96 protein-coding genes and 7 pseudogenes (2 of these 103 only partly in view) are annotated in these 114,454 nt (G+C 72.8%); 36 read left to right on the forward strand and 67 right to left on the reverse strand.

Translation table 11 applies throughout. The features are described 5' to 3' along the window. Positions 1-5,405, reverse strand: partial view of a beta-ketoacyl synthase N-terminal-like domain-containing protein gene (locus tag AB0N31_RS04755; RefSeq protein WP_366056902.1) — the 5' portion only. The gene continues 538 nt to the left of window position 1, outside the view; the window shows 5,405 of its 5,943 coding nt (coding positions 1-5,405); it begins with the start codon at positions 5,403-5,405; its stop codon lies beyond the left edge, outside the window. A 392-nt stretch (positions 5,406-5,797) separates the two neighbouring features. Here AB0N31_RS04755 and AB0N31_RS04760 point away from each other — a divergent pair, with 392 nt between their 5' ends. After that, positions 5,798-6,481, forward strand: coding sequence for a 4'-phosphopantetheinyl transferase superfamily protein (locus AB0N31_RS04760; RefSeq protein ID WP_366057022.1), 684 nt, complete (start codon positions 5,798-5,800; stop codon positions 6,479-6,481). Between the two features lie 190 nt (positions 6,482-6,671). Further along, positions 6,672-6,779: pseudogene (locus tag AB0N31_RS04765) on the forward strand (IS5/IS1182 family transposase); the annotation flags it as partial. Between the two features lie 43 nt (positions 6,780-6,822). Here AB0N31_RS04765 and AB0N31_RS04770 read toward each other — a convergent pair. Beyond that, positions 6,823-6,972, reverse strand: a pseudogene (locus tag AB0N31_RS04770) (glyoxalase); the annotation flags it as partial. Positions 6,973-7,075: 103 nt separating this feature from the next. On the opposite strand from AB0N31_RS04770, the pseudogene AB0N31_RS04775 reads away from it, so the two are divergent. The 3 genes and pseudogenes from AB0N31_RS04775 to AB0N31_RS04785 all read left to right on the forward strand — a co-directional run. After that, positions 7,076-7,120, forward strand: a pseudogene (locus AB0N31_RS04775) (hypothetical protein); the annotation flags it as partial. Positions 7,121-7,142: 22 nt separating this feature from the next. Continuing rightward, positions 7,143-7,268 (forward strand): DUF6207 family protein, encoded by a 126-nt coding sequence (locus AB0N31_RS04780; protein ID WP_366056903.1) that lies wholly within the window; start codon positions 7,143-7,145, stop codon positions 7,266-7,268. Positions 7,269-7,433: 165 nt separating this feature from the next. Next, on the forward strand, positions 7,434-7,574 hold the full coding sequence (locus tag AB0N31_RS04785; RefSeq protein WP_366056904.1) for a hypothetical protein: 141 nt from the start codon (positions 7,434-7,436) through the stop codon (positions 7,572-7,574). Positions 7,575-7,642: 68 nt separating this feature from the next. On the opposite strand, the gene AB0N31_RS04790 is transcribed toward AB0N31_RS04785, so the two are convergent. Beyond that, complete coding sequence (locus AB0N31_RS04790; RefSeq protein ID WP_366056905.1) at positions 7,643-8,050, reverse strand: peptidase inhibitor family I36 protein; 408 nt, start codon at positions 8,048-8,050, stop codon at positions 7,643-7,645. Positions 8,051-8,736: 686 nt separating this feature from the next. Here AB0N31_RS04790 and AB0N31_RS04795 point away from each other — a divergent pair. After that, a complete protein-coding gene (locus AB0N31_RS04795) occupies positions 8,737-9,264 on the forward strand; it encodes a hypothetical protein (protein ID WP_366056906.1) in 528 nt (175 codons plus the stop codon). Positions 9,265-9,470: 206 nt separating this feature from the next. Here AB0N31_RS04795 and AB0N31_RS04800 read toward each other — a convergent pair whose 3' ends face one another. The 6 genes from AB0N31_RS04800 to AB0N31_RS04825 are packed head-to-tail and all read right to left on the reverse strand — an operon-like array spanning position 9,471 to position 25,990. Next, positions 9,471-10,271, reverse strand: a complete 801-nt coding sequence (locus AB0N31_RS04800) for a hypothetical protein (RefSeq protein ID WP_366056907.1) — start codon at positions 10,269-10,271, stop codon at positions 9,471-9,473. A gap of 30 nt (positions 10,272-10,301) precedes the next feature. Next, positions 10,302-11,180, reverse strand: coding sequence for a TauD/TfdA family dioxygenase (locus AB0N31_RS04805; RefSeq protein ID WP_366056908.1), 879 nt, complete (start codon positions 11,178-11,180; stop codon positions 10,302-10,304). A 55-nt stretch (positions 11,181-11,235) separates the two neighbouring features. Continuing rightward, positions 11,236-11,931 carry a hypothetical protein gene (locus AB0N31_RS04810; protein ID WP_366056910.1) on the reverse strand — a complete coding sequence of 232 codons (696 nt, stop codon included), beginning with the start codon at positions 11,929-11,931 and terminating at the stop codon, positions 11,236-11,238. Then, a complete protein-coding gene (locus tag AB0N31_RS04815) occupies positions 11,876-12,934 on the reverse strand; it encodes a GSCFA domain-containing protein (RefSeq protein WP_366056912.1) in 1,059 nt (352 codons plus the stop codon). The genes AB0N31_RS04810 and AB0N31_RS04815 overlap by 56 nt, the downstream gene beginning before the upstream one ends. Positions 12,935-12,944: 10 nt before the next feature. Beyond that, positions 12,945-22,028, reverse strand: coding sequence for an amino acid adenylation domain-containing protein (locus AB0N31_RS04820; protein ID WP_366056913.1), 9,084 nt, complete (start codon positions 22,026-22,028; stop codon positions 12,945-12,947). After that, positions 22,028-25,990: an amino acid adenylation domain-containing protein gene (locus tag AB0N31_RS04825; RefSeq protein WP_366056914.1), complete on the reverse strand. Its 3,963-nt coding sequence runs from the start codon at positions 25,988-25,990 to the stop codon at positions 22,028-22,030. The genes AB0N31_RS04820 and AB0N31_RS04825 overlap by 1 nt, the downstream gene beginning before the upstream one ends. Positions 25,991-27,857: 1,867 nt before the next feature. Here AB0N31_RS04825 and AB0N31_RS04830 point away from each other — a divergent pair. Then, positions 27,858-28,253, forward strand: coding sequence for a hypothetical protein (locus AB0N31_RS04830; RefSeq protein ID WP_366056915.1), 396 nt, complete (start codon positions 27,858-27,860; stop codon positions 28,251-28,253). 366 nt (positions 28,254-28,619) lie between these two features. Here AB0N31_RS04830 and AB0N31_RS04835 read toward each other — a convergent pair whose 3' ends face one another. The 6 genes from AB0N31_RS04835 to AB0N31_RS04860 all read right to left on the reverse strand — a co-directional run bounded on the left by AB0N31_RS04835 (position 28,620) and on the right by AB0N31_RS04860 (position 33,189). After that, on the reverse strand, positions 28,620-29,060 hold the full coding sequence (locus AB0N31_RS04835; RefSeq protein ID WP_366056916.1) for a hypothetical protein: 441 nt from the start codon (positions 29,058-29,060) through the stop codon (positions 28,620-28,622). A 371-nt stretch (positions 29,061-29,431) separates the two neighbouring features. Continuing rightward, complete coding sequence (locus AB0N31_RS04840) at positions 29,432-30,244, reverse strand: serine protease (RefSeq protein ID WP_366056917.1); 813 nt, start codon at positions 30,242-30,244, stop codon at positions 29,432-29,434. Between the two features lie 238 nt (positions 30,245-30,482). Next, on the reverse strand, positions 30,483-31,016 hold the full coding sequence (locus AB0N31_RS04845; RefSeq protein WP_366056918.1) for a 2'-5' RNA ligase family protein: 534 nt from the start codon (positions 31,014-31,016) through the stop codon (positions 30,483-30,485). A gap of 248 nt (positions 31,017-31,264) precedes the next feature. Then, positions 31,265-31,585 carry a winged helix-turn-helix domain-containing protein gene (locus tag AB0N31_RS04850; protein WP_366056919.1) on the reverse strand — a complete coding sequence of 107 codons (321 nt, stop codon included), beginning with the start codon at positions 31,583-31,585 and terminating at the stop codon, positions 31,265-31,267. Positions 31,586-31,678: 93 nt separating this feature from the next. After that, positions 31,679-31,828 carry a hypothetical protein gene (locus AB0N31_RS04855; protein WP_366056920.1) on the reverse strand — a complete coding sequence of 50 codons (150 nt, stop codon included), beginning with the start codon at positions 31,826-31,828 and terminating at the stop codon, positions 31,679-31,681. 221 nt (positions 31,829-32,049) lie between these two features. Continuing rightward, positions 32,050-33,189 (reverse strand): helix-turn-helix domain-containing protein, encoded by a 1,140-nt coding sequence (locus AB0N31_RS04860; protein ID WP_366056921.1) that lies wholly within the window; start codon positions 33,187-33,189, stop codon positions 32,050-32,052. Positions 33,190-33,275: 86 nt separating this feature from the next. On the opposite strand from AB0N31_RS04860, the gene AB0N31_RS04865 reads away from it, so the two are divergent. From AB0N31_RS04865 to AB0N31_RS04875, 3 genes and pseudogenes are all read left to right on the forward strand, one after another. Next, positions 33,276-34,331, forward strand: a complete 1,056-nt coding sequence (locus AB0N31_RS04865) for a ferredoxin reductase (protein ID WP_366056922.1) — start codon at positions 33,276-33,278, stop codon at positions 34,329-34,331. Positions 34,332-34,338: 7 nt separating this feature from the next. Continuing rightward, the gene (locus AB0N31_RS04870; RefSeq protein ID WP_366056923.1) at positions 34,339-35,457 is read left to right on the forward strand and encodes an acyl-CoA desaturase; all 1,119 of its coding nucleotides are present in this window, start codon (positions 34,339-34,341) and stop codon (positions 35,455-35,457) included. A gap of 58 nt (positions 35,458-35,515) precedes the next feature. Beyond that, positions 35,516-35,605, forward strand: a pseudogene (locus AB0N31_RS04875) (DUF6207 family protein); the annotation flags it as partial. 246 nt (positions 35,606-35,851) lie between these two features. Here the strand turns inward: AB0N31_RS04875 and AB0N31_RS04880 are convergent. Then, positions 35,852-36,892: a helix-turn-helix domain-containing protein gene (locus AB0N31_RS04880; RefSeq protein WP_366056924.1), complete on the reverse strand. Its 1,041-nt coding sequence runs from the start codon at positions 36,890-36,892 to the stop codon at positions 35,852-35,854. A 117-nt stretch (positions 36,893-37,009) separates the two neighbouring features. On the opposite strand from AB0N31_RS04880, the gene AB0N31_RS04885 reads away from it, so the two are divergent. From AB0N31_RS04885 to AB0N31_RS04895, 3 genes and pseudogenes are all read left to right on the forward strand, one after another. Continuing rightward, a complete protein-coding gene (locus tag AB0N31_RS04885) occupies positions 37,010-37,648 on the forward strand; it encodes an isochorismatase family protein (RefSeq protein ID WP_366056925.1) in 639 nt (212 codons plus the stop codon). Further along, the gene (locus AB0N31_RS04890; RefSeq protein WP_366056926.1) at positions 37,633-37,800 is read left to right on the forward strand and encodes a hypothetical protein; all 168 of its coding nucleotides are present in this window, start codon (positions 37,633-37,635) and stop codon (positions 37,798-37,800) included. The genes AB0N31_RS04885 and AB0N31_RS04890 overlap by 16 nt, the downstream gene beginning before the upstream one ends. A 398-nt stretch (positions 37,801-38,198) precedes the next feature. Then, positions 38,199-38,468 (forward strand): annotated as a pseudogene (locus AB0N31_RS04895) (IS630 family transposase); the annotation flags it as partial. Between the two features lie 32 nt (positions 38,469-38,500). Here AB0N31_RS04895 and AB0N31_RS04900 read toward each other — a convergent pair. From AB0N31_RS04900 to AB0N31_RS04945, 10 genes and pseudogenes are all read right to left on the reverse strand, one after another. Continuing rightward, positions 38,501-39,352: an ABC transporter permease gene (locus tag AB0N31_RS04900; RefSeq protein WP_366056927.1), complete on the reverse strand. Its 852-nt coding sequence runs from the start codon at positions 39,350-39,352 to the stop codon at positions 38,501-38,503. Continuing rightward, positions 39,349-40,320 carry an ABC transporter ATP-binding protein gene (locus AB0N31_RS04905; protein WP_366056928.1) on the reverse strand — a complete coding sequence of 324 codons (972 nt, stop codon included), beginning with the start codon at positions 40,318-40,320 and terminating at the stop codon, positions 39,349-39,351. The genes AB0N31_RS04900 and AB0N31_RS04905 overlap by 4 nt, the downstream gene beginning before the upstream one ends. A gap of 319 nt (positions 40,321-40,639) precedes the next feature. Then, complete coding sequence (locus tag AB0N31_RS04910) at positions 40,640-40,906, reverse strand: hypothetical protein (RefSeq protein ID WP_366056929.1); 267 nt, start codon at positions 40,904-40,906, stop codon at positions 40,640-40,642. A 2-nt stretch (positions 40,907-40,908) separates the two neighbouring features. After that, complete coding sequence (locus tag AB0N31_RS04915; RefSeq protein ID WP_366056930.1) at positions 40,909-41,604, reverse strand: hypothetical protein; 696 nt, start codon at positions 41,602-41,604, stop codon at positions 40,909-40,911. Then, positions 41,574-41,705 (reverse strand): annotated as a pseudogene (locus AB0N31_RS04920) (transposase); the annotation flags it as partial. The gene AB0N31_RS04915 and the pseudogene AB0N31_RS04920, both read right to left, overlap by 31 nt. An 89-nt stretch (positions 41,706-41,794) precedes the next feature. Further along, positions 41,795-42,436, reverse strand: a complete 642-nt coding sequence (locus AB0N31_RS04925) for a DUF6461 domain-containing protein (protein WP_366056931.1) — start codon at positions 42,434-42,436, stop codon at positions 41,795-41,797. Positions 42,437-42,520: 84 nt separating this feature from the next. Next, the gene (locus tag AB0N31_RS04930) at positions 42,521-43,645 is read right to left on the reverse strand and encodes an XdhC/CoxI family protein (protein WP_366056932.1); all 1,125 of its coding nucleotides are present in this window, start codon (positions 43,643-43,645) and stop codon (positions 42,521-42,523) included. Then, positions 43,638-45,770, reverse strand: a complete 2,133-nt coding sequence (locus tag AB0N31_RS04935; protein WP_366056933.1) for a xanthine dehydrogenase family protein molybdopterin-binding subunit — start codon at positions 45,768-45,770, stop codon at positions 43,638-43,640. Before AB0N31_RS04935 ends, AB0N31_RS04930 begins: the two co-directional genes overlap by 8 nt. After that, positions 45,767-46,759 carry a xanthine dehydrogenase family protein subunit M gene (locus AB0N31_RS04940; protein WP_366056934.1) on the reverse strand — a complete coding sequence of 331 codons (993 nt, stop codon included), beginning with the start codon at positions 46,757-46,759 and terminating at the stop codon, positions 45,767-45,769. The genes AB0N31_RS04935 and AB0N31_RS04940 overlap by 4 nt, the downstream gene beginning before the upstream one ends. Continuing rightward, positions 46,756-47,298, reverse strand: coding sequence for a 2Fe-2S iron-sulfur cluster-binding protein (locus tag AB0N31_RS04945; protein ID WP_366056935.1), 543 nt, complete (start codon positions 47,296-47,298; stop codon positions 46,756-46,758). The genes AB0N31_RS04940 and AB0N31_RS04945 overlap by 4 nt, the downstream gene beginning before the upstream one ends. 249 nt (positions 47,299-47,547) lie before the next feature. Here AB0N31_RS04945 and AB0N31_RS04950 point away from each other — a divergent pair, with 249 nt between their 5' ends. After that, entirely contained in the window at positions 47,548-48,123 is a 576-nt protein-coding gene (locus AB0N31_RS04950) for a TetR/AcrR family transcriptional regulator (RefSeq protein ID WP_366056936.1), read from the forward strand. Positions 48,124-48,282: 159 nt separating this feature from the next. Next, positions 48,283-48,612, forward strand: coding sequence for a DUF6584 family protein (locus AB0N31_RS04955; protein WP_366056937.1), 330 nt, complete (start codon positions 48,283-48,285; stop codon positions 48,610-48,612). A gap of 23 nt (positions 48,613-48,635) precedes the next feature. Here the strand turns inward: AB0N31_RS04955 and AB0N31_RS04960 are convergent, their stop codons facing one another. Continuing rightward, positions 48,636-49,094 (reverse strand): hypothetical protein, encoded by a 459-nt coding sequence (locus AB0N31_RS04960; RefSeq protein WP_366056938.1) that lies wholly within the window; start codon positions 49,092-49,094, stop codon positions 48,636-48,638. Positions 49,095-49,248: 154 nt separating this feature from the next. Here AB0N31_RS04960 and AB0N31_RS04965 point away from each other — a divergent pair, with 154 nt between their 5' ends. Next, positions 49,249-49,554, forward strand: a complete 306-nt coding sequence (locus AB0N31_RS04965; RefSeq protein ID WP_366056939.1) for a hypothetical protein — start codon at positions 49,249-49,251, stop codon at positions 49,552-49,554. A gap of 143 nt (positions 49,555-49,697) precedes the next feature. Here AB0N31_RS04965 and AB0N31_RS04970 read toward each other — a convergent pair whose 3' ends face one another. From AB0N31_RS04970 to AB0N31_RS04985, 4 genes are all read right to left on the reverse strand, one after another. Further along, positions 49,698-50,186: an ATP-binding protein gene (locus AB0N31_RS04970; protein ID WP_366056940.1), complete on the reverse strand. Its 489-nt coding sequence runs from the start codon at positions 50,184-50,186 to the stop codon at positions 49,698-49,700. Positions 50,187-50,482: 296 nt separating this feature from the next. Continuing rightward, positions 50,483-50,857 carry a VOC family protein gene (locus tag AB0N31_RS04975; protein WP_366056941.1) on the reverse strand — a complete coding sequence of 125 codons (375 nt, stop codon included), beginning with the start codon at positions 50,855-50,857 and terminating at the stop codon, positions 50,483-50,485. Between the two features lie 322 nt (positions 50,858-51,179). Then, a complete protein-coding gene (locus AB0N31_RS04980) occupies positions 51,180-51,632 on the reverse strand; it encodes a GNAT family N-acetyltransferase (protein WP_366056942.1) in 453 nt (150 codons plus the stop codon). A gap of 258 nt (positions 51,633-51,890) precedes the next feature. Continuing rightward, positions 51,891-52,496, reverse strand: a complete 606-nt coding sequence (locus AB0N31_RS04985) for a dihydrofolate reductase family protein (protein WP_366056943.1) — start codon at positions 52,494-52,496, stop codon at positions 51,891-51,893. A gap of 447 nt (positions 52,497-52,943) precedes the next feature. On the opposite strand from AB0N31_RS04985, the gene AB0N31_RS04990 reads away from it, so the two are divergent. From AB0N31_RS04990 to AB0N31_RS05000, 3 genes and pseudogenes are all read left to right on the forward strand, one after another. Further along, positions 52,944-53,705, forward strand: coding sequence for an isocitrate lyase/phosphoenolpyruvate mutase family protein (locus AB0N31_RS04990; RefSeq protein ID WP_366056944.1), 762 nt, complete (start codon positions 52,944-52,946; stop codon positions 53,703-53,705). A gap of 391 nt (positions 53,706-54,096) precedes the next feature. Continuing rightward, positions 54,097-54,648 (forward strand): annotated as a pseudogene (locus AB0N31_RS04995) (zinc-binding dehydrogenase); the annotation flags it as partial. Between the two features lie 190 nt (positions 54,649-54,838). Continuing rightward, on the forward strand, positions 54,839-55,231 hold the full coding sequence (locus tag AB0N31_RS05000) for a hypothetical protein (RefSeq protein WP_366056945.1): 393 nt from the start codon (positions 54,839-54,841) through the stop codon (positions 55,229-55,231). 136 nt (positions 55,232-55,367) lie between these two features. Here AB0N31_RS05000 and AB0N31_RS05005 read toward each other — a convergent pair whose 3' ends face one another. Together AB0N31_RS05005 and mscL are read right to left on the reverse strand one after the other, a co-directional pair. Beyond that, positions 55,368-55,889, reverse strand: a complete 522-nt coding sequence (locus tag AB0N31_RS05005; protein WP_366056946.1) for a GNAT family N-acetyltransferase — start codon at positions 55,887-55,889, stop codon at positions 55,368-55,370. A gap of 416 nt (positions 55,890-56,305) precedes the next feature. Further along, a complete protein-coding gene (gene mscL / locus AB0N31_RS05010) occupies positions 56,306-56,749 on the reverse strand; it encodes a large conductance mechanosensitive channel protein MscL (protein ID WP_366056947.1) in 444 nt (147 codons plus the stop codon). A 339-nt stretch (positions 56,750-57,088) separates the two neighbouring features. Between mscL and AB0N31_RS05015 the strand changes: the two genes are divergently transcribed. Then, positions 57,089-57,400, forward strand: a complete 312-nt coding sequence (locus tag AB0N31_RS05015) for a hypothetical protein (RefSeq protein WP_366057027.1) — start codon at positions 57,089-57,091, stop codon at positions 57,398-57,400. 215 nt (positions 57,401-57,615) lie between these two features. Here AB0N31_RS05015 and AB0N31_RS05020 read toward each other — a convergent pair whose 3' ends face one another. The 3 genes from AB0N31_RS05020 to AB0N31_RS05030 all read right to left on the reverse strand — a co-directional run bounded on the left by AB0N31_RS05020 (position 57,616) and on the right by AB0N31_RS05030 (position 60,669). Beyond that, positions 57,616-57,900, reverse strand: a complete 285-nt coding sequence (locus tag AB0N31_RS05020; protein WP_366056948.1) for a hypothetical protein — start codon at positions 57,898-57,900, stop codon at positions 57,616-57,618. Between the two features lie 568 nt (positions 57,901-58,468). Then, on the reverse strand, positions 58,469-59,284 hold the full coding sequence (locus AB0N31_RS05025; protein WP_366056949.1) for a CAP domain-containing protein: 816 nt from the start codon (positions 59,282-59,284) through the stop codon (positions 58,469-58,471). Positions 59,285-60,162: 878 nt separating this feature from the next. Next, complete coding sequence (locus AB0N31_RS05030) at positions 60,163-60,669, reverse strand: helix-turn-helix domain-containing protein (RefSeq protein ID WP_366056950.1); 507 nt, start codon at positions 60,667-60,669, stop codon at positions 60,163-60,165. Between the two features lie 176 nt (positions 60,670-60,845). Here AB0N31_RS05030 and AB0N31_RS05035 point away from each other — a divergent pair, with 176 nt between their 5' ends. Together AB0N31_RS05035 and AB0N31_RS05040 are read left to right on the forward strand one after the other, a co-directional pair. Beyond that, positions 60,846-62,318, forward strand: a complete 1,473-nt coding sequence (locus AB0N31_RS05035) for an MFS transporter (protein ID WP_366056951.1) — start codon at positions 60,846-60,848, stop codon at positions 62,316-62,318. Positions 62,319-62,822: 504 nt separating this feature from the next. Further along, complete coding sequence (locus AB0N31_RS05040; protein WP_366056952.1) at positions 62,823-64,628, forward strand: radical SAM protein; 1,806 nt, start codon at positions 62,823-62,825, stop codon at positions 64,626-64,628. Positions 64,629-64,655: 27 nt separating this feature from the next. Here AB0N31_RS05040 and AB0N31_RS05045 read toward each other — a convergent pair whose 3' ends face one another. The 6 genes from AB0N31_RS05045 to AB0N31_RS05070 all read right to left on the reverse strand — a co-directional run bounded on the left by AB0N31_RS05045 (position 64,656) and on the right by AB0N31_RS05070 (position 71,289). Continuing rightward, positions 64,656-65,600: an EamA family transporter gene (locus AB0N31_RS05045; protein WP_366056953.1), complete on the reverse strand. Its 945-nt coding sequence runs from the start codon at positions 65,598-65,600 to the stop codon at positions 64,656-64,658. A 329-nt stretch (positions 65,601-65,929) separates the two neighbouring features. Further along, complete coding sequence (locus tag AB0N31_RS05050; protein ID WP_366056954.1) at positions 65,930-66,487, reverse strand: XRE family transcriptional regulator; 558 nt, start codon at positions 66,485-66,487, stop codon at positions 65,930-65,932. A gap of 12 nt (positions 66,488-66,499) precedes the next feature. Continuing rightward, positions 66,500-68,734 carry a helix-turn-helix transcriptional regulator gene (locus tag AB0N31_RS05055; protein WP_366056955.1) on the reverse strand — a complete coding sequence of 745 codons (2,235 nt, stop codon included), beginning with the start codon at positions 68,732-68,734 and terminating at the stop codon, positions 66,500-66,502. Positions 68,735-68,891: 157 nt separating this feature from the next. Then, the gene (locus AB0N31_RS05060; RefSeq protein WP_366057028.1) at positions 68,892-69,476 is read right to left on the reverse strand and encodes a hypothetical protein; all 585 of its coding nucleotides are present in this window, start codon (positions 69,474-69,476) and stop codon (positions 68,892-68,894) included. A gap of 251 nt (positions 69,477-69,727) precedes the next feature. Beyond that, on the reverse strand, positions 69,728-70,873 hold the full coding sequence (locus tag AB0N31_RS05065) for a DUF6596 domain-containing protein (protein ID WP_366057023.1): 1,146 nt from the start codon (positions 70,871-70,873) through the stop codon (positions 69,728-69,730). Between the two features lie 8 nt (positions 70,874-70,881). Next, positions 70,882-71,289: a YciI family protein gene (locus AB0N31_RS05070; RefSeq protein ID WP_366056956.1), complete on the reverse strand. Its 408-nt coding sequence runs from the start codon at positions 71,287-71,289 to the stop codon at positions 70,882-70,884. Between the two features lie 243 nt (positions 71,290-71,532). On the opposite strand from AB0N31_RS05070, the gene AB0N31_RS05075 reads away from it, so the two are divergent. Both AB0N31_RS05075 and AB0N31_RS05080 read left to right on the forward strand, forming a co-directional pair. Beyond that, positions 71,533-72,210, forward strand: coding sequence for a hypothetical protein (locus AB0N31_RS05075; RefSeq protein WP_366056957.1), 678 nt, complete (start codon positions 71,533-71,535; stop codon positions 72,208-72,210). A 296-nt stretch (positions 72,211-72,506) separates the two neighbouring features. Continuing rightward, the gene (locus tag AB0N31_RS05080; protein ID WP_366056958.1) at positions 72,507-72,854 is read left to right on the forward strand and encodes a hypothetical protein; all 348 of its coding nucleotides are present in this window, start codon (positions 72,507-72,509) and stop codon (positions 72,852-72,854) included. A gap of 93 nt (positions 72,855-72,947) precedes the next feature. Here the strand turns inward: AB0N31_RS05080 and AB0N31_RS05085 are convergent, their stop codons facing one another. Further along, the gene (locus tag AB0N31_RS05085) at positions 72,948-73,253 is read right to left on the reverse strand and encodes a hypothetical protein (RefSeq protein ID WP_366056959.1); all 306 of its coding nucleotides are present in this window, start codon (positions 73,251-73,253) and stop codon (positions 72,948-72,950) included. Positions 73,254-73,491: 238 nt separating this feature from the next. Here AB0N31_RS05085 and AB0N31_RS05090 point away from each other — a divergent pair, with 238 nt between their 5' ends. After that, on the forward strand, positions 73,492-74,136 hold the full coding sequence (locus AB0N31_RS05090) for a dihydrofolate reductase family protein (RefSeq protein WP_366056960.1): 645 nt from the start codon (positions 73,492-73,494) through the stop codon (positions 74,134-74,136). Positions 74,137-74,509: 373 nt separating this feature from the next. On the opposite strand, the gene AB0N31_RS05095 is transcribed toward AB0N31_RS05090, so the two are convergent. The 4 genes from AB0N31_RS05095 to AB0N31_RS05110 all read right to left on the reverse strand — a co-directional run bounded on the left by AB0N31_RS05095 (position 74,510) and on the right by AB0N31_RS05110 (position 79,830). Continuing rightward, positions 74,510-75,280, reverse strand: a complete 771-nt coding sequence (locus tag AB0N31_RS05095) for a phosphatase PAP2 family protein (RefSeq protein WP_366056961.1) — start codon at positions 75,278-75,280, stop codon at positions 74,510-74,512. A gap of 2 nt (positions 75,281-75,282) precedes the next feature. Beyond that, the gene (locus tag AB0N31_RS05100; RefSeq protein ID WP_366056962.1) at positions 75,283-76,236 is read right to left on the reverse strand and encodes a YihY/virulence factor BrkB family protein; all 954 of its coding nucleotides are present in this window, start codon (positions 76,234-76,236) and stop codon (positions 75,283-75,285) included. Position 76,237: 1 nt separating this feature from the next. Next, on the reverse strand, positions 76,238-77,989 hold the full coding sequence (locus tag AB0N31_RS05105; RefSeq protein ID WP_366056963.1) for a diacylglycerol kinase family protein: 1,752 nt from the start codon (positions 77,987-77,989) through the stop codon (positions 76,238-76,240). A 434-nt stretch (positions 77,990-78,423) separates the two neighbouring features. After that, on the reverse strand, positions 78,424-79,830 hold the full coding sequence (locus tag AB0N31_RS05110) for an NAD(P)-binding domain-containing protein (protein ID WP_366056964.1): 1,407 nt from the start codon (positions 79,828-79,830) through the stop codon (positions 78,424-78,426). A 225-nt stretch (positions 79,831-80,055) separates the two neighbouring features. Here AB0N31_RS05110 and AB0N31_RS05115 point away from each other — a divergent pair, with 225 nt between their 5' ends. Further along, complete coding sequence (locus tag AB0N31_RS05115) at positions 80,056-80,436, forward strand: metalloregulator ArsR/SmtB family transcription factor (protein WP_366056965.1); 381 nt, start codon at positions 80,056-80,058, stop codon at positions 80,434-80,436. Positions 80,437-80,452: 16 nt separating this feature from the next. On the opposite strand, the gene AB0N31_RS05120 is transcribed toward AB0N31_RS05115, so the two are convergent. The 3 genes from AB0N31_RS05120 to AB0N31_RS05130 are packed head-to-tail and all read right to left on the reverse strand — an operon-like array spanning position 80,453 to position 81,827. Further along, positions 80,453-80,713, reverse strand: a complete 261-nt coding sequence (locus tag AB0N31_RS05120) for a hypothetical protein (RefSeq protein WP_366056966.1) — start codon at positions 80,711-80,713, stop codon at positions 80,453-80,455. After that, entirely contained in the window at positions 80,710-81,480 is a 771-nt protein-coding gene (locus AB0N31_RS05125) for an aquaporin (RefSeq protein WP_366056967.1), read from the reverse strand. The genes AB0N31_RS05120 and AB0N31_RS05125 overlap by 4 nt, the downstream gene beginning before the upstream one ends. A gap of 38 nt (positions 81,481-81,518) precedes the next feature. Beyond that, positions 81,519-81,827: a metalloregulator ArsR/SmtB family transcription factor gene (locus AB0N31_RS05130; RefSeq protein ID WP_366056968.1), complete on the reverse strand. Its 309-nt coding sequence runs from the start codon at positions 81,825-81,827 to the stop codon at positions 81,519-81,521. Positions 81,828-81,928: 101 nt separating this feature from the next. On the opposite strand from AB0N31_RS05130, the gene AB0N31_RS05135 reads away from it, so the two are divergent. Further along, entirely contained in the window at positions 81,929-82,345 is a 417-nt protein-coding gene (locus tag AB0N31_RS05135; RefSeq protein ID WP_366056969.1) for an arsenate reductase ArsC, read from the forward strand. A 555-nt stretch (positions 82,346-82,900) separates the two neighbouring features. Continuing rightward, positions 82,901-83,269, forward strand: coding sequence for a YbjQ family protein (locus AB0N31_RS05140; RefSeq protein ID WP_366056970.1), 369 nt, complete (start codon positions 82,901-82,903; stop codon positions 83,267-83,269). Between the two features lie 182 nt (positions 83,270-83,451). Here the strand turns inward: AB0N31_RS05140 and AB0N31_RS05145 are convergent, their stop codons facing one another. Continuing rightward, positions 83,452-84,594, reverse strand: a complete 1,143-nt coding sequence (locus tag AB0N31_RS05145; protein ID WP_366056971.1) for a serine hydrolase domain-containing protein — start codon at positions 84,592-84,594, stop codon at positions 83,452-83,454. A gap of 81 nt (positions 84,595-84,675) precedes the next feature. Then, positions 84,676-84,996 carry a hypothetical protein gene (locus tag AB0N31_RS05150; RefSeq protein WP_366056972.1) on the reverse strand — a complete coding sequence of 107 codons (321 nt, stop codon included), beginning with the start codon at positions 84,994-84,996 and terminating at the stop codon, positions 84,676-84,678. Between the two features lie 518 nt (positions 84,997-85,514). Between AB0N31_RS05150 and AB0N31_RS05155 the strand changes: the two genes are divergently transcribed. Further along, positions 85,515-85,964 carry a DUF5707 domain-containing protein gene (locus AB0N31_RS05155; protein WP_366056973.1) on the forward strand — a complete coding sequence of 150 codons (450 nt, stop codon included), beginning with the start codon at positions 85,515-85,517 and terminating at the stop codon, positions 85,962-85,964. Between the two features lie 128 nt (positions 85,965-86,092). Continuing rightward, on the forward strand, positions 86,093-89,329 hold the full coding sequence (locus AB0N31_RS05160) for a BTAD domain-containing putative transcriptional regulator (protein ID WP_366056974.1): 3,237 nt from the start codon (positions 86,093-86,095) through the stop codon (positions 89,327-89,329). Positions 89,330-89,471: 142 nt separating this feature from the next. Here AB0N31_RS05160 and AB0N31_RS05165 read toward each other — a convergent pair whose 3' ends face one another. From AB0N31_RS05165 to AB0N31_RS05175, 3 genes are all read right to left on the reverse strand, one after another. After that, positions 89,472-90,305, reverse strand: coding sequence for an alpha/beta hydrolase (locus AB0N31_RS05165; RefSeq protein ID WP_366056975.1), 834 nt, complete (start codon positions 90,303-90,305; stop codon positions 89,472-89,474). 65 nt (positions 90,306-90,370) lie between these two features. Continuing rightward, positions 90,371-91,210: an alpha/beta hydrolase gene (locus AB0N31_RS05170; RefSeq protein ID WP_366056976.1), complete on the reverse strand. Its 840-nt coding sequence runs from the start codon at positions 91,208-91,210 to the stop codon at positions 90,371-90,373. A gap of 151 nt (positions 91,211-91,361) precedes the next feature. Then, positions 91,362-91,691 (reverse strand): beta/gamma crystallin domain-containing protein, encoded by a 330-nt coding sequence (locus tag AB0N31_RS05175; protein ID WP_366056977.1) that lies wholly within the window; start codon positions 91,689-91,691, stop codon positions 91,362-91,364. Positions 91,692-92,324: 633 nt separating this feature from the next. On the opposite strand from AB0N31_RS05175, the gene AB0N31_RS05180 reads away from it, so the two are divergent. Together AB0N31_RS05180 and AB0N31_RS05185 are read left to right on the forward strand one after the other, a co-directional pair. Next, complete coding sequence (locus tag AB0N31_RS05180) at positions 92,325-92,906, forward strand: sigma-70 family RNA polymerase sigma factor (RefSeq protein ID WP_366056978.1); 582 nt, start codon at positions 92,325-92,327, stop codon at positions 92,904-92,906. A 398-nt stretch (positions 92,907-93,304) separates the two neighbouring features. Beyond that, the gene (locus AB0N31_RS05185; protein WP_366056979.1) at positions 93,305-94,408 is read left to right on the forward strand and encodes a ParB/RepB/Spo0J family partition protein; all 1,104 of its coding nucleotides are present in this window, start codon (positions 93,305-93,307) and stop codon (positions 94,406-94,408) included. Positions 94,409-94,575: 167 nt separating this feature from the next. Here the strand turns inward: AB0N31_RS05185 and AB0N31_RS05190 are convergent, their stop codons facing one another. The 3 genes from AB0N31_RS05190 to AB0N31_RS05200 form a co-directional block, all read right to left on the reverse strand. After that, entirely contained in the window at positions 94,576-95,397 is an 822-nt protein-coding gene (locus tag AB0N31_RS05190; RefSeq protein ID WP_366056980.1) for an AfsR/SARP family transcriptional regulator, read from the reverse strand. 892 nt (positions 95,398-96,289) lie between these two features. After that, entirely contained in the window at positions 96,290-97,882 is a 1,593-nt protein-coding gene (locus AB0N31_RS05195) for an acyl-CoA carboxylase subunit beta (protein ID WP_366056981.1), read from the reverse strand. 30 nt (positions 97,883-97,912) lie between these two features. Further along, positions 97,913-98,128, reverse strand: a complete 216-nt coding sequence (locus AB0N31_RS05200; protein ID WP_366056982.1) for an acyl-CoA carboxylase epsilon subunit — start codon at positions 98,126-98,128, stop codon at positions 97,913-97,915. A gap of 290 nt (positions 98,129-98,418) precedes the next feature. Here AB0N31_RS05200 and AB0N31_RS05205 point away from each other — a divergent pair, with 290 nt between their 5' ends. The 3 genes from AB0N31_RS05205 (at position 98,419) to AB0N31_RS05215 (ending at position 103,213) form a co-directional block, all read left to right on the forward strand. Beyond that, entirely contained in the window at positions 98,419-100,437 is a 2,019-nt protein-coding gene (locus tag AB0N31_RS05205; protein WP_366056983.1) for an FAD/NAD(P)-binding protein, read from the forward strand. Then, complete coding sequence (pcaB, locus tag AB0N31_RS05210; RefSeq protein WP_366056984.1) at positions 100,434-101,861, forward strand: 3-carboxy-cis,cis-muconate cycloisomerase; 1,428 nt, start codon at positions 100,434-100,436, stop codon at positions 101,859-101,861. The genes AB0N31_RS05205 and pcaB overlap by 4 nt, the downstream gene beginning before the upstream one ends. 266 nt (positions 101,862-102,127) lie before the next feature. Next, complete coding sequence (locus AB0N31_RS05215; protein WP_366056985.1) at positions 102,128-103,213, forward strand: methyltransferase; 1,086 nt, start codon at positions 102,128-102,130, stop codon at positions 103,211-103,213. A 103-nt stretch (positions 103,214-103,316) separates the two neighbouring features. On the opposite strand, the gene AB0N31_RS05220 is transcribed toward AB0N31_RS05215, so the two are convergent. The 9 genes from AB0N31_RS05220 to AB0N31_RS05260 form a co-directional block, all read right to left on the reverse strand. Further along, positions 103,317-104,834: an MDR family MFS transporter gene (locus AB0N31_RS05220; RefSeq protein ID WP_366056986.1), complete on the reverse strand. Its 1,518-nt coding sequence runs from the start codon at positions 104,832-104,834 to the stop codon at positions 103,317-103,319. 27 nt (positions 104,835-104,861) lie between these two features. Next, on the reverse strand, positions 104,862-106,319 hold the full coding sequence (locus AB0N31_RS05225) for a multicopper oxidase domain-containing protein (RefSeq protein WP_366056987.1): 1,458 nt from the start codon (positions 106,317-106,319) through the stop codon (positions 104,862-104,864). A 109-nt stretch (positions 106,320-106,428) separates the two neighbouring features. Next, complete coding sequence (locus AB0N31_RS05230; RefSeq protein WP_366056988.1) at positions 106,429-107,190, reverse strand: response regulator transcription factor; 762 nt, start codon at positions 107,188-107,190, stop codon at positions 106,429-106,431. Positions 107,191-107,288: 98 nt separating this feature from the next. Then, positions 107,289-107,726 carry a GNAT family N-acetyltransferase gene (locus tag AB0N31_RS05235; protein ID WP_366056989.1) on the reverse strand — a complete coding sequence of 146 codons (438 nt, stop codon included), beginning with the start codon at positions 107,724-107,726 and terminating at the stop codon, positions 107,289-107,291. Beyond that, entirely contained in the window at positions 107,710-108,999 is a 1,290-nt protein-coding gene (gene purB, locus AB0N31_RS05240) for an adenylosuccinate lyase (protein ID WP_366056990.1), read from the reverse strand. The genes AB0N31_RS05235 and purB overlap by 17 nt, the downstream gene beginning before the upstream one ends. 27 nt (positions 109,000-109,026) lie before the next feature. Next, complete coding sequence (locus AB0N31_RS05245; protein WP_366056991.1) at positions 109,027-110,529, reverse strand: glutamine synthetase family protein; 1,503 nt, start codon at positions 110,527-110,529, stop codon at positions 109,027-109,029. Between the two features lie 4 nt (positions 110,530-110,533). Then, positions 110,534-111,931, reverse strand: a complete 1,398-nt coding sequence (locus AB0N31_RS05250) for an amidase family protein (RefSeq protein WP_366056992.1) — start codon at positions 111,929-111,931, stop codon at positions 110,534-110,536. Beyond that, positions 111,928-113,868, reverse strand: a complete 1,941-nt coding sequence (locus AB0N31_RS05255; protein ID WP_366056993.1) for a hypothetical protein — start codon at positions 113,866-113,868, stop codon at positions 111,928-111,930. Before AB0N31_RS05255 ends, AB0N31_RS05250 begins: the two co-directional genes overlap by 4 nt. Then, positions 113,865-114,191 (reverse strand): 4Fe-4S dicluster-binding protein, encoded by a 327-nt coding sequence (locus AB0N31_RS05260; RefSeq protein ID WP_366056994.1) that lies wholly within the window; start codon positions 114,189-114,191, stop codon positions 113,865-113,867. Before AB0N31_RS05260 ends, AB0N31_RS05255 begins: the two co-directional genes overlap by 4 nt. A gap of 210 nt (positions 114,192-114,401) precedes the next feature. On the opposite strand from AB0N31_RS05260, the gene AB0N31_RS05265 reads away from it, so the two are divergent. After that, a protein-coding gene (locus AB0N31_RS05265; RefSeq protein WP_366056995.1) for a VOC family protein crosses the window boundary here: on the forward strand, positions 114,402-114,454 show its beginning. It continues 412 nt past the right edge of the window; the window shows 53 of its 465 coding nt (coding positions 1-53); its start codon is at positions 114,402-114,404; its stop codon lies beyond the right edge, outside the window.

The following is a 114,454-nucleotide window of genomic DNA, read 5'->3' on the forward strand; positions in this document are numbered from 1 at the left end:
GCCTCGACGTAGCCGATGGTGCGGGCGTCGATGCCGCCGCGGGCGAGCACATCGGTGATCAGCGCCCGCTGGGCGTGTCCGTTCGGGGTGGTGTGGCCCATCGTGCGGCCGTCGTTGTTGACACCGGACGCTTCGATGACCGCGAGGATCCGGTCGCCGTCGCGTTCGGCGTCGTCGAGACGCTTCAGCATCACGAGCCCGGCGCCCTCACCCGGGACGAAGCCGTCGGCGGACTCGTCGAAGGTGCGGCAGCGTCCGGTGGGTGACAGCGCCTTGCCGGCGCTGAGCATCAGATACGGCTCCTCGTCCAGCAGCAGGTCCACGCCGCCGGCCAGCGCCATCTCGGACTCGCCCAGCATCAGGCTCTGCGTCGCCAGGTGCACGCTGACCAGCGCCGACGAGCACGCGCTGTCGACCACGAGGTTCGGCCCGGCGAGGTCGAGGAAGTGCGACACGTGCGCCGCGATGTAGTTCTGGTTGATCCCGACGATGGACTCGCGGGTCAGCGGCCGCAGGTGTTCGCGGTGGTTGCCGGTCCGGCCGCCAACGAAGACGCCGACCCGGCGGCCGCGCAACTCCTCGTCGGTGTACCCGGCGTCGCGGACGCACTCGACGGCGACCTCCAGCGTCTTGCGCACCAGGGGGTCGAGCTGCCGTGCCGTCTCGTCGTCGAAGCCGAAGTAGTCCGGGTCGAACAGGGCGGCGTCGTCGAGGAAGCCGCCCCACCGGCTCTGGCTGAACCCGGGGCCGCCGTCCGGTCGGTAGAGCGCCGTGGTGTCCCACCGGTCCGCCGGCACGTCGCCGACCATGTCCCGTCCGGCGAGCAGTGCCTGCCACAGCTGTCCCGGGTCGGCGGCGCCGGGCAGCCGGCAGCCCATCCCGATGACCGCGATCCGCATCGGCGCGCCGTCAGGGGCGGGTGTGCGCGTCGACGCGGCGGACGCCACCGGGCCGGTGGCCGGGGCGGGCACCCCTGCGGCGGTGAGCGCGGCGGCGAGCCGGGCCAGTGTCGGATGCTCCTGGAGCAGGCTGGGATCCACGACGTCGCCGAGCGCCGCCTCCAGATCACGGACCAGCTCGGCCATCAGCAGCGAGTCCACGCCGAGGTCGACGAGGTGGGTGTCGGGCCGCAGCAGGGACCGTTCGGTGCGAGTGGTCCGGGCCACCACGTCGGCCAGCCAGTCGATGCCGGCCGGCTCCGGCTCATCCGCCGGGTCGGCGACCGGCTCGATGCCGACCGGCTCCCGCTCCTCCGCCGGGTCGGCGACCGGCGCCGGGGCCGTCTCGGGGGCACGCCGTGGCGCCCGGAACAGCTCGTCGGCCGGTACTGCCGTCCGGCCGGTCAGGCAGGGCAGCAGAATCGGTTCACCAGGCACCCGCAGCGCCAGGTCGAGCAGACGCAGCGCGTCGGCCTCCGCAAGGTCGGGGATGCCCAGCTCGTTCCCGGCGCTGGTGCGCCGCGCGCCCATCCCGACGTCCCGCCAGAGCGGCCACCGCAGCGACCGGACCACGCACCCGGGCTCTTCCGCGTGCGCCTCGGCGAAGTCGTCGAGGACGTTGTTGGCCGCGGCGTAGTCCAGACAGCCCCCGGCCAGCCGGGGCGGCCCGGCCGCGATCGAGGAGAACAGCACCATGAGCCGCGGCAACCGGCTGCCGAACGCCGCCCATAGTGTCTCGACGGCAAGTTTGGGGCGTAGCACGTCATCGATCTCGTCAGCCGTCTTGGCCAGGAACGACCGGGGTCGGCGCATGACCCCCGCGCAGTGGAAGACCGCCGCGATCCCGTCGGCGCGGTCTCGATGCCGGTTGATCAGCCGGCGCAGCGTAGCCACGTCGTTCAGCGCATGGGTGTGGACGGAAAGCTTCACGTCCCGTTCGGCGAGGGCCAGCAGGGCGGTGAGGCGCGTGCGCAGCAGCGGGTCGGTCGACGGCTCGGCGACCAGGGATGCCCAACGGTTGCGGGCGGGCAGCGCGGAGCGGCCGATCAGGACGAGGTGCCGCGCGCCCCGGTCGGCCAGGTGCTCGGCGAGGCGCAGCCCGATCGCGCCGGTGCCCCCGGTGATCAGAACGGCGCCCCGGTCCAGACCGGTCAGCGGGTCGAACTCGCCGGGCCGGGCGAACCCGGCCACGCGGCGCCGCCGCCGGGAGCCGGCGTACCGGATCTCGGTCTCCTGGTCGTCGGCCGTACTCTCGGCCGCGACCGCGGCGGCCAGGTCGGCCAAGTCACCGTCGACCCGGACGGTGCGGGAGATCACCGTGGGCAGTTCTCCGGAGACGGCACGGTAGAAGCCGGCCAGCGCCGAGCGGCGAGCGCCGCTGATGTGCAGACAGCGCAGGCCGGTACGCGGATACCGGCTGAGCACCTCGCGCAGTGCCTCGATCCGCTCGGTGACCAGCGCGCCCGGTTCTTTCCAGTCGACCAGATCGGCGACGCCGGTCAGGCCCTGCACGGCGGGCAGCGGATCACCGGGTCGATGCGCAACGGCGTCGTCGCCGAACAGCGTCGGCGCCAGGCTCGGGTCCGTCGTGAGGACCAGGAAGCGGCCGCGCTGAGCCGGCGCGGGTGGCGGCGCGTCCTGCCAGTCCGCAGTGAGGAACTGAGGGGCGGCGGTGGGCGCCGCCCAGTGCTGGTCCCGGCGGAACGGGTAGGTCGGCAGCGACACGATGGGGGCGGCCGGCACCGGGCCCTCGATCCCGGCGTCGCCGGTGAGCGGCTCGGCCTCGACGGCGGCGGCCAGCGCCTCCGCGAGCTCGCCGAGGTCGGCCGCCGTGACGGTGACGCGGCAGGCCAGCGTGGCCCGGCCGGTGCTCATCGTCCGGGCGATCGAGGCGAGCGGGGGCGCTTGCGGTGACCGCACCACGTTCAGCAGCGCGACAAGCGCGTCCCGCAGGGCCTGCGGGGTGCGGGCCGACACGGGCACCGCCACCCGGCCGGCCGGCAGCGCCTCGGCGGCGGGCGGTGCCTCCTCCAGGACCACGTGCGCGTTCGTGCCGCCCATGCCGAACGAGCTGACCCCGGCCCGGCGGGGGCCGCCTCCGGGCGGCGGCTCCCATGCGGCCTGTTCCAGCTGGAGCCGCAGCGGCGACCCGGACAGGTTGATCATGCGGTTCGTCCGGCGCACGTTGCGGGTGGCCGGCAGGGTCCGGTGACGCATCGCGAGAATGACTTTGATCATTCCGGCGACACCGGCGGCGGCCTCCAGATGACCGATGTTGGTCTTGAGGGATCCGATGCCGCAGTGCGGCGTGTCCGGCATCGGGTGCCGGCTCCGGTCGTACAGCCGGCGGAACGCCGCCACCATGGCCGACACCTCGATCGGGTCGCCCAGCCGGGTACCGGTGCCGTGCGCCTCGATGTAGCCGACGGTGGTGGGGTCGACGCCCGCCGTGGTGTACGCGCTGACCAGCAGGTCGGCCTGGGCTTCCGGGTTGGGCGCGGTGAACGACTGCGCCTGCCCGCCGTGGTTGACCGCCACCTCGCGGATCACCGCGTGCACCCGGTCGCCGTCGGCGAGCGCCCGGTCGAGGGGTTTGAGCAGCAACGCGCACGCCCCCTCGCCGCGGACGTAGCCGTCGGCGCCGTCGTCGAACGTGTGGCAGCGTCCGCGTGGGCTCAGCACACCGGCCCGCTGGTACGCCGCGTGCCGTCCCGGGTCGCACAGCACGTTCACGCCGCCCGCGATGGCCTGGTCGCATTCGCCGGCCCGCAGCGCCGCGATGGCCTGGGCGACCGCGACCAGCGACGACGAGCAGAGGGTGTCCACGGTGACGCTCGGACCGCGCAGGCCCAGGGCGTACGAGACCCTGTTGGCCACCAGCGACGGGGAGACCGCGACGCTCAAGTGCGGTTCGTCGCGACCGGCGTGCTCGGCCAGAACGGCGGCGTAGTCGGAGTGGCACACCCCGGTGTAGACGCCGGTCCGACTGCCCGCCAGCGTGGTGGGATCCTGTCCGGCATCCTCGGCCGTCGCCCACGCCACCTCCAGCATGAGTCGCTGCTGGGGGTCCATCAGCCCAGCCTCGCGGGGGCTGACGGCGAAGAATTCGTGGTCGAAGCGGCGGATGTCGTCGAGCAGCGCCGCCCGTCCCACCAGATCCGGGTGCGCGGCGGTGTCCCAGCGGTCGATCGGGATGTCGCCGATCGCGTCCTCGTCGCGGCCGAGCAGGTCCCACAGCTCACCCACGCTGTCCGCCCCGGGGAAACGTCCGGCCATGCCGATCACCGCGATCGGCGCCGAGGCGTCCGGCTTCGGTGCCGCCGTGACCGCGACCGGTTCGGGTTCGCGGTCCTCGCCGCGTATCACCCGTGCCATGGCGGCGGCGGTGAAGGCCTGGAACATGGCGCTGGGATCGATCTGCAGGCCGTGCTCGTCGTGGGCCAGCGCCACGACCTCGGCCAGCGCGACGCTGTCCAGGCCGTACCGCCGCAGGTCGTCGTCGGCGGTCAGAGAGCCGGCGGGCCGGCTCAGCGCCCGTTCCAGCAGCTGCAGCAGGACCGCGTCCAGGTCGGCCGGCGCGGGCGCCGGGTCCGGCGGGGCCGCCGGGGCGCGGGTGGTGACGGTGTCGCCCCAGAGTCCGCCGAACACGCCGGGCCCGCGCAGTGCCTTGACCGTCTCGATCCGGGCCAGCGGCCTGTTGTCGTCCTCGCGCAGCAGCGTCGAGGTCAGCACCGCCCGGTGACCGTCCTCCAGGCGCAGGTCGTCGAGCCGGTATCGCACGGTGTCCTCGGCGCCGCAGTTCGCCAGATACACGATGTCGCGGCTGACGGTGGTGGCCGCGGTGGCCCACTCGCCGCCTGGCGCCAGCGAGTGCAGGTACCGGCGCTCGCCGTGGTCGTTGATGTGCGGGTAAGAGGCGAAGTAGAGCAGGCCGAGGGCGTTGACGTCGACGACCGGGTTGATTTCGTAACGCTCCGTGTGCAGTCCGGGGCCGTCCAGGTGGCGCCCGCTCCGCGCCTGGAAGTCGTGCAGGAAGGCCAGTTGGTCGGCGTCCGGTTCACGGGCCGGCAGGCGGCCGGGAAGCTGTGGGACCCCGGGAACCAGCCAGTTGCGGTCCGAGCGGCGGACGAAGACGGTGAGCAGCCGGACATCGACGTGCGCCGTACCGGTGGCGAACCGGATGTCGGACAGGAACCGCCGGTCGTCCAGTCTGGTCAGTTCACCGCTCATCTCGCCTTCGTCGAGCTCGGCGAAAGAGGCGAGCGAGGCGCTCGCGGTGTGCCGGACCCGGACGAAGGCCGGAAGCAACCGGGTGCCGTCGGCGTCGGCGAGTTTGTTGACCGAGGTGCCGAAGTACTCACCGATCAACGACCAGTGCAGGTCGCCGGACTCACGTAACAGCCAGTTCTCGGAGAGGCCACCGGTGGCGAGCGTGGGCAGGCCCAGAACGACGTGCCGGGTGGTCACGGGGCAAAACCGGAGGGGTGGTGACCAGGGGGCTGCGCGTACTCGCACTGCCGCCTATCCGGCCCCCATATTCGGTGATATAACGGGCCAGAACTCGCACTCATCTGCATCAGAAAACTCCCCCGTGTCATCCGTTGTATGCAGAACGTAGCCCAGTGGATCACTCCCGTCTACAGCGCCTTGCGGCCACTTTCCGCCTTACCGAGCGTGACCAATGGCCGCTCAGGGAACGGGCTGGACGATCACTCGCGCAGCACACACCGAAGAATGCCGGGGCCCCACCGCCCGCCTCGTGAGTCGAATTTGGAGGACGCAGTGGACAAGGTTTGCCATATTCGCCACGCCAGGCGAGCGGGTGGTCACTCGTGATCGTCGGAGCCGCTGGCACCGGCTTGCTGAACACCCTCCTTCCATCCGGTGTCGCCGTTTCCGAGCTGTTCACCGACCCACTGCACATCGATCTGCACCCGCAGGAGGCGGCCGTCGTGGCCCGCGCAGTCGACAAGCGCCGCCGCGAGTTCGCCGCCGTCCGTCTGTGCGCACGCACCGCGCTGAGACGGATTGGAGTGACCCCCGGACCGATCCTGCCGGGCCCCAGGGGTGCGCCGCAGTGGCCGGACGGAGTGATCGGCAGCATGACGCACTGTGACGGCTACCGAGCGGCGGCGGTAGCTCATCGCGCCACGTTCGCCTCGATCGGGATCGACGCCGAGCCGCACGCCGCTCTGCCCGACGGCGTGGAAAAGCTGACCGCGCTGCCCGAGGAGCGGACGGTCCTGACCCGGCTGGCCGTCACCCACCCTCGCATCCACTGGGACCGGCTGCTGTTCAGCGCGAAAGAGAGCGTTTACAAAGCGTGGTTTCCATTGACCGGCCGCTGGCTGGACTTCACGGAATGCATCATCACGCCCGATCCGGAACGTCATACCTTCACGGCCGACCTGACCGTGCCCGGACCGGTCGTCGCCGGAGACCGGATCAGCAGGTTCACCGGACGCTGGCACGCTGGGGGTGACGCTCGACATGTCGTCACCGCTGTCACCGTGCCGTGGCCCGCCGGGAAATCCCCGACGTGATCACTCGCGACCGTAAGTCGTGTCGGCCGGAGCGGGTATGTGCGGGGCGGCGGAGACCGGTCGCTCGACGGCCTCAGCGACTACGGCACCTGCCCGCATGTCGGAAGGCCCGACCACCACGACATCCACAGCACCCCAGTCCCGTACCCGCTCGCGTCACACACGCAGGACGGTAACGCCGCGCATAGCCGGCCCCGGCATGACCTGCCGGCGGCGCCTGGCCGCGTGGAACGAGGCCGGCGCGTGGGACGAACTGCACCTGGTGCTGCTGAAGAAGCTGGACTGGTCGCGACCTGCCTGATCACCCACCGACACGTCCAACGCCTTCGTTAGGACCTCTAAGCCGCATCCACGTCGTCCACCTCGACGCTCACGTCGGGGGCGACAGGCGCGGTCTTGTCCCTGATCATGAAGCTGACCTGCGCTGCCGGGCTGGACGGTGGGGCGAGCGTCATGATCCAGCCGTGGTTCACGACCTCCTCGAAGCCCAGTAGGCCCTAGAACTCCCGGCTCTCCTGCGCGGCCTCCGACCGGATGTCGGGCACGACCTGCCTCGTTCCCGCACGCAGAGGACGTCGGAGCGTCGTGCTGGGCATGAGGCCGATCGACGACGCGCATGTGGCGGAGCCGGGACTTGCGGTGGTGGAGGTCGCGGCAGCCGATGACGGGACGGCCGTTCGCGGTCCAGGAGCTGCTCGCCACGCGGTGGGCCATTGCGCCGGCAGACCGCACGACCCACGAGCCCGGCGCTCGCAGTGGCTCCGGGCGGGCGTTTTCCCTCGCGTAACCGGAGGGCGGCCGGGAGCAGCTGCGCGCGCTGGAGAAAGGTCGCCGCTCTGGCGGAGCAGGCCGCCCTGCCTGACCCGCGCCGTACGTGACGCCGCCCCTCCCCCGTGTCCGGTGGGAGGGGCGGCGTCGCCGTACCTGGTCGGCTGCGGCGGCGGAACAGGCCGTGGCGGGGCTTGTCCGGCTCCTGGTCGTGGTCGTCCTGCGGCTCCGGCGGTGCGGCGGCCTGGATGCCGGCGGCTTCCGACGGCCCGGCGCGGCCTGGGCGCCGGGCTGCTGGGGCTGCTGCTGCGCCACTTCGCTGTGATGGGCGCGTGGTCGGGTGCCGTGGAGTCACAGTGTTTGCCGGGCCCGCTCGATCGGTGCGGCTGCCGGCTATCCGATGGTGTAGGGGAGGAACTGGACGGAGGAGGCCACGTCGTTGAAGCCGTTGCCCCGGTTGAAGCTGATGGACTCGCCGGGCAGGAGTGTCACGGGCACTCCCTTGAAGTCGTATTCGGGGTAGATCCGGACGAGGAAGCGGCTGTTGTTGACGGCGGAGCTGGTGACATCGTTGAAGTTGTAGTCGTTCAGGTGGGTGATGTCTTCGGTGGTTCGCAGGATGCGGGCGTTTGTGGGGGCGTTGTAGTCCCAGTTGTCGTAGAGGCAGACGTAGTTGCGGGTGCATGCGTCGCGGCCCTGGCCTCGGATGATCGAGGCGTCGGCGGAGGCGGGGGCGGCTGCCGTCAGCGTGGTGGCGGCGGTGAGCGCGATGCTTGCCGCGAGGCGTACTGGAGTCTGCATGGTCAGCGTCATCCTGCTTTCCGGTGGTGGAGGGGGCGGCGGGGCCGACGGCAGCACTGATGCGGCGCGTACGCGAGGGGGCAACACGGCACGCGTACGTTCCGGGAAAGTGGGAGAGCCAACGACACCTGCGACCCGCGAAGTCACAACCAGCATTCCGGTGACTTTGAGTAGCGGCAATACTACTAATGGTAGCCATCGGTGAATTGAGACATCGTCGAGCCGAGGCGGTCGCCGGCTCTACGCCCCCTCACGCCTCGCCGGCCCCGCCACCGCCGGTAGCCCTCACGGCAGCACGACCACCGAACGGGAGCAAAGATCCCCCCGTCGTGGTGCCCGGTCCAGCCGCAGCGCGGCCTTCCACTTGTGGGTGGCCCCTTTCTCGCCGCCGTTCGTCGCCTCGCGTGCAAGCGCCCGGCGGCGCGACCGACGCGACCTCAACCAACTGGCTCGCATGAGTGGCGGGAAAGCGATCGCTCGATCGGATGGTTGGCGCTTTGAGGCGTGTCACGAGGGATGAGCGGGACAGGTTGCGGGCGTCCCATTCGTCCTTTGCGAAGGAGCACATGATGCGTGTACGCCGGTCCATGACCGTGGCCGCCACTACGGCTGCCGTCTGCCCGGGCCGCCGGCGGTGGCACCGTACGGCTGTCGCTGCGGCTGCGGTGTGTGCCGCGCTGGGTGGCGTGCTGGGCACTGCGGCATCCGCAGCGGCTGAGGTGTCGGGCGGCACCGGAGAAGTCCGCAACGCCGGCACCGGCCGGCACATCGGAACCTACGGCAACTACGGTCAGGTGCTTGCTGCGTTCACCGATGCGAACTGGTCGGGCTCGTCCGACAGAAGCTGGACCTTCACTCCGCGCGAGCACGGCAGGTACTACAGCATCCAGAGCACCACCAAGGGAACGTGCTGGACCCGCAGCCCGAAGCCGGCAGCCGGTGGCGACTGGGACCGATACGGTCCATGGGTCGTCACCCTGGCGCCGTGCAGCCCGAACGCCACGAACCAGCAGTTCCAGCTGTGGTCGAAGCCATACCCGGCGCCGCGCGGGACGGTCTCCATCCACCCCCGGGACGACATCTCCACCGTCCTGAGGCAGACCGGCACCCCTCTCGGTGACGGCGGTACCTGGAACGCACTGAGCCTGGAGAGCCCCCAGCACACCAACGACGAGCTCTGGACGGTACCCGTCACTCCCAACGTCGACTGGTGATCCCCTACGCCTCCCGCACGTCCTGCGGCATCGAGGCAACGGCGAGTCCAGCCGTGACAGGTATGCGCCGCCCCTCATCAGAAGGGAAGCGTTCGGGCGGCGTTGCCGGATCCGGTTCATACCGCACGCCGGGGCGATCGAGGTCCGTGACATCCGGTGGGCGGGCTGAGCCGGCGGCCTGTACGCCGCGGTCGACGGCCCGGCGCTCACGCCCTCTGCGTGCGGGGACCGTGGCCCGCGGGACCGGGTTCCGTCGGGTGTCGCGGTCGCGCGCCCCGCAGGGCCCGGAGCAGTCCCTCCGCCAGGTGCGCGGACGCGGACGCCTCTCCTTGCGCCACCGCCGTCGCCCGGAGGGCGGCCCGCACCTGGGCGCCGGGAAACGTGTCCGCGTACGCCTCGGGGCTGTCCGCGGCGAACGCCTGTGCCACGGCGTCCGCGAGCACTGCCGCATGGGCCTCGGCGCAGGCCCGCGCGTTGGTGTCGCTGCTCAGCCGCGCGTAAGTGTGGCCGTACTCCTCGGCCTCGGCCGGGGGGAAGCCGTTCGCCAGCGCGTAGTCGCGGGCACCCGTGTGGGCCTCGGCATAGGCGCTTGTCCGGTCATAGGCAGCGTCGTGCAGGAGCAGCAGGACCGGGTGCAGTGCCGCTCTCCACTCTCCGCCGCCGGCGGTTTCGTCGCTCGCCGCCGCCCGGTGCAGGTCGCGCAGGGCGGCGAGCACGTCGTCGTCCCCGGCGCGTGCCGCGCCGAGGAGCGGGAGCACCGTGTCGGCATGCCAGAGATGCACGGCGCCCAGGCCGGGCCCGGGTGCCGCGGCGAGGAGAGCGCGCAGCCGGCGCGCCCACTCGTCGCCGGCGGCCGGGGGCAGGCGCTCGTGCAGGACGGTGGCCACCTGCCACAACCAGGACGGAACCGCGGCCCCGTCCTCGTCGGGAGCACCGGCGGCCGGGGCGCGCAGCGCGGCAAGGAACGCCTCAGGACCTGCGGCCGGGGTTCCCGTGGTCGGGGTCATGGGGCGTCTCCTCTTCGGCCGGGTGCCCGTTCAGGCCTGGAGACGGGTGCCGTCGATCGCCACGCGGCGGCCCTCGCGGGTGTGCGGGAAGTAGTCCCACACGGCGTGATGCTGGACGCTGCGGTTGTCCCACAACACCAGGGTCCGCTCCTGCCAGCGCACCCGGCAGTGCAGCAGTGGAGTGCCGGCCGTGTGGGCGTACAGCAGCCCGAGCAGGGCGTCGCTCTCGGCGCGGGAGAGCTGGGTGATGTGCGAGGTGTAGGGCGCGTTGACGAACAGCAGTCTGCGGCCGTTCTCCGGGTGCCGTACGACGACGGGGTGCTCGGTGCGCGGCACGTCGTACTCGGGCGGCGGGGTCTGCCCGGCGGCGGTCCAGGGCAGGGCCCCGTCGTGGAGGGCGGTCAGGCCCTCGAGGAAGCCGCGCATGGCGGGCGAGAGCAGCTCGTAGGCGAGGTGCATGTTGGCGAACAGGGTGTCGCCGCCGCTGCCGCCCGCGGGCACGGTGGTGATGTACAGCGCCGAGCCGAGGGACGGTTCGGCGTCGGCGGTGCCGTCGGCGTGCCAGCCGTCGCCGGCGACGGCCTTCGACTCCTTGGTCGCCTTGATCTCCAGGATGTGGGGGTCGGATCCCTCGGGTGCGAGGGCGACGGGGTGCAGTTCGCCGAAGAGGCCTGCGAACCGCTTGTGTTCCTCCGGGGTGATGTCCTGGTCGCGGAAGACCAGGACGTGGTGGGTGTGGAAGGCGTGCTTGAGCTCCTTCTCCTGCCGGGGTGTCAGTTCCCGGGACAGGTCGAGGCCGGTGACCTCGGCGCCCAGCAGCGGGGTGATCGGGGTGACGGAGAGGGTGTCGTAGGGCTCGGCGGGGCGGGTGGAGAGCCGTTCGACGGCCTTCAGTGCGTAGTCCTCCATGAGGAGCCTCCGTGGCTGTGGGTGGGTCGGGTGGGGGTGGGGGACGGGCCGGTGGTCACAGGCCCCGGTCGAGGAGTTCGGCGACGACGAGGCGGCCGAAGGCGTCGTTGCCGTGGATCGTGTCGTCCTGTCGGCAGAAGACGGGGCGTTGGCGGCCGTGGTCGTCGGTGACGCGGGGGCGCAGGTCCACGGTTTCGACGCCGCGCGCCGCGAGTTCGGCGGCGATGACGTCCTGCGCGGCGAAGAAGACGCGGGGGTCGGACATCTCGGGGACGCGCTGGGGCGGTAGCGGGGCGAGCACCCGCAACCCCAGCGCGGCGGTGTGCTCGTAGAAGGCCAGCGCGCCCCGGACGGTCGCCGTGACCAGACCGGCGAAGAGCCGGCTGTGCAGGAACCGGTCCGGGACGTCGCCGTGCCGGTCGCGGTGGACGTCCCAGTTCTGCCGGGTGGCCACGGTGTGGGCGCTCAGTCCGAACGTGCACACCAGGGGCACCGTCAGCTCGGCGAGCGTGCGCGCGCCGAGCGTGTCGAGGAACTCCCGGTACAGCTGCTGGGCGCTGTCCGCGCGGAAGGCGATCCCGGTGCCGTCGATGTTGCAGAACGGGCCGAGGAAGTCGCGCCCGGATCCCACGGGGCCGCCCGCGAACGGCAGGTCGGCGGCCCGGGCCGCGCGCCCGATGCAGTCCGCGTGGGAGTCACCCAGCAGGAGGAACCGGGCGCGGGTTGTAGTAGTCGAGGACGGCGTCGTCACACCAGTGGTCCTCTCCGCCGGTGACAGGGGTGGCCGGGTGCGCGGGTTCGGGCCGGCCCCGCAGGGCCGTGAAGAAGTGACGCATCACGAAGCTCACCCCGTGGGGGGTGACACCGCGCAGGTTGGGTTCGTAGAAGGCCGCCCGGTAGGGGAAGCCGGTGACGATCTCGTACGAGGGGAAGTAGTCGACGCGGTCGTCCTCGTCGGAGAGCTGGCCGGCCGCGGCGCGCAGTACGGACTTGGAGTGGGTGGTGGCCACCAGGGCGTGGCGGCCGGTCGCGGTGGCCGTCAGCGGCACCGGGGAGACGGTCAGGACGGTGCGCAGGCGGGGGTTGACCCGGTGGGCCAGGGCCAGCGTCCGCGTCAGGTCCCGGTGCACGCGCGCCACCGTGTGCTGGTGCAGGACGTGCCGGGCGGGGTCGAAGGTGCCGCGCACGGTGCCGGGGCACATCGGCAGCACCGTGTCCGTCGCCTCGTCGTGCCAGGCCTCGGTCAGCCCGAGGGTGAAGACGAGGATGTCGGCCCGGGTCAGGGCGGTGCGGACGGCGGCGAGGGTGACCTCGCGCGAGCGCAGCAGTTCGTCCGGGGAGGCGAAGCCGTCCGGTTCGACGGCGGGCCGGTAGGGGTCGTGGAAGGTTCCGTTGTGCTCCCAGACCTCTTCGGGAGGTCTTTCCGCGCCGAGCGCCCAGGCCACCCACTGGCGCAGCGCCGCGGCGGAGTAGATGTTGCCCGTGCGGAAGGAGAAACGGCGGTAGCCGCGGGCCGACTGCTCCGCACGGGTCAGGCCCGGCGGCGGCGGCTCGGCGTCGTACCAGTGCATGCCCTGCTCCAGCAGGGCGCGTCCGATGTGCCCGGCGAAGCAGGAGCCGGCGGTGACGACGGGGTCGTCCTGGCCGATGGCGAACTTCGGCGTCCACAGGTCGGTGATGTCCATCGGGTCGGGTTCGGCGACGGCGGTGCGCCAGAAGGACCGCGCGGGCAGGCGGGTGTACGGGTGCTGCACGGTGTCCTCCTCAGGGGTGTCGGGCGGGCCGGAGCGGGGCGGCGTCGGCCGGGGCGGCCGCGAGGGCGGCGGCGACGGCTTGCACATGGGGCTCGGCGACGAGTCCGTAGTGCGTGGCGTCGACGTGGTGGAGGGCGAACGGTTCGGGCAGGTGGGCGGTCCACGCGCCCGGAGCGGTCGGCTCCGGGGCGATGACGCCGTCCTCGACGGGGCGTTCGGCGAGCCACACGGTGGCGGGCGTCGTCTCGAGGCGGGGCGGCCGGTGTCCGGCCATGACCGCGAGGTTGGCGCGGCAGCAGTCGGCGAGGCGTTCGGCGTAGGCGCGGCCGGGACGGGTCAGCGTGCCGGCGCCGTTACCGGTCAGCTCGCGCGCGAACACGGCGTCGATCTGCCGTTCGTCGTAGGCGGCGAGCCGGTCACCCGCGCCGGGCGGTGGCGGGTCGAGCAGGAAAACGGAGTCGACGGGCCGGCCGGCCGCCTCGGCGAGCGCCGCCATCGACAGGGCGGTCCAGGCCCCGAACGACCAGCCGGCCAGCCGCAGCCCGCGGTCCGGTTCCGGGAACGCGGCGCGCACGGCCTCCAGGTAGTGGGCGGAGCGGTCGGCGATGGAACGGGCGGGCAGGCCGGGGTCGCGCAGCCTGGGGTCGGCGATCAGGCAGACCGTCAGCTCCTCGGGGAGGGCGGCGACGAGCGGGCGGTAGGCCTGGATGTCACCGCCGATCGGATGGAGCAGGCACAGCACGTCCCGGCCGGTTCCGCGCTGCCAGACCTCGACGTCCACCGCGGCGGACGCCGGTGTTCCGGCACCCAGGTGGCGGAGGATCTCGGCGAGGCTCACCCGGGGGCCGAGCCGGGACAGTTCGACGTCGGTGCCGTAGCGGCGTTTGACCTCGTCGAGCAGTTCGAGCAGCGTGAGCGAGTCGGCTCCCAGGTCGTACAGCGCGTCCTGCGGGTCGAGGGCGTCCACGCCGAGCAGGTCGGTCAGGAACCGGGTGAGTTCGGCCGCGGCGTCGCCGTGCGCGGCCGCCGCGGGGGCCGCAGGGGCCGCTCCCGGCGTGACGGCCGGTTCGTAGAAGTGGTGTGCCCGCTCCAGGGGGGTGGTGCTGACCAGCAGGTGGGGCAGTTGCAGGTGCAGGGCCCGCTCGAACACCGTCGCGCCGTCGTCGGGGGTCAGCGCCACCGCGAGGTGGTCCTGGTGGCGGGTGCCGGCGACCGGGGCGCGCTGCGCCATGCCCACCTCCCGCCAGGCGTCCCAGCCGATGCTCAGGCGTACGGTGGCGCCCCGGTCACCGGGGGGCGAGTAGTGGGCGCAGGCGTCCAGGCAGGCGTTGGCGGCGGCGTAGTCGAACTGTCCCACTCCCCCGTACCGGGCCGCCATCGACGAGCAGTAGGCGGCGTAGCCGGGGTGGTGTGCGGCGACGAGCAGTTCGACGAGCAGGGCTCCGCGCAGTTTGGCCGCGGTGGTGCGGCGGGCGATCGCGGCGTCGCGGCGGGCAAGGAGCCGGCCGTCGGCGGTGCCGACGGCGTGCACGATCCCGGCGAGTTTCCCCAGGTAGGGGGCGAGCCGGTCCGCGAGGGCGGGCAGGTCGTCCGCGGCAAGGTCGGCCGCGACATGCGTGACGCGGTCTCGGTGGGGGTGCAGCGCGGCCGGGAGGACGCTCCCGCGGGACACCAGGACGACCCGGTTGCCGGGGTGCTCCAGCAGCTGCGCGGCCAGGGTGCCGCCTATCCCGCCGGTGCCGCCGAGCACCAGGTGGGTGCCGTCGGTCCCGGGGCGCGGCGCGGCCGACAGGGTGCCGGGGACGGTGACGGGCTGGACGGTGCGGTGCCACCAGAAGCCGTCGCGCAGGGTGGTCGCGGACGCGGGGAGCGTGTCGTCGAGCAGCAGGTCGGGCAGGTGGGCCGCCCACCGCGCCGGGTCCGGTGCGGGCAGGTCGGCCCAGAGCGTCGCAACCCCCAGTTCCTGCCGCGGGACTTCGAGGGCCGCGGCGAGCAGTCCGGCCGCGGGGGTGTCGACGGTGCCGCCGGCCGGCTGTGCCCCGTGGGACAGCAGCCAGACGCGCGGCCGGTGCGCCTCCGGGAGGTCGGCGAGGGCGCGGGCGAGCACCGCGACGGTGTCGAGGCAGGCCCACTGCGCCCTCTCCACGGTGTGCTCGTCGAGGCCCGTGCCCAGGGCCAGGGGCAGTGCGTGCAGCCAGTCGGTGCCGGCGCCGGTCCGCGGGGCGAGGCGTTCCAGCAGGGCGGCCAGTTGGAGGGGGTCGGCCGGGTCGGCCGCGTAGTGGTCCTCGGCGAGGCGGGTGAGGTCCTGACCGGCGCGTACGGTCACCACGCGTGCGTAGTGCCGCTCCAGGAACCGCCACGAAGCGGCGTCGGCCCCGGCCCCGGTGACCACCACGGCGGTACGCGGGGAGCGGGGGGCGCCGGTGCGGGCGCGGCGCAGCCGTGTCCACACCGGCTGGTGCAGCCACTGTTCGGCGGGCAGCCGCCGCGGGATGCCGTCGGCCGGCTGCCCCGTGCCGGACGCGCGCGGGAAGTCGTAGTCCGCGGTGTCGAAGGCGGGCGGCGGGAAGTTCCAGGGCGCGGGGGCGGAGATGCCGGACAGGTCGAGGAGATGCCCGTCCGTCCAGGCCCGGGCGAGGGCGTACGGGTCGTGTTCCCGGGCCGGGAGCCGGTCGCGCGGGTCCGGCGTGGTGACGGCGAACGCGGAGTCGAGCCAGGTGACGGCGGAGGCCGCGTCCGGGCAGACCGCCGCCGCGCGCCGGCTCAGCGCCGGCCGGCCCGCCTGGAGGTGGCGCAGCACACGCGGGTAGTCCCGCGGATGTGCCCTCAGGTGGGCGGCGATGCGCCGTGCGTCCTGGCGGACCGCGTCCACGGAGCTGCCGGACAGCACCAGACAAGGCACCGCCTCGTCCGGGGCGGGGCCGGTGGCGGCCGCGGGCCGCGGGTGTTCCAGAAGCAGGTGGGCGTTGGTCCCGCCGATGCCGAAGCTGCTCACCGCGGCCACTCTCGGCGTGTCGCGCGGCCAGGTCTCGGCCGCCGCGGGGACACGGAACGGCCCGTCGGCGATCTCGGGGTTGAGCCGACCGAAGCCGACCGTGGGCGGCAGGACGCCGTGATGCACGGCGAGCACGGCGCGGACGAGGCCGACGACGCCCGCGGCGGCGCCCAGATGGCCGATCTGGCTCTTCACGGAGGAGAGTGCCACGCGCGCGTCGTCCGCCAGGCCGTAGGCCTCCCGGAGCGCGGCGGCCTCCACCGGGTCCCCGAGCCGGGTGGCGGTGCCGTGCGCCTCGACGTATCCCACGTCGGTGCCCTCGCGTCCGCTGCGGGCCAGCGCCGTCCGGATCGCCTCCCGCTGCCCGGCCCGGGAGGGGGCGCTGTAGCCGAGTTTGTCGCCGCCGTCGTTGTTGACGCCCGAGCCCGTGACGACCGCGTAGACGGTGTCGCCGTCGCGGCGGGCGGCGGAGAGCCGCTTGAGGACGACCACGGCGGCGCCGCTGCCTCCGACGGTTCCCCGTGCCTCGGCGTCGAAGGGTCGGCAGTGCCCGTCGGGCGAGAAGATGTGCTGCGGCCGGTAGGTGTAGCCGTCGGTCAGTTCGGTGTCGACGAGGACACCGCCGACGAGCATCACGTCGGCGTCGCCCTCCCGCAGCATGCCCGCCGCGACGTGTACCCCCACGAGCGAGCTGGAGCAGGCGGACTGGACCGTCAGCGCGGGACCGGTGAGGCCGAGGTGGTAGGCGGCCTTGGTGGCGAGGAAGTCCTTCTCGTGGTGCAGGGCCAGCCGGAAGCCGTCGGGCAGCGCGTCGGGGTCGCCCTCACGCAGCATGCGCTGGAAGTAGGTGTTCTCCCCGCAGGAGGCCACGAGCCCGATCCGCTGTGCCCCCGGGTCGCCGAGCCCGGCGTGCGCGAGGGCCTCGACGCAGTTCATCAACAGGTGCCGTTGCTGGGGGTCCATCAGCCGCGCCTCCTGCGGGCTGATCGTGAAACGGCCGGGGTCGAAGGCGAGGAGGCCCCGCAGCTGGCTGCGGGCGCCGACGCGGCCGGCGGCCGCGGGGAAGTGCTCGATGCCGCGCCGGCCGGAGGTGACCAGGTCCCAGAAGGCGGCGAGGTCGGGGGCGCCGGGCAACCGGACGGCCATGCCGACGACGGCCACGGGATCGTCGGTGCGCCGCTCCGGTATCTGTCCCTCCGGCGTTCGCGGCGCCGGCTGCCCGGGCCGGTCCCGGCTGTCGAGGAATCGCGCCAGGGCGCGCAGGGTGACGTGCTCGAACAGGTCGGGCACGCCGAACGGGAGGTCCCCCTCCCCCGCGCACCGCAGCTGGAAGCGCATCAGGTCCAAGCTGGTGGCGCCCGCGTCGAAGAACCGCTGATCCACGGCGGTCGTCCGGCCGGTGACCTGTTCGAACAGGCCGGTCAGCCGCCGTTCCAGCGGGGTGAGGGAGGCGGTCGCGCCGGCCGGTGGCCGCAGGTCGCGGCCCGGGGCGGTGAGCGCCGCCCGGCGGTCCGCCTTGCCGCTGGGGGTGCGCGGCACGTCGGTCAGGCGGCGGAAGCGGGTGACGCGTACATGGGCGGGCAGCAGGCGGGCCAGGTGGTCGGCGAGGTCCGCGGGGTCGGGGTCCTCGCCCCGGCACTGCAGGGCCGCCACCAGCCGGCCGTCCTGCACCACCGCGATCGCGTTGGCCACGCCGGGGTACTGCAGCAGCGCGGCCTCGACCTGCCCCAGTTCCAGCCGGTGCCCGCCGAGCTTGACCTGGCCGTCGTCGCGGCCGGCGTAGTGCAGCAGTCCCTGGGCGTCGAAGCGGGCCCGGTCCCCGGTGCGGTAGAAGGTGCCGAGCTCCGGGTCGTCGAGGAACCGGCCCTCGTGTGCGGCGGCGTCGCCCAGGTAGCAGCGTGCGGCCATCGGACCGCCGACGAGCAGCTCGCCGGTGACACCTGGTGGCACGGGCAGGCCGCCCTCGTCGACGACGCGCAGCACCGCGTGGGACACGGGCCGGCCGATGGCGGGCCGCTCGGGCCAGTGGGCCGGGTCGCCCTCGAGGCACAGGCCGGTGACGACGTGGGTCTCGGTCGGCCCGTAGTGGTTGAACAGGCGCGCGCCGGGCAGTCCGGCGAACCAGCGGCGGATCACGTCGGTGCACACCAGCTGCTCGCCCGCGGTGACGACCTCACGGAGGCGGGAGGGGAAGCGTCCGGTACGCACGCCGTGTTCGGCGAGCAGCTGCAGGGCCACGTACGGCAGGAAGATCCGCTCCGCTCCCCCGGTCTCCAGTTGTTCCAGCAACGCCGGTACGTCCTGTCTCCAGGCGGGTTCCACGAGCTGCAGCAGGCCGCCGGAGCACAAGGTGGTGAGGATCTCCTGGAAGGAGACGTCGAAGGAGAGCATGGAGAACTGCTGGGTGACGGCGGGCCGGCCGAGGCCGCCCTCGGTGCGCTGCCAGGTGAGCAGGTTGCACAGGGTGGCGTCGGGGACCTGGACGCCCTTGGGGGTGCCGGTGGAGCCGGAGGTGAACAGGGTGTACAGGGGGCGCAGCGCCGGGTGCCGGTGGGGCACGGGTGCGGCCTGCGGGTTCCCGGCCAGGGTGAGCGGGTGTCTGGGCAGGGACGGCGGTGCGAGGGCGTCGAGCGCGTCCATGTCCCCGGGGGTGGCCAGGACGCACACGGGGTCGGCCTGGTCGAGTACGTGGCGCAGCAGGGCCGGCGGGTAGGCGGGGTCGAGGGGGACGACGGTGACGTTGAGCCGGGCGGCGGCCAGCAGGGCCACGACGTGCTCGGCGGACGGCTGGAGGTAGAGCGCGACGGACGCCGGCGCGGCGGGGTCGGACGGGACCCGCGTGCGCAGGGCGGCGGCCAGCTCGTCGGCCTGTGCGTCGAGTTCGGCGTAGGTGAGGCTCACTTCGCCGGAGCGGACGGCGGGTGCCGCGGGAGTGCGGGCCGCCTGCCGGGCGAAGCCCTCGGCGACGGTGGTGAAGTCGGGCTGCGGTGTGCCGCCCCGGCCGTTGTCGGGCAGGGAGTGCCGGTAGGGGGCGACCAGTTCGCGCAGGGTGGTGCCGTCGTCCGCGACCAGGTGGGCCAGGGCCTGGTGGAAGAGGCCGGCCGCCGCCTCGGCGCGCTCGGCGCCGAGGTCGTCGCGGTACTCCCACAGGCAGTCGAAGCCGGCCTCGTGCTCGACCACGGAGAGCGTCAGCGCGCACTTGGCGCCCAGGGGTTCGGGCCACAGCGGCCGTGTCTCGCAGCCGTCGAGGCGGAGCGTGGAGAACCGGGTGTTCTCCAGGACGAACAGGTAGTCGAACAGTGGGGTGCGTTCGCGCAGGGCGGGACCGGCGAGGACGTCGGCGAGCGCGACGTCGTCCGCGGCGAGGACGGTGCGGACGGTGTCGGCGTGCGCGGTGAGGTGTGCCGTCAGGGAGTCGTCCGGCGTCGTGGCCAGGTCGAGGAGCACGGTGTTGGCGAACATGCCGACGGTGTCGGCGAATTCGGGGCGGGGCCGGTTCGCCACGGGCGTGGCGATCAGCGGGCGGTCCTGCCCGGTGACGCCGTGGACGCTCGCGGTGAACGCGGAGACCAGGAGCTGGAACCTGGTCAGGCCGAGTTGTGCGGCTCGCCGGTCCAGCGCGATGCGGTGGACCGGGTCCAGGGAGGTGCGCAGCAGCCCGGCCCGCGGCCGGCCGGGTCCCGCGGGGGCGGGCAGAGGGGGCGAGGGCCGCGGCGTGCGGTCGTAGCGGGCGAGCAGCTCCGTGCGGCGGCGTGCGTAGGTCTCGGTGGCGTGCCAGGTGCCCTGCCAGCGGGCGAAGTCGGCGGGGGTGGTGGCGGGTTCGGACTCGGGGGCGACGCCTCGGCAGGCGTCGGTGAGGTCGCGGAGGAGGAGGTTGAGGGACCAGCCGTCCACGGCCACGTGGTGGAGGTGGAACAGCAGGAGGCCGCCGTCAGGTCGCTGCACCCAACCCGCGCGCAGCATGCGCGGGTCGGCGAGGTCGAAGCGGTGGGCGAAGAAGCGGTCGGCGGTCCGCTGCCAGGATTCCCCGGAAAGGGTGTCCGGCTGCTGCCAGGGGTCGTAGGGCGCTTCGGTGCGCTGGAGCAGGCCGTCGGGGGTGGGGACCAGCCGGGTGCGCAGGGCCGGGTGCCGCTCGACCAGTGTGCGGAGCGCGCGGCGCAGGGCGGCCGTGTCGACGGGGCCCTCGGTCCGGAAGGCGAGGGGGACGTCGTAGGAGCGGTCCGCGGGGTCGCGCTGGTGCAGCAGCCAGAGGCGTTCCTGCTCGCTGGTGGCCGGTGCGTCCGGCCCGGCCCCGCCGGCCGGCACGGGCGGGTGGCCGTCCGCCGCGGCGCCGGGGGCGTGGACGGCGTCGGCCAGGCCGGCGAAGTCGGCGCGCAGCACCAGGTCCTGGGGGAGGTCGACGCCGAAGCGGCCGAGGATCTCGAAGCGGAACCGCAGTGCCTTCAGGGAGTCGCCGCCGCTGGGGATCCAGCGGTCGTCGGGGCGCAGGCCGGTGACGTCGAGGACCTCCTCGGCGATCTCCAGTACGGGCCGCTGCCCGGCGGTGACGCGGGCCTCTTCGGCGCGGCTGCCCCGCCAGGGGGTGCCGGCGTCCCGCAGCAGGGCGGCCTGGTCGACCTTGCCGTTGGCGGTCAGCGGGAGTTCGGTCACGAGGTGGGTGTGGTGAGGGCGCATGTACACCGGCAGGGATGCGGTGAGGTGGCGCTCGTAGGCGTCGTAGGAGAGGACGTGGGAGGGGTCGTCGCCCAGGACGAGGAAGGCCATCAGCTCGTTGCGGTCCGCGCTGTCGCGCCGGGTGCACACATGGGCCCGGCGGACCGCGGCGTGGGTCAGCAGCTGCCTTTCGACCTCGCCGGGTTCGATGCGGAAGCCGCGCACCTTGACCTGTCGGTCGGCCCGGCCGACGTAGGTCACCCGGCCGTCGGCGTCCCGGCGCACGAGGTCGCCGGTGCGGTACCAGCGGCGTGGGGTGCCGTCGCCGCCCGGCAGCCGGACGAAGGCGTGTGCGGTCTGTTCGGGCAGGTTGCGGTAGCCGCGGGCCAGGGCCGGCCCGGACAGCCAGAGTTCGGCCACCTCGCCGGGCTCGGCGGTGCGTCCGTCGGCGGTCCGCAGCAGGACGCCGGTGCCGGGCAGCGCGGTACCGATGGGTATCTCGTCGCCGGCGAGGTCGCGCGGGACGGGGTGGCACAGGGCGAACGTCGTCGCCTCAGTCGGCCCGTAGGCGTTGTACAGGACGGTGCGTGAGGAGGGGTTGGCCTCGTACCAGCGGCGTACCAGGGGCGCGTTGAGACGTTCACCGCCGATCAGGACCTGGGCGGCGCCGGCGAAGCAGCCGGGCACCTTCTCCACGACCGCGTTGAACAGGGCTGCGGTGATGAACAGTGTGTCGATGCGGCGGGCGCGCAGTGCGTCGGCGAGCCGGTGCGGGCTGTGCACCCGGGTGTCGTCGAGGACGACGCAGGCGCCTCCGGTCAGCAGCGGGGTCCAGACCTCGAAACTGAGGGCGTCGAAGGCGGGGTTGGACAGGCAGGCGTAGCGGGCGCCGGGGTGCAGGTCGATGTAGCCGGGTTCGGCGAGGCGCAGCACGCCGTCGTCGGTGACCTCGACGCCCTTGGGGCGGCCGGTGCTGCCGGAGGTGTAGAAGACGAAGGCGGTGTCGTCGCCGTCGCGCACGGCGGTGCCCTCGGCCGGGTGGCTGCGGGGAGCCGGCTCCTGCGGGGCGAGGAGCGCCTCGGCGGACACGTCGTCGGGTGCGTGCGGCTCCTCGCGGACCACCGCCACGGCGGCGCTGTCCCGGAGGATGTGGCGCCGGCGGTCGGGCGGGCTGAGCCGGTCCAGGGGGACGACGGTGGCCCCGGCGCGGCGGATGCCGAGCAGGACGCAGACCAGCTGCCAGGAGCGGGGCAGGGCGACGGCGACGGCGTGTCCGGGGCGGACGCCCAGCGCCCGCAGCCGTGCGGCCACCCGGCCGCTGAGCAGGTCGAGTTCGGCGTAGTCGAGCACCCGGGTGCCGTCCTCGACGGCCACGGCGCGGGGCGTGCGGCGGGCCTGGGCCAGGACGGCGGCGGCGAGCGGGCCGGGGGGCAGGGGCTGGTCCATCACGCCTCCCGCGTGGACGTGGTCAGGGCTCGCGGATGGGCGTGACCGGTGCCGTGGTGGGCCAGTTCGGCGGCGAGCAGCGCGCCGACGCGGGCGGCCCGGTCGCCCTCGAGGATCTCCCAGTGGTCGCACTCCATCGTCTCGACGCGGAAGTGGTCCTCGGCGCGGCGCCGCCAGAAGGCGCGTACCTCGGCGTGGAAGGGGGTGTCGGTGCCGCCGGGTACGGCCTGGGCGAGCACCAGGCGGGCCGGTGAGGCGGCGGGCAGGTGGTCCCGGGCGGTCAGCCGGTTGTGGTTGTAGATCCGGAAGTAGCGTTCGACCTGCGCGTCGTCGATGCCGGGGTACATCCCGTTGAACCGTACGAGCTTGTCGCGGAACTCGGCGGCGTCGACGGCTGTGATCTCCGCCCGGGCGGAGGCGTCGTCGATGGCTTGGGTGTCGAGCAGGACGACGCTCACGTCCCGGCGTCCGGCCCGACTGAGCAGGCGTCCCATCTCGTGGGCGACGAGGCCGCCGTAGGACAGTCCGGTGAGGACGAGGGGGCCGTCGCCGAGGGGTTCGAGGAGGCGCAGGTACTCCTCGGCCATGGCCTCCACGGTCGGCAGGACGTCCTCCCCGGGGTTCACTCCGGGCGATTGGATGCCGTAGAGCCCGGCTTGTGGGGGCAGGAAGGCGGCCAGGGGGAGGTAGCAGAAGGCGGTGCCGCCGGCGGGGTGGACGCACACCACTCGGCTCGCGATGCCGCGACGGAACTCGACGAGGCTGCCGGGGGCGCGGTGCTCACCCTCCTCGCGCAGCAGCGCGCCGAGCGATTCGATGGTGGGTCGCAGCATGACCTCCGCGACGGGCAGCGGGTGGCCGAAGGTCTGGGTGACCCGGTGGGCCATCTTGATGGCCGACAGCGAGGTGCCGCCGATGTCGAAGAAGTTGTCGCCGACGCCGATGTCGGGGTGGACCAGGATGTCCCGCCATATGCGGTACAGGGCGTGTTCGACGTGGTCACGGGGGCTCGCGGTGTTGACCTGGTCGGAGGTCCGTTCGTGCACGAGCCGCAGGAGTTCCGCCCGGTCGACCTTGCCGCTGCGGTTCAGCGGCAGGCAGTCCAGTTCGAGCACGACGGCGGGGATCATGTAGTCGGGCAGCCGGCGGGCGAGCGCGGTGCGCCGGTCGTCGGCGCTGCGGTCGGGCGCGCTCCCCCTACCGATCCCGGCGACCAGCCGGGGCTGTCCGGCCGCGTCACGGTCGGACAGGACGACGGCCTCGCGCACACCGGGCAGGGCCATGAGCGCAGCCTCGACCTCGGCCGGTTCGATGCGGAAGCCGCGCAGCTTGATCTGGTCGTCGGCGCGTCCCGCGTAATGAGCCCGGCCGTCCTGGTCCCGGCGGGCGAGGTCGCCCGTGCGGTAGAGGCGTTCACCGGGCACGAACGGGTCCGGCACGAACCGTTCCTCGGTCAGGTCGGGGCGGCCGAGGTAGCAGCGGGCCAGGGACGCGCCGCCGAGGTAGACCTCCCCCACCACCCCCGGCGGAACCGGCCGCATGCGGCTGTCGAGCAGGTGTAAGCGGGTTCCGGGCAGTGGGCGGCCGATGGGACAGGGCCGTTCCAGCGGGCGCGGGTCGTAGTGGGCGGTGCTGTACAGGGTCGCCTCGGTGGGACCGTAGCCGAAGCAGATCCGCAGGCCGGGCAGGTACTGCGTCATGCGGTGCAGAGCGGCCTCGGTCAGGGACTCGACACCGGTCAGCAGGGTGCGCAGCGACAGGTCGCGCAGGCGTTCTGCGGGGTCCTCGTCGATCCACTTGATGTAAGCGGGCGGCAGGAACGCCTGGACGATGCGGTGGGTGCGCATCCACGCCATCAGGGCGTCCGGATCGCCGCGCAGTTCCTCGGGGACGATGTGCAGGACCCCGCCGGTGGTCAGGGGCAGCAGCAGTTCGTGGATCGAGGCGTCGAAGCCGATGCTGGACCAGGCCGAACCGGCGTCTCCGGGTGCTGTGCCCATACGGTCGTGCCAGACCGCGAACAGGTTGAGGACGCTGCGGTGTTCCACGGCGACGCCCTTGGGCCGTCCCGTGGATCCGGAGGTGAAGATGACGTAGGCGGTCCTGTCCGGGGCCCGGCCGGCGTCGGCCGGCGGGTGGTCCCCGGTCGGCCCTTCGGCCTCCACGGCGGCGAGGTCCAGCCAGTCCTCGGGGCGGTCCCCCGCGGCGTGGTCGCTGAGCACGAGGGGGCAGGCGGCGTCCTGGACGATCCCGGCGAGACGTTCGCGGGGCTGCTGGGGGTCGAGGGGGAGATAGGCGGCGCCCGCCTTGAGGATGCCGAGGATGCCGACGGCCAGGTCGCGGGTGCGGCGCGCGTGCAGTCCCACGACGTCCCCGGGGCGGACGGACCGGGCGGCGAGGGCGTGGGCGAGCCGGTTGGCGCGGTGGTCGAGCGTGGCGTAGTCCAGGGTGCCGTCCCCGTCGACGACCGCGGTCAGGGTGGGGTGCCGACGGGCCCGGGTCTCGAAGAGGGAAGTGATCCCGTCGGCGGTGCGCAGCGCGGCCGCCGTCGGGTCGGAGAGGGCGGGAGCCGCGGCGTCGCCCTCCCGGATCAGCCGGAGCCGCTCGTCGGGCTCCATCAGCTCCAGGTCCCCGACGTCGCGCTCGGGGTGCCGGGCCAGGTCGGTGAGCAGATGGCGCAGGTAGGCAGCCCAGCGCAGGGCGGTGGCGTGGTCGATGAGCGCCGTGGCGTAGTCCAGGTGCCCGGTGATCCCGTCCTGCGACTCGGTCGCCGACAGGGCGAGGTCGAACTTGGCCGGGGCATGGGCGATCGGGAGCGGTTCGGCCTGGACGCCGGGCAGCTGCAGCAGGCCCCGCCGGTCGGGCACCCACGCCAGCATGGTCTGGAACAGGGGGGTGCGGGAGGCGCTGCGCGGGGGGTTGACGAGTTCGACGATGCGCTCGAAGGGGAGGTCCTGGTGGTCGAGGGCGTCGCGCACGGCGGTGCGGGTGCGGTTCAGCACCTCGGACGCGGTGGGTGCGCCGGACAGGTCGATGCGCAGCGGCAGGGAGTTGACGAGGAATCCGATGAGAGCGGACGCGCCGGGTCCGCGGCGGCCGGCGACCGGGCTCCCGACAACGATGTCCTCCTGCCCGGACAGACGGGACAGCAGAACGGCCCAGCCGGTCAGGACAGCGACGAACAGAGTGGCCCCGTGCCGGCGCGCCAGAGCGCGCAGAGCGGCAGTGGTGCCGGGGTCGAGAGTGAACTCGACGCGCCCGCCGTCGTAATCCTGTTCGGCCGGCCGCGGACCCTCGATGGGCAGCTCGAGCGCGTCCGGCGCGTCCCGCAGGGCCTGCTTCCAGTACTCCTCCTGAGCCGCGAGAGCACCGCTGAGGACGGCCTCGCGCTGGGCGCGCGCGTGGTCGGCGTACTGGGACGGGAGGGCGGGCAGGGAAGCGGGGGCGCCGGTGAGCGATGCCGTATAGAGCTCGGTGACCTCTCGCATCATCACGTTCATCGACGCACCGTCGTAGATGCTGTGGTGGAACGTCAGAAGCAGCACGTGGTGCCGGTGGCCGAGCGTCAGCAGCCGGCCGCGCCCGAGCGGACCGCGCTCCAGATCGAACGCTTCCTTCGCTTCCCGGAGTTGATGGAGCCGCACGCTCTCCTGCGGGTCGGCCTCGGCGCCGAGGTCCTCGAGGGTGAGCGCGAAACCGGCACCCGGCGGGTCGATGTGCTGGCGGACGCCGCCCGCTTCGGCCACCAGGCGGGTGCGCAACGTGGCGTGACGCACCGTCAGTGCGTCGAAAGCCGCTTTCAGGGCGTGCCGGTCGAGCGGGCCGGTGAGCGTGAAGGCGATGGTCTCGTTGTAGGCGACGCTCGCGCCGGGGAGCTGGGCCAGGAACCACAGGCGTTGCTGGGCGAAGGAGGCGGGGCTCGCCGCAGGAGCGGGCTGAGCGGGGTGGGGGGCGTGCTGCACCGGTAAGACCTGGCCTTCCTGTCGGGGTGGGACCCGGGCACAGTGAAGAACGGCATCACGCGTGATGCCGTGAAGCGAAGGAATCCCCGGTCGAGGTTCCGGAGGGAGTCCGGGAAAGTGGCGGTCGGTCACCTGGTCATGTCGTCGTACGGTCACGTGAATTCCGAGGTTCCCGTGACATGGCTGAGATCGTCATTTACAAACGGAGGGCATGTCAACACTTGACTTTGGCGGGCCCGTTCGCATAGTCGCCGGTGCCGATTCGCGGCCGCACGTGACGGAACGGGAGACTCCGGACGGAGAAGCGCCCCCGGGCGTGCCACATTCACGCGAATTGACTTGTCAGGGTTTCCCCTCTTGTGTTCCGGGCCGCCCCGATCGCATGGACGGCGACGACGGCGGTCCGTCCGGTGACGACCAGGGCGCCGCCGAGGACAGCACCTCCCCGGACGGAGGCTCGTACAGCGTCTCGTGCGGGGTCGCGGCACACTCGGCGGGATGTCCGCCCCCTCGGCCTCTCGGCGCACCGCGCGCTCCACCGGAAGATCGCCCGCGCGACCCGGTTGAAGTCCTTGCAGGGTATTGCCCTGAGAACGGCTCGGCCCGGGAGATGTCGCTCCGAGCAGGCCGTCACCTCGTCAATTTCCCTTTTGTTGATGACAGTTGCCGGTCACCTGCCGTCGGTCGTCCGTTATCCGTCGCCAACTGTCCGCTATCCGTCGTCACGGGAGTCCGTGATCGAGCCGGCGACACCCGCGTCGGCGGGCCGGCCCGAGCCCGAATCGGCACCCCTGGAACCGGTCGCCGTAACGGATACGGACGGGCCGGAGTCCTTTCGGGTCCACCCGCCCCGGAAACACCACCTCCAGGGTGCCCGCCGAAAGCCAGGACCCGGCCACCCGCCCGACCTCGGCCCGGCCGGACCCAACCGCGCAGAGCCCCGAGGTGAGCGCCGGAAGGCGGCCGAAGAACGGACATCCGCAGCCCTCGGCGCCACCGCTCCACACATTTCCAGGAACGAAACAAAGTTGATCGAGACGCGCCCGAAGAAACCATGGAGGAAGGCTTCACCGGAAAGGATCGGATTCCCTTCAAGAACCATCGGACCGATGACAGAAAACCCTCTGGGAAGCGCCGACAGGAATCCACGACAAGCGGCCCGAAAAATTCCAGAGAATATCGGACAATCCTTTTCCGGAGTGTTCCTCCGGTCGATGGGGACGGCGGTCCAAAGATCGTCTTGTCCCGTCGGAGGAGGGGGAGGCCGCGCGGTGTCAGTGGAATGGGACCACGCGCGAAGGCGGGTGAGGATCCGCCCTTGGAGTGCGGTGTGGGGGGGCGGGTGATGTGGCGGTGGCCGGTGCCGCCGACGGCGCGGCAAGAGGAAGTCTGGTCCTGTTCGTGGTGCCATGCCGTCACCCACGTGGGTGGTGAGTGGTTCGAGGTCTCGCGGCCGCCGTATCTGCCCGTAGAGGTGTGCTGGGAGAGGGCTGTCGCGGACGGCCTTCCCGCCGCTGTCTCCCACGCCTTTCCGCCGGGTGAGGAGCATCCAACCGCGCCGTCCGTCGTCGGGCACCGGCCAGGAGTGCACGCCCCCCGTCCGTCCTTCCGGACGCCCTGCCGACGAGCCGTACGGCGATCGAAGCGACTCCCACGTCCCGCGCTCCTCCCTCTCCCCCGGCGGCGGTGGCGCGCGAACAGTCCACGCGGTGCGGGCCCTCTTCGCCGGATCCGCGCCGGCCACCACCGGGCTCGGTGCGCGGTGTGTGCGCCGGCGGGCATGAGTGCTCCCGTAGCGGGCAGCACACAGGAGACCCCCGCCGGACACACGACACGGGCGCGGGGCCGCACGAGCGGAGGGATGTCCGTGGACTGGCTGTTCATCATGAAACCCGCGGACACCGTCGCGGACGGCGTCTCCTCCGGCAAGGACCGCATGCTGGAGCTCGCCGGGACCGAGCCTCGCCGGGAGTGGTGCCTGTCCAGGTGGCGGCGCATGGCTCCCGGCGACCGCCTGTGGATCTACTTCGCCGCACCGGTACGGGAGATCGCCGCGGTGGCGGAGATCGAGGACAAGCCGTACGAGGTGACCGGAAGCCCTCGCCGACCGTGGCGTTTCACCGCGACGCTGAATCCGGCAGCGACCCGGCGGCTGCACCGCGACCCCGTTCCGCTGCACGCCTTGTCCAACCGGCACCCACAAGGGGTCACCCGGGTGAAGGACAGCGACCTCGAGCTGCTGTTGAAACACGCGGGCCTGTGAGAGACGGACGACGTGCATCCGGACCTCGACCATCACTGGAGACAGCGGGGGTCGCTGCCGCCGCGACGACGCTTCAGAGACCGGCCCTGGACTTGTCGAGCACTCCGTCAACCGCGCCGCAGACGCTGCGGCGGAACGGGTGCCCGCCGGCTTTGCGGCGGAGCGCGGACGCCGCGACGAACGACAACGCCGTGAGGAACGGCCCAGTGGCCCTCGCGCGTCCTGCGGCCTTGGCCGGGTGTCCGTCGATGTCGGTGAGGTGTTCCCACCGTGAACAGTTCCAGGTCAGCGGGGACGGACGGCTTGGCGCCGGTGACGCCCCGTGGGCTGCGTGCCGTCAGGGCCGGTACCGCTCGCCCGCGGCGGTCACGGACAGAACTGACCGTTCGGTTCGACGGCGCAGCTCACCCGCCAAGCGGTCCACGAGCCGCTGGGGTAGCGAACCCTGAACCAGTAGTTGTCGTCCTTGCCGATGGCCCACATGAAGATGAGCGAGTCGCTGGTCTTCTGCTGAGGGTCGACTTCGACGCGGCTCTTCACCCACCCGCCCAGGGACTCCCACCCGTTCCAGGAGCCGTCGGGGTAGGTCCAGTTCGTCCACACCGCGTGATCGGCGCCGACGACGAACTCCTCCTTCGTCCCGTTGGCGAGTTTCGTGGTGGAGACGCCGTACTCGCAGAAGTACTTCTGGCCCTTGGCCGAGCAGTAGGTCGCCGCCTGCGCCGGCGCCGCCGCGACCCCCACCCCCGCCAAGGCGGCCAGAGCCGCGACCGCCGCGAGGGCACCCTTGAATCTGTGCCTGTCCATGCTCCTTTGCCGAGTGGCGTGATCGTGCCGGGGAAGGACCGCGTCGGGGAAAGGGGGGAACCAGCGTCCCGGCGCCCTCCTCGACAAGTCGATCACGAGCATGCGGGAGCGGACCAGGCGGAACCACCGGTAGAAGTAGCCTCCTTCCCGCTCGAGTCGAACGGGCGCAGGTGCCGACGCGCACCGCTCACGAAAACGACAGCACCGGGGTGAGGACCCTGCGGAAACGTGATCGCCTCCGGACCATTCCCGGAACTCGCGCACCCGGTGGTCATTCGTGAGGATCACGGTGCGCGACGGGTCGCCGCGGCGCTGTCGGTTCGGCACGTCGTACGTCCCCGCCGGCCCGCTCGGCGGCTGCCGTGCGTGGATCAGGTGACGCGCTTGATCGTCCTCCGGATCCAGTCCGCGTAGGCGGGCACGTTGCTGTAGAGGCCCGGCCCGTCCGAGCACGCGACCCCCGGGGCACCGGGGCCCGATGTGACTCCGACGAGCTCCCACCGCCCGTGCGCGTCCTTCTGGAGCTGCGGTCCGCCGGAGTCGCCGAAACACGCCATGGCCTCGGGCACCCGGCTGATCGTGCACAGCCGGGTCCGGTCCGCGTAGCCGGGGGCGCACTCGGCGGCGGCACCCCTGCGCGTGTCGAGCTCCTGCATCCGCTCCGCGAAGTTCAGTTCGGTGTCGACGGTGGTGTCGAAACCCAGGATCCGGGTCGGGGTGCCCGGCCGCCCGGCCCGCTCCGCGATGCGCACGGGCGTCTCGGTGACCGGGCGGTCGAGGCGGACCAGCGCGATGTCGTCCTTGTTGGCGGCCTTCCCCTCGCCGTTCACATAGCCGGGGTGGACGACGGTCCGCCCGATGGCCCGGACGGTGCCTCCGGACTTCCGGTGCTCGCTGCCGATCCGGACGGTGCCGTCCAGCTCGAGGCCATCGCCCTGCAGGCAGTGGGCCGCCGTCAGCACCCACTGCGGATCGATCAGCGACGCCCCGCAAGTACCGTCGTACAGCCCGTGTTTCGGGGCCGACTCCGGAATCGTCGCCATGAACGGGTAGCGCTCGGTGGAATCGGTCCCGTTGACGATCGCTCCGGCGCTGCCGGTCGTCAGGGTGGCGCACGCCGCGACGGCGAGAGCGCCGACGGCAGTGGCGCGCGCCACGCGGCGCACCGGTTTCAGGCTGAACACAGAAAGCTCCCTTACTTCGAAAACCGAACACGTTCAGCCTGCTTGTCCAAGATCCACCAGGCCATCCGGGCAGCAGGCCAGAGCGCGCTGGGGGGAGCAGGCCGATACAGGGTGGGGGCAGCCCACCTGTGCGTCGGCGCATCCCGCCGGGTTTCGCCGAACGGCCCGACCGGTCCGTGCCCGGAGGCCGCAGCCGGTGATCACCGGACACCCGCCGCGGCTCCGGTGTCGGGGCGTCTCAGGAGCGGGGCTCCAGCACCTCCAGGGTGCCGGTCCGGGTGTCGTAGCTGCGCAGGGTGGTGAGCCGGGCCGACAGCGGCGGCGCGGGCAGCAGTTCGGGGACCCGCCGACCGGCGAAGGCACCGGCCCGCCGGGTCCGGCCGAGGGTGACGTGCGGGCTCCAGCGCCCCGGTGCGTGGAAGGGGTTGAGGGTCTGGGGCGGGCTGTCCGAGGCCACCGCCTCCCACACCCGGCGGTGCAGAGCGGCCAGCACCACGTCGCAGTCCAGCGCCCAGGCCAGCACCGAGGTGGGCCGCTCGAAACGGACCACGCCGGTGAAGCGCACCGGCAGCGGCAGGGCGGCGGCCACCTCGGCGAGCTCCCAGCGGATCGGGGCGGTCAGCTCCGGGCAGGCGGCCAGGGTGAGATGCGGGCTGTTCGTCGGTGAACGGTGGCGCGCCTGACTGGGCAGCCCCGCAGCCGCCAGCCGCCGCCAGGCCTCCCGGACCGCCAGTTCTGCCGCCTCGTCCAACAGAAGCTCGACCGTGCGCACCGCCGCAGCCTACCGGCGACCACCTCGCGGTTTCCGCCGCCCGTCGGCCGGGCCGTCCGGCAGTACGCGACGCCTGCGGTTCCCGGCCGGGGATCATGACGGCGTCAGCCTGCGGCTGGACGTGCAGAAGCTGTTCGCGGACCTGGTGCGGGGTGACGAGGAGCGCTTTGACGGCGCGGAACGGGCGTGGCAGAAGCTGGGATTCGTCAGCTCACGCCCGGACGGACCGGTGGCGGCCTGCGGCGGCGTCATGGAGAATCCGGCTTCGTCCTGTCAAGACGAGCCAGGCCCCACGGGCCGCCGCGAGTCTTCCGCGCAGGGCCGCACTCCCCCGCAAGCGGGGGCACCCCCACCTTGACCCGCTCGGCCACCGCCTCGTCGTCCCGCTCGATCGCGCGTCGGGCCGGGACCGGGCAGGACCGGCCGTTGCGCACCAGCAGCTCGCGCACGCCCTGGATCGTGTCACTCAGGTGGAAGCGCCGGCCGATCACCGTCTTCACACGGCTCAGGGTCCAGCGTTGGTCCTCCCGGCCGTGCGGGGCCGGCCCCTTGGCCGGCTCCGCCTCCAACCGCGCGAACTGCTTCTGGCTCAGCCTCGGCAGCGACGCCGGCCCCTGTGACCGCAGAGCACGCCATCCGCCCTCGTCCCACGTTCGCCGCCATCACTGCACCGACCGGACGCTGACCCGCAGGTCTTTGGCGATCGTCGAGCTCGCCTCGTCCCTGGCGAACCGCTCGGCCGCCTGGAGCCGTAACTCCTCGCGGAACCGCTGACGTTCGGCGTTCAGCACGCCACCCTGCGGATACCTCACGCCCCGGTGACACCGCAGTGGACGACCAGCCGTCAGCCCCTACGACACCGCGAGTTCGACCTCAGCGAGCGCCGCGAAGCGGCACTGCCGTATTTCGTCAAGGGTGTTTCTCACGGAGCGGGGCCGGCTGATACTGCTCTTCCCCGGGCCGTACGAGCCAGCCGATGGCACCGAGGACGAGGCACGATTCCTGGACCGCTCGCGGACGGTCGAAGAACGCGTCAGCCGGCCCGAAGGCCGACCGCCAGCGTCAGTTCAAGGACCCGGTGCGGCGATGCGAGATCCGGAAACAGCTCCCGCAGCTGCGACATCCGGTACCGGACGGTCTGGGGATGGACGAACAACGCCGCCGCCACCTCTTCCCGCCTGCCATGGTGCAGCAGCCACGCCCGCAACGTCTCCTCCAGCCGCCGCGCGGTCGCGACGGGCAGGGTCCGCAACGGTGCGAGGGCTCGGGCACGCAGGTCTGCGAACGCGTCCACGTCGGCGCTCAGCACCAGCTCGGGCAGGTGGTCCTCGGTGTCGCGAACATCAGAGGAGAGGGAGCGCGCGCGTACGGCTCGTGCGTACGAGGCGGACGCACGCGTCCATGGCCGGGCCGGGCCGACCACGGCGGTGCGGTCGGTCAGCTGCCTCAAGAGATGTGATCGGTCGGCATCGGGGACGAGCAGCACGCCGAAGGCGTCCGGCAGATCGTCGAGGACGAGGGTGCTCGGGTCGAGCGTGCGGTAGGCGGGCCGGGCCTGGGCGGCGGGCAGCAGGACCGCGGTCAGCGAAACCGGAGGCTGCCACCCGGCCCGTTGAGCAGAGGCCAGCAGCACGTCCGGGCTCGCGCCGGTGAGGAGGTCGCGGGCCAGGTGTTCCAGGTGGCGCTCGTGGGCCCGGCCCCGGGCGGCCAGTTCGTCGGCGTGGCCCGCGGCGCTCGCGGCGGAGAGCTCGTCGATGTAGGCGAAGGTCAGCTCGGCGAACTTGGCGACCTCGGCGGCGGGCAGACCTGCGGGTACGGCACCCGCGGCCAGGCATCGCCAGGCCACGCGGGCGCCGACGCGGTAGGCGCTGAGCAGGGCGTCCATCGAACGGCCGTCGCGCACCTCGCCTCGGCCCAGCTCGTAGGCCGCGTCACCGGCGTCGCCGCCCGTGGTGTTCCCGCTCGCGAGGTCCAGGTAGTGACCCAGGGCGGTGCGGACGGCTCGGCGGATGGTGGCGCCCATGTGGCCCGAAAGGGCGTTGGCGTAGGGAGGGACCTCGTCGATGATCGCCTGGACGACCTCGTCGGCGGTGGTCTTCAGCGCGGCCCGAAGTGCGGTGACCGTCGTCTCGTCCAGGGCCAGTTCGGTGGCCCTCCGGATTGCATGGCTCACGTTTTGTTCCCTGCGAACAATTCAGCCGACCAGATTTACGTCCTGCGGTCAGGACTTTACGCCTTGAGGCACAGCAAGCTGGGGTCATGACGAGTGCAGCCCTGCACAGCAGGGCGTGGAAACTGCTGGAGATGGTCACGACGCCGCTGCTGCCGTCGGACTACCTCGACCTGGTCAGCCCGCTGCGTGCGGGCGCCGACCTGCGGGGGCGCATCGAGGCCGTGCACCCCGAGACGGGTGACGCCGCGACCATCGTGATCAGGCCGGGACGGGGCTGGCGCGGCCACACGGCCGGTCAGTACGTGCGGATCGGGGTCGACGTCGACGGGGTGCGCCTGTGGCGTGCCTACTCCATCACCTCGCCGACAGACCGCCGGGACGGCCGCGTCACGATCACCGTGAAGGCGATCCCGGACGGCAAGGTCAGCAACCACCTGGTCCGCAGAGCGAAACCGGGCACGCTGATCCAGCTCGACCAGGCGACCGGTGACTTCGTGCTGCCGCAGGCCAAGCCCGCCAAGGTGCTCTACCTGACGGCCGGCAGCGGCATCACGCCCGTGATGGGCATGCTGCGCGACATCGAGTTCGACGACGTCGTCATGGTCCACTGCGCGCCACAGCCGCAAGACGTGATCTTCCGCAACGAACTGCACGGCCTGGTCGCGGACAAGAAGCTGCGGCTCACCGAGGTGCACACCGACACGGACGGCATGCTCGACATCGCCCGTCTCGACGAACTCGTGCCCGACTGGGCCGAGCGCGAGACCTGGGCTTGCGGGCCCGCGGGCCTGCTCGACGCCGCCGAAGAGCACTGGAGCGAGCACGGCGTACAAGAGCGCCTGCACACCGAACGCTTCCGCCCCGGCATCGTCGTCGCCGGCGACGGCGGCGAGGTCACGTTCAGCGCCACCGGCAAGACCGTCGACGCGGACGGCGCCACGCCGTTGCTTGACGTCGGCGAGGAGGCCGGCGTGCTCATGCCCTCCGGGTGCCGCATGGGCATCTGCTTCGGCTGCGTCACGCCGCTCAAGGCGGGCGCCGTCCGCGACCTGCGCACCGGCGAGATCACCGAGGCCGAGCCGGGCGTCCTCATCCAGACCTGCGTGTCCGCCGCGGCGGGCCCCTGCGCCATCGAACGGTAGGAGCATCTTGACCGCCATCGACCCCACCGCCCACCTGACCGCGGAGCAGATCGAGGAGCTTGGCCGCGAGCTGGACGCGATCCGCGACGAGGTGATCGCCGACCGCGGCGAGAAAGACGCCGCCTACATCCGCAAGGTCATCTCCGCGCAGCGCACGCTCGAGCTGGTCAGCAGGGGCGTGCTGCTGTTCTCGATCTTCCCGCCCGCGTGGCTGCTCGGCACCGCCGGTCTGTCCGTGGCGAAGATCATGGACAACATGGAGATCGGCCACAACGTCCTGCACGGCCAGTGGGACTGGATGCGGGACCCCAAGATCCACTCCACCACCTGGGAGTGGGATCACGTCTCACCCTCCGAGCAGTGGAAGCACTCGCACAACGAGCTGCACCACACGTACACCAACGTGATCGGCAAGGACAACGACCTCGGCTACGGCATCATGCGCGTCGACGAGGACCAGAAGTGGCACCCGTTCCACCTCGGCCAGCCGCTGTGGAACTTCATCAACGCCTGCTTCTTCGAGTACGGCATCGCAGCCTACGACCTGGAGCTCGGCAAGAACCTGCACAAGCGCCGCCGCAAGAACCCGGAGTTCCGCGCGCGGGCCAAGGCCGTGGGCCGCAAGATCCGCAAGCAGGTGCTCAAGGACTACGTGATCCACCCGCTGCTGTCGGGCCCGTCGTTCCTCACCACGCTCGCCGCCACGTTCACCGCGAACCTGGTCCGCAACATCTGGTCCCACTCGGTGATCATGTGCGGGCACTTCCCCGAGGGCGTGCAGGTCTTCGAGCGCCGGTCGATCAAGGGCGAGACGCGCGGCCAGTGGTACCTGCGCCAGATGATGGGCTCGGCGAACATCAGCGGCAGCAAGGCCATGCACTTCATGACCGGCAACCTGTCGCACCAGATCGAGCACCACCTGTTCCCCGACCTGCCGAGCAACCGGTACGCCGAGGTCGCGGTGAAGGTGCGCGCGTTGTTCGAGAAGTACGAGCTGGAGTACGTCACCGGGCCGCTGCCCAAGCAGGTGTTCTCCGCGTGGCACAAGGTCTTCCGGCTCTCACTGCCGAACAAGAAGCCCAAGGTCAAGACGCCGGACCGCGAGCAGGAGCTCGTCGCGGTCTGATTCGCGGTATTGGTCCAGATCTTTCGGCCGTACCGGCGGCACCGCCGGTTTCGGTGAGATCCGTTGCGGACGGTGGGCGACCGCGACGTCGGACCGTACGACACGGGCTCCGAGGCAGCCCGGTGTCCGGCTGCGCTGCTACCCGGACGTACGCCAGGAGCTCAGCTCACAGCCCCGGCCAGCGCGCCCGGCGAGGTGTGGTAGTGCGCTGACCTGCCGTGGTCGGCCGGCGGTCGGGTGCGTACGCGCACTCGGTTTGCCGACGGGCGGGCTGGGCGGAAGGCATGAGGCTGTGACGTGGACACTGCCAGAACCGATGCTCGCCGCCCCTGTGTCCGACCCGGCTCTGCTGCCGGGGTGGGCGGGCGGTCCGCCGAACTGCGCGCGAAGAGGGCTACGACTGCGACCGTCTGCGCCGGTGACCGCGTGCCTGCGCTTGCGCTCCCTGCGCCCGGGGGCTGGAGAGCTCCGGTGCGGAGCCGGTCGCCCCCGTGTGGTCGGTGAAGCGGTGGCGGTACGACGTCGGTGTGGTCGCGTAGTGCGCGGTGAAGTTCTGCCGGAAGGTCACGGCGCTGGCGAACCCGCATGCTGCGGAGATGCGGGTGATGCTCCAGGTGGTCGTCTCCAGGAGTCTGCGGGCCTCGTCGAGTCTGCGGGTGAGGATCCACTTGGCCGGGCTCATGCCGGTCGTCTCGTGGAAGCGGCGGGAGAAGTTGCGTGTGCTCATGTGTGCGTGGGCGGCGAGTTCGGTGACGGACAGGCGCTGGTCGAGGTTGGCCAGAGCCCAGGTGATCGTGTCGCCGATGGGCCCCGCGGCGTCGTCGGGCACGGGCCGATCGATGTACTGGGCCTGGTCACCTTCCCGGTGGGGCGCGATGACGAGATGGCGCGCGACGGTGGCGGCGGCCGCCGAGCCCAGTCGGTCGCGGACGATGTGAAGGCAGGCGTCCAGCCCGGAGGCCGTGCCGGCCGAGGTGAGCACGTCACCGTGGTCCAGGTAGAGGGCGTCCGCGTGCACGTCCACGGCGGGGTAGCGTGCGGCCAGTTCTTGCGCCGAGGCCCAGTGGGTGGCCACGGCGCGCCCGTCGAGCACGCCACTGCCTGCCACGGGGAAAGCGCCGAGGCAGAGCCCGGCGATCCCCGCTCCGCGGGCGTGCCTGTCCCGGATCAGGGCGAGGAGCTCGCCGTCCGGTTCCGGGAAGTCGGCGGGCCAGGAGGGGAAGACGAGCAGGTCGGCCGATTCCGCCGCGGCGGGCCCGGCGAGGTCGTCGATCACGATTCCCTCCGAGGTGCGGACCGAGTGCGCGTCCGCGCTCCACACCGTGGTGGTCCATCCCGGGGCCAGATCCTGGCGGGCGACTTCGCCGAACACGAGCAGGGGCGCGGCGAGGTGGAACGCGGTGATCCCGTCGAAGGCGTGAAGGGCGATGCGCATGCCTGTCCCGTTCTCATCGATTATCTGCTTTTCTGCCACTCACCGTAGTTCCCGCGGTCCTCTGAGGATGGAGTCCACGGCGCCGTCCGCGCCGGATCCACCAGACAGGAGAGAACGTTGAACGCCCCGCGCCGAGCCCTTGTCCTCATCGACGTGCAGCAGGAGTACTTCGACGGGCCGCTGGACATCCAGTACCCGTCCCGCGACGAATCGCTGGCGAACATCCTGCGCGCCCTGGACGTCGCCGCGCAGGCGGACATGCCCGTGGTCGCCGTCCGGCACGAGTACCCCGAAGGGGCCCCGGTCTTCGCGGCCGGCTCGGCCGGCTGGGAGAACCACCCCGAGGTGGAACGCCGCATCGGCTCCACGACCAAGCGAGTGGCCAAGAACCACTCCGACATCTTCACCTCCACCGGCCTCGCCGAATGGTTCCGGGAGAACGAGATCGACACCCTGACCCTGGTCGGCTACATGACGAACAACTGCGTCCTGGCCACCTCCGTCGCGGCCGAGCCCCTCGGTCTCACGATCGAGGTCCTCTCCGACGCGACCGGCGCCGTCCACCTCGCCAACGAGGCCGGCACCGCCTCCGCGCGACAGGTCCACGAGACCCTGATGGCGCTGCTGCACTCGAACTGGGCCGCGGTCGCCACCACCGAAGCCTGGGCGTCGGCCGCCACCGACGACGCCCGCCTCGTCAAGAGCGATCTCGTCACCTCGGCCACTCAGGGCCGAGCCGCATGGGAACAGCTCTGATCTCGGTCTCCTGGGAGCCCGCGGGTACGTGGGCCGTACCCGTCGAGGGCGCCACCTCACTGAAGACCGCCGACCTGACCGTCGAGGAGAGGGCACGGCAGCTCGGCGAAGCAACGGACGAGAGCGCCTTCTGTCACCGGGTCAGCGGCTGAAACCGTGGAGCCGATCGTGTGCGGAGCCGGACGCAGGCGGCACCCGACAGATCACCCCGTCTCCCCCGTCAACGCCCCGGGCAAGGCGTCTTCGACCCGAGCGCTGCCGGGCCGGCGCCGTCAGCCGGTTGGGCGGGATCTGCGACAGGGTGAGCCTGCCGAGCCGGAACGCGCCGATCTCGTTCACCCGCTCCAGCTCAGGCATTGCCCTGCCTCGCCCTCCGGCGTGAGCGAGGAGGAACACGCAAGACGCGGAAGACAAGGGGTGGGGCAGCCCTGGCAGTGGCCGGTCCATCGGGCGAAGCGGTCCCGGAACCGACGGCCGGCTGTGCGGCGGGACCAGGGCGGCGTCCGCGGCGGAAGGCACTCCTATGACTGAGCAGCCGAAGCAGAAGGAGGACAAGGGCGAGCTGTGCTTCACCCCGACCTACGCCTCCTGGGCCGACCCCATCGAGGCGCACTTCGGCCCGCTGGGGCAGTTCACCCTGACCGACTCCCACCATCCGAACCACACGGTGCAGACCCGGGTCTTGCACCGCTACCTGCGCCGGCGCAATGCGAACGCCCGCCGCCCTGACGTGCTCGCCGCCCAGTGCAAGGGACGCGCCCGCATCCGCAGCGAGAAGGGCATCCGCTGGGACGGACGCCCTGTGCCGAACGCGGCCTGACCAGGAGCTGGGCCGACATCCCCGGCACATCACTAACCGACCCGCTGCATCGCCCTCCGGTGCCGTTCCGCCATCGCGGCCCCGGACTCGCGGCGGGCCATCCTGCGCAGGACGGATGGTGCGAGGAGCAGCCCGGCGACGGCCCAGGCACTCAGCACGCCCGCTGTTTCCAGGTGCCGCCAGGAATCACCGATCTCGGCGGCGACCGCATCGGCCGGCAGCAGCGCCGAGCGGAGACCGAGGCCGAGCCAGTACACGGGGAAGATCCGCCCGACGGTCTGCAGCCACTCGGGCAGCTCGGACAGGGGGAAGTAGATCCCGGAGATCACGATGAGTCCCATCACCGGGAGCATCAGTAAGCCGACGGTGCGCGGACTGCTGACCAGTGAGCCGATGACGGCGCCGGTCGGCAGGGTCGCCAGGAGACCCAGCGGCATCACCCACACCAGCGTCAGCAGCGCTCCGCCGCCCTGCCGGGCCACCCCGTCCACCAGGAACACGCCGACGGCGAAGGGGAGGGCCATGGAGACGAGAGCCGTACCCGACACCATGATGATCTTGCCGACCAGGTGGCCGACCATGCCGTGCGGCACGGCCTTGGCCCGCAGCAGAGTACCGTCCTCGCGCTCGGTCGCGAGCAGCTGTGCCGTGGTCATCATGCCGGTGAACGCGAGCGTCATGCCCAGCATGCTCGGCAGCATGAACGCGCCGGTCGAGATGCCGGCGCCCTTCAGCGGGTCGTCCTTGAGCAGGAACAGCGGCACGAGGAGCAGGACCGTCCAGAGTACGTAGCCGAACACGTCCTGGCCGGTGGTGAAGGTCTGCCGGAGTTCCGTCCAGCCGCGCCGCACTCCTACTCCCGCTGCATACCACACCGGACTCATCGCGATCCCTCCCCGAAAGCGTGCACCGTCCGCCCGTCGGGAACGCTCCCCGCCTCGAGCTCCCGCACCATCGTCAAGTAGGTGTCCTCCAGGCTCGCCCGGCGCACCTCCAGCCCGCCGATCGCCTCGCCGTGCTCCTCGAACAGCCGACGGACGAACCGGGTGGGCTCGGCCGTCGCCTCCTCGAAGGGCCGCCCGTCCCGCGTCCAGCGCACAGTGGCCTCGGCCGATGCCTGCCGCGACAGCTCCTCGGCCGAGCCATCGGCCACGATCCGGCCGCCGGCCAGAATCAGGATCCGGTCGGCGAGCCTCTCCGCCTCGGCAAGGTCGTGCGTAGTCAGCAGAACAGTGGTGTTCTCGTCCGCCAGCCCGCGTACCAGGCCGTGGAACTCGTTCCTCGCCTCCGGGTCCAGACCCGCCGTGGGCTCGTCCAAGAACAACACCTCGGGCCTGCCTACGATGCCGACGGCCACGTCGAAACGCCTGCGCTGCCCGCCGGACAGAGTTCCGACCCGCTTGTCCGCCTGCTCGGTCAGCCCAACGGCGGCGAGGAGGTCGTCGATGTCCCACGGCCGCCGCACGAGGGCCGTGGAGTACGGTGCGTAGTACGAGCCAAGGTGGGCCAGCAGTTCCCGCACCCGCCACTTGCCGTGGTCACGCCAGGACTGCAGCACGATGCCCAGGCGCGCACGCCACCGCTCGTCCCCGTCGGCCGGATCGGCGCCGAGGACGGTCACGTCACCGGCCGAGCGCATCCGGAAGCCTTCCAGGACCTCGATCGTTGTCGTCTTGCCCGCGCCGTTCGGGCCGAGCAGCAGGACGACTTCGCCTCGCCGGGCCGTGAAGCCGACACCTTTCAGCACGTCCTGGCTGCGGTAGCGCATCCGCAGATCCCGTACGTCGATGACCGTGTCGCTCTCCGGCGGTGGGGTGCCCTCAACCCCGGATAAGGCGTGAGTGGTCGTCATGGGTGTTCCCCCGTCCGTCTCGTGGTCCGTCCTGTGGGATCAGGGGCCGGAGGCCGTGCCGACGTCCGTGGTCATGGGACGTGTCCACGGCTGTTGCTGCCGTCGCCACCTGGCAGCAGCCGTTCGGGCCCTCCCGGACGAACACATTACCGAACGGCTGAGGTATCTCGTCCTGTTCCACCGACCCGGCGAACGTTCCCGGTCAGAGACCCAGGGAGGGTGAGCAGCGGCCGCAGAAACCTGTATTGCGGTCCGGCCGACGCCCCTTGGGTCCGGGGGCGTCGGGAGCGGGTGAGGGTCGCCGCCAGGGTGTTCACGATCAATCACAGGCGGACAGGACCGATTCGGTGGGAACTCCTCGGATCGCTGCGGAGTCGTGATCCACGTGGACAGCGAACTCCTCAACACGGCGGCCGCTGCCGCCGGTGCCGTCACGCTGGTGCTCATCGGCGCACAGGAGAACGATCGGCGCACCGGGAGGGCAGAAGCGCGCAAGGATGCCGCGGCTGATCGTGCAGCCCTTGAGAGTCAGGCTGACGAACTGGCGGCAGCCGTGATCGCGTTGAAGGTTGCGGGGAACATGCACGATCAGGAGAGGGAGGCGAAGAAGGATTCGCCGCCGGAGAGGGTGTCGGTCTTGCGGGGGCGGCCGGTCAAGGAGTCGGTGATCTGCAGGCCGAGGCCGGGGCGGGCGGCTTGGTGGTCGGAGTGGGAGAGGGTGTAGCGCCCTTCGGACATGATGTGCAGGCGGGTGTTGGCGGCGGTGACGACTTCTTCGAGGCGGGCGGCCAGGACGTAGGCCTCCAGATGCATGCGGACCCGGACGCTGGGTGAGTTGCCGGTGACGAGTTCGGCCAGGTGGCGGGCGGTGCTGTAGGCCTGTTCAAGCGGCTGAAGGCATTGGATGGCGGCCTCGAGGTCGGAGGCCGGGGCGGTGAGGTCCTGGTTGCGGGTGTGGGTGGTGCTGGCGGCGGTGGCGGCCTCGGCGTGCTGGTCGTCGGCGGCAGCCCGGGCGGCCGTGGCGGTGTCGAGGCCGGCAGGGGGGTGCTCGGATGCCTGCTGCAGTTCGGGGTTGTCGAGGACGGCGGTGTGCGCGGCGCGGGCCTCGCGCCACTGGGTGATCTCGTCTTCGACGGCGCGCAGGTCCTCGTCGTCGAGCAAAACTTGCTGGGCCAGTGCCAGGGTGTCGAATCCCTGGTCCTTGGCGGCGCGGACGGCCTGGGTGGTGCGCTGGGCGAGGATCTGGACGGCGGCACATGGAAGATCGCATCCACGATCCGCCACCGCGGATGCTTCTCCCGACGTCCGCCCTTCGGCCCCACCCTCGCCGGCGGCAGCAACGGCTCCACCGACGCCCCCTGCTCGTCCGTCAAGTCCGACGGATGCCCACCCCAGCACCGCTCACAGCATGCTCAACGACCACTCCAGCAACAGAGCACGGCAGATCTCAAACGCGGTCTGAGTACGTTGGTGGTCACCAGGAGGACGGAGGTGAGGTCCGGGTAACCACGGTAGGAAGCCTCTGGCTCCCGATTACCTGCCGCGGCAGTGACAACCCGAAATACTCACCGACGGCCCTCAGCACTTGGCGCTTCTCTTCGACAGGCGACAACTCCTCGTCCTCGCCAAGCAGGTCGTCGATGGAGTCTTCCGGCGGGATGACTCCGGCCGCTTCCAGCGCCGGGCGCAGAAGGTCGGGCTGGGCTCCAACGGGGTCGTAGCCGAAGCCCGACTCGAAGTGCAGTTGCAGCTCCCCGTCGGCGAGGTACCTGAAGAAGGAGGGCGGATCGTCCGGCCCCGGGTCGAAGGTCAGTACCTCGGCGCCGCTGGACACCGCAGGGTCCAGGGACCAGCCTTCGCTGCCTCCACACTCCACGACGAACGACCAGTCACCGCTTTGGCCGATGCGGCCAACGCAGTAGATCTGCGTGAGGTCGACCATGCGGGACGCTTCCTGGACGGTGAGGGCAGAGCCGATCTCGACAGGCTCACGGTCGGCCATGCGTTGGGCCGGCTGCTGCGGGCCGAGGCCGCGGGCGCAGGTGATGTACAGGTCGCCGGCATTCAGGTTCGCGCTGTGCCAAGCATCTGCAATCCATGCGAGGTTGTCGGGCACTGACGATTCTCCTTCTGTCGACGAGCGTACCCACTCCTTCCCGGGTGGACCGGGCGCGGCTTGCGGCCCGGTCGGTGTCACCGCTCAGACCGGCTGCGGCTCTCTGTCCGGGCGGTGGATCGGGGTGGCCGAGCCGGTGAGTGGGGCCCCCGTCCCGCCGCGCCGCTCAGCGACGATCTCCGCCGTGATGGACACGGCGGTCTCCTCGGGCGTACGGGCCCCCAGATCCAGCCCGATCGGGGACCTCAGCCGGGCCAGCTCGCGTTCGCCGACGCCCGCCTCCCGCAACCGGCGCTCCCGGTCCTCATGGGTGCGGCGCGAGCCCATCGCGCCGATGTAGGCGGCCGGCCGGCGCAGCGCCTCCCGCAGCAGGGGCACGTCGAACTTCGCGTCGTGGGTCAGGACGCACAGCACCGTCCGCCCGTCGGTGGCTGTGCCCCGCAGATACCGGTCGGGCCAGTCGACGACGATCTCGTCGGCGTCCGGGAAACGGGCTCGGGTGGCGAAGACCGGCCGGGCGTCGCACACCGTGACGTGGTAGCCGAGGAACCGTCCCGCCCGCACGAGCGCCGCCGCGAAGTCGATCGCGCCGAAGACGATCATGCGGGGCGGCGGCACGGCCGACTCCACGAGCAGGGTGACACCACCCGGGCAGTGCGTGCCGTCCTCGGAGAGTTCCACCGTGCCGGTCCGGCCGGCGTCCAGCAGGGCGCGGGCCTGGGCGCGCGCGGTGCGGTCCAGCTCCGGGCCGCCGCCGATCCCGCCCCCGTACGAGCCGTCGGGGCGGACGAGCAGGGCCCGGCCGAGCAGTTCGGCGGGGCCCCGCGCCACCCGGGCCAGGGCCACCGGCTCACCGTCCGCCGCGGCGGACAGCGCTGCCTCGTGCACCGCCTGCCCGGCGGAGAACGGAACGACCAGCACGTCGATCGTCCCGCCGCAGGTCAGTCCCACCGCGAAGGCGTCCTCGTCGCTGTAGCCGAACCGCTCGGTCAGCGGCTCGCCGTCGCGCAGGGCCTGGCGGCACAGGTCGTACACGGCGCCCTCGACGCAGCCCCCGGAGACCGAGCCGATCGCCGTGCCGTCGGCGTCGACGGCCAGGGCCGCCCCGGGCGGACGCGGGGCGCTGCCGCCGACGGCGACGACCGTGGCGACGGCGAAGTCCCGGCCCTCCTCGACCCAGGCGTGCAGGGCCCCTGCCAGATCAAGCATGGTCGCCCGCCGACAGGACGCGGTCGGGCCGGATCGGCAGGTCGCGGTGGCGTACGCCGGTCGCGTGCCAGACGGCGTTGGCGATCGCGGCGGCCGCGCCCACGATGCCGACCTCGCCGATGCCCTTGATGCCGATCGGGTCGTCGGGGTCGGGGTCGTCGACCCAGTCGGCCTCGACGTGCGGGACATCGGCGTGCGTGGCGACGTGGTAGCCGGCCAGGTCGGCGCCGTGGACACCGCCGCTCGCCGGGTCCCGGACGGCCTCTTCGTGCAGGGCCATGGACAGGCCCCAGATCATTCCGCCGACGAGCTGGTTGCGGGCGGTGAGCGGGTTGACGATCCGGCCGGCCGCGAAGACGCCCAGCATGCGGCGCACCCGGACCTCGCCGGTGGCCGGGTCGACGGCGACCTCGGCGAACTGGGCCCCGAAGGAGTGCCGTTCCCGCTGGGCGAGCGCGGCGACGGCCTCGGTCGTGTCCGACCGCGCGGTGATGCCCTGCGGCGGGATGTCCCCGCCCGGCGCGAGGTCGCGGCGCAGTTGTTCGGCCGCGGCCGTGACGGCCCAGCTCCAGGAGCGGGTGCCCGCGGAGCCGCCGGCGATCATCGCGGGGCCGAGGTCGCTGTCGCCGATGTGCACCAGCACGCGGTCGGCGGGTACCTCCAGGGCGTCGGCGGCGACCAGGGTGAGCGCGGTCCGGGCGCCGGTGCCGATGTCGGCGGCGTTGATCCGGACCGTGAAGGTGTTGTCCGCCTCTGCTGTCACGGACGCCGTGGAGGGCATGGCCATCGCCGGGAAGGAGGCGGCCGCGGTGCCCGTGCCGAGCAGCCAGCGCCCCTGGCGGCGCAGGCCCGGGCGCGGGTCGCGCTGCGCCCAGCCGAACCTGTGGGCGCCTTCCCGGAAGCAGGCGGCCAGGTTGCGCCCGGCGAACGGCAGTCCGGAGACCGGCCCCACCTCGGGTTCGTTGCGCAGGCGCAGTTCGATCGGGTCGACGCCGCACTTCTCGGCGAGTTCGTCGAGCGCCGACTCCAGCGCGAACGAGCCCGGGGCCTCTCCCGGGGCGCGCATCCAGGTCGGGGTGGGGACGTCGAGTCGCACCAGTCGGTTGACCGTGTGGTGGGCGTCGGCGGCGTACATCGACCGGCCGGCCGCGGCGCTCGGCTCGACGAACTCGTGCACGGTGGAGGTCTGGTTCAGGGAGCGGTGCTCCAGGGCGCGCAGCCGCCCGTCCGGATCGGCGCCGAGGCGGACGCGCTGCGCGGTGGGACTGCGGTAGCCGACGAGGGAGAACATCTGCCGGCGGGTCATGACGACCCGGACGGGCCGCTGCAGCACGGTGGCGGCCATCACGGCGGCCACCTGGTGGGCGCGCACGCCCTTGCTGCCGAAGCCGCCGCCGACGTGCTCGGAGCGCACGCGCACGGAGCCCGGGTCGAGGGAGAACAGGTTGGCGAGCTCTCCCGCGACCCAGGTGGTGCCCTGGTTGGAGTCGACGACCTCCAGCCGGCCGCCCTCCCAGCAGGCGGTCGCCGCGTGCGGCTCCATCGGGTTGTGGTGCTCCTCCGGGGTGGTGTACCGCGCGTCCACCACGACGGCGGACGCCGCGAGTTCCCGGTCCAGGTCGCCCTTCTCCGCCACGGCCGGCAGGTGCCCGTCGACCGGGTACGCCTCGGCCTCACGTCCGGCCGAGAACGCGACGTCGTGCGGCTCCTCGTCGTACGTCACGACGAGGGTCTCGGCGGCCTCCCTGGCCTGTTCGGACGTCTCGGCGACGACCAGGGCCACGGGCCAGCCCAGGTGGGGCACCCGATCGTGCTGGAAGAGGCCGGTGCCGGGATCCGGCGGGGTGCCCATCATGCCGACGTAGTCGGTGTCGACGCGCGGGGCGTTGTGGTGGTGGAGCACGGTGAGGACGCCGGGCATCGCGAGGACGGTTTCGGTGTCCAGGGCGCGGACGCGGCCGCGGGCGACGGTGGACAGCACCAGCCAGCCGTGGGCGAGTTCGGCGAAGGGGATCTCGCCGGCGTAACGGGCCGCGCCGGTGACCTTGTCGCGGCCTTCCACCCGGGTGTGGGCGGTGCCGGTCACGCGCTCGGCGGCGGACCGGCCGGTGGTGGCGGTGGTCATCGGGCGGCCTCCTCGGCGAGTTCGCTGAGGACGGCCACGACGAGATTGCGCATCAGGGTCACCTTGTGTCCGTTGCGGGGCAGGGGCCTCGCGGCCGCCAGTTCGGCGTCCGCGGCGGCCGTGAAGGTCTCGGCGTCGGCCGGGGCGCCGGTCAGGACGCGTTCGGCCGCACGGGCCCGCCAGGGGCGGGAGGCGACGGCCCCGAAGGCCAGGCGCACGTCGTGCACGGCACCGTCCCTGAGGTCGAGGGCGGCGGCGACCGAGCCGATGGCGAAGGCGTACGAGGCCCGCTCGCGCACCTTGCGGTAGCGGGAGTTGGCCGCCGTGGCGCCGGGCGGCAGGGTGACGGCGGTGATCAGGGCGCCCCGCGGCAGGGCGGTCTCCCGGTGCGGTGTCTCCCCCACGGGCAGGTAGAGGTCGGTGATCGGCAGCTCGCCCGGTCCGTCAGCGGTCTCGTAGGACACGCGGGCGTCGAAGGCGGTCAGGGCCACGCCCATGTCGGAGGGGTGGGTGGCGACGCAGTGACCGGAGGCGCCGAGGATGGCGTGGTTGTGGTGCTCACCGGTGAGGGCGGGGCAGCCGCTGCCCGGATCACGCTTGTTGCAGGGCGAGTCGACGTCGGTGAAGTAACCGCAGCGGGTGCGCTGCAGCAGGTTGCCGCCGACGGTGGCCATGTTGCGCAGCTGTCCGGAGGCGCCGGCCAGTACCGCCTGGGCCAGGGCCGGGTAGCGGCGCCGGACCTCGGGATGGGCGGCCAGATCGCTGTTGGTGACGGTCGCACCGATGCGCAGTCCGCCGTCCCGCGTCGACTCGACGCGGTTCAGGGGCAGTTCGCGTACGTCGACGAGCCGGGCGGGCCGCTCGACGCCGGTCTTCATCAGGTCGACCAGATTGGTGCCGCCGCCCAGGAAGCGGGCGTCCGTGTCACCGTCGAGCAGCGCCACGGCGCCGGGGACGTCGTAGGCGCGCCGGTAGCCGAACTCCCTCATGCCGAGGCTCCGTTCGCCTCGGCGGCGCGGGCCACGGCCTGGACGACGGACACGTACGCGCTGCAGCGGCACAGGTTGCCGCTCATCCGCTCACGGATCTCCTCGGAGGTCAGGGGTGGCGGTCCCGCCTCGGGTCGCAGGTCGTGGGTGGCGGCGCTCGGCCAGCCCGCGGCGTGTTCCTCGATCACGGCGATGGCCGAGCAGATCTGACCTGGCGTGCAGTAGCCGCACTGGAAGCCGTCGAGGTCGAGGAACGCCTGCTGCACCGGGTGCAGCCGGTCGCCGTCGGCCACGCCCTCGATGGTGGTGATCTCGCGTCCTTCGGTCGCGACCGCCAGTTGCAGGCAGGCCACGCTGCGGCGGCCGTCGACCAGGACGGTGCAGGCGCCGCACTGCCCCTGGTCGCAGCCCTTCTTGGTGCCGGTCAGGTCGAGCCGTTCCCGCAGGGCGTCGAGCAGGGTGGTGCGGTGGTCGACGGTCAGCGTGTACTTCTCGCCGTTGACGGACAGGGTGAGGTCGCTGGACGTCGATGAGGGCATGGAAGCCTTCTCTCTCACGTGGTGAGGCGGGTTGGGCAAAGGCGTGGGCGCTGCGGCTGGCGGCACCGGGGCACGACCGTGCAGGATGCGGGGGCGGGTGGGCTGCGTCCGGCCGCCCCGGGCTGTCCCGCACGGACGGCACGCCATACGATGGGAACAATCGGACAGTTGTCCGTTACCCGGAAAACGTAACGGACAACTGTCCGTTTAACAAGGGCCGGGTTTCGGCCACCACCGCGAGGAGGGCCAGTGGGCCAGAACAAGGAAACGCCTCTGCGCTCGGACGCGCAGCGCAACCGTGCGCGCATCCTGGAGGTGGCGCTGGCCGAACTGACCCGCTCGGCGGACACCCCGCTGAGCACGATCGCCAAGAAGGCGGGCGTCGGGCAGGGGACCTTCTACCGCCACTTCCCCACCCGTGAGGCCCTGGTCCTGGAGATCTACCGCCACGAGATGCAGCAGGTCGCCGACACCGCGGCCCCGCTGCTGTGCAGCCGGGAACCCGACCGGGCGCTGCGCGAGTGGATGGACGAGCTCGCCCGGTTCGCCATGACCAAGGCAGGGCTGGCCGATGCGATCCGGCAGGCGACCGGCGCACCGGGCACGCAGAAGCCGGGCCACGCCCCGGTGACGGAGGCGGCCGAGTGCCTGCTCCGCGCCGCCGAGCGGGCCGGCGCCATCCGCCCCGGGATCACGGTGGACGACCTGTTCCTCGCCATCGGGGGCTTGTGGACACTCGACCCGCGCGGTGACTGGCAGCCCCGGGCGACCCTCCTGCTGGACCTCGTCATGGACGCGCTCCGCGTCGGAGCGCCCGGGCGGTGACGTGCCGGGGCCGTCAGGGGCGCCGACCTGCCGCGGTGAGGGCGCCGGGGTCGCTCGTCAGGCCGGCGTCGGAAAGGCCGGGTCCCGCAGTTCCGCCGGGGCTGCCGCCACCGCTGGGCGGGCTTCGGCTCCGCTTCTGATGCAGACCAGGAACTCGCGGTGGGGTTGCCGGTGCAGCGGACACGGCTGAGGGGCAGTTCCGGGCCGGGCGGGAACGAGCGCGACGCCGAGGCCGACGGCGACCAGCAGGAGCAGTTGGCCGCGGTGCGGACCGAGTCGGCCGCGGTGCGGACTGCCTGCGCCCAGGAGCTGGGGCACCCCGTCGACCGGGACGCCCCCGCCTCCCACCGGGACGACCTGGAAGAGGAGCACGAGGCGCCCTCCGAGCCGTGGACGGCCGGCGGTGTGCCGGCGGGTGTCGGCTGCCTGGCGGCGGTCCTCGTGTTCCTCGCGATCCGGATGAACGGACTCGTTGCCCTCTTCGACTGAGCCACGCCGTTCCGGCGGTCTCCTCAGCCCCCGAGGTGGGAGATCACGGTCTCCAGCCTCGCGGCCAGGGCGTCGAGGTCCTGCTCCGAGTACGGCCCCTGCCCCGCCTGGCGGGTGAGGTCCTCACCGGACATGACTTCGAGGGCCCCGGCGTACCGCTGCGATCCCAGCTCGCCGGCGGGCACCACACGGGCCCGGCCCTCCAGGACGACGAGGGTGGATCCGTCGTCGCGGGAGGCGAGCAGTTCCCGCACATGGTCACGGGTGATCAGCCGCAGGTCCTCGCCCTCCTGCGCTGTGCCACCCTCCGGGGCCCCGCTCCTGCCGCCTGCGGCCTCTCCGACTCCGCTCTCCCCGGCCTCGGACTTCTCGACGTCGGCCGGCGGGTCGCCGTACGCCGTCCCGGATCCGCCCGGCTCGGCCCCCGCGTACGGGAAGGCGTCCCGCTTTCCCTCGGTCCGGGACGGTGTCTGCTCTCTCATCGGTGTGTCACCCCTGTCGTCGCGGTGCTGCGGTCGGCTGCCGGGAGCGCTTCTCGCGAAGGCGCCCCGGGTACCCGGGGCGCACCTGCCCATTCGGGCGCCGAAGCCCGGCGCTCCGGTGCTTGCGGGAATCTCGTCCGGGCACTCGGGGACCGTGGTGAGGACACGGCGATACGCGGTGGCGGCGTCGAGCCGCTGGTGGGACGAGGAGGACGGACGCTGGCTGCCCGCCGGGGAGGTGCACGCCTGGGAGCAGGGCACGAACCAGTCGGCGTGCGGACTGTCCCTGCACCGGTCGCAGCTGTCCCGTTTCGCGGGCGTCGCCTGGCCGGACATCCTGCCCGAGTCCGGGGGCGCCGCCGACGCCGTCCGGCGGGTCTGCCCCCGTTGCGCCTCCGCGGCGGGACGACGCAACCCGGACGTCCGCCGGGACCGCCGACGGGCACATCACCGGCCGTAGGAAGCGGCGGGGACCTTCCGCGGGTTTCGCCGCGCCACCGGAACCGGATGCGGCGGAGAGCTTCCGCCGGGTGACTGCGCCGCCGGACGCGCGGCTGCCCCGTTCACGTGCCGATGCCGTCCCTCGCGTCCTGGCGCAGCCCGTCATGCCCCGATGCCGGTGCCGGGCGTGTCGTCGGACGCCGGCCAGACGTCGAAGCCCCCGTGCCCGTCGAACCGGACGGCGAACACGGCGTCGAAGCCGTCCCGGCGCGACGGCCGGCGCAGCCGCCGCGCTGTCGCCAGGACGCCGACGTCGGGGACGCGGGCCCGTCCCGTGCGTGCGGCGTTGCGCCGCAGCGACCCCGGCAGGTCCGGCGGGAACCAGTACGCGACGACGGTGGCGCCGTGGGTGCGGCCCGCTTCCACCAGCGGGGCCCACTCCTCGGGGGACGGGTTGGTGTTGTCGACCACCACGGATCGGCCCGCGGTCAGCGCCTGCCCGATCAGCGACATCTGCCGGGTCTGCTTGCGGCGGACACTCCGGGGGAAGAGGTCCTTGCTCACCAGTTCGTACCGCTCCCGCAGGCACTGCCCGTGGAAGGCGGACTTCCCTGACGCCTGCAACCCGACCAGCACGGCCAGCACGGCCACGCCCCTCACCTCCCGCCCGCCGCTGAGTGCTGTCTCCCCGGTCACCTTCGTACCCGGACGAGGAGAGCGGCGAGGCGGCCCCGGGGACTGCGGCTGCCCGCCGTTCGCAGCGCCCGGCACTCGGCGGCGGCACCGGGTGACAACACCTCCCTGCCCGTGGCACCTGCCGTGCTTCGGCTCGGCGTCCGGGGCGCGCGGGCTGTTCGGGGCCCGGACGCCACAGCTCGAACTCCAGGTGCTCGATGTCGGTGAAGCGGACCTCCTCCATGCTGCTGCCGGCGCCGGGTCAGCGGCCTTCACGCACCTGGAAGGAAGAGGCAGAACGGGTGGCCGTGAGGGTCGCGGAGGACCCGCACGTCCTTCTGAGGCTGATACTCCTGCAGCGTCGCGCCCAGGGCGCAAGCCCGTTCGGTCTCCGCCTCGAGGTCGTCGACTTGCAGGTCCAAATGCGCCTGCATCTGCTGCGTACCGGGGCGCTGCGGCCACGTCGGAGCAGTGTGATCGGCCTCCAACTGGAAGCTGAGACTGGGGCGTTCCTGGTCCGGCGCCTTCAAACGAACCCATTCCGGCTCTCGATCGACTTCCTGCCAGCCGAGCAGGGCCCGGTAAAAGTCAGCCAACGCGGGCGGGTCGGGAGTACCGAGAACGAAGGCACCGAGCGTTGTAGTCATGTATCCAGCCTTGCCCCGACACCCGCCCTCACGCATCCGGGTGTCCCGCCGTCCCGTGACCGACGTGACGCCGGCCGGTGCCGCTGGACAGTTCACCCACGCATGACCGAAGTGGAACGGCCACCGCGCCCGGCTCGCCCGCTACCGCGACGGTCATATCCTGCTGCGCTCCCGCTGCGGCACCGACGTGACGTCCTCGTCGATGACGCCGCCGTCCTCGCTGAACCCCGCAGACCCGCAGTGACCGGGCAACGGCAGACCGGACCGCGGTACCGCGTCCGGACGGGGGCGAGCGCGGCGAGGGACGACAAGGCCGCGGTGCTCAAGCCGGCAGGGCGGAGGCGGTCTCCTCGGTCATGACGATGTGCCTGTCGGTGGTGAGGTCGGAGTGTTCCGTCCAGCCGTGGCGCTCCCAGAACCTCGACGCGCCCTCCCAGCCGTCGTCCCCCTTGAAGACCTTGAGGTGGACGCCCGGGCAGTCCTGACGGGCGAGCTCCTGGACCGCATACCGGACGAGCCGGGAGCCATGGCCGCCACCGCGGTGATTCTCGTCGGTGACCAGGTACTCCAGGGAGACCGGCCGGGTGCGGCCGGCGATCGTCCGCGGGCTCTTCCACCCGACGGTGAGCACGGCGATGACGACACCGCCGGACTCGATCACCCGTCCCCCGCGACGGGCGCGCAGTCCGTGTTCCTCGTACTGCTGCAGGTCCTCGCTCCAGCGGACCACATCGCTCTCCTGCCACGTGGGGACCTGAGCCAGCAGCCGGACCACCTCAGGAGCGTCGGCGGAAGCAGCCGTACGAGGCGGAACGGCGACGGGGTGAGGGGGTGCGGCCGCCTCCGTCCGAGTGGCCGATCCAGAACGGGCTCAACCGTGCGGACGTCGATGCCGGGCACACCGGTGAGTGCTGGGCAGCGGCCAAGAACGGCCGGTGCCGTCCGGGCGCACGGCTGCAGGCGCTGGGGCACTGCGACAGCAGGTGCCCGCCTGCGTCCGCTGCAGGCCTGACACGGCCCTCGGCATCCCCGACTAGTAGCTGTCGTAGCCGGGCTCACCGTTCGGCCGGTAGACGCCGACGATGGTGCCGCCCTTCGTCGTCGAGACGCTGACCGGCTCCAGCGCGGTGGGGACCGCTCCGTCGGCGAACAGCCGCTTGCCGGTACCGATGATCACCGGATGGATGGTCAGCCGGTACTCGTCGACGAGGCCGTGCCGCATGAGGGTCTGGGCGAGGTCGGCGCTGCCGACGACGTTGATGTCGCCGCCGTCGGACGCCTTCAGCCTGCGTACGGCATCGACGGTGTCGCCCTCCAGCAGCGTGGAGTTGCGCCACTCGAGGGACGTCAGGGTCCGGGACGCCACGTACTTGTGCATGCTGTTCATCCGATCGGTGAACGGGTTGCCGGGATCGGCGGTCGGCCAGTACGACGCGAAGATCTCGTACGTCCTGCGGCCGAGCAGCATCGCGTCGGAGTGCTCGTACCAACCGGCGATGGCCGCGCCGACCTCGTCGTCGGCCACCGGTTTCTGCCAGCCGCCGTGCTCGAAGCCGCTCTCTGTGTCCTCGTCCGGACCGCCCGGCGCCTGCATGACGCCGTCCAGCGTCAGGAACGTGCACACGATGATCTCGCGCATGGTGCGCTCCCTTCGTTGACGGGTAGACCGCACCACCGCCGGAAACTCATCGGCGAAACGTCCGCGGCGCCGTGCTGCGGTGTCCGGCCGCCGGGCGGCTGCTCCCTGCTCGACGGGGCTGCCGGTGGTCGGCGTAGAGGGCATCACGGCATGACGTGGTCTTTGCCGGAGCCGATGCCGGCCGTGGCCGTCGCCGGGGCCGTCCGGCTGCAGGTCGACCGTGATGCCGAACTGGTGCATCAGTTCGGCGAAGGTTCCCGGGCGCTCTCGCGTAGGACGTCGTCCTCGTCGGCGGGGGTCACCCGGGCAGCCACCGGCTGGATGCGGCGGGGCCGACGGGCCCGGTCGGGGATGTGCCTGAAACTGCCGTGTTCGGTGACGACGGGCGTCAGGGGCGGCGCCCCGCCGGCACGTTGTCCGTGGCAGTCCAGGTGTAGCGTCCTTGACATGGACTCTCGCACCACCGTTGAGCGCGCTCAACGCCTCAAGCAGCTGCACGCCGAGTACAAGCCGCTCGTGCTGCCGACCGTCTGGGACGTCTGGTCCGCGCGGACGGCGGCCGCCGCCGGGTTCCCCGCGCTGACGATCGGCAGTCATCCGCTCGCCGACTCCCGGGGGGCCGACGACCACGAGGGGCAGACCTTCGAGGAGGTGCTCACCGCCGTCAGGCCGATCATCGCGGCGGTCGACGTCCCCGTGTCCGTGGACCTGGAGTCCGGGTACGGACAGGAGCCCGCGGATCTCGTCGCCGGGCTCATCGAGGTCGGCGGTGCCGGTCTCAACATCGAGGACACCGTCCACTCGGACGGCGGCCGCGTGCGCAGCACGCAGGAGCACGCGAGCTACGTCGCCGGCCTGCGCGCGGCGGCTGACGACGCGGGGGTCCCGGTCTGGGTGAACGGGCGCACCGACCTCTTCCTGCACGCGAAGGATGCTTCCGGCGTCCTCGACGAGGCGATCGAGCGACTGCGGGCTCTGGAGCAGGCCGGCGCCGACAGTGTCTACCCGGTGGGTATTCAGGACGACGACGACCTGCTCGCGGCGGTGACCGGTGCCGTCGCCGTTCCCGTGAACTCCACGGCCCATCCCGTCAGGCACGATCGTGAGCGCTTCCGCCGCCTGGGCGTCGGCCGGATCACCTACGGCCCGCTGCTGCAACTCGCGATGACGGACGCGATGAAGGACATGCTCGGGCCGTGGGCACGCTGAGGAGCCGACCGAGTGACGGGGCCGGCCGTCGGTGTCCTTCACCGCACGGCGGAAGTGACGCATGTGCTTGTCGAACTCGGCTGCGCCGAAAGGGACTTCCTCGGTGCGGTCGTCGGCCTCGACGGACGACAGCGGCCGCCTGGCCTTCGGGGCGATGAGGCCGGTGTCTGCCCGCGCACACCCCGCGCCGGGGTTCTTCCACGTGCCCGTCGCGGGGAGGGCGACCTCGGTGACGTACCGATCCCGTCGGCGTGTCGACTCAGGCCGCGCGGCCGCGAAGGCTTCGGCCGGTTCACCGGCCATCAGGTGGGGGCCGGCTTCGGGCGGGTCGTCGTGACGACCGTCATCGCGTGCGAGGAACTCGGGTGGCCCGTGCTCTTGGGCAAGGCGCCCCTCGCTCTTCCAGGAGGCGAAGCATCGCCCGGTGCCGCTCGACGCCGACACCACGGTGCTCGTCAACGGCGCCGCGGGCGGCGTGGGGCACTTCGCGCTGCAACCGGCGAGAGGAAAGGGCGCACGTGTCGTCGCGGTGGCGACGGGCGCCCGCGAACCGTTCCTGAGCGAGCTCGGCGCCGACCGGTTCATCGGCTGCACCAAGAGCCGTCCCGAGGAACTCGTGCGCGACGTCGACCTCGTTGTCGACAGCGTCGGCGGCCCCGGCAGCAGGCGCTTCCTGCGCACGCTCAAGAGCGGCGGCGCCCGGTTCCCCGTCCTCCCCGGGGACTTCGGCGAAGAAGAGACCGCGAAGCCGGGCGTCACGGTCTCCAGCGCCCGGGTCCGCTCCGACGGCGTACAGCTCGCCGAACCGGGACGCCTGCTCGACGCGGGCACGGTCCGCGTCGCGATCGACAGCACGTACGCGCTCGCGGACGCCCGAACAGCACACGAACGCGCCGCCCGAGGACACATCCAGGGCAAGATCGTGCTCACGGTCGCCCGGTGACGGGCCGTTCCGGGGAGCGGGCAGCCCGGCGGTGGTGCCCGGGGAAGCCGACGGGCAAAGCGGCGGGTCTCTTCGGCCGTGGCCGGCGCCTGCGCCGGCCGGCGGGCTGACGCGGGCCGGACGGGCTGACGCGGGCCGGACGGGGCATCCGCAACTGCACCAGGAACAGCCCACCCACCGGGAGCCACCCGTGACCCGACACCTCGCCCTCGCTCGCGCCTGCCGCACCCTCGCCCTCACCGAACTGGCTGCCGCGGCCTGGCTCCTCGTCCACCACGAGTGGCTGCTCGGCATCCTCGTCGCCTGGGCCGCGCCCAGCCTGCTCGCCGCCGACGCCGTATGCCGGTGCGCACACCACCGCGCGCGGGCCGAGGCGCAGCGCGCGGCACGGCTGGAGGCCGGCGAGCAGGTCCGGCCGCTCACGCCGTGCTGCCCGTTCTGGAAGCACTCCGACGGCCAGGTCCACGGACCGGGCTGCACCCGCCCGCCCCTGCCCCGCCGCGACACCTACCGCCTCGACGACGCCGGCCGAGCCGCGTTCGACGAGATCGTCCGCCACTACAACGACCGGAGTGCGGCCTGACCGGCCCGTCGTCCGCGCCGAGCCGAAGGTGCGGAGGCGGCCTGGTCGTCGCGGGACACGACGTCGGTGACGCAGGCCGTGGAGGCCGCCGACGAGAAGCAGCCGGGCAAGACCATCGCGTGGTGCTGCCGGAACCTCACGGGTCCGCCGTGGAGGGTGAGGGCGGCGGCATCTCCTTCGGTGACAGCTCAGCGTGGATGTCGACGGTGTCCTGGCTCGCGGTGAGCGTCGCACCATTGCGGCGCAGGGCGCCAAGTGCCGCCGTGTGGTGAGCTTTGGTGTCCGCGACCACGGCCCGTGCACCGGCTCTCGCGGCTTCGCCGAGGAGGATGCGGAGGGTGGCGGTGCCGATTCCGCGGCCGCGATGTGACCGACCGAGCCACATACCGGTTTCCAGGACGTCGTGGCCGGCGCGGAGAGCCAGACGGGCCGATCCCACGATTTCCCCGTCGTGGGTGATCGCGAACGTGGACTCGCGCAGCGGGCCGGCGAGTCCGGGGAAGCGGGCCCGGTGCCAGTCGCGGAAGGCTTCCCGTCGTTGCGTCGTCCATCCTGGTGGACCGGCCACGGGAAGCATGACCTCTTCGGGCGCCGCGTCCTCGACGGCCACCGCGAGGAGTTCTTCGAGGCTTTCCTCGTCCACCTGCAGCACTTCCACCCGGCCGACCATGCCGCTTCCCCTCCGCTGTGCCGGACACCCGTTGTCGATTTTCACGTTCTGTGCGGTGTCGCGCCAGCGGCTTCCCACCGGAGGCCTCTCCCCCGGTGTCCACGGCGCGGTGGCGGTCGTCGCGCAGGACGGCCCTTGCCGGCGGTCGTTCCCCCTGGTGGTCGCCCCGGTCCCGGAACAGGGGGCTGCGGCTGTCACGACGGCCGTGCAGTCGAAGGCCGTGGGGCTCGGAGCGTGGCCCGCAGACGGCTCACCGTGAGCAGGACGCTTCCCCCGTAGCGGTGACAGGCCGTCGATCACCGTCTGGCGTCGAACTCGGCCTCATCGCCCAGGACTGCCGGCTGCCTCGACAGTGGCGAGCGGGTGGTCACGCTCCCGGAACGGCCGGCCGGGTACGGCCGCGGTCACCCGGCGCGCTGGGTCGCCTCCCCCGCCTGGGCGGGCACGGCGGGCAGGGGGACGGTGCAGGAGGCGCAGCGTCGGGCCTGGGCGGGAACGGGGCTGAGGCATTCGGGGCAGTCCCGCTTGGGTGCCTGGACGTCGTGGTGCGGGGCGAGGCGTTCGTGCAGCTTGTTGATCGGCAGCACGACCAGGAAGTACAGCGCGGAGGCGAGGAGGAGGAAACTGATCGCCGCGTTGATGAAGGCGCCGTAGGGAAACCTGATGGCGCCCACGGTGAAGGTCTTGTGGCTCATGTCGCCCGTGGCGCCGGTGGCCAGCCCGACCAGCGGAGTCAGGAAGGCACTCACGAAACCGTTGACCACGGCGGTGAACGCCGCCCCGATGACGATACCGACGGCCAGGTCGACCACGTTGCCGCGCAGAATGAAGCTGCGGAAGCCCTTCACCTTCTCACTCCTTGAGGCTCTTCGACGTCGACGGACGGAACCCGGGGTGCGGCCGGCCCGTCTCCTCCCCGGATGCCCTGCCGCGCCTCACCGACGCCTGCGGGAAGCGGACACCGGCGCTCTGGTGGGCCGAAACCGGCAAGGACGGCGGGCACGTCCGCGGACACCGGTGTGTCGCGGGACATCCGCAGGCCCCGGAACGGCACTGTCACGTCGGCTGAAGGGGACGGGGCGGTCTTCGGGCCGACCACGCTGGAGGGGGCGTCGTCCGTGGAGGGTGCGTCGCCGTCGTACAGGGGTCACCGACACCCGGTCGAGTGGTGCGAAGGTCCGGACCCCATGGTGCCCGTCGCCCAGCTGTACGTGCGCGACATCCCCCTGCTGCTGCCGCCCGGTCAGGCCGATCTGCTCCAGGCGCTGTGGTGTCCCTTCGAGCAACCGCAGCCGTTGCGCCGGTCGGCAGCCCTGTTCAACCGGCGGCGGATCACGGTCTGCACCCGGGCCGAGGTCCACCGCTCATCGGCGAAACCGTGCGCGGCCGGTTACCGGGGCGCGCTCGGCCGGTTGCGCGCCGGACAGACCACGGTGCCCTTGCCGGGGCAGCTGCCTCACACCACCGGCCCGGCCCTCGCACCACCGGCCCCACCGTGAAAACCTCAGTGAAGGTGGGGTGTGTCAGCGGCAGTCCTGGTGGAGGTCGGTGCAGGTGTCGCGGCCCTCGCCGGTGCGGATGCGCACTGCGGCGCGGCCGGCCGGGCGGCAGGGGTCGGGGGTCGGGGGTGCGGGTGTGGCCGGATGCGTCCTCGAGGATCCGGGCGTCGAGGACGCGTCCCAGGAGCGCTGCTGTGAGGAGAGGACGTTGCTGTTCAGGCGCCGACGGCGGTGACGCCGAACATCAGGGTCCGGCGGCTGACGTCGTAGTGCACGGTCGGTGTGCTGCGCAGGAGGTCCTGGAGCACGTCGGCGTCGTCGACGTCGACGGTCAGTACCTCTTCCCAAGCGCCTTCATCGAGGACGAGTTGCAGGGTGAGCGTGCCCGGGGCAGCGGGCTCGCCCGCGACCCAGCTGAACTGGTAGTGGCTGAGCTGGCGCACTTTGATGCTGTCGTCCGTCACCGGTTGCGTCACCTTGGTCGTGGCGGCTCTGGGCATGACGTCTCTCCTCGTGTGAATGGTGGCGGGTGCGCACGGCGGACTGTGTCCACTGCGCACCTGGCGGCCGGGGTGCACGACATACGCGTCCCTGCGGGCGCAGGGCGTTGAGACCAGGCTCAGGGGGATCGGCGGCACCTGCCAGACGGGGCGCGCAATCGGTCGAATCCCACCCCTCAGGCCTGGGCGGACACCCCCTGCGCCACCGGTGACTTCGACCGGTCCGGCGGCGGCGGCGCGGCAACTACCCGGCCGAGCACCACCGGCACGCGACAGGATCGGGCTAGTGGAAGGTGCGGTGGGCCGCTCGTTCCCGTCGGTGAGCCAGCGCCGGATGTCACGTTCGAGGGCCGGCGCTCCCACACCGAACTGATGACCCCAGGTCGGCCCACCACCCGCTGACCAGGAAAACCACACCTGGACAACGTATTGCGGGGGCTGGGCATCGGGTGGACGTAGAGCCGGATGTCGAAAGGGCCGGCCGGAACAGCCTGCGGCCGGTCGCGGCCGCTCCGGAGCGAGCGGAGCGGCCGCGACGGGCGTGATGGTCGGCGGGGGTCCGTAAGCGTCAGCGGGCCGTGCCGAAGTCCTGCGTCCAGTAGTTGCCGGGCTGTGCCACCCCCACGCCGATCTCCTTGTAGCCGCAGTCCAGGATGTTGCGCTTGTGGCCGGCGCTGGCCATCCAGCCCGCCATGACCTGCTCGGGCGTGGAGTACCCGTACGCGACGTTCTCGCCGTAGGTGCTCCAGAGGTAGCCCACGCGCGTGATCCGCTGTCCCGGGTCGGACCCGTCGGAACCGGTGTGCGACATGGTGTTGTGGCTCGCCATGTCCGCGCTGTGGGCCTGGGCGGCCTGCGAGAGCTTCGCGTTCAGGGTGACCGGGGAGCAACCCGCCTTGGCGCGCTCGCTGTTGACCAGGGCGACCACGCGGGTGACGGCGGCGGACGCGGGGGTCGCCGTGGCGGCGGGGGTCGTGGTGGCGGGTGGCTTCGGTGCGGCGGTCGTCGGCGAGGAGGGCGCGGCGGGGGGCTTCGGTGCGGCGGTGGTCCTCGTCGGGGCGGGCGGGGTGGTCGTCTTCGAGACGGGCGCCCTGGGCTTCTGCGGGACGGGCGCCGCAGTTCCGGGAGAGGTCGTCGGCGAGGCCGAGGGCGAGGCCGTCGCCGTGGGCTTCGCGGTCCGGACGCCCCACCCCCGGTGTCCGTCCCAGGACGCCTTCCTCCCGTCCGTCCAGTGACCGCGGGACGTGGCGGTGACGGACTCGGCTTCTGCGTCGCCCATGCACGCCATGGCGGCCGACGGCACCGCCACCGCGCCCATCGCCAGGACGGCGATGGCTATGGGCCGGCGGCGCGTCTTCCTGCGGTGCTTTCGGTGGTTCCTCATGCGGACCTCGTTCGGTCGTCTCTCCTCGCGTCTCCGGCAGGCTCGGTTTCGCCCAGACACTGTGCTTGACCTGCGGAGAACGCCGTGCGGGGCCGTCATTGTTAAAAGCCGCGTGAGGGCACGGCAACGGGGGCTTCCACTACCTCGCCTAGTAGGCGAGGGGACCCTTGAATCCGGCCCGGGATTGTGCCGGGCCGCCGCGCCGGACGCCGGCGGCGCCTCACGCGCCGTCAGAAGGACGGCAGGGGCGGCCCGGCGGCTCGAGGCCGGTGCCCCCGGCCGGTGACCTCGGCCGAGGTGCCGCGTATGCCTGCTTCCATACGCCAGATCCGTCTATGTCGCCCGCACGCCACGTACTATCGCGGCACGTTGATGGGGATCGGGCGCGTGAGGGATGTCACTGACTTTCCCCGCAACCCTTTCGGCGCCCGGCGTGCGGGGCGATGCGGTCGGCGCGGGAACACGTTTGCGGCGGGCCGGCAGGCCTGCCGCCTCGAGGACGCCTGTCGCACGCGCGTGCGGCGAGGACGTTTCCAGCAGGAGGACCAGGTGGCGTCGCCGGGCCGGGAGCCGGGAGCCGGGAGCGTCCAGGAAACCGGGGACGATCCTTGCGCCGGTCCGCGCGCGACGTCGTCGACGACGAGGCCCGGCCCGCTTGCGTACATCTCGGTGGAACGAGCGTCCGGCCGGAGCCGAGCGGGCATGGACCGAGTGCCTGCGCGAGGCGGATCCCGTCGTGCGCGAGCCGCGCCGTCCTTTCGGCGTCGGTGAAGGACTGCGTCGGCCGGCCGCGGACGCCGGGCACGTCCCGTCCGTGCCGGGTCGGCCCGCCGGCGCCCACGCCCGTCACCGGACGCGGGACGCGGGCGTGCGAAGCACTACCGGGGGGCGAGGCGCGCCTCGGTCTCCTCGATGGGCACGTCGTGTCCGGCCTCGCACCGCACCGCGGGCACGAGCGGGGCGCCGCAGCCGGCGTGTGCGAGTTCGACCCCGCCGTGCACGCCTTCCTCCGTGGTCCGCCCCCATCGCATCAGCGCGACGAAGAGCGGGAACAGCGCCCGGCCCCGGTCGGTCAGCACGTACTCGTAGCGGGTGCGTGCGCCCGGTTCGCGATAGGGGCTTCGCTCCATCAGCCCGTCGGCCACCAGCTGCCGCAGCCGCTTGGAGGCGACCGTTTCGGCGAGACCGGTGCGTCTCACCAGGTCGTCGAAGCGGCGCCCGCCGTAGAACGCCTCCCTGACCAGCATCATCGCCGAGCGGGTGCCGACCACCTCCAGAGAGCGCTCCATGGCGCACCAGCCGGCCGCCGTGAAGGCGTCCCGGTCGGCGAACGCGCCCGTGCGCGTGAACACCGTGTCTTCGCCGTGCAGGTCAACGCGTTCCATGACCCCATTCTACCCTGGCTAGCTTTTCCGACAGTCAGGCTGCTACGTTCCTGGCTATGCCAAACGCAAGCCAGCCGTCCGCGGCGGACGCCGCGCACCCCCGCGTCCGAACCGCTCCGTCCCTTGCCGCACCTTCAGCCGGGCACTCGGACACACCCGCTCGCCCCTGGCCCGGCGTGCTCACCGTGTGCCTCGGCGTGATGATGGCGTTCGTCAACGTCTCGTCCACGATCGGCGCGCTCGGCGCCATCCAGCAGGACCTGCACCCCTCGGCGAGCACGCTGGTCTGGGTGACCAGCGCCTACTCCCTGGTCGTCGCCAGCCTGGTGATGTCCGCCGGCACACTCGCCGACCTGATCGGCCGCCGCGCGGTCTTCCTCGGCGGAGCAGTGGTCTTCACCGCCGGCAGCGCGCTCGCCTTCACCGCCGACAGCACCGGGCTGCTGATCACCGCGCAGGCGGTCATGGGCCTGGGCGGCGCGGCCGTCCTGCCCGCCAGCCTGTCGATCGTCAGCCACTCCTTCACCGACCCGCACCAGCGGACCAGAGCGATCGGCGCCTGGGCCAGTTGCTCCGGCCTCGGCCTCGCCGTCGGCCCGCTCGGCGCCGGCCTGCTCCTGGGCCACTTCACGTGGCACGCGGTGTACCTGATCGACGTCGTCATCGGCGCGCTCGCCGTGATCCTCACGCCGTTCCTGGTGACCGAGTCCAAGCACCCGACCCGGCGACTGGACCTCCCCGGAGTCCTCCTGGGCACCGTCGCGATCGCCTCGGCGACCTACGCGATCATCGAGGGCGGCTCCTCCGGCTACACCTCCGGCCGCATCATCACCATGTACGCCGTCTTCGCCGTCTCTCTCGTGCTGTTCCTGACCGCCGAGGCGCGCCACCGCGACCCCATGCTGGACCTGCGCCTGTTCCGCAACCCCTCGTACACCGCGGTGATGGGCGTCGCCGCGGCCTCCATGTTCGGTTTCGTCGGCACCTCGCTGCTCGCCGTCCTGTACATGGAACGCGTCCAGCAGTTGTCCGCACTGGCCACCGGCGTCCGCCTGCTGGCCATGTTCGCCACCTACATCGCGGTCAGCGCGCTCGCCGGACGCCTCGTCCAGAAGGTGGGCTTCACCCTCATGCTGACCGCGGGCCTCGTCGTCCTGGGCGCCGGAGCCCTCGCCCTGCTGGCCATCGGTCCCTTCACCGGCTACGGCGCCCTGTGGCCCGGTCTGCTGGTCGCAGGAATCGGATCCGCGCTGTTGACCGCGCCCTCGACCGCCGCCGCGGTCAACAGCGTTCCGCGGCTGCAGGCCGGCATGGCCAGCGCCACGGTCAACATGTTCCGCCAGATCGGCTCCGTCCTCGGCCCCAGCATCCTCGGCACCATCGTCACCACCCGTTTCCCCCACTACCTCGAAGACCGGCTGGTCTCCGCAGACGTCCCGGCCCCGGACGCCGCCCGCATCACCGCCGGCGCCGTCCACGGCGACAACGGCGCCGAGCTGCCCGCCCGACTCGCCCACACCGTCACCGACGCCGCCGCCCGCGCCTTCACCGACGCCGTCCACCTCGGACTGCTCATCGCAGGCATCATCCTGCTCGTCATCGCGGTACCCACCGCGGTCTTCGTACGGCACCGCAACACGGCAACCTGACGCGGCCAAGACGCACCGAGCAACGACGCAGGACTCCCGACAGGCCCGCCCGGCAGGTGTGATCCGTCCGCGCCCGCCGGCTGCGGTGTCCGACCACGTGCACGCGCCGACCCGGGCAGCGCCGGGACCGACTCGGCAACGCCCTCGTGAACCACCTGAACGGCGACCCCCGGCGGAATCAGGTGCTCCGGCGCCGTCGGCCTCCTCTTGCGGTGGCTGCTGGACGCACCGGTGCCGTAGCCGACGCGCACCGGGCGGTCGCACACCGCCTCACGGTCTGCGCAATGCCCCGACCACAGACCTGACCCCGAGGGCCGGGGCCCCGTTCCTGTGCCGCCGTGGTCCGCAGGGCGCCGCCGTGGTCTGCAGGGTGCCGTTCGGCCCGAAGGACCGGTTCACGCCATTTCTGGGGGATGCCGCTCGTGGCAGTGTGAGGCACGCCACGATGGCGAGCGAACTCCCGTTCGTATCGGTCAGTTGGTCAACCGGTCAGAAGGAGCGCTCGTGACGCACGCCGTACCCCCCTTACCCGTGGTCGTGGAGAATCCGGTCGTCAAGTTCTCCAGCGCCCCGCAGCGCCCGCCCCTGCGGCATCTGGGCAGGCCCTCCCTGCGCACCTCGGTCTCCGGCGCCCGGCGGCGCGCCCGCGGTGAGGCGCCCCGTGTTCTGCTCGTCGTGCCCTCGTACACGCGGGTCGTGGAGCCCTCCCCCGAGCGCAGCAGCTTCCGGGCGCTCGGCCTGGACACTTTCGAGGTCATGAAGCGGGCCGGCACCCCGATCGGGCTTCTGCGCATCGCGGCCAACGCCCGCCTCGCCGACTTCGACGTCCGTATCGTCGACTCGCCCTTCGCCGGCTGGGAACAGGAACGCCGGCTCGTCGATCTCGGCGGCGGCAGCAGCCTGGTCCGCTACGGCCTCGACGACGCGCAACTACGGGCGATCATCGAGGAGTTCGAGCCGGACGTCGTGGGCGTCCAGTGCATCTACACGGTCCAGTGGGGCAACGCGCGCGCCCTGGCCGACCTGGTCAAGGACATCGACCCGGCGATCGTGACGGTCACGGGCGGCGCCCATCCCAGCGGGGACTGGCAGTACTCCGTACCGGACTCCCCCTTCGACCACGTCGTCATCAACGAGGCCGACCAGACCTTCACCGCGCTGCTGCAGGCGCTGACCGAGGAGGGCGGCGACATCGACGCGGTGCCCGGTGTCGCCTACCGGCGGGCCGACCTCGCCGTGGTGCGGACCACCGCCAGGTCGCCGTACATGCGCATCCTGCCGAAGCGGCAGGGGCTGGACCAGCGGCTCGGCATGATGCCGCTGCCCGACTTCGGGATGCTGGACATGCGCCAGTACCAGCAGGCGTACCACTCGTCGGGGAAGCGAGTGCGCGACCACGGCTCCTGGGCGCAGATCTTCTCGACCATCGGCTGCAACGTGGGCTGCGACTTCTGCTACATCCCGATGGTGAACGGGCCTTGGCGGGCGCTCGGCATCGACTGGTTCGACCTGCACCTCGCCGAGATCACCAAGCAGGGGGTGACCGAGGTGCTCATCGAGGACGACCATCTGCTGCACGACCCGCTGTACGCGATGCGCGTCTTCGAACTGCTGCGCAAGCACGACCTGCCGTGGGTGGAGGAGGGCGGCCTGAGCCTGTTCAATCTCGTCCTGCTGCACCTGGGCGAGGAGTTCGCGAACGGCATGGACGACGCCGAGCGGCGCAACCCCAACTTCCGCAACGTCCTGTCCGCGATGCGTTCCGGGCTGACCTGCCGCGACCTGATCAGGGCGATGGCCGACGGCGGCTGCTACAGCGTCTACCTCGCCGTGGAGAGCGCCAACGAGGACAGTCTCGAGCAGTCCGGCAAGCCCCGTCTCAACGCCTTCCAGAAGGCCACCGGCGAGATCGTGGAGATGTTCACGGAGTACGGCATCCAGGTCACCGGCGGTTTCATGCTCGGTTTCGTCAACCCGCCCGAGCGGCGTGGGGGCGAACCGTACATCGAGTCGCTGGAGCAGATCGAGAAGACCATCGACTACGCGGTCACGCTCATGGGCCACGGGATGGCGTACGCCAACCCCTTCATCGTCACCCCGCTGCCGGGCACCAAGATGTGGGACTTCCAGAAGGACTACGTCGTACGCCACTACGACAACGGCTGGTCGCACGAGAAGGCGACCATGGCGACGCAGAAGTGGAGCGCGCAGGACATCGAACGCATGCGGCTGGAGCTGCTGGTGCGTGCCAACGGCGCCGACAAGGTGACTGAAATGGTCCGTCGCGGGACCTGGCCGGTGGACGCCTGACGGGTTCGCGACGAGGCCGCGACCGGCTCAGCCCCGGCGGCGCGCCGCACGCAGCGCGTCCGCCGAGGCGAGCACGGCGCCACCGGTGATCAGCACGCAGGCGGCGGCGACGGGCCAGCTCGCGTCGGCCCGTCCCGTCGCGATCAGCAGGGCGGTGGACAGCAGCGGGGCGAAATACGACAGGGTGCCCAGGAGCTGGATGTCGCCGTGCTTGGTGGCGTGGTCCCAGACGTAGAACGCGCCGCCGACCGGCCCGAGGCCCAGCGCGAGCACCGCGAGCCACTGGCCGCCGTCGGGCCGGACCGTGTCCTCGAACAGCAGATGGCAGACGGCCGCGAGCACCGCGGTGGCCAGGCAGAAGAACGCCACCATGTCCGTCGGGACCTTGGGATACCGCCGGTTGGCCACCGAGTACGCCGACCACACCAGCGCGCAGACGGCGGCTGCCGCGTACCCGGGCAGGTACTCCCCGCGGAACTGGACGCCCTGCCCGCCCGTGACCAGCAGGAAAGTGCCGCCGAGCCCGAGCACCGCGCCCGCCGCGTGCCACCAGCGCAGCCGTTCACCCGGCAGCAGTGCGGAGAACACGACGATCAGCAGCGGCCACAGGTAGGCGATGAGGCCGGCGTCGACCGCGGGTGCGTTGCGCAGGGCCACGAAGTAGAAGAAGTGGTAGCCGAACAGGCCGCCGACGCCGAGCGCCCAGGCCCCGCGGGGCACCGCGCGGACGGGTGTCCCGCCGCCGCGCAGGGCCCGGGGCAGTCCGAGGACGCCGCCCACCGCGAACGCCATCGCGGTGAGCTGGAACGGCGGAATCCGCCCGGTCAGCGTGGTGAACAGGGCCAGCGACGCCCACAGCAGCACGGCCCCGGCACCGGTCGCGGTGGCCCTGAGCCGGTGCGCCGGATGCGTTACGGCGTCGTGCTCCTGCCCCGGCGCCGCGGCGTCGGCTCGCGTGTCCCGAGCGTCCACATGCTCTCCAACCCACCGCCGGTGCATGACGGTCCGTCAATCTACGATCACCCAGGGCATCGTAGGGAGGCACCTCGCGTGGACCCGCGCTTTCCGGTCAGCGGGCAGGATCGGCTCGGCGGACGGAATCGGCTGGGGGAACGGTGTCGTCCCGGGCCTCGATCTTCACTGAGGTCGGGCGGGTGACTGCCGGGGCGGCCCGGGGCTGTGCACGCGCGCCGATCGGGAACCCCGCGCGCTCCGCCGTCGTCGGACACGGCATCGCGTTCATGGACATCCGCCTCCCCGCGGATGTGGTCCGGGCCCGCGGACTGTTCGGGCAAAGGCCTCTACAGGTCGAACTCCAGGTGTTCGATGTCGGTGAAGCGCACCTCCTCCAGCTGGCCGGCGCGGCGGCCGCCGTCCTGGAAGTAGACCTCCTTGAGCGCTTCGGCCGCGATCGCCTGGAGCCGGGCATCGCTGGCCCCCTGCTCCTTGGCGTCGAAGAGGCGGGCGGCGTGGCGGGGCGGCAGGGCGACGGTCAGGTGCCGGATGCGGTCCTGGTCCGTCGACCCGATCGGTGCGGTGTAGCCGAGGCGGGCGCGAGTGTCGATGACGATGCCGCCGGTGGTCGCCGCCTTCTGCCGGGCCTTGGCGCGGATCTGCGGCTGCCACCGGGCCTTCACCTCGCGCTCCAGGCGGGCGGCGAGGTGGGGGCGGGGCCTTTTGATCTGGCCCTTCACGTACCGTTCGACGGTGCGCTGGGAGATGCGCAGCATCTGGGCGACGGCCCTGGTGCTCCCCAGTTGCTTGACCAGGTACCGCATCTGCGCGCCGGCGCTCTTGGGCGCCGGGCGGGTGAACGCCTTGTGCACCGCGGCGTCCAGGCCGTCCCGGAACAGGGTCATCGTCGCCTTCTCCTACTCTCCGTTGTCGACGTCGGTGACGGTGCCGTCCCTGATGTACCGGGCGAGGTTGAGCTCGGGGGCGTCGAACCGCTCGCGGACCTCCTCGCCCCACAGCACGCTCTGGGTGCCCTCGTGCTTGACCAGGCCCGGGTTGATGCCGAGCTTGAAGCCGCCCGGCAGCGGCTTGCCGTCCCGGTAGGGCAGGAAGTCCAGCGGCGAGGGCCCGTCGGCCGCGTAGACGACGCAGTCGGACAGGACCGCGACCGGGTACCGGCCGGTGAACGCCGCATGCTTGACGATCTTGCGGTGCAGGTTGATCCGGGTGCGGGAGATGACCGCCGCGCGGATGTCGGGCCGCCAGGTGGGCCGGGACAGGGCCCGCCACGGCTCGCCGGGCCGCCAGCCCTCCCCGCGCGGGCGCTCGCGCAGTTTGCCCAGGCCGCCCTTCACGGTCGCCTTGACCGCGTCCACGACCATCGCCAGCTCCGGGTCACGCCCGCGCCAGCCGTCCATCGCCGCGAGGAAGTCGGCCGGCGCCATGTCCGCGTGCACACCGAGGTCGGCCATCGTGGCGAGGAAGGCGTCCCGGAGCCGGTGGTACCAGGCGTCCAGGTAGCGGCCGTTCTCGTACCGGACGTACGCCTCCAGCGGCGCGACGTCGTAGCCGAGCTCCACCGCGTAGGCGACGGTGGGCGTGGCGTACCAGGCCGGGCCCTGCGGTTGCTCGCCCTTCGGTGTGAACGGGCTGGGCAGCAGGCCGGCGTCCAGGTCCACCCGCTCCTTGCCGACCTTCACGCGGGACAGGTCGACGTGGGAGAGGTCGACCAGCCAGGAGCCGGGCAGCTTCGGGTCGAACGCCGGGTTCGTGACGTGCGTCGGGGCGCCGAGGCCGACGACCAGGCCGTTGGCTCCGGCGGCGAAGGCCATGTTCACGTCGATGCCGACCAGGTGCCGCAGGGTGCACTCGTCGTCGGTCATGGGCCGGGCCCAGTCGTACGCCTCCTCGAACAGTTTCTCGCCGGGGCCGCGGATGTGGAAGCGCGGCAGGTCCGCCAGGAGAGGGTGTCCGTCGGGGGCCTCGCACGGTGCGCAGTCGACCGGGTCCTTGCCCAGGCCGGCGGGGTTGTGCTCGGAGTGCCGCTTCCCCGCCGCGTCGGGCTCGGAGGCGCGGGTCGGCGGGTGCAGGGCGGTCATCAGCTCCAGGCCGGTCACGGCCGTGGAGCCGCGCGGGGTCATCACCCGGGACGCGTACACGCCCAGCACGCGGGCGAGGTCCGCCGGCGCCAGCTGCCCGGCCCCGCCCCAGTGCCGGGTGTCCAGCGCGTGCCAGGACGGGATGCACAGCTGCACGCAGGCCCGCTCCGCCCCCTGCGCGGGGCGGTAGATCCGCGCCCACGGCCCGAACCCGCGCTTGGTCAGCTTCCACTCCGCGCGCACCAGCTGCTTGACGACCTTGTGGCCCTCCGGGATCCGCCCGGCGTGCCGCTCCTCCTGCGTGAGGGCGACGGGCAGGCCGTAGCGTTCGAGGGCGGTCTCGGTGAGGACGAGCAGCGGGTCGGCGTCCTTGCCCGGACCGGACAGTTTCGGCGCCCCGAGCTTCGCCTCGCGCAGCGTCCAGTCCACCAGGGCCGGGAGCGACTTGGCGGGCACGTCCAGGACCAGGCCGCCGGTGCAGTACGCGTACGCCTGCCCGTCCTCGACATCGATCACCGCCAGCGGCCCGTTCTCGAACCGCAGGGCGGTGTCGCCGGCCGTGGTGTCGGCCGGGGCCGTCTTCTTCGCGCCCGGACGGCGCGACGCCGGCGTCGGCCCGGCGGTGTGCGCCGGACGCGGCGCGGTCGCCGGAGCAGCAACAGGACCGGTCCGGGAGTTCCCGGGTGCAGTCATCGCCGCGGTCTCGGGTGCCTGTCCCGGGGACGGAGTGCGCGCTTCAGCCGGGGCGGGCGCGGCGGTAAGGGCGGCCGGCACCGCCGGGGCGGCCGGATCTTGCGTGACCGGGTGAGAGGGGTAGAGCTCTGCGAGCTTGTCCAGCAGTCGCGCGTACGCCTCGCGTTCCGGGCCGCGCGGCTCGGTCGGTTTCCTGGACGACTCCCAGCCGGACACCGTGGCTCGGCGCACCCTCAGCGCAGCGGCGACTTCGTCCAGCGTCAGGCCGTGCGCGACCCGCAGCCGCTTGCGCTCCTCCGCCGGCGGCAGTGGGGAGCGGGACGCGACCAGCGCGTCGACCGCGTCGAACAACTCGGACATGGGGCACCTCCTGACCGCAGCCTACCCCACCGAGCGTACACAGGCCGTAATTTCACCGTACGGATGGCGTACGGATCGCGTTCACCGAGGGGTGGTGAGGGGTGCGGCGAGAGAAGGGGGTGGAAACCGTCGCGTCGCCGGCCTCGTGCCGTCCTCGTCACGCCGGGCCGGCGGCGCGAGGGCATCCGCGCGCACGGCCCCGCCGGAGCGGATCCGCGTCCCCTGCGCCGGCCCCGGCCGGCCGTCTCGCCGACCCGGCCACGTGATCGCGGACAGGGCTCACAGCTCCCGAGGATTCCGCGGCTTCCAGCGCGACCACGACCATCACGGGGGGATCGGTGTCCTGCTGCACCACGCCGGCGGTCAGGACCCGTCCGTCGACGATCCACTTGCGGGCCGCGATGAACTCCTCCTCGTCCGCGGCCGTCAGCTCCGCCTCGGCGAGGTGGCCGGCGAGCGGGGAGTCTTCGATCTCGGGGAGGAACGTGGCCAGCACCTGCTCGCCCTGCTCGTATACGGCGTCCAAGTCGTCGAAGCAACCGGACTCGTCGACATCACGGATCCAGACGGCGAAGGAGACACGGACGGCTCCGCTGCGGAACTCCTGGGTCCATCCCCGCACGCCGTCCTTGCGCCAGGACGTCTCCACACCGTCGCGGGGCCTGCCCCCGGGTGTCCACTCCTGAGCCGCGAACTTCCCCGCCGCGCCCTGGGCGGTCAGTCGGTATGCCGGTGGCGACAACGCCGGTGATCTTCACCGTGGCGGACAGGGTACCCGCCTTCGCGGCCTTCCCCAGCTGCGCCTCGGTGCACTGCTCGGCGGAAGCGTCCTGGGCGGTGTCGTCGTTCCGGCACGCCGGTTCGGGAAAGAGGCTTTCGGGGTCACGCGGGGTCGGTGTCGCGACAGGTGCCTCACATGGGGCAGGCCGGGCGGGCGGATGGCGATGCGGCGCGCGCGGGCCCGGCGGCGCGGGGAGGTCCGGGCGTGGGACGTCACCGGGACCGGCGGGCGTTGAGGCGGGCGGCCTGGCGTGTCAGGTGGTCGCGTTCGGCGAGGTGGGGTGCCTTGTGGGCGGCCTCGGCGTACAGCCGTGCCGCCGTCGCCAGGTCGCCGTCGCGCTCGTGGAGGTAGGCCGCCACCGCGGTGTGGCGGGGCAGCGAGGCGTCCAGTTCGGCGAGTGCCGCCAGGCCGGCGCGTGGTCCGTCGGCCTCGCCGACGGCGACCGCGCGGTTGAGCCGGACGACGGGGCTGTCGGTCAGGCGCGTGAGCTCGTCGTACCACTCGACGATCTGCACCCAGTCGGTCTCCTCGGCGGTGGGCGCGTCGGCGTGGAGGGCCGCGACGGCGGCCTGGGCCTGGAACTCGCCGAGCCGGTCGCGGGCGAGGGCCGCATGCAGGATCGCGACGCCCTCGGCGATCGACGCGGTGTCCCACCGGCCGCGGTCCTGCTCGGCCAGCGGCACCAGGCTGCCGTCGGGGGCGGTCCGGGCGGCGCGCCGGGCGTGGTGGAGCAGCATGAGGGCGAGCAGCCCGGCCGCCTCGGGGTGGTCGACGCGGGCCGCGAGCTGCCGGGTGAGGCGGATGGCCTCGGCGGCGAGGTCGACGTCGCCGGAGTAGCCCTCGTTGAAGACCAGGTAGAGGACGCGCAGGACGGTGGCGACGTCGCCGGGCTGGTCGAAGCGCACGTCGGCCACGGTGCGCTTGGCCCGGCTGATGCGCTGGGCCATGGTCGCTTCGGGCACCAGGTAGGCCTGGGCGATCTGGCGGGTGGTGAGCCCGCCGACGGCGCGCAGGGTGAGTGCGACCGCTGATGCCGGGGTCAGCGAGGGGTGGGCGCACAGGAAGTAGAGCTGGAGCGTGTCGTCCGTCGCGGGCGCCGGGCCGGGTGCCGGTTCCTCCTCGACGCGGTCCTCGCGCCGGCGGCGGGCGGTGTCGGCGCGGGCCTGGTCGAGGAACTTGCGCCAGGCCACGGTCACCAGCCAGCCCTTGGCGTCCCGGGGCGGGCCGGCCGGCCAGACGCGGAGTGCCTCGACGAGGGCGTCCTGCACGGCGTCCTCGGCCGCCGCGAAGTCGGCTCCGCGGCGGACGAGGACGGTGAGCACGCCCGGTGTGAGGCTGCGCAGCAGGGCCTCGTCCATCGAGGAGGTCACTCCGTGATGGTGGGCGGCGCGGTCAGGAACGGGCGCAGTTCGAGCCACTCGTGGATCGGCCTGCCGCCCGCCCCGGGGGCGGCCGACAGCTCCCCGGCCAGTTCGACGGCGCGTTCGTGGCTGTCGACGTCGATGACCATCCAGCCGGCGATGAGGTCCTTGGTCTCCGCGAAGGGCCCGTCGGTGACCGGCGGGCGCCCCTCACCGTCGTAGCGGACCCACGTTCCCTCGGGGGCGAGCGCCTGGCCGTCGACGAACTCGCCGCTCTTCTCCAGCCGGGCCGCGAAGTCGTTCATGTACTGCACGTGTGCCGAGACCTCCTCCGGGCTCCACCGGTCCATCGGCACGTCGTTGACCGCGGCCGGGGCGCCGCGGTAGTGCTTCAGCAGCAGGTACTTGGCCATCGTGGTTCTCCTCGGTGCTCGTGCGGCCCATTGTGGCCGCCTTCACCCCGGGGACGGAGCCGGACACGGGTTCTCGACACCGCCGGACGGCCGGTGGAAAAAATCTTGGGGGCCGGGGTCGGTCACCGATGCGCAACGGACTGCGCGCAGAGGAGGCGGCGGAACCGGAGTGTGGCTGAATGTGGTCCCTCAGGCTGACGCGGTCGCGCAGGCGGCCGCTGCCACCACGACGGGGGAGCCCTCATGACGATCACACGCCACTGCAGACCGATCGCGCTCCGGACGCTCGCCCTGGGCGCGTGTGTCGCCGGTGTTCTGGCGCTCACCGGCTGCTCCCCCGCCTCCCCGGGCGCGGACGGCACGGCGGCACCGGCCGCCGCCCCCTCGCAGACCGAGGGTGGGCAGGGCGCCGGGGGGACGGCCTCCCCCGAGGCGCTGCCCGCCGGGAAGTCCTCGCCGCCGGCGGCCGGCGAGGTGTCCTCTCCCCCGGCCTCCGCGGCCCCTGCGGGCTCACCGGCGGCACCGGCCGCCAGCGCGACGGCTTCCGCGGGAGCCGGTGGCGAGGACGACGGCTGCGACCACAGGATGCCGATCTCGCCGGACGAGATCGCCGTCTACCGCTACACCCCCGAGGGCGGGTCCCTGAGTCTGATCGTCCGGTACGGCAACTGGGGCTGCGGCCCTGCGGATTCCGACGGCGCGCCGTTCGAGACGGTCGGCAAGGAGACGTACCTGCCCATGGACCAGGCCGCCTACGTCACCGTCACCGATCCCGTTGTGGCGAGCACCGAGAACCAGCCCGTCGGTGTCCAGGAGTTCCTGGACTGGCTGGAGGCGCACCCCGACAGCGGTCTGGTCTTCCGGTACCACCTCGGCGCGGACGGAGCCGTCGACCGTCTGGAGCAGGTCTTCACCCCCTGAGAGGGGGAACGCAGAGGTGACGGGGGTTTCGGCTGCGGCCGCCCCGCCCCTCGTCGGGCCGGCCGGGGCGGAACCTTCGCGCTTCGGTGCGGCGTCGGACCGCTGGGTGGTGTCAGGTCGTCGTGTGCTGCGGGTGGGGCTTCCTCGCGGGGGGCGGGGTCGGTTTTTTTCGTTCCGGTGCGTTCGCCCAGGCCCGCGATCAGGCCGATCGGGGTGGTGAGCGCCGTGCAGACGACGATGGTGACGGCGGGGGTGGTGGCGTCGACGAGGGCGGCGGTCAGGAGGGCGGCGGCGCCGTGGCCGAGGCCGCCCGCGGCGTAGAGGAGGGAGAAGCCCGTGGCCCACACGTTCTCGGGGAGGCGGTGCTGGAGCGCCAGGTTCCTGATGATCACGAGGGGGCTGTAGAAGAGGCCGCCGAGCAGGAAGGCGGCGAAGAAGCCCCAGAACCGGCCGGTGACGGCGCACAGCGTCAGTGCCACGGTCATCGCGGGCAGCAGGACGAGTGTCTGGGAGCCGGGGGTGCCGGGCCGGATGCGGCGGCCGTGGACGAGGCCGGCCGCGATGCCGGCGACGGCGAAGATCCCGGTGCCGAAGGCGTCTCACCGCGTGCCGTCACCACCGGGCCACGGCTCCGTTACCGGTGAACATTTTCGGCGGCAGGACACGCGGGGTCTACCGGCCGGTGCGGGCGGCGGTGCTGTGCGGCGGCGGCCGGGGAGCACCGGGAGGAAACGGCCTCAGTGCTGCGTGCCCGAGGCCCAGAGCACGGTTTCCCCTTCGAGGATGACGATGTTGCCGTCGCTCTGGAGCTTCAGCACCGCGGACTCGTGCCCACTCGTCCGGCTCGCCCACACGGCCTGGTTCTGCGCGTCGTACACGACGAGATTGCCGTCGGTCTGGAAGTCGGCGCGCGCGCCGGTGCCGAGCGTCCGGGTCGCCCAACGCGCCTGGCCGGTCTCGTCGTAGGCGACGAGGTTGCCGTCGCGCTGCAGGACGAGCCGGATCCGTGCCGCGGCGACCTCCTCGCCCGGTCCCAGAGTCATCGGCGCACTGATCACCCTCTCCGCGGGGACGCCCTGCGCCTCGCCCTCACCCTCGCCGCCGCCCCGGCCGCCCCGGTGCCGTCCGCGTCCGCCACGGCCGCACCGCCGACGGGGCCGTTTCCCGACGCGCTTTGGAAAAAGGTTGCGGGGCGCTGTCGATTTGGCCATGTCCCGTTCGACGTCATGATGTGCGGCGCCTCGCCGCACGACGACACGACAGGGCTTGGCGGAGAAACACGTGGATCAACTGCTGAGAGTCATGAACTTCAACGTCTCGAGTGACGGAGTCGGAGCCGGTGAACACCAGAGTCTGGAGCGGCCGTTCGGCCACGACCGCCCCGAGAGGCTGTTCGCCTGGGCCGGAGCCACGGCGAGCTGGCCCCTGCGCACGGATCCTGGAGGCAGCCGGGGCCTGGACGATTACTTCACCCGGGACTTCGCACGCAACATCGGTGCCGAGATCATGGGCCGCAACAAGTTCGGGCCCCAGCGCGGGCCCTGGCAGGGCCATGAGTGGCGCGGCTGGTGGGGGGAGGAACCCCCTTTCCGCACGCCCGTGTTCGTCATGACCCACCACGAGCGTCCGTCGTTCACGCTCTCCGACACCACGTTCCACTTCGTCGGCGGCAGCCCGGCCACGGTCCTCGGACAGGCGCGGGAAGCGGCCCGGGGCAAGGACGTCCGGCTCGGCGGCGGGGTCACCACCGTCCGGCAGTTCCTCGACGCCGGCCTCGTCGACACCCTGCACGTGGCGGTCTCGCCGGTGAAGCTCGGGTCCGGACTGCGGCTGTGGGAGTCGCCCGACGAGCTGCTCGACCGGTTCCACCGGGAGGTCGTGCCCAGTCCGAGCGGCGTGACGCACCACCTGTTCTGGCGAAGGTGACGCGAGGCCCTTGCGCCGACCGCCCGGCACAGGGACGTGCGGTTCTTGCACGGGCCGCCCCCGCACCCGGTCGGCCACGGCCCCGGCCGGCCGGTCCGGGGGTGCGAGGGCGGCCGGATCGGCGTGGCGGGCATCCCCAAGAGGGCGGGCGCGGGCCGGCGGCGCGTTCTTCCCCACCACCGCCCGGGCCCTGGAGCAGCGCGACGAGCTGCTGCGCGATCTCAGCGCCCTGCCCCCGGCGAAGGGACGGCCGGCCCATTCGCCCCTCACCGGCCGGCCCGCACGGCTGGTGAGGGGCCGCCGTCGGTGCCGCTCCCGCCGGTCCCGCGCGGTGCGGCCGGCCGGAACGCCCGGTTCTCGGTCCTGTCGCCGGTCAGGCCTCGGGGTGGGCGTCGACGAGTTCGGGCTCCAGTCCCTCGCTCACCTCGGCACGGGCCCGGCCGGCCTCCGCGCGCCAGGCCTCGAAGGCCCAGGCGGTGAGGGTGACGACGGCCAGGCCGAGCAGCCAGCCGCCCACCACGTCGCTGAACCAGTGCACGCCGAGTGCGATCCGGGTGAAGCCGACCCCGAGCACCGACACCACGGTGACGCACCAGCACAGGGGCCGCCAGGCGCGCGGCACCAGGGGCAGCAGGACCAGCAGCAGGACGGCGAACGACGTGGTGGCCGTCATCGCGTGCCCCGACGGGAAGGAGAAGCCCGGCGCGTGCGCCACCGGATCCTCCAGGGAGGGCCTGGCCCGCTCGACGACCGTCTTGACCAGCAGCCCGATCAGTGCGCCGGCCACGGCCGTCACGGCGGACCAGGCGGCCAGCCGCCAGGCCCTGCGGTGCAGCAGCCAGAGGGTCAGCAGCGCGACGGCCGTGCGCAGGACGGCCGGGTCCCAGACCCAGTCGGACAGGAAGCGCAGGACGCCGGTCCACGCCGGATGGGACACGGCCGTGTGGTGCAGGCGCTGGGCGGCGCCCGCGTCCAGGCGGCGCAGCGGCTGCCACTGGCCCTCGACGAGGACCAGCAGCAGTGCGAAGGGCACCGCGGCGACGGCGGCGACGACGGCCGCTCCCAGCAGGCGGGCGCCGAATCTGCGGTCGGCTGCCCGACGGCGACGGTCTCGAAGGTGCAGGACCGCGGCTCGCACCACCATGTTCAGACTCCCGGGTCGGGTTCGATCGGGTCGGAGCGCAGGGCCCGCGCGGCTTCCAGCTGCGCGGCGAACGCCAGCCCGAGGAAGAGGGCGATGGAGGTCAGATAGGCCCACAGCAGCAGGGACATGAAGGCGCTGAGGGGGCCGTAGACCGTGTCGAAGGAGCCGCTGATCCGCAGGTACAGGCTCAGCAGCCAGGTCAGTGCCGTCCACAGCACCAGGTACACGGCGGCGCCGAAGGCCAGCCAGGTGTATCCGGGCTGTTTGCGGCGGGGTGACCTGCGGAAGATGACGCTGGCCGAGATGAGGGCGAGGAGCAGCCCGAAGGGCCAGCGCAGTATCTCCCAGGCGGTCCGGGCGTCTTCGTCGAGCCGGTAGACGGTCACCGCCGCGGAGGCGAGGTCGCCGCCGGCCACCATGACGATGAAGCCGAGTCCGAGGGGCAGTCCGGCGCTGACGGACATCACCAGGCCGCGCAGGTACTTCTGGCCGAAGGGGCGGTCGCGTTCGTTGCCGTAGATCCGGTTGGCGCCGCGCTCCACCTGGCACATCGCGGTGGTGGTGTTGACCAGGGAGAAGATCAGGCCGAACCAGAGCGCGACCTTCGCGCCGTCGCCGGCCGTGCGGCGGCTGCGGTCCAGCGCGTCGTCGACCACGTCGGCGCTGGGGCCCTCGGCGAGCCGGTGGATGGTCAGTTCGACGATGCGGCCGATGTTCTCGGTGTGCAGCGTGGTGGAGAGTCCGACGAAGGCGATGGCCAGCGGGATCACCGACAGAACGGTCTGCAGGGCGAGGGCGCGGGAGTGGGTGAAGCCGTCGGCGTAGCGGAAGCGCACGAAGGCGTCGCGCAGCAGGGCCCAGCGGCCGTAGCGGCGCAGTGCCATCAGCGCCTCGTCGGCGGACAGTTCGTCGCCGGTCATGTCGCGGGTCTCGGGGACCTTGGTCGCGGTGCCCATGTCACCGGCCTCCGGCGGGCAGCAGCACGGTCAGTGCACCGGGCCTGACCTCGGCGGTGAGCCGGCGGCCCGGTGTCACCGGGTCGCCGTCGAGTTCTCGGGACTGCGGGGAGTCGAAGACCAGTTCGGCCCGCCGGAAGGTGCGGAACTCCACCGGTGCGCCGCTCCTGTCGCCGTCCTGTGCCGTGGTGTCGGCGGCGGACGGCCGGGGCTGCTCGGCGCCGCCGCGCACCAGCGCCGCCAGCGCACGCGTCCAGCCGCCGACGCCGCGCGGGTCGAGGATCAGCAGGTCGAGCAGGGCGTCGTCGGGGCGGGCGGCGGGCAGGAGGGTGGTCCCGCCCTGCACGGTCCCGACGTTGCCCATGAGGACCATGCGGGCCGTGCGGCGCACGGCGGGTGCGTCGTCGAGGCGGAGGGTCAGGTGCATCCGTGGTGTGCGCAGGGTGCCGATGCCGGCCAGCACGTAGGCGGGCCAGCCCAGGACGGACTTGGTGCGGTCGTCGGTGTTCTCCATGATCGCGGCGTCGAGGCCGGCGCCGGACATGGCGGCGAAATGGGTGGCGGGGAGGTCGTCGCCCTCGATGCGGCCGAGGTCGAGGCGGTGCGGGGTGCCGCGCAGTGCGGCGGCGAGGGCGTCGGTGGGGGTCAGGGGCAGTCCGAGGTTGCGGGCCAGCAGGTTGCCCGTGCCGCAGGGCACGACGGCCAGCGGTACGCCGCTGCCGGCCAGGGCGTCCGCGGCCGCCCGCAGGGTGCCGTCACCGCCGCAGACCACGACCAGTTCCGCGCCGTCCCGCAGTGCGGCGGCCGTCTGGCCGGTGCCCGGGTCCTCGGCCGTGGTCTCGACGAACACCGGTGCGTGGTGGGCGTGGTGTTCCAGGACCTGCCGCAGCGCCTCGCGGTCGGCTTCGGTGGTCACCGTGGGGTTGAGGACGACCACGGTGCGGCCCGGTTGCGGTGCGGCCGGGTGCTTGTCCGCGTTCGCCGGGGACGGTGCCGGGATCGCCCCGGCCGGTGCGGTAACGGTGGCGTCGGTGAGCAGGGCACGGCCGACGATCAGCAGGGACAGGCTGCCGTTGGCCAGCCCGCCCACGACGTCGGTGGGGTGGTGCATGCCCCGGTAGAGGCGGGCGGCGGCGACCAGCACCGGCACGACGAGCAGCACGGCGCCCGCGATCCGCCGCCACGGCCCGCGGAGCCGGGACAGCGCGAGGACCGCGAGTCCGCCGTAGAGCGCGGTGGCCGCCCCGGTGTGGCCCGAGGTGTAGCTGGAGGTGGGCGGGGAGGCGTCGAGGCGGTGCACCTCGGGCCGGTGGCGGTCCACCGCTTCGGTGATGACCAGGAAGACCAGTGACTGCAGCGACACGGCGACGGCGAGGAAGGAGGCCTGACGCCACATCGGCAGACGGGGGATCAGGAGCAGTCCCGCGCACGTCAGGACGGTGACGGCGATCACCGTGAGGGTGTTGCCGGCTTCCGACGCGAAGAGGGACAGGGTGGTCAGGGTGCCGGTCCGGGCGTGCTCCAGGCCCTCGTTGACGTCGTCCTCGACCGTCATCGGCCACAGCCCACGGGCGGGCCCGGTGATCAGCAGCCCGAATCCCACCATGAGTGCGCCCTGGCAGACCGTGAGCGCGGCGATGCGGGCGGCGGTTCGGCCGGTGCCCCGGGGCAGCGTGAACGAGCGGCCGGCCGGGCCGGTTCCCGGTCTCTCGCCGGGAAGGTCGGCCGGTCTTTCCGGTGCGGCGGTCGGCATCAGGTCCCCCACGGGTAGGCGCGGTACGGCGTGTCGGCCCGCGGTGTCGGGCCGATGCACCGCCGCCTGCCCCCGATACGGGCGCGCAGACCTGCTCTTGGTGACCTGTGACGGTGTCGTGGACGTCCGACGTCGTACCGCGGCGGTCGGTGACGTGCGCGGTGTCGGCGTCCGTCCCGGCCCCGGCCGGTTTCCCCGTTCCCGTTGAAGACCGTGATCAGGCCGGCGGGTGACGCCGTTGACACGGCGTCACCCGCCGGTGGATGCGTCACGGTGGGTGCCGGCGGGATTCGTCCAGGGGGCGGTGGGGGCCGCCGGGAGAGAGCGGGCGGCCGGCAGGGCGAAGGGGCGGGTGCGGCCGCCGAGGGGTGCGGGGCCGCGGCCGGGTGTCCGGTCCGGTCGCGGCCCCGCGGGCAGGGGGTGTCGAGGGCTGGTCACGCTCCGCAGCAGCCGCCCGCGGGCGTCCCGCCGCCGGCCGCCGCGGTGACGGACAGGGCGGCGGGGGCGGTGAGTGGGACCGGTTGCGGTGCGGGGGTGCAGCAGCCGCCGCTCTCCTCGGTCCCGGGGGTGTCGAACAGTCCGGCGCCGCCGCAGACCCCGGTCTCGGGGAGGGTGAGTTCGACCTGGTCGGCGGCCTCCAGGTCGCCGGCGACGGCGGCGGCGACGGAGCGGACCTGCTCGTAGCCGGTCATGGCGAGGAAGGTGGGGGCGCGGCCGTAGGACTTCATGCCGACGAGGTAGATGTCCGGTTCGGGGTGGGCGAGTTCACGGTGGCCGTGGGGGTGGACGGTGCCGCAGGAGTGCTGGTTGGGGTCGATCAGCGGGGCGAGGGCGACCGGCGCCTGGAGGCGCTCGTCCAGGCCGAGGCGGATCTCGGACAGGAACGACAGGTCGGGGCGGAAGCCGGTCAGCACGATCACCTCGTCCACCGCGTCGAGTCGGCGGCCGTCCTCGGCGCGGAGAACCAGGCGGCCGTCGCCGTCCCGTTCGATCGCCTCGGTGCGGAAGCCGGTGACCGCGTCGGCGTGGCCCGCGTCGACCGCGGCCTTCGCCGCGAGGCCGAGGGCGCCGCGGGCGGGGAGCTGGTCGGCCTCGCCGCCGCCGAAGGTGGCGCCGGAGACGCCGCGGCGCAGGATCCACACCGCCTTCGTGCCGGCCCCGTCGTCGGCCTCGGCCAGATCGGCGAGGTGGGCGAGCGCGGTGAAGGCCGAGGCGCCGGTGCCGACGACCGCCGTGCGCCGGCCCGCGAACCGGGCCCGGACGGCCGGGTCCTCGAGGTCGGGCACGCGGTAGGTGACGCGATCGGCGGCGGCGCGTTCGCCGAGGGCGGCAAGGCCGCTGCCGCCGGCGGGGCCGGGGGTGGTCCAGGTTCCGGAGGCGTCGATGACCGCGCGGGCGGACAGACGCTCCTCACGGCCGTCGGCGTGCTCGACGTGGACGACGAACGGCTGCTCCTCGCGCTCCGCGTCCACGATCCGGTCGCGGCCCGCCCGGGATACCCCGGTGACCCGGGCGCCGGTGCGCACGCGGTCGCCGAGGGCGTCGGCGAGAGGCTGCAGGTAGAGCCGGGCCCAGTCCGCGCCGGACGGGTAGGCGGCGGGGTCGGGGCGCGTCCAGCCGGTGGGGGCCAGGAGCTTCTCGGCGGCCGGGTCGACGACCTCGCCCCAGGTCGAGAACAGCCGCACGTGCGACCACTCGCGCACGGCCGCCCCGGCGACCGGGCCCGCCTCCAGCACCAGCGGCTCGATGCCGCGTCCGACGAGGTGCGCGGCGGCGGCCAGGCCCGAGGGCCCGGCTCCGATCACGATGACGGGCAGGTCGGCGGTGGCGGGCGCGTTCACGATCGGCTCCTCTTGTCCCTCTTGTTTCGACATTCGTCGATGACTTGCGCCGCCAGCATGGCACCTGCATCGACGATCGTCAACATAGACACTCATCGAATTCATGGGGTCGACCAGGGGGCACGCCGCCGTCACCGGGGCCGGCCGGCGGGAGCCGGGGCCGGCCGGCGCCCTCGTCCGCGGACGACTCCCCCACCCTGGTTCGACGTATGTCAACATAGACGCATGTCGAATGCGAAGGTGCTGCCGCTGCTCGATCCCGCCGAAGCGGCCGGGGCCGCAAAGCCGTGCTGCCCGCCGCTGACGGAGCGCCCGTTCACCGCGGAGGAGGCCGAGAGGGCCGCGCGGATGTTCAAGGCACTGGGCGACCCGGTGCGGCTGCGCCTGTTCTCCGCCGTGGCCTCGCACGAGGGCGGCGAGGCGTGCGTGTGCGACATCTCCGACGTCGGCGTCTCCCAGCCGACCGTCTCCCACCATCTGAAGAAGCTCAAGGAGGCCGGGCTGCTCAGCTCCGAGCGGCGCGGCACCTGGGTGTACTACCGGGTGGAGCCCTCGGTGCTGGCCGCGATGGGCCGGCTGCTGACCATGGCGCCGGCCGCCGGCTGAGGCCCGGCGCCCGGTTTCAGCGCAGAAGTGCCGCGGTCTCCCTCGCGGCGTCCCGGGCCGGCCGGCCGACGCCGATGAGGGTGGCGGAGGCGGGGCCGGTCCAGTCGCCGCGGCCGGGCAGGTGCGGGGAGTCCCGGGCGTGCCGCCGGGCGCCGCCCGCGGTGGCCCGCGCGTCGAGGACGACGAAGCCGAGGCCCGGCCAGCGCAGGTGGTATCCGCCGGCGGCGAGCCCGGACCGGCCGCCGCCGATCGCCACCGCCTCGCACGTCCGCGTCACTCGGCGGCTTCCGGCCCGCGCGCGAAGACGAGCGCCACCAGCGCCAGGCCGGCCACGGCGCCGATCACCTGCATGCCGATGAAGCCCGCCAGGGACCCGGGGGCGATGCCCGCGAACGTGTCGCTGAAGGCGCGACCGACGGTCACCGCGGGGTTCGCGAAGGAGGTGGAGGAGGTGAACCAGTACGCGGCGCCGATGTACGAGGCGACCGCGACGGGCGCGAAGCGCAGCTGGTCGGTGCGGGCCAGACCGAAGACCAGCAGGATCAGCCCGGCCGTGGCGACGGCCTCGCCCAGCAGCAGGTGCCCGGCCGACCGGTCGCGGGTGGACCACTGCACCAGCGGCTTGCCGAACATCGCGTCCGCCAGGACCGCGCCCGTGATCGCACCCGCGATCTGCGCGGGGACGTAGACGGCCGCCTCTCGGATCGTGACGCCCGTGCCGCCACGCCTGCCCGTCCACCACTCGGCGAGCGTGACGACGGGGTTGAAGTGCGCGCCGGAGACCGGGCCGAGCAGGAGGATCAGGACGCCGAGGCCGAAGGCGGTGGCCAGGGAGTTGGCCAGCAGCCGCACGCCGACGTCCTGGGTCAGCTCGGTGGCCTGGATGCCGGAACCGACGACGACGGCGACGAGGGCCGCGGTGCCGACGAGTTCGGCGGCGGCCCGGGCGGCCAGCGGCCGACGGGGCGGGGTGGCGCCCGCAGCGGGCTGCACAACGGCGTCGGGTGTCGCCGGTCGCACGGCGGACTCGGGCGTGGCGGTCAACAAGAACTCCTCGGTGCGGTCGCCGGGGCGGCGGGGGATCAGGGGCAGGACCGCTTGTTCCCGGCGGCACCGCGGGCGGACTCGGCCAGGTCGGCGAACTGTCCGGCGAGCGACGCGATGACGTCCGCGCGCAGCTTGTAGTAGGTGAACCGGCCGCATGGCTCCGTCTCCACGACCCCGGCTTCGCGCAGCACCCTGAGGTGGTTGGAGAGGTTGGTCTGCTTGGCACCGGTCTCCTCCACGAGGTGAGTGGTGCACAGCGTCTCTTCGGCGAGCAGGGTGACGATCCGGAGCCTGAGCGGGTCGGCCAGCACCCGGATCAGATCAGTGTCGACTGACGTCAGCATGCACTGATACTCTCACATCAGTGGTGACTGACATCACCGGGTGATGATGTGTGTGCCCTTCCTCTGCCGCCGTGCAGGCGCGAGTCCAAGAGAGACCTCCGATGTCCGACAAGCCCTCCGTGCTCTTCGTCTGTGTCCACAACGCCGGCCGTTCCCAGATGGCCGCCGCATGGCTGGCCCACCTGGCCGGGGACCGCGTCGAGGTCCGCTCGGCCGGCTCCGCCCCCGGCGAGCGGGTCAACCCCGCCGCCGTCGAGGCCATGGCCGAGGTGGGCATCGACATCTGCGCCGAGACCCCGAAGATGCTCACCGTGGACGCGGTCCAGGAGTGCGACGTCTGCGTCACCATGGGCTGCGGCGACACCTGCCCCGTCTTCCCGGGCAAGCGGTACCTGGACTGGCAGCTCGACGACCCGGCCGGACAGGGCGTCGAGGCCGTGCGTCCGATCCGTGACGAGATCAAGGTGCTGGTCGAGGGCCTGATCGAGGAGATCGCGCCGGAGCCGGACCGCGAGTAGATCCGGCCCGGTGGGGGCCGAACGCCGTACGGTCGTCCTCGGCAGCCGATCGGCGAAGGCGACGGCGGTCGACGCGGCAAGGGCGCCCGGAGACGGCCGTCCTCCGGGGGCCGGGGTCGGCCGGCCGGCCGTGCGGAACGCGGTCGCCGAAAGCGCGCCGCCGAGCGCGTGGCCCGCCGCCGTCACCGCGCGGGGGTGAGGAGCCGTGCGCGCCGAGGGCGGGACGTGGTGCGCGCGGTGAACCGGGTGGGTGCGGGTGCCGTTGAGACGACGACAGGCAGGCCCGCGTGTCGCACGGCGACCGGCGGGCCGACGCCGCCGGACACCTGATGACGGCCTTCGAGGTGTACGGCCGGCTCGGCACGTGGTCACCGCTGTCCCGCTTCCGCCGGGCCGCACCGGTTACGGCGGAACGGGGCCGCCTGCCGCGCGGGGGAACCGGCGCTGCTCCACCGGCCGAAGAATCCGCGGCACCGGATGAACCCGCGCCGTGCCGACGCCGTTGTGGCAGGTGCCTGATCCTTTTTACTCCTTCCCACATGTGAGGCGGCTCCCATGCCCATCGACGACTACACCGGCGGCGCGGTACAGGGTTCGGATGTTCTGGTCGTGACGACCAACGACGTGCCGGGGCACGAAGTGAAGCAGGTGATCGGGGAGGTGTTCGGCCTCACGGTGCGTTCGCGCAATATCGGCTCCCAGCTGGGCGCCGGGCTGAAGTCGGTGATCGGCGGTGAGCTCAAGGGGCTGACCAAGACACTGGTGCAGACCCGGAACGAGGCGATGGAGCGTCTCGTCGAGGCGGCCGGTGTCCGCGGCGCGAACGCCGTGCTCGCCATGCGCTTCGACGTCACCACGGCCCAGGACGCCGGCACCGAGGTCTGCGCCTACGGAACGGCTGTGATCATCGCTCCCGTCTCCTAGCCTGCCTGCCGGCGCACGGCCGGCCCCGGCAGCCGGCCGTGCGCCGCATTCGGGCATCGGGTGCGGCGCGCCGTCGGTACAAGTGCGCGGCGCGCAAGGGTGGTTGCTCCCCTGCGGCGGCGCCCGTACGGGTTCCGCCTGCCCGCCGCCCCGTCATGAACGGGGCGGCGGGCAGGCGGGTTTCAGACGGCGTCGAGAGCTTCGTAGACGTGCCTGAGGTAGTCGTGCGTGCGCTGCGAGCCGAGAATCCCCTCGCCGAGGCGGTTCATCGTGTACGCGAACGTGATGCGCCGGTCGAGGTCCATCATGACGATCGAGCCGCCCCAGCCGACCCAGAAGCAGATCGTTCCGGTGGGCATGTGGGGCATCGTCCTGGGGTCGGCGAGCGCGTAGCCGATGCCCCAGCGCACCGGAACGCCCAGGAACAGGTCGACCCCGTCGGCCTGTACGTCGAAGATCTTGCCGACCGTGTCGGGGGACAGCAGCCGCACGCCGTTCGCCTCGCCGCGCCGGGAGATCACGGAGAGGGCGCGGGCCAGGCCCCGTGCGTTGCCGTGTCCGTTGACGGCCGCGAGTTCGGCGCGGCGCCATCGCGGGGTGTCGACGTGTTCGCCGCGGGCGGGACTTCCGAGCAGCGTTTTGGTGAAGACCGCCTCGGGATCGAGGCCGGCCGGCGGTGCGGGGGGCGGCGGCGACACCAGCGGGGCGATGCGCGGCCAGTCGGCCTCCCGCGCGCCGATCTGGACGTCGGCGTCCAGCGGGCCGGCGATCTCGGTGTCGACGAACTCGGTCAGGGTGCGGCCGCTGACCCGCCGGACGAGTTCGCCCACGAGCTGTCCCTGGGTCTGCATGTGGTAGCCCGAGGCGCTCCCCGGCTCCCACCAGGGCGCCTGGTCGGCCAGTCGGGCGCTCGCCGTCGGCCAGTCGTACAGGTCGTCCATGGTGAAGGGCTGCTGCCAGCCGGAGAGCCCCGAGGTGTGCGCCAGGACGTGCCGTACCTCGATGTCCTGCTTGCCCCGGGCGGCGAATTCGGGCCAGTAGTGGGCGACCGGGCGGTCGAGGTCCAGCGCTCCGCGCTCGACGAGGACGAGGGCCGCCAGGCTGCTGAGGGTCTTGGTGGTCGACCACAGGCCGACCACCGTGTCCCGCTGCCACGCGAGGGTGCGTGCCGCGTCGGCGTGCCCGCCCCACAGGTCGACCTCCAGGACGCCGTCGACGTCGACGGCGATCGACGCTCCCAGTTCGTCACCGGACGCGAGGCGCGCTGCCAGTGCCGCTCGGACCGGTTCGAACCGGTCCGTACTCGTTCCTTCGACGGTGACCATGACGTTCCCTACTGTGGACGGCGTTCGCTCGATCACTCAACGGGGTGAAGGGCGTCTTGGTTCATGCCGGTCCGCCGGGACTCAGGACGCCGGGTCCGAACGGACGCCGCGGCGCAGTGCGTGTGCGCACCAGCCGATGACCGCGGCGTTGACCAGTGCCGCGAGGACGACGACGGCGGTGACCATCACGATGCCCCCCGGCAGGACGAGCAGCACGAGGCTGGTCGGGGCGGTGGCGAGCAGCGGGAAGATGATCGCCATGGACTCCCCCGAGTCGTCTGTGACGCTCACCAGGATCGCCCACACGAACAGGGCGGCGCAGAGCGCGAGATAGGCCAGGGCGAAGGCGTTGCCGAAGGTGCGGCGCAGCCGGCGGGTCAGGGATCGGCGGGAATCGGTCACGGCGGGGAGGTCTCCTGGGTCGCGGTGGGCGCAGTGGTCGTGGTGGTCGTGGTGGGGAGGGTGGGTGGCGGGTGGTTCCGGGCGGCCGGGGCCCTCGGGTCGTCTGCGCGAGGACCGTTGCTGTTGTCCCCCTCACGCGGTGGCGTGCTTGGGCAGGTCAGCACAACGGGACCGGGACCGGCCGGCCGCCGGTTCGCCTCGCTGCCGGGACAAGGCTATGGCCGCAGGTGAGCGGCCCGGCTCCGGCTGGAGGCGGATTCCGTTCTCTTACCCGGGGTGCACAGGCGGCGGGGCCCGGCCGGTGGACGGCCGCAGGCGTTCTCCACCTCTGGTTAGACACGGCAATCATCCGGCCGTGCGAGGAACGCGCCGTGCACCGGCCGTAGTCTCGAACACATCGGGAAGCGGCCGGTCACCGGCTCCACCTGCGGTTGTGGCGCTCGGTGCCGTGCTTCGCCTCCCGCTCCGTCCGGCAGGCCGACCACGCCTGCTCCCACAGCGGTCCAGGGGGATCTGCCATGTCCAAGCGCGTCGTCGTCTCGTCGCTCATCGGTGTCGCCGTCCTCGGCGCGGTGGCCGCCGGTGGTCCCGCCATGGCCTCGACCGCCACGGAGCCGGCCCTGGAAGGCGGCTCGGCCCGCTACCTCGCGCCGTCCGGCAGCAGCGCCGGCTCGCTCACCTTCACCGCCGACGTGCGGGACGACTCGGGCGTGCGGGGCCTCGAGGTCCTGTCGTGGCCCGCGCGTTCGAAGCTCGACCCGACCGAGACGGAGCTGCGGCACGCGGACGACGCCACGTGCCGCGGCACTTCGGACGGCACCTCGCGCTGCACCTGCACGCTGAAGGTGACGCGGCAGGAGGCGGCCGAGCTGGACCGGGGCGCCTGGTACGTCTCGGCGCCGGCGGTGGCCGGGGACGGGGACACGGTGTTCCTCCCGCGCGCCGCCGCGTTCGACGTCGGGCGCTGACCCGGCGCCGACGTGCGGCGCGGCCGCCGGCTCGCCGGCGGGTGCTCGGCCGGGGCCGTGCCGCGGACGGGGGGGGTGGGCCGTGCGGTGCGGGTGGTAGGACAGTTGTGCGAGATGCGGGGAAAGCGGTGACGGTTGTGAGACATGAGTTCGACTTCGAGTTGTTGGGTCCGCTGGTGGTGCGGCGGGCGGGCGCGGTGCTGGATCCGGGGCGGCGCAGGCAGCGGCTGCTGGTGATCCGGCTGCTGCTCGCCGACGGTCGTACGGTCGCGCCCGAGACGCTGTGCGAGGAGCTGTGGCCGCAGCAGCCGGGACGGACACCGGGCGGGGCGACGGCCTCCCTGCACGCCCACGTCAGCAAGGTCCGCGCGGTGCTGGAGCCCCAGCACCTGCGCGGGCGGGGGACGTTCGAGGTGCTGGTCACCAGGCCCGGCGGCTACGCCCTGCGCGTCCCGTCCGAGTGCCGGGACACCGTGCGCTTCGAGCGGGCCGTGGCCCTGGCGCACCGGCTGCTGGACCAGGGGCGGCCCGCGGACGCGGTGCAGGAGGCCGAAGGGGCCCTGGAGATGTGGCGCGGTGCCGCGCTCGCCGACGCAGCGCACCACCTGTTCGCCGCTCCCGAAGCCGCACGCCTGGAGGAACTGCGGCAGACCACCCGGGAGATCCTCGCCACCGCCCTGCTCCTGAGCGGATGGATACCGCAAGCCCTGGCGGCGGCACAGGAACTGACGGCGCAGCACCCGCTGCGGGAGACCGGCTGGGCCCTGCTGCTGCGCGCCCTGTACCTGGCCGGCCGGCACCCCGAGGCGCTGCGGCGCTACGCGGATCTGCGCCGGCACCTCGCCGACGAACTCGGCCTCGATCCCAGCCCGCCACTGCGCGCCCTGCACGACGGCATCCTGCGCCACGACCTGCCGCCGCTGTCCCTGCCGGGCACGGCGGGGACAGCGGTCCCGACGGCCGGCACGGCAGACACGGCAGTCACGGCAGGCGCGACCGGCAGCCGTGATCCGAGCCGATCGGCAGGATGCGGGGCACGGGAAGGGCAGGACGCAACCGCAGCCCTCGGCGCGCGGCCCGGCGCCGCGGCCCACGGTGGCGTGTCGTGCGCGCCGGTCGCCGGTGCGACGCCGTCCGGTGCGAGCGCCGGGGCGTCCGCCGGTTCGGCGGACGTGTCCGGTGCGAGCGGTGACCCGGCCGGGGGCGACGGCGGAAGCGGGTCGCCGCGGGCGGCGCGCCCGATGCAACTGCCGGGTGACCTGCCGGTGTTCGTCGGGCGGACGACCGAGAGCGCGTGGCTGTCCGCCGTGAGCGGTGCGCCCGGGCGGCCGGGACCGGCCGGTGCTCCCGTCGTCGTCATCGGCGGCGCCCCCGGTGTCGGCAAGACCACCTTCGCCGTCCACCACGCCCACCGGATCGCGTCCTTCTTTCCCGACGGGCAGCTCTTCGTCAATCTGTGCGGGTTCCATCCGCACGCGCCCGCCGTGGAACCCGGCGACGCCCTGCACGGCTTCCTCACCGCTCTCGGCGTCCCCGCCCAGCGCATCCCCGAGGACACCGCCGACCGCGGCACCCTGTTCCGCAGCCTCCTGGCCGACCGACGCGTCCTGCTCGTCCTGGACAACGCCCGCGACGAGCAGCAGGTCCGCCCCCTGCTGCCCGCGGGAACCGGCTGCCTCACCCTGGTCACCAGCCGCAACCAGCTCGCCGGCCTGATCGCGACCGACGGGGCCAAGCCCCTCACCCTCCCCCTGCCCTCACCGGCCGAGGCCCACCGGACCCTCGAACGACGGCTGGGGGCGCAGCGTCTGGCCGCCGAACCCGCCGCCGCGGCGGACATCGTCCGCCTGTGCGGGCGGCTGCCCCTGGCGCTCGCCGTGGTCGCCGCCCGCGCCGAACTCGACCCCGCCTTCCCCCTGCACGCCATCGCCGACGACCTGCGCGATGCCCACGGCGGCCTGGACGCGTTCACCGGCTTCGACACCGCCACCGACGTGCGGGCGGTGTTCTCCTGGTCCTACCGGTCCCTGGAGGAGCCCGCCGCCCGCCTCTTCCGTCTCCTCGCCCTCCACCCCGGGCCCCACATCACCGCCCCGGCCGCCGCCGGCCTCGCCGGGCTCCCCCTGTCCCGGACACGCCGGCTGCTCGACCAGCTGACCCGTTCCTGCCTCGTCGAACAGCCCCGGCCCGGCCGGTTCACCCTCCACGACCTGCTGCGCGTCTACGCCGGCGAACTCACTCACACCCACGACGACGCCGGTGAGCGCCAGGCGGCCACCCTCCGGGTCCTGGACCAGTACCTGTTCACGGCCCACGGAGGCAACCTGCTGCTCAAGCAGGCCTCCTCGCCCGAACTCGACCTCGGCTCCCCCCGCGCGGGCGTCGTCCCGGAGACCTTCGCCGACGTGGAAGAGGCGAACCGGTGGTTCACCGCCGAACACCGGGTGCTGGCCGCCCTGCTGCACACCGCCGTCAGCCAGGAACTGGACGACCACGTCGCCGGACTGGCCTGGTCGCTGCAGGAATACCTGAACCGCCAGGAATACTGGCCGGAGGCCATCACCGCGCTGACCCCCGCCCTGGACGTGGCCCGGCGCCGGGGCGACCGCCTCGAGGAAGGCCGCTGCCTGCGCCACCTCGGTGGCATCCACGGCTACCTCGGCCACCAGGAACAGGCCCTGCGCCACCTGCGCCACGCCACCACGATCTTCGAAGAACTCGACGTGGTCACCGACCAGGCCCGCGCCCACTACGGCACGGCGTGCGCGCTGTACCTCTTCGGCCGGATCCCGGAGGCCGTGGAGTCCTCGGAGCGAGGGCTCGCGCTGTCCCGGGCGGCAGGGGACGAGCTGTGGACGGCCGAATGCCTCAACGAGCTCGCCTGGTTCCACTCCAACCTGGGGCATCTCGAGAAGAGCCTCGCGTACAGCGAGGAGGCCCTCGCCATGTTCGAGGGTCTGGACGCCTCGTGGCAGCGGGCCCAGAGCTGGGACTGCTTGGGCTACGCCCTCCGGCGGCTCGGCCGGTACGAGGAGTCGGTGGCCACCTACCGGCGGGCGATGGAGGCGTTCGGGGAACTGGGGGACCACCGCAACGCCGTCGGCGTGCTGATGCGCCTGGGCGACACCCTCCTGGCCATGGGCGACCGGGAGGCCGCCCGCGCGCACTGGCTCCGCGCGCTCGCCGACGCCGAACAGCGGGCGCTGTCCCCCAGCGCCCAGCAGGTCCGGGACCGGCTCGCCGCCCTGGACGCCGAAGCGGACCCCGCGCCCGTCGCGCCGGAGAGGGCCGTCGGCAACCATCGGGTCCCGGTTCCGACGAGTGGTGATCCTGCGCGCGAGCTCCGTCCCTCGGTGCGGGGTTAGGGCCTCTCGTCCGGATCGTGCCGGGCGGCGTCGGCGGCCCCGTTCGGCGGCCGGCCGCGCGCTCCCCGCACAGGCGCGGGCGACGGCCACCGCCGGGCCCGCCGCGGCCGTCACCGGCGGCAGGAAACCGGCCGGGGGCCGCTCACTTGGCCAGGAAGGCGAGCAGGGCGTCGGTGACCTCCTGGGCGTGGGTCCACAGCAGGCCGTGCGGGGCGCCCTCGACGACGACGTACTCGGCGTGCGGGAGTGCCCGGCGGAACGGCTCGGCGGTGGCCTCGATCGGCAGGATGCGGTCGGCGGTGCCGTGCAGGATCAGGGCGGGTACGTCGATCTTGGCGATGTCGGCGCGGAAGTCGGTGGTCCAGGTCGCCACGCAGGCCAGGGAGGCGTACCAGGAGGCGCCGGCGGCGACGTTCCAGCTGTGGCGGACGGCTTCCTCGCTGATCCGGGTGCCGAGGTTCTCGTCCAGGTTGTAGAAGTCCTGGTAGAACGCGGTGAAGTAGGCGTAGCGGTCGGCGGTGACGGCCTGCTCGATGCCGTCGAAGACGGTGCCGTCGACGCCCTCGGGGTTGTCGTCGGTCTTCAGCAGGAACGGTTCCAGGGAGGCCAGGAAGGCGGCCTTGGCGATGCGGGCGGAGCCGTGGGTGCCCAGGTAGCGGCCGACTTCGCCGGTGCCCATGGAGAATCCGACCAGGACCGCGTCGTTGAGGTCGAGGGTCTCCAGGAGGGTGTGCAGGTCGGCGGCGAAGGTGTCGTAGTCGTAGCCGGTGGTGGGCTGGCTGGAGCGGCCGAAACCGCGCCGGTCGTAGGTGATGACGCGGTAGCCGGCCCGCAGCAGGGCGGCGGCCTGCTTCTCCCAGGAGTGACCGTCCAGCGGGTAGCCGTGGATGAGCACGACCGGCTGCCCGCTGCCGTGGTCCTCGTAGTACAGCTCGATCGGGGTGGAGTTCTCCTGGCCGACGGTGACGAACGCCATGGTGGTTGCTGCCTTTCTGACGGGAGGTGATGCGGGAGGTGTGTGCGGATCGGGCGTGGTGCCGGTCAGCGGACCGTGCGGGCCGCCTGCTCGACGATGCGGGTGACGGCCTCGGGGCGGGAGACGGACACCGCGTGGGAGGCGTCGATCTCGGTCGTGTGCGCGTGCGCCCGGGCCGACATGAAGCGCTGGGCGGCCACGGGGATGTTGAGGTCCTCGGTGGTGACCAGCGACCAGGAGGGGATGGTCTTCCAGGCGGCCTGGGTGGAGGGCTCCTCCAGCGCGGCGGCGGCGACCGGACGCTGCCCGGCGGCCATGAGCCGCGCCTTGTCCGCGGAGACGTCCGCGGCGAACTGCTGGTGGAACTTGTCCGGCTTGATGTAGACGTCGGCGCCCTGACTGCCGTCCGGCAGCGTGTAGTTCACCGGTTCGACCACCTGGCCGAGGGTGCTGCCGGGGAACTTGTTCGTCAGCCCCAGCGAACTCTCCCCCGCGTCGGGCAGGAACGCCGCGATGTAGACGAGCGCCTTGACCTTGTCCTCCAGGCCGGCGGCGGCCTGGCTGATGACGGTGCCGCCGTAGGAGTGGCCCACCAGGACCACCGGCCCGTCGATGTGCTCCACGACGCTGCGCAGGTAGGCGGCATCGGTGGCCGGGCCGCGCAGCGGGTTGGCGGCGGCCACCACCGGATAGCCGGCGCGCTGCAGCCGCTTGACGACGCCGTCCCAGCTCGCGGCGTCGGCGAACGCCCCGTGCTCCAGCACGATCGTCGGCCGCTCCTGGTGGCGGGGCGCGGCACCGGCCGTGCCGGGAAGGGTGACGGCCGCGACGGACAGGCCCGCGGCCGCGGTGACACCGAGCAGGGCGAGCCGGCGGCTCGGGCGGGGCAGGCGGGTGAAGTGCATGGTGAACGTCCTTTGGATGGTGGTGCTGTCGGGGTGGGGCCGGTGAAACCCGCTCGGCGAGGTCCGCCGCCCCGTCGAAGGCGCGGGGAGGGCCGGCCCCGCACCGGGGCTGCGCGGCGCCGGTGCAAGGCCGGCGCCGCGGACGCGGCGGTCAGCGGATGTGCAGGATGTACAGCGTCGCGTTGAGTCCCTCGACGTCGACGATGCTCGACCACTTGGACATGGCCCTCGTCTGGTCGCCCAGTATGAGCTCGATGTTGTTGTTGCCCGAGGTGATCCTCGAGACGTTGGGGAGCTGGGGGGCGATGACACCCGCGTTGGCGTAGCACGCGGTCTGGCCGCCGTTGTACCAGACCTTGACGAAGTCGGTCCGGTCGCCGCAGCCGGTCTGATTGATGGCGGCGGCCGGGAGGGCGGGCAGCAGAGCCGTCATGGCTCCCGCCGCCACGACGAGCGCGATACGCGAGATGGAGCGCTTCATGGGTGGAGCTTTCCTTCCGTGGTGGTGCGGTGCTGCGGAGCAGCCCCGTCGACGGGCGGGCGACCCGGTCCGTGGCCGACCGCCGCGCGCCGGGGCGCGGCGGCGGAGCAAGGGGTGTCGTCCGGCCCGCTCAGCGGGCGCGATGGTCTCCGAGGGGAAAACCCGTGCCGCCGTCCGCAGGGGGCGGCGGCACGGGTTTCGCGTCCGGTCGTCAGGGGGTTCGGACCGGCCGCGTCGATGTGCCCCGTGTACGAAGCGGAGCACTCACCGCAAGGAACGGCGCCGGACGGCGGTCGGTTCACCGCTCGCGGAAGTTTTCCGGGGTGATCCGCGGTGAACCGTGCGGGCCCTCAAGGCGTTTGCAGCCCGTGCCCGGCTTTTGGGGCGGCCGGGAGGGCGCCCCGGTCGCCTCGCGGGCTGGCGCCGCCGGATGCCCCGGCTCCCTCCCTCTCCGGTCGGCGGACGTCTCCGTCCGGCGGCGGGGTGCCGGCCGCGACGCCGGTGTGACGGGTCCGGGGGCGCGACAAGAAGACGACAAGGTTTGGCCAAGGCGATCCGGAGAGTGTTGGCCCGCTGTCCCGCCCGTGCGGGAGAGCGCGACACAGAACACCTGAACAGGATTGAGCGCCACCCATGAACGGGACCTTGGTGGCGGGGGTCGCCACCCTCGCTCCAGCCGGGGCACACGCCCGGCACGTCGCGTCGGACGCCGACTGCGACGCCTTCCTCCGAGACATCTACGAGCGGTACGGGCCCTTGCTCGTCCGGTACGCCGCGCGGCTGCTGGACGGTGACTGGCACAAGGCGGAGGACATCTTCCAGGAGACGGCGGCCCGCGCCTGGAAGCACGCCGGGTTCCTGGGCACCCGCGGCGAACACCTGCGGCCGTGGTTGTTCACCGTGGCCAGGAACCTGGTCGTCGACCACCACCGGGCCCGGCAGATCCGGCCGTTGGAGCTGATGCCGGTGGAGGACCTGGACGCCTCCTGCGACGGCACCGACTCCGCCCTGACCTCCCATGTGGTGCGGGAAGCACTGCGGGAGCTGAACGAGCAGCAGCGGACCGTCATCCGCCTCATGTACTTCCTGGAGTGCAGCGTGGCCCAGGCGGCCGGGCACCTCGGCATCCCGCCCGGCACCGTCAAGAGCCGCGCCTTCTACGCCGTGCGGGCCCTGCGCAAGGCGCTGGAGCAGCGGGGCGTGGTCGGCGGGTAGCCGGGGTGCGGCCGCAGCGCGGTGGGCGGGGGGCCGGGCCGGACCCGGCCGCCCCGCCCGCGTCGGGGGCGCAGAAGACGCTGCGGGGCTCGGTGCGGCAGGGCGGGTTCGGCTCGGGTCCGGTGGATGAAGTCGGTTCGGGTCGGCGGTCGCCGGGCCGGTCGCCGCGAGGTCGTCGACGGGATCGCGTGGCGGTTGCGCACCGGGCCGCCGTGGCGGGATGTCCGTGTGTGCCGCAGGCGGTGGAGGGTGTGCGCCGGGCGGCACGGGCCGCGGTCGGCGGACGGCCTGCGGGACGCGGTCCTCGCGGCCGCCGGGGCCTGCGCGAGGCGTCTGGGGGGCACCGGTGTCCCGCCCGACAAAAACCGACATAACACGCTCGTACAAAGTTCCGGAGAGTGCTCTGTTCGTGGCGGAATCCCAATGGTACTGTCCCCGCATATGCGCTTCGGTTCGGGGGGAGAAGCAGCGTGATGATCGGCATGCCGGGGGAGACCAACCCCGGAGGCGGACTTCCTCAAGATCAGATATGTCGGCCGGTCAGACCGGATCACTCGGCTGAACTCTCCGATTCCATCACCCGGATTCCGATCGACATGCTCCGCGACGCCGATTCCCCCCGTCTGGCCGGAATCGACCAGGACCACGTGCGCGCTCTGGCCGCGTGTCCCGACAGGCTCCCGCCGATCGTCGTGCACCGCTCGACCATGAAGGTCGTCGACGGGATGCACCGGCTGCACGCGGCCCGTCTGAACGGTCGGGAAACCGTCGAGGCCCGCTATTTCGAGGGGTCGGAACGGGAAGCCTTCCTGCTGGCCGTCGAGTTGAACATGAAGCACGGTCTGGCGCTGACCCTCTCCGACCGCAAGAAGTCGGCGATGAAGATCCTGGAGAGTTTCCCCGAGTGGTCGGACCGGGCGGTCGCCGTGAAGACCGGCCTTTCCGGAAAGACCGTCGGGGCGTTACGCCGCAAATACGCGGGGCAGATCGCGCAGGCTCCGCTCAGAGTCGGGCGCGACGGCCGGGTCCGGCCGCTCAATTCCCACAAGGGCCGCCAGAAGGCCACCGGCATCGTCCCCGAGGAGCCGGACGCCGTCCCGCGGGTGAGCGCCGAACCGGCCGGTGTGTCCGCGCCGGCGGCCCGGGACGCACAGGAACGATCAGGCAGGGACGACGGCCCGCCGCCGGGCGCGGGCGCCGAGGCGGGCATCCGTGCGGCGCAGGCCGGCCTCTACCCGATGGGCTCGTTCGTCGACCCCGTCGTCCAGCTGGAGGCGCTGAAACGGGACCCCGCCCTGAAGTACAGCAACGACGGCCGGGAGATGATCCGCTGGCTCGAAGCCCGCGTCATCCGCAGGACCGATCCCGTCCTGGTGCTGCAGGCGCCCGCTCATCAGGCGCGGAAGATCGCCGCGCTGGCACGCGCGTGCGCGGCGCAGTGGAACCGCATCGCGATGCGCATGGAGTTGGTCTGCGACGAGTGCCCGCAGACCTTCAACTGAGGAAATTCCGCAGTCGATCCGCGTGTCCCGGCCCTTGCGGGGCGTCCCCCGGCGGGACGTGCGGCGTCATGGCCTCGTCGTGACGCCGCCGGCGGCATCCCCCGCGCAAGAGGTGCGCTCCGGGGAGATCTGCAGATGCCGCCGACGACACCGCCCGCGCCGGCCGCTCAGCTCGCGTAGCGGCCGAAGGTGGAGGAGGGCTGGTGCCCCGCGATCACGTCCAGCCGGGGATCGACGGTGAGGATCGCCTGGTGGAGCCGCTGTAACTGGGGCGAGGGTTCCACTCCCAGATCCTCGATCAGGCGGGTTCTCAGGCGCTGGTAGACGCCCAGCGCCGATGCCTGCCGGCCCGAGCGGTACAGCGCCACCATGGCCTGGGAGTGCAGGCCCTCGTGCCGGGGGTGGCGCGCGATCAGATCGGTCAGCTCGGCGATGAACTCGCAGTGCCGGCCGAGCCGCAGCTCGGCGTCGATCCGCCGTTCCACGGTGACCAGGCGGCTCTCCTCCAGGCGGGTCGCCTCGATCTCGAGCACGGAGCCGATCCGTACGTCGACCAGGGCGGAGCCGTCCCACAGGTCGAGCGCCCGCCGGAAGAGGGTGGCCGCCATCAGGTCGTCGCCGCTGTCGAACGCGCGCTGTCCCGCGGCCACCAGGCGCTCGTACTCGTGGACGTCCACCTGCTCGGGCGGGATCTGGAGGAGGTATCCGCCGTACCGGGTGACCAGGACGTCCTTGGCGGTGCCCGGGGCGTCCGGGCCCATGGCCGCGCCGAGGCGCCGCCGCAGCTGGAGGATGTACGTCTGCAGCGTCGTCAGGGCGCTCGCGGGCAGGTCGACTCCCCAGATCTCCTCCATGAGTGTCGAGATCGGAACGACCCGCCCGGGATAGAGGGCCAAAAGCGCCAGTATCTGCCGGGGCTTACTTGCGGTTGGTACGACATTCACACCGTTGACATCGGCACCAAGCGGGCCGAGGACCTTTACCCTCACAGATTCCTCCTAGAATCCGGCGGCTTCGCGCTTGCGAGCCGTCACCGAATCTGATCTGCAGCGCATGTCGCATTGGCAGACTCCGCAGCCTCTCTGTGCTCACCGAGCCGTCGAGTACGTTAACCGCTGGTGTGACCCGGATCCGCGGATACTCCACCGCTTTTCAGTTGTCCCTCTGATGGTGCTTTCGCCGTTGTCCACCGATAACTCATGGACCAGCGGGATTGTGTCGACTCATTGCCGGGTGCGGCAAGTGCTTCCCTGGGGCCGTGTCCGGGGAGGTCAAGGGCTGTTCAAGCGGAGGAATTACCTCCGCCGGCCCTCCCGACGGGGGTCTCCCATCCCGCGCGCAGCTGTAATAAGGTCACCCTGATTGCCGTCCGGCCGGTGTGCCGGACCGGCGTCCGGCATGGCGTCGTGCCCGGCGCATTCCCGTTCGGAAACTTCCGGCGCCATGACCGGTGAACAGGTGGGGGCGGCCCGGGCCACGCGAATGCGGCCCCCTTCCGGCGTGTTCCGTCGGGTTTTGCGGATGACCGGTGTCGGCGGCTTCACCCGCCGGCCGGCACTCCCCGCTCTTCCCCGCCGTGCGGGCCGCGCCGGCCGGGGCGGGGAGGGCGTCGGCCGGGGGCCGGTGCCTGTGCCTGGGCAGGGCCCGGTGCGGCTCACGGCCGGCTGCCGGGCCGGTGCCGCCTGTGCCGTACCGCCGCGGGGCCGTGAGGGCATGGGGGCGTGGGACGCGCCGGGGCCGCCCTCGCGCCCGGCGACGGGCCGTCGCTGCCGCCGCGTGCGCCGCTGCCGTCACGGCCGCCGTGCACGCGGCGGTGCCCGCCACCGCGTGGGTTCGGCGGTGGCGGGCGCTGCTGCGTGGGCGGGCGGGTCCGCCCGGCGGTCACTGGGGAGGGTTGCCGTGTTTGCGCAGCGGCAGGCCGACCTGCTTGGTGCGCAGCATCCTCAGGGAGGAGACGAGGACCCGCCGGGTGTCGACGGGGTCGATCACGTCGTCCACCAGGCCGCGTTCGGCCGCGTGGTAGGGGTGCATCAGCTGGGCCCGGTACTCCTTGACCAGGCGCGCCCGTTCGGCCTCGGGGTCCGCCGCCCGGGCGATGGCGCGGCGGAAGATGACGTTCGCGGCGCCCTCGGCGCCCATCACGGCGATCTCGTTGGTGGGCCAGGCGAAGGTGAGGTCGGCGCCGATGGACTGGCTGTCCATGACGATGTAGGCGCCGCCGTAGGCCTTTCTGAGGACCAGTGAGATCCGGGGCACGGTGGCGTTGCAGTAGGCGTACAGGAGTTTCGCGCCGTGGCGGATGACGCCGCCGTGCTCCTGGTCGGTGCCGGGCAGGAAGCCCGGCACGTCCAGCAGGGTGACGATCGGGATGTTGAACGCGTCGCACATCTGCACGAAGCGGGCGGCCTTCTCGCTGGCCCGGATGTCCAGCACCCCGGCCAGTGTCTGCGGCTGGTTGGCCACGATGCCCACGACCGAGCCGTCGAGGCGGGCGAGGGCGCAGACCACGTTGGGTGCCCACTGCTCGTGGACCTCGACGTACTCCCCGTCGTCGACGATCTCCTCGATGACCCGGCGGACGTCGTAGGGGCGGTTGCCGTCCACGGGCACCAGGTCCAGCAGTGCCTCGCAGGGCCGGTCGGGCGGGTCCTGGGTGCTCACCACCGGCGGGTTCTCCCGGTTGTTCTGGGGCAGCATCCACAGCAGGTAGCGGACGTCGGCGAGGCAGCTCTCCTCGTCCTCGTGGACGAAGTGCGCCACGCCGCTGGTGCGGGCGTGCACGTCCGCACCGCCGAGCCCGTCGTGGGTGATCTCCTCCCCCGTCACGGCCTTGACCACGTCGGGGCCGGTGATGAACATCTGCGACACGTCGCGGACCATGAACACGAAGTCGGTCAGCGCCGGGCTGTAGGCGGCGCCGCCCGCGCACGGGCCGAGCATGACGGAGATCTGCGGGATGACGCCGGACGCGCGGGTGTTGCGCTGGAAGATGCCGCCGTAGCCGGCCAGTGCCGAGACGCCTTCCTGGATGCGCGCGCCCGCGCCGTCGTTGAGGGAGACCAGCGGGGCGCCGGCGGCGATCGCCTTGTCCATCACCTTGTGGATCTTGGCGGCGTGCGCCTCCCCCAGCGCCCCGCCGAAGATGCGGAAGTCGTGGGCGTAGACGAAGACCGTGCGCCCCTCCACCGTTCCCCAGCCGGTGATCACCCCGTCGGTGTAGGGCCTGCGGTCCTCCAGCCCGAAGCCGGTCGCCCGGTGCGTGCGCAGCTGCTCCATCTCGCAGAAGGAGCCCTCGTCCAGCAGCAGGGCGATGCGTTCGCGTGCCGTCAGCTTCCCCTTGGCGTGCTGGGCCCGGGTCGCCGCGGTTCCCGGTCCGTGCACGGCGCGTCGGCGCACGGCGCGCAGCCCGGCCGCCCGCCCCCGGGAGTCGTCCCCCTCGGCGTGTGGGCGAAAGACGTCGTCGATGAGGGTCACGTTGCGTCCCTTCCTGCCGCCGGCCGGCCGCTACTGCCAGCTGTGCGGCGGCTGATAGGCCGCGAGTCGGTCCCACCGGTGCCACTGCGCGGCGGCCGGCCGCGGCGCGGTGTCCTGGTGGTGCCGGCCGGCGTGCGCCCGCCGGCCGGCCAGTGCGGCCATCAGCACCACCGTGACGGCGGCCAGTTCCGCCTCGTCGGCCGATCCGCGCTCCACGCGCACCGCGTGGGCGGTCCGTTCTTCCACGGGGCACCTCCTGGGGGTTTCCCCCCACGGTGGGGCCCGCCCCTGCAGAACAGCTGGTGTCCTGCTCGACATCCGCCGGTGCCGGGCGGCGGGGACGGCGGCGGGCGGCGGGCGGCGGGCCTCCAACGGGACGCGAGTGCTGGTTGAGCGTTCCTCCCGGCGCCGCGGGGAGTGTGGTGCGCACCGGACGGCGGTTGCTCTCGAGGCCGGCAGGCCCTGCGTGACAAGGAGAACGCGACCATGCCCACAGGTCCCTTGGTTGACGACGGTGCGCCGGGCGGAACGACGTGGTGAGCGGCCGGCGCACCGAGGTGTGCCTGGTCGGAGCCGGCCCGCGCGGATTGTCCCTGCTGGAGCGGCTGTGCGCGCAGGAGCGCAAGTCGCCGCTGTGGGAGCGGGTGGGCGTGCACGTCGTCGATCCCGAACCGCCCGGCGCGGGCCGCGTGTGGCGGCCGTCGCAGTCGCCGCACCTGCTGATGAACACCGTCGCCTCGCAGGTCACGGTGTACACCGACGGCAGCGTCAGCATCCGGGGCCCGCTGGAGGAGGGGCCGAGTCTGTACGAGTGGGCCAGGGCGCTGCGCCGGGGCTCGCTCCCGCCCGGTCCCGCCACGCCCCGCGACGAGGACGTCCTGGCCGAGGCCGGGGCGCTGGGGCCGGACACGTATCCCACCCGTGCCCTGTACGGGCGGTACCTGACCTGGGCGTTCGAGCAGGTCGTCGCGAACGCGCCGGCGCATGTGGTGGTGCGGGTGCACCGGGTGCGGGCGGTGGCCCTGGAGGAGGAGTCGTCGGCCGGCGGGCCGGGGGGTGCCTACGGGGCGGGGCCGCAGACCGTGGTCCTCGAGGACGGTACGCGGCTGACGGGGCTGTCCGCGGTGGTGCTCGCGCAGGGGCACGTCCCCGCCCGCCTCGGACGGCGCGAGCGGGTGCTGGCGGAGTTCGCCGCCCGTCATGACCTCGTCTACGTCGCGCCGGCCAACCCCGCGGACGTGGACCTGTCGCGCATCGCGCCGGGCCAGCCCGTGCTGCTGCGCGGGCTGGGGCTGAACTTCTTCGACTACATGTCGCTGTTCACCCACGCCCGGGGCGGCACGTTCGAGCGGGTGGGGGGCCGGCTGGTGTACCGGCCGTCGGGCCGGGAGCCGCGGATGTTCGCCGGTTCGCGGCGCGGGGTGCCGTACCACTCCCGCGGCGACAACGAGAAGGGTGCGCACGGCCGTTACCGGCCGCGGCTGCTGACCGTGGAGCGGGTCGCGGCGCTGCGCGCGGCGGGCGCGGAGCCGTTGCGTTTCCACACCGTGCTGTGGCCGATGATCTCCACGGAGGTGCAGAGCGTCTACTACGAGGCGCTGCTGAGCGCGCGGGGCGACGAGGCGGCCGCCGTGGCCCGTTTCGCGTCGCGTTTCCTGCGGGCCGCACCGGGCCGGGCGCAGGACGCCGTGCTGGACGCCGCCGGGATCGGGCGGGACGAGCGCTGGGACTGGGGGGTCGTCGCCCGTCCGTACGCCGCGCGTTCCTTCGCCGGCCCGGCCGAGTTCCGTGCCTGGCTGCGCGACCATCTGGTCCGCGACGTCGCCGAGGCGCGCCGGGGGAACGTGCGCGGGCCGCTGAAGGCCGCTCTGGACGTGCTGCGGGACCTGCGCAACGAGATCCGGCTGGCCGTCGACCACGGCGGGCTGGAGGCGGCCTCGCACCGCGACGAGCTGGAGCGGTGGTACACGCCGCTCAACGCCTATCTGTCCATCGGCCCGCCCGCCGGGCGGGTGGAGGAGATGATCGCGCTCATGGAGGCCGGGGTGCTCGACGTGACCGGCCCCGGCCTGCACGTGAGCACCGGTGTCGAGGAGGGGGAGGCCGTCTTCGTCGGCACGTCGGCACGGGTTCCCGGGGTGCGGGTGCGGGCCACCGCGCTGATCGAGGCCCGGCTGCCCGGGACCGATCTGCGCCGTACGGCCGATCCGCTGATGCGGCGGCTGCTGGAGGCGGGGCGGTGCCGCCCCTACCACATCGGCGGCGACGGCGACGGCGGCTACGAGACGGGCGGGCTGGCCGTGTCGGCGCGGCCGTACCACCTGCTGGACGGCGCGGGGGCGGCGCATCCGCGGCGCTTCGCGTTCGGGGTGCCCACGGAGTCGGTGCACTGGGTGACGGCGGCGGGGATACGGCCCGGTGTCGGGTCGGTGACGCTGGAGGACTCCGACGCCATCGCGGCGGCGGTGCTGGCGCTGCCCGCCCCGCTGCACCCGGCGCCGGCCGCGGTGGACGGCATTGCGGTGGTTCCCGGCCCGAAAGAGGTGCATCCGTGAGCACGACGCGCAGCGAACCCGCCGGTCCCGTCCCCGGTGTGCAGCCGGACGCCGGGCTGCTGTCGCCGGTGCGGGTGGGCACCGAGGTGGAGGCCGCGGTGGGCGACACCGCCTGGCTGCAGGCCATGCTGGACGCGGAGGCGGCGCTGGCCCGGGCCCAGGCCCGCTGCGGCACGGTGCCGGCCGCGGCCGCCGCGGCGATCACGGCCGCCGCCCGGGCCGAGTACTTCGACGTGCGGGAACTGGCCCTGGCCGCCCGCCGCACGGCGAACCCGGTGGTCGCCCTGGTGGCCGCGCTGACCCGCCGGGTCGGCACGGAGGCGCCGCAGGCCGCCGAGTACGTGCACCGCGGCTCCACCAGCCAGGACGTCTTCGACACCGGCGCGATGCTGGTGGCGGCGCGGGCCCTGCGGCCGATCGTCGCGGACCTGCGGGCCACGGCGGCGTCCCTGACGGAGCTGGCGGCCGCCCACCGCGACACGGCGATGGCCGGGCGGACCCTGGCCCTGCACGCCGTGCCCACCACGTTCGGGCTCAAGGCGGCCGGCTGGCGGCAGCTGGTGCTGGAGGCGGCCGCGCGGCTGCAGCGGATCGCCGACGAAGGGCTGCCGGTGTCGCTGGGCGGCGCGGCCGGCACCCTGGCCGGCTATCTGCAGTACGCGGGGCAGGCCGCGGGCGGCGCAGGCCGCGGCCCGCACGAGGTGGTGGACGATCTGGTCGAGGCGTTCGCCGCCGAGACGGGCCTGGCCCGGCCGGTGCTGCCCTGGCACGCGCTGCGCACGCCGGTCACCGATCTGGGCGCGGCCCTGGCCTACACCGCGGGCGCGCTGGGCAAGATGGCGGCGGACGTGCAGGTGCTGGCCCGTACCGAGATCGGCGAGGTCGCCGAGCCCGCCGGGGCCGGCCGGGGGGTGTCGTCGGCGATGCCCCACAAACGCAACCCGGTCCTGGCGACCCTGATGCGGTCGGCGGCGGTGCAGGTGCCGGCGCTGAGCTGCGTGCTGGCGCAGTGCCTGCCGGCGGAGGACGAGCGCTCGGCGGGACTGTGGCACGCCGAGTGGCAGCCGTTGCGCGAGTGCCTGCGGCTCACCGGGGGCGCCGCGCACGCGGCCGCCGAGCTGGCGGCGGGCCTGAGCGTGCATCCGCGGCGGATGCGCGACAACCTCGACGCGACCGGCGGGCAGATCGTCTCCGAACGCCTCTCCGCGTATCTGGCGCCCCGGCTGGGGAGGGCGGCGGCCGGGGAGGTGCTCAGCCGGGCCTCGGAGCAGGCGCGGCGAAGCGGGCGCGGGCTCGGCGACGTGCTGGCCGCACTGCCCGGGCTGCAGGGCGTGCTGAGCCGCGAGGAGCTGGCGGAGCTGCTCGATCCCGGGCGGTACACCGGGGCCGCGGGGCCGCTGGTGGACCGGGCGCTGCGGGGGTGAGGCGGACCGCGGCCGTCGCTGTCGTGCGGGTGCGGGTGGGGCCTGTCGTGCGGGTGCGCCGCGGGCGGGGCGCCGCGCGGCCCGCGGGCGGCCTGCGCCCTTTCCGCACCCGCCTGTTCTTCCGGGGCCGGTGCGGCACCCGTCGTCCTTCGAGACATGCTCCAGTGCCGCTCCGCCGGTCGCTGCGAGTTTCGCGAAAGGTGCTCTCCCCTGCCCCCTACGCCCGTTCACAACCGTCACGTCATCGCACCAGCCGGAGGAATGCCATGCCGCCACTGCCGCCCGCCCGTGTCGTCCGTGCCGTCGAAGGGGTGCGCGCAGCTCTGCAGAGTCTGACGCGCAAGCTCGCACCGCCGCCGTTCGCGCTCCTGGAACTGGTCCAGGGGGCCATGGTCAGCCAGGCGATCTACGTGGCCGCCGAGCTGCGCGTCGCGCAGACCCTCGTGGACGGCCCGCTGGCGCCGGAGCGGATCGCCGAGAAGACCGGTGCGGACCCCGACGCGCTGCACCGCCTGCTGCGGCTGCTGGCGACCTACGACATCTTCACCGAGCGCAAGGACGGGCGGTTCGCCCTGACCCCGATGGCCCGGGCGCTGTGCGAGGACGCGCCGATGTCCATGTACGGCATCGCCCGGCTGATGGGTCACCCCCTGCACTGGGAGGACTGGGGCCACCTGGTCGACGCGGTGCGCACCGGCGAGCCGAGCCTGCCCAAGCTGCGCGGCATGGGCGCGTTCGAGTACCTGGAGGCCAACGCGGAGTACGGCGCGGTCTTCACCAGCGGTATGGGCGCGATGTCGAGCACGGAGACGGAACCGCTGCTGGCCGCCTACGACTTCGCCCGCTACGGCACCGTGGTCGACTTCTGCGGCGGCCGGGGCGACCTGCTGGCCGGCGTGCTGAAGAAGACGCCGTCGGCGCGCGGGATCCTCTCCGACCCGCGGGTGGGCTCCAACGGCGCCGCCGCCTTCCTTCAGGCGCAGGGCGTGTCCGAGCGGTGCACGATCGCGGACGGCGGCCTGTTCGACGCGGTGCCCGGCGGCGGGGACGCGTACATCCTCAAGCACATCATCCACGACTGGCCGGAGCCGCAGGCCCTGGAGATCCTGGGGAACGTGCGGGAGGCGATGAACCCCGGCGGCCGCCTGCTGGTGATGGAGATGGTCGTCCCCGACAAGCTCAACGGCCCGCACTCCGGGAAGCTGGTCGACCTGTGGCTGATGCTGCTGGTGGGCGGCAAGGAGCGCACCCGCGCCCAGTACGGCGACCTGCTGGACAGGGCCGGGTTCACGCTGGAGCGCGTCGTGCAGACGCCGGCGGCGATCTCGATCGTCGAGGCGAGCCGGCGCTGACCGCACCGGTGCCGGCTTCGGCCCCGCGGCCCCCTGATGCTTGGGGGCGCGGGGCCGTCCTTGTTGCGGGGGGGCTGCTGCGGGGGGCGGGCTGCTGCGGGGGTCAGGTGCGGTCGGTGCGCAGGGGGACCTCGCGCACGAGGAGCGCGCTCAGCAGGGCGAGGCCGGCGGCCAGCGACGCCAGCAGGAAGGCGCCCTGGACGCCCTGGGCGACGGCGCCGCGGTAGACGGTGCGCATCCCGGCCTCCAGCCGGTTCATGCCCTGGGCGTCGAGGCGGGTGTCGGGGAGGGAGGCGGCGCCGTGCGTCTGCCGGGCCATCACCTCGCGCACCCGGCTGTTGAACAGGGTGCCCATGGCGGCGACGCCGACCGACTGGCCCAGGGTGCGGAAGAGCGTCATCGCGGCGGAGGCGACGCCCACGTCCTGGGCGGTGACGCTGTTCTGCGCGACGGTCATCACGTTCTGCCCCAGAAAGCCCATGCCGGCGCCCAGCAGCGTCATGAAGAGCGCGGCGGCCGGCCGGGGGGTGTGGGTGTCCATCCGGGACAGCAGCAGCGTGCCGGCGAGCATGGCGGCCGCGCCGCTGACCTGGAGGGCTTTGTAGCGGCCCGTGCGGGCGACGGCCCGTCCGGAGAACTGGGAGACGACGACCAGGGCGCCGAGCATCGGCAGCAGCAGCAGGCCGGAGCCGGTCGCGGAGACGCCGTGCACGGCCTGCTGGTACAGCGGGAGGTACAGGACCGCGCCGAACATCACGAAGCCGTTGGTGAAGCTCAGGACGGACATCAGGGAGAAGTTGAGGCTGCGGAAGAGGCGCGGCGGCAGCACCGGCTGGGCGGCGCGGGACTGGGCGTGGACGAAGCCGGCCAGGGCCGCGGCGCACAGGGCCGCGAGGGCGAGGATCGTCGGCGAGCCCCAGGCGTGCTTGACGCCGCCCCAGGTGACCACCAGCACGAACGACACGATGCACACGACCAGCAGGGCGGCGCCCGCGTAGTCGATGTGCGCCTGGCGGCGCGGGCCGGCCACCCGCACCAGACGGGCGATCAGGACCAGGGCGAGGACGCCGACGGGCAGGTTGACCAGGAACGTCCAGCGCCAGCCGACGGTGTCGGTGATGCCGCCGCCGATCAGCGGGCCGACGATCATGGAGAACACCATGACGCTGGTGATCATGCCCTGGTAGCGGCCGCGTTCGCGCGGCGGGATCAGCTCGCCGATGACCGCCATGACGCCGACCGCGAGCCCTCCCCCGCCCAGGCCCTGCAGGGTGCGGGCGGCGATCAGCTCCGCCATGTCCTGGGCCAGCCCGCACAGGGCGGAGCCGGTCAGGAAGACCGACATCGCCACGACGAGCCAGCGGGTGCGCCCGTACATGTCGCCGAGCCTGCCCCAGACGGGGATGGAGGCCGCGGCGGCCAGGGTGTAGGAGGTGACGGCCCAGGACAGGTGGGCGACGCCGCCGAGTTCACCGGCGATCGTGGGCATCGAGGTCGCGACGATGGTGGTGCCCAGCGAGGAGGGCAGCATCGCGAGCAGGAGCGGTATCAGTGCCAGGCGTACGCTGTGCCGGCCGGGGCCGCGCCTGGTCTCCTCGGTCTCGCCGGTCGTCGCGCCCATGAGCTGTCCTCTCCCGGCCGGAACGCCTCATCTGATGTGCATGGTGGCCATCATGCCCCGTGCGCCGTGCTCGAACATGTGGCAGTGGTAGACGTAGTGGCCCCGGTAGCTGTCGAAGACGGCCTGGAGCCTGACCGTCTCGCCCGGGGCGAGGAAGACGGTGTCCTTCAGGCCGCTCTCCCCCGGCTGCGGGGGCCGCCCGTCGCGCTCCAGCACCCGGAACTGCACCAGGTGCAGGTGGAAGTTGTGCTCGGCGCGCGCGTTGGCGTTGGTGACCGTCCAGATCTCGCTGGTGCCGAACTTGACGAAGGCGTCGACGCGTTCGGGGTCGTAGACCTTCTCGTCGATGTAGGCGCCGGGGTGTTCGCCGCCCTCGTCCATGCGCAGCACCACCTCGCGTTCGGCGTCGGGGCGGGGCAGCGGCGGCAGGGTGCGCAGCCGGGCGGGGATCCGGCTGGGGTCGTCGGCGGTGCGCACCACGTCGAAGCGCAGCACCTCGCCGGTCTCCTCGGCCGGACCGGGGCCGGTGGTGTTCTTCAGCACCACGCTGGTGCCGGCCGGGTAGCGGGAGAAGTCGACGACGACGTCGGCGCGTTCGCCGGCGGACAGCGGGATGTGGTCGGTGGTGTGGGGGGCGGCGAGCAGGCCGCCGTCGGAGCCGATCTGGACGAGGGGGCCGCCGTCGGCCAGGCGCAGTTCGAAGCGGCGCTGGTTGGAGGCGTTGAGCAGGCGCAGCCGGTACTTGCGGGCGGCGACCTCGAAGTAGGGGTAGGGCACGCCGTTGGCGAGGAGGGTGTTGCGGGCCCGGTCGCCCATCGCGTAGGCGAGCCGGCCCTGGTCGTCGAAGCGGGCGTCGCGCAGGGCGATGACGACGTCGTAGCGTCCCGCGGGCAGGGGCAGGGCGCGTTCGGTGGCGTCGGTGAGCAGGTAGGAGCCGGACAGGCCGCGGTAGGTGTTCTCCGCCTCGAGGTGGTGGGCGTGGTCGTGGAACCACAGCGGGGCGTTGGGCTGCCGGTTGGGGTAGTGGTAGACGCGGTCGGCGCCGGGGGCGATGACGTCCATGGGGTCGCCGTCGCTGTCCGGGCGCACGGCGGCTCCGTGCAGGTGCACCGCGGTCGGCACGGTGAGGCGGTTGCGCTGGCGGATCACCACGGGGCGGCCGGTGCGGGCCTTGATGACCGGTCCGGGGAAGTGGCCGTCGTAGGTGAGGACGTCGGTCTGGATGCCGGGCAGGATCTCCGCGCGGGCGGGCTTGATGGTCATCTCGTACACGTCGGACCTGCCGGCGGTGCCCAGCGGTCGCTTGACGGGCAGCAGGGGCATCGGCCGCCGGAACTTCTCCCCCGCGGCCGGGGCCGCCGGTGGTGTCGCGGCCCGCGTCCCGGCCGTCGGGTGCGCGGCGACCAGGGGGGCCAGGCCGGCGCCGGTCAGCCCCACCCCTGTGGTGGCGAGCGCGACGCTCAGTGCACTGCGTCGGGTGATCATGGTGTTCTCCTGGACTCGTCTGCACGGCTGCCGGTGTGGGGGGCGGCTGTAGTCCAGCAAGGCGCACTCGTGTCCGGCTCGTGCGGCGTGCTCGCGGGGTGCGGGCGCGTCATCCGGTGCCCAGCTTGAATCCCACCCCGCGCACGGTGACGACCCATCCGCTGCCGCCGAGTTTGCCGCGCAGGCTGCTGACGTGGGTGTCGATGGTGCGGCGCGACCAGAAGTCGCCCCACACCTGCTGCAGGAGCTGCTTGCGCGGGATCACCGTGTCGGGCTGGGAGGCGAGCAGGTGCAGCAGGTCGAACTCCTTGCGGGTGAGGGCGACCGGCTCGTCGTCGACGGTGACGGTGCGCGAGTCGACGTCGATGTGGAGGCGGCCGTGGTGGATCTCGCGGGCCGCGGCGGGCTGCCAGCGGGCGCGGCGCATCACCGCCTCGATGCGGGCCATGAGTTCGCGCAGCCCGTAGGGCTTGGTGACGTAGTCGTCGGCGCCGGCGTGCAGCCCGAGGACGCAGTCGAGTTCGGACCGGCGGGCGGTGACGATGATGATCGGGACCCGGCTGACCTCGCGGATCGCGCGGCACACCTCCAGGCCGTCGAGGTCGGGCAGGTCGAGGTCGAGCAGCACCAGTTCGACGTCGCCGTAGGCCTGCAGGGCGGCGCTGCCGTGCCGGACGCCGACCGGGTCGTGTCCGTGCCGGCGCAGCTGGGCGGTCAGCGATCCGGCGAGGGCGGCGTCGCCGTCGACGACCAGGATGCGCTGGCCGGTGGGTGCCCGGGCGGCCGCCGGGGCACCCGGCGGCGCGGGCCGGGTGGCCTCGGGGCCGGGGACGGAGGGCTCCAGCAGTGCCGGTGACGGAATGTGGCTCATGCCTCCCCCGTGGAATGTGCCGGGCGCCCGCGCGGGCGGCGGGCGGTGTCGGCGCGGGCCTTGCGCCGACGAACCTAGGGATGCGTGGTGGAGTCCGGCTACGGCTGGGCTCGCGGCCCCTGCAGGGGCGCTCCGGGGTTCAGGACCCATGCCGAGTCGTGGCGGGTGAAGCCGACGCGCGGGTAGTAGGCGGTGGCGGCGGGGGCCGAGAGGAGCACCACCTTGGTGTCGGGTGCTTCGTGCCGGGTGGCCTCCAGCAGGGCCCGTCCCACCCCCGAGCGCTGGTGGCGGCGCACCACGGCGATGTCGGACAGGTAGGTGACGTAGGAGAAGTCGGTGATGCTGCGGGCGATGCCGATGAGGGCGCCGTCGGTGTCGCGGGCGACGACGACGAGGTTGGCCCGGCGGATCATCGCGGCCATCCGGTCGCGGTCCTCGACGGGGCGCCGCTCGCCCAGTCCCGACTCGTGGTAGACGGCCAGCACCTCGTCGAGGTCGAGGTCGGCTCCGTCGGCGCGTTCAGTCTTCCAGCTCATCGAGTGTCTCCAATCGCCGCCGTACGACGTCGTGGTGGACGAGGAAGCGTTCGGGCCGCAGTTCCTCGCGCAGTCGGACGCCTTCCTCGGCCAGGGTGTGGGTGAAGGGGGTGCCGGTGGCCAGGGTCCGGTTGGCGGCGCGTTGCGCGGAGCGGTAGGCGTGCTCGCGTTCGGTGCCGTCGCCGAGGAGTTCGGCCAGGACGGCGGAACTGTAGATGAGGCCGTGGGTGCGGTCCAGGGCGGCCCGCATCCGGTCGGGGTGGACCTGGAGGCAGGACAGCAGTTCCTCGGCCATCGTGGCCTGGAAGTGGCCGACGGCCAGGCTGTCGGGCAGGATGACCCGCTCGACCGACTGGTGGGCCAGGTCGCGTTCGTGCCACAGGGCGACGTCCTCGAGGGCGGTGGTGGCGTAGCCGCGCAGCAGGCGGGACAGGCCGCACAGCCGTTCGCTGGTGGTGGGGTTGCGTTTGTGGGGCATGGCGCTGGAGCCCTGGTAGGCGCTCGATCGGCGTTCCTCGACCTCGGCGACCTCGGTGCGTTGCAGCAGCCGCATCTCCAGGGCGATCTGTTCGACGCAGGCGCCCAGGGCGGCGACGGCCTGCACCAGTTGGGCGTGCCGGTCGCGGGCGACGACCTGGCTGGGGGCGGGTTCGACGCCCAGGCCCAGCGACTGGCACACGTAGGTCTCGACGAAGGGGTCGATGAGGGCGTAGGTGCCGACGGAGCCGGAGATCGTGCCGACGGCGACGGCGTCGCGGGCGGCGGCGAGGCGGCGCAGCGAGCGGTCGACGGCGAAGGCGTAGCCGGCGAGTTTGTGCCCGAAGGTGGTGGGTTCGGCGTGCACGCCGTGGGTGCGGCCGACCATCAGGGTGTCGAAGTGCTCCAGGGCCTTGTCCACCAGGGTGCGGCGCAGCCGCCGTACGGCGGCCGTCAGCAGGTCGGTGGCGCGGGCCAGGGTGTGGCCCAGGGCGGTGTCGACCAGGTCGTAGCTGGTCATGCCCAGGTGGACCCAGCGGGCCGAGGAGTCGGGGATGTCCTCGCAGTAGGCGGCGAGGAAGGAGAGGACCTCGTGGTCGCGTTCCTTCTCGATCTCGGCGACGCGGGCGGCGAGCGGGACGCGGGCCCGGCGCATGTCGCGGACCGCTTCCTCGGGGACGCGTCCCAGCCGTACCTGTGCCTCGGTGGCGAGGATCTCGACGCGGACCCAGCCGGCATAGCGCGACTGGTCGCAGAAGAGCTCCGCCATCTCGGGCAGGGTGTATCGGGCGATCATGCAACGACCTCTGTTCTCTGCCGGTGGTCAGTAGGCTTCGAAGTACTCGCGCTGCTCCCAGTCGGTGACCTGGCCGTCGTCGGTGCCGGTGGTGGCGCGCCAGGTGTCGTAGCGGCGCAGTTCGCTCTCCTTGAGTTTGGTCAGGCAGGCGGTGAGGGGCCGGCCCAGGAGCTGCTCGGCGCGTCCGGCGCGGAACGCGGCGAGGGACTCGTCCAGGGACTGCGGCACGAACTGGGCGGCCGCCCCGGCGGGGCCGGGGTGGGGGGCGGCCGTACCGTCGAGGCCCTTGAGGCCGGCGAAGAGCTGGGCGGCGATGGCGAGGTAGGGGTTGGCGCACGGTTCGGCGCTGCGGTTCTCGATGTGCGCGCCGGTGCCGCCGCCGACCATGCGGAGCATGACGGTGCGGTCCTCCACGCTCCAGTCGATGCGGGTGGGGGCCAGGGCGTGCCGGGCGTCCAGGCGCCGGTAGCCGTTGACCGTGGGCACCGACAGCAGGAACAGTTCGCGGCTGTAGGCCAGCAGGCCGTCGGCGTAGGCCTTGGCTTCGGCCGAGGGGCCGCCGGAGGGGCCTTCGGCGGCGAAGAGGTTGCGTCCGGTGGCGTTGTCGCGCACGGACTGGTGCAGGTGCCAGCCGCTGGGATCGAAGGCGGGCAGGCGCGGCTGCGACATGAAGGAGGCGTGGTGGCCGCGTTGTGCGCACCAGCGTTTGGTGGTGGTGCGGAACAGCAGCATCGCGTCGGCGGTGTCGAGGGCGGACATGGGGCTGAAGGTGGACTCGACCTGGCCGGGGCCCGATTCGTGTTCCATGGAGCGCAGGGGCAGGCCGAGGGCGCTCAGGTGCAGGGCGAGCGGGTCGGTGATGTGGGCGACGGAGTCGTAGCGGGCGTCCAGGTTGAACTGGTAGCCGGCGTTGAGGGGGGCCACGCGCGGGGCGCTGCCCTGCAGGCCGAAGCCGTTGCCCTCGTGGCCCGGGGCGTCGTCGAGGCGCCGGGTGAGGTACCACTCGACCTCCAGGCCCACCACCGCCGAGTAGCCGCGGGCGGTGTAGGCGGCGTCGAGTTCGCGCAGCACGGCGCGTGAGGACAGCGGGTGGGGGGTGCCGTCGCGCAGGTACTCGTCGCCGATGACCCAGGCGGTGCGCGGTGCGGTGCCGGGCAGGGTCTGGAAGGTCAGCGGGTCGGGCACCAGGATGAAGTTGCCGGCGCCGGCGATCTCCTCCACTCCGAGGCCGGGTTCGCCGAGGAAGTCGACCGCGATGGCGTGTCCGGTGTCGAAGAGGAAGGGTCCGGGGCTGAAGTTCATGCCGTTGCGCAGGACCGAGCGGAAGGCGTTCGCGGTCAGTGTCTTGGAGCGGGCCAGGCCGTGCGGGTCGGGGAAGACCAGGCGGACGAGGTCGAGGCCGGCGAGGTCGGCCTCGATCCGTTCGGCGGCGGCGAACTGCTCCGGGGTCCACAGGCCGTGGTCGGAGACGAAGGAGGGGGTGCCGACGGCGTCCTCGGGTGAGACCGGGTGCCATGACCGGGTGTACATGGTGTCAGAGGGTCCTTTCGGTGGCGGGGACGAGCTCGTGCCGGGCGCGGGGCGGGGGCAGCGTTCCCAGCTCCGCCTCCAGCCGGTGAGCGACCTTGAGGACCAGGTCGTCGGCCCCGACGGGTCCGACGAGCTGCACCCCGGCCGGCAGCCCGGAGCCGGTCAGGCCGGCCGGGAGGGTGACGGCGGGCTGGCCGGTCATGTTGAAGGGGTACGAGGCGGGTGACCAGGCCAGCCAGAGCAGGTCGCGGGGGTCGGCCGCCCACGTCGGTCCGATGGCCCGCACGTCGAAGGGTTCGATGGGGACGGTGGCCATGGCCAGCAGGCCGTAGCGGCTCATCACCGAGCGCAGTCGGGTGCGCAGGCCCTGGCGGACCTCCTCGGCCCGCATCAGGGCGGCGGCGCTGAGGGTGCGTCCGTAGCGGACGATCTCGAGTCGGCCGGGGTCGCAGGCGTGCTCGTCCTGTTCCGGGGTGCCGGCCGCCTCGGCCGCGGCGAGGATGTCGACGAGGGCGGGGTAGAGGTCGTCGCAGCGCACGTGGACCCGTTCGACCTGGTGTCCCTGGCCGGTCAGGGCGTCCATGGCCTGTTCGGTGACCTTGCGGATCTCGTCGGTGGTGCCGTCGTACTCGATCCATCCGATGCGCCGGCTGCGGCTGTCGCGGGGCAGGTCGATGGAGCCGAGCCCGGAGTCGGGGTCGGCCGGGTGCGGTCCGGTGATGACGGCGGCCAGTGCGGCCGCGTCGGCGACGGTGCGGGCCAGGGTTCCCTGGTGGGCGAGGCGGTCGACGCCGTTGGGGACGTAGGGGACCTTGCCGTAGGAGGGTTTGTAGCCGGCCACTCCGCAGAACGCCGCGGGGATGCGGATGGAGCCGGCTCCGTCGGTGCCCAGGGCGCCTTCGCCCAGGCCGGTGGCCACGGCGGCGGCGGCGCCGCCGCTGGAGCCGCCGGCGGTGAGGTGCGGCGCGTAGGGGTTGGCGGTGGGGGGTGCGACGCGGCCGAGGGTGGCGGCGCTCCAGCCGTACTCGGAGGTGGTGGTCTTGCCGATGACGACGGCGCCGGCCTTGCGCAGCCGGGCGACGGCCGGGGCGTCCTGGCGGGGGCGCCGGTTGGTGAGCAGGGAGCCGCGGGTGGTGGGCAGGTCGCGGGTCTGCAGGAGGTCCTTGACGGAGACGGTGACGCCGAGCAGCGGGGCGGTGCGCCAGGCGTCGTCTCCGTGGGCGCGGATGCGCCGGTCGGCGTGTTCGGCGGCTTGGAGGGCCTCCTCGCCCGCGGCGGTGACGAACGCGCCCAGGGTGTCGCGTTCGCGGACGGCGGTCAGGACGGACGTCACGTGTTCGACGACGGTGATCTCCCCGCGGCGCAGGCGCGCGGTGAGTTCGCCGATGCCGGGGGCCGTCATCGGGTGGTGTCCGGGGGGCCGGGGCGGGCGGTGTCGGTGCCGGTGATGGTGCGCCAGTGCCATCCGGCGTCGAAGGCGGTGACCTCGACGGGTGTGCCGTCGGCGGTGAGCCGGGCGGCCAGGTGGGTGGCGGTGGCGAGGAGGCGGGAGGCGCGGTGGGCGGCGAGCAGGTCCGCCTCCGTGAAGGGGGTGCCGGCGCAGCGCAGCAGGCGCAGGTCGACGAAGCCGTTGAAGGTGCGTCCGGCGATCTCGACGGGCTGGGGGGAACGGATGGAGAAGCGCACCTTGTTGGTGACGTGGCCGTGGTGGTGCTGGTCGGAGAAGAACGCGACGTCGGGGAGGGTCGGCGGCACGAAGTGGTCGCGGGCCAGCACGGCGGGGTGGCGGGGCAGGTTGCCGGGGACGAAGTGCCAGGAGTTGTACTGCATGCGGGAGGACATCGCCCAGGCCGCGTCGGCCGTGGCCGGGAGCGAGCCGTCGAAGTGGGTGCGGGCCCGGGGGTGGGGCACCACGCAGCAGAAGTAGCGGGTGATGTCCCAGTCGCAGATCCGCGCCCAGCTCTCCGTGCGCAGGGCGCTGATCAGGGCGGGCAGTGAGCGCATTCCGCGGCTCATGGCGAAGTCGGCGGCGAAGACCTCGGCGGCGGCCGTCACGGTCTCGTGCACCAGGGCTTCGAGGCCGGTGGCGAACGCGCCGTGGGGCCGGGCGAGCCAGGTGGGGGCGGCGGCGGCGCTGCGGCCGAGTTCGTCGAGGGTGGCGCCGCGCAGCGGGAGGCGCTCGGCCAGGTGCGCGCTGATCTTTTCGTCGCGGCGCCGTGCGCCGGCGGTGTCGGTGGCGATGCGTTCCACCTTGTGCATCAGCGCGCCGTGGATCTCGCGGTAGAGCGGGGCCTGCTCGATCACCTGCCGGCGGCGGGCGCCGAGGGCTTCGGCGAGGGTTTTGAGGTCCTCCACGCCGTGCGAGGCGGCGGGGTGGACGGGGTCGCCGGGGACGCTGTTGTAGGAGCGGCGCACCCGTTCCAGCATGGCCGCGACGTGGTCCACGCCCAGTTGGGTGCCGTTGGCCTCCTCGATCCGGCCGAAGCCGGCCGAGCGGATGAGGAGGGTGAGGCCGACCACCAGCTGGACGTCGTTGTCCGACCACAGTTCCAGGGGCAGTTGCTGCAGGCTGCTGAGGGCGCAGTCGGGGTGTCCGGGCCACAGGGTCTTGCCGGTGAGGTTGTTCTGGTCGCGGAAGTTGGTGTACTGGCGGTGCTCCTGGTAGAGCACGAAGGGGGCGGTGCGCAGGGCCGCTTCCTTGGCCTGTTCCAGGAGTTCGTCGCGGCCCTTGTCGCCCTGGCGGTCCAGCCAGGTGCGGCAGTCGGCGATCGTGCGGGCGGTGCGGGCGGCCGCGCGGTTCATCTCGGCGTGGTAGGTGCGGGCGGCCTGCAGCGACCACGGCACGCGCAGCACGCCGCCGACCAGTTCCCGCCGGTCGAGGGGGCCTTGTGCGGGGGTGCGCAGGACGATGCGGCCGCTGGTGGCCAGGGCCAGTTCGCCGGTGAACACCGGTTCCTCGTCGGCCGTCTCGACGAGGTCGGCGGCCGGCGCGGTGCCGGTGCCGGGTGGGTCGGCGGGGGGGCTGTCGGGGCGCCAGGTGAGCTGCCACAGGGCTTTGAGGGCGGCCTGGTCGCGGGTGCTCAGGGCGCGCAGCTGGACGTCGGCGGGGACGTGTCCGTCGAGGCTGAGCAGGATGTCCACGGAGGTGCGCACATCGGGGGCGGTGCGGGCCTGTTCCCAGACGCGGGTGAGGAGTGCGGGGAATCCGGCGTGGGGCTCGCGGGTGCGGTCGGGTCCCGGTGCGGTGCCCGCGGGCGTGCCGAGCCTGCTGGGGCGGCGGCTGATGCGCTTTCTGGCGTTGGCGGCGCGGCGGCTCTCGCGCTCCGCGGACCCGCTCACGAGGGGCTCGCGGACAGGTCGACGTGGCTCCACAGGCCGGCGTCGGTGGGGGTCCAGTCCTCGTCGACGTAGATGCAGTCGACGGGGCACTCGAGCACGCAGGCGGGGCAGCCCGAGCACAGTTCGGGAATGATGACGACGTCCAGGCCGCGGTCGAATATGGCGCCGAACTCCTCGGGACAACTGCGCAGGCAGCTGTCGCAGGTGATGCACTCGGAGGTTTCTATGCGGCGCGGTGGTTTCTTCCAGTTCTCGCCGCGAGTCCGCGCGGCGATCCGCTCGGAACGGGCGGATCGCGCCGCCGACAATGCGTTCTCGCTCACGGACACTCACCCTTCGGGTCGGTTCGGCACGACCATCACTGCCGCCCACATCGTTACGGCGTCGTCTCGATGACTCCATGAGCTTCGGTGGTGGCGTGCTGGACCGTTGTTCAACCGGCGAATTGCCCGGTTGAACAGCGGCGTCCGGTGGATACCGTCGTCGGGGGGAAACCGCCCGGGCCCCACCGACCACGAACAGGAGCAGCCGCGATGCCTGCGACGCCGGCGCCGAAACTCATGACGTTCCTGGCCTTCAGAAGTGA

It is taken from the genome of Streptomyces sp. NPDC051051 (assembly GCF_040682975.1).
Classification (GTDB): Bacteria; Actinomycetota; Actinomycetes; order Streptomycetales; family Streptomycetaceae; genus Streptomyces.

Bases quoted from the DNA above. Each gene is read 5' to 3' on its own strand.
- AB0N31_RS05055 (WP_366056955.1), bottom strand. From the start codon at position 68,734: ATGTCCGAGTTGTTCGACGCGGTCGACGCGCTGGTCGCGTCCCGCTCC.
- AB0N31_RS05105 (WP_366056963.1), bottom strand. From the start codon at position 77,989: ATGCCGACCGCCGCACCGGAAAGACCGGCCGACCTTCCCGGCGAGAGA.
- AB0N31_RS04960 (WP_366056938.1), bottom strand. From the start codon at position 49,094: ATGAGAGAGCAGACACCGTCCCGGACCGAGGGAAAGCGGGACGCCTTC.
- AB0N31_RS04905 (WP_366056928.1), bottom strand. From the start codon at position 40,320: ATGACGACCACTCACGCCTTATCCGGGGTTGAGGGCACCCCACCGCCG.
- AB0N31_RS05175 (WP_366056977.1), bottom strand. From the start codon at position 91,691: ATGAAGCGCTCCATCTCGCGTATCGCGCTCGTCGTGGCGGCGGGAGCC.
- AB0N31_RS05075 (WP_366056957.1), top strand. From the start codon at position 71,533: ATGACGATCACACGCCACTGCAGACCGATCGCGCTCCGGACGCTCGCC.
- AB0N31_RS05115 (WP_366056965.1), top strand. From the start codon at position 80,056: ATGTCGAATGCGAAGGTGCTGCCGCTGCTCGATCCCGCCGAAGCGGCC.
- AB0N31_RS05145 (WP_366056971.1), bottom strand. From the start codon at position 84,594: ATGGTCACCGTCGAAGGAACGAGTACGGACCGGTTCGAACCGGTCCGA.
- AB0N31_RS05180 (WP_366056978.1), top strand. From the start codon at position 92,325: ATGAACGGGACCTTGGTGGCGGGGGTCGCCACCCTCGCTCCAGCCGGG.
- AB0N31_RS05130 (WP_366056968.1), bottom strand. From the start codon at position 81,827: ATGCTGACGTCAGTCGACACTGATCTGATCCGGGTGCTGGCCGACCCG.
- AB0N31_RS05070 (WP_366056956.1), bottom strand. From the start codon at position 71,289: ATGGCCAAGTACCTGCTGCTGAAGCACTACCGCGGCGCCCCGGCCGCG.
- AB0N31_RS04935 (WP_366056933.1), bottom strand. From the start codon at position 45,770: ATGACCACCGCCACCACCGGCCGGTCCGCCGCCGAGCGCGTGACCGGC.
- AB0N31_RS05085 (WP_366056959.1), bottom strand. From the start codon at position 73,253: ATGACTCTGGGACCGGGCGAGGAGGTCGCCGCGGCACGGATCCGGCTC.
- AB0N31_RS05065 (WP_366057023.1), bottom strand. From the start codon at position 70,873: ATGGACGAGGCCCTGCTGCGCAGCCTCACACCGGGCGTGCTCACCGTC.
- AB0N31_RS05100 (WP_366056962.1), bottom strand. From the start codon at position 76,236: ATGGGCACCGCGACCAAGGTCCCCGAGACCCGCGACATGACCGGCGAC.
- AB0N31_RS05135 (WP_366056969.1), top strand. From the start codon at position 81,929: ATGTCCGACAAGCCCTCCGTGCTCTTCGTCTGTGTCCACAACGCCGGC.
- AB0N31_RS05165 (WP_366056975.1), bottom strand. From the start codon at position 90,305: ATGGCGTTCGTCACCGTCGGCCAGGAGAACTCCACCCCGATCGAGCTG.
- AB0N31_RS05140 (WP_366056970.1), top strand. From the start codon at position 82,901: ATGCCCATCGACGACTACACCGGCGGCGCGGTACAGGGTTCGGATGTT.
- purB (WP_366056990.1), bottom strand. From the start codon at position 108,999: ATGATCGCCCGATACACCCTGCCCGAGATGGCGGAGCTCTTCTGCGAC.
- AB0N31_RS05030 (WP_366056950.1), bottom strand. From the start codon at position 60,669: ATGGAACGCGTTGACCTGCACGGCGAAGACACGGTGTTCACGCGCACG.
- AB0N31_RS04790 (WP_366056905.1), bottom strand. From the start codon at position 8,050: ATGCAGACTCCAGTACGCCTCGCGGCAAGCATCGCGCTCACCGCCGCC.
- AB0N31_RS04820 (WP_366056913.1), bottom strand. From the start codon at position 22,028: ATGGACCAGCCCCTGCCCCCCGGCCCGCTCGCCGCCGCCGTCCTGGCC.
- AB0N31_RS04800 (WP_366056907.1), bottom strand. From the start codon at position 10,271: ATGACCCCGACCACGGGAACCCCGGCCGCAGGTCCTGAGGCGTTCCTT.
- AB0N31_RS05015 (WP_366057027.1), top strand. From the start codon at position 57,089: ATGGTGCCCGTCGCCCAGCTGTACGTGCGCGACATCCCCCTGCTGCTG.
- AB0N31_RS04865 (WP_366056922.1), top strand. From the start codon at position 33,276: ATGACGAGTGCAGCCCTGCACAGCAGGGCGTGGAAACTGCTGGAGATG.
- AB0N31_RS04900 (WP_366056927.1), bottom strand. From the start codon at position 39,352: ATGAGTCCGGTGTGGTATGCAGCGGGAGTAGGAGTGCGGCGCGGCTGG.
- AB0N31_RS05155 (WP_366056973.1), top strand. From the start codon at position 85,515: ATGTCCAAGCGCGTCGTCGTCTCGTCGCTCATCGGTGTCGCCGTCCTC.
- AB0N31_RS04880 (WP_366056924.1), bottom strand. From the start codon at position 36,892: ATGCGCATCGCCCTTCACGCCTTCGACGGGATCACCGCGTTCCACCTC.
- AB0N31_RS05020 (WP_366056948.1), bottom strand. From the start codon at position 57,900: ATGCCCAGAGCCGCCACGACCAAGGTGACGCAACCGGTGACGGACGAC.
- AB0N31_RS05215 (WP_366056985.1), top strand. From the start codon at position 102,128: ATGCCGCCACTGCCGCCCGCCCGTGTCGTCCGTGCCGTCGAAGGGGTG.
- AB0N31_RS04990 (WP_366056944.1), top strand. From the start codon at position 52,944: ATGGACTCTCGCACCACCGTTGAGCGCGCTCAACGCCTCAAGCAGCTG.
- AB0N31_RS05220 (WP_366056986.1), bottom strand. From the start codon at position 104,834: ATGGGCGCGACGACCGGCGAGACCGAGGAGACCAGGCGCGGCCCCGGC.
- AB0N31_RS05230 (WP_366056988.1), bottom strand. From the start codon at position 107,190: ATGAGCCACATTCCGTCACCGGCACTGCTGGAGCCCTCCGTCCCCGGC.
- AB0N31_RS04835 (WP_366056916.1), bottom strand. From the start codon at position 29,060: ATGGACAGGCACAGATTCAAGGGTGCCCTCGCGGCGGTCGCGGCTCTG.
- AB0N31_RS05025 (WP_366056949.1), bottom strand. From the start codon at position 59,284: ATGAGGAACCACCGAAAGCACCGCAGGAAGACGCGCCGCCGGCCCATA.
- AB0N31_RS04780 (WP_366056903.1), top strand. From the start codon at position 7,143: ATGACGGGACGGCCGTTCGCGGTCCAGGAGCTGCTCGCCACGCGGTGG.
- AB0N31_RS04945 (WP_366056935.1), bottom strand. From the start codon at position 47,298: ATGCCCTCATCGACGTCCAGCGACCTCACCCTGTCCGTCAACGGCGAG.
- AB0N31_RS05235 (WP_366056989.1), bottom strand. From the start codon at position 107,726: ATGAGCTGGAAGACTGAACGCGCCGACGGAGCCGACCTCGACCTCGAC.
- AB0N31_RS05095 (WP_366056961.1), bottom strand. From the start codon at position 75,280: ATGGTGGTGCGAGCCGCGGTCCTGCACCTTCGAGACCGTCGCCGTCGG.
- AB0N31_RS05250 (WP_366056992.1), bottom strand. From the start codon at position 111,931: ATGACGGCCCCCGGCATCGGCGAACTCACCGCGCGCCTGCGCCGCGGG.
- AB0N31_RS05225 (WP_366056987.1), bottom strand. From the start codon at position 106,319: ATGATCACCCGACGCAGTGCACTGAGCGTCGCGCTCGCCACCACAGGG.
- AB0N31_RS04985 (WP_366056943.1), bottom strand. From the start codon at position 52,496: ATGCGCGAGATCATCGTGTGCACGTTCCTGACGCTGGACGGCGTCATG.
- AB0N31_RS05050 (WP_366056954.1), bottom strand. From the start codon at position 66,487: ATGACCCTGTTCCGGGACGGCCTGGACGCCGCGGTGCACAAGGCGTTC.
- AB0N31_RS04930 (WP_366056932.1), bottom strand. From the start codon at position 43,645: ATGCTTGATCTGGCAGGGGCCCTGCACGCCTGGGTCGAGGAGGGCCGG.
- AB0N31_RS05245 (WP_366056991.1), bottom strand. From the start codon at position 110,529: ATGTACACCCGGTCATGGCACCCGGTCTCACCCGAGGACGCCGTCGGC.
- AB0N31_RS04890 (WP_366056926.1), top strand. From the start codon at position 37,633: ATGGGAACAGCTCTGATCTCGGTCTCCTGGGAGCCCGCGGGTACGTGG.
- AB0N31_RS04805 (WP_366056908.1), bottom strand. From the start codon at position 11,180: ATGGAGGACTACGCACTGAAGGCCGTCGAACGGCTCTCCACCCGCCCC.
- AB0N31_RS05170 (WP_366056976.1), bottom strand. From the start codon at position 91,210: ATGCACTTCACCCGCCTGCCCCGCCCGAGCCGCCGGCTCGCCCTGCTC.
- AB0N31_RS04975 (WP_366056941.1), bottom strand. From the start codon at position 50,857: ATGACTACAACGCTCGGTGCCTTCGTTCTCGGTACTCCCGACCCGCCC.
- AB0N31_RS04940 (WP_366056934.1), bottom strand. From the start codon at position 46,759: ATGAGGGAGTTCGGCTACCGGCGCGCCTACGACGTCCCCGGCGCCGTG.